The organism is Microbacterium sp. PI-1 (assembly GCF_004337555.1).
In the GTDB taxonomy this organism is placed as follows: Bacteria; Actinomycetota; Actinomycetes; order Actinomycetales; family Microbacteriaceae; genus Microbacterium; species Microbacterium aurugineum.
Genome location: NZ_SJYZ01000014.1, coordinates 1 through 111,704 on the forward strand (window position 1 = coordinate 1; position 111,704 = coordinate 111,704).

General features: G+C 67.4%; 98 protein-coding genes, 4 tRNA genes and 1 pseudogene. 31 read left to right on the forward strand and 72 right to left on the reverse strand.

From position 1 onward, the window contains the following. Positions 1-74: 74 nt before the first annotated feature. From E0W80_RS12460 to serS, 9 genes are all read right to left on the reverse strand, one after another. A complete protein-coding gene (locus E0W80_RS12460; RefSeq protein ID WP_131492914.1) occupies positions 75-1,022 on the reverse strand; it encodes a carbohydrate ABC transporter permease in 948 nt (315 codons plus the stop codon). Further along, complete coding sequence (locus E0W80_RS12465; protein WP_194239344.1) at positions 1,019-1,984, reverse strand: sugar ABC transporter permease; 966 nt, start codon at positions 1,982-1,984, stop codon at positions 1,019-1,021. Before E0W80_RS12465 ends, E0W80_RS12460 begins: the two co-directional genes overlap by 4 nt. Before the next feature lie 6 nt (positions 1,985-1,990). Continuing rightward, on the reverse strand, positions 1,991-3,358 hold the full coding sequence (locus E0W80_RS12470) for an extracellular solute-binding protein (protein ID WP_131492916.1): 1,368 nt from the start codon (positions 3,356-3,358) through the stop codon (positions 1,991-1,993). 40 nt (positions 3,359-3,398) lie between these two features. Further along, positions 3,399-5,045, reverse strand: coding sequence for a glycoside hydrolase family 13 protein (locus E0W80_RS12475; RefSeq protein WP_131493014.1), 1,647 nt, complete (start codon positions 5,043-5,045; stop codon positions 3,399-3,401). Between the two features lie 189 nt (positions 5,046-5,234). Next, positions 5,235-6,239: a LacI family DNA-binding transcriptional regulator gene (locus tag E0W80_RS12480; RefSeq protein ID WP_131492918.1), complete on the reverse strand. Its 1,005-nt coding sequence runs from the start codon at positions 6,237-6,239 to the stop codon at positions 5,235-5,237. A gap of 62 nt (positions 6,240-6,301) precedes the next feature. Next, a complete protein-coding gene (locus E0W80_RS12485; protein ID WP_131492922.1) occupies positions 6,302-7,540 on the reverse strand; it encodes an LCP family protein in 1,239 nt (412 codons plus the stop codon). A gap of 49 nt (positions 7,541-7,589) precedes the next feature. After that, positions 7,590-7,674 (reverse strand) — tRNA-Ser (locus E0W80_RS12490). 43 nt (positions 7,675-7,717) lie between these two features. Beyond that, entirely contained in the window at positions 7,718-8,539 is an 822-nt protein-coding gene (locus E0W80_RS12495; protein WP_131492923.1) for an HAD hydrolase family protein, read from the reverse strand. Beyond that, positions 8,536-9,840, reverse strand: a complete 1,305-nt coding sequence (gene serS / locus E0W80_RS12500) for a serine--tRNA ligase (protein ID WP_131492924.1) — start codon at positions 9,838-9,840, stop codon at positions 8,536-8,538. Before serS ends, E0W80_RS12495 begins: the two co-directional genes overlap by 4 nt. A 91-nt stretch (positions 9,841-9,931) precedes the next feature. Here serS and E0W80_RS12505 point away from each other — a divergent pair, with 91 nt between their 5' ends. Next, positions 9,932-10,930, forward strand: coding sequence for a diacylglycerol kinase family protein (locus E0W80_RS12505; RefSeq protein WP_131492925.1), 999 nt, complete (start codon positions 9,932-9,934; stop codon positions 10,928-10,930). A 14-nt stretch (positions 10,931-10,944) separates the two neighbouring features. Here E0W80_RS12505 and E0W80_RS12510 read toward each other — a convergent pair whose 3' ends face one another. The 3 genes from E0W80_RS12510 to E0W80_RS19180 all read right to left on the reverse strand — a co-directional run bounded on the left by E0W80_RS12510 (position 10,945) and on the right by E0W80_RS19180 (position 13,440). Next, entirely contained in the window at positions 10,945-11,673 is a 729-nt protein-coding gene (locus tag E0W80_RS12510; protein WP_131492926.1) for a hypothetical protein, read from the reverse strand. Positions 11,674-11,720: 47 nt separating this feature from the next. Next, positions 11,721-13,181 carry a cardiolipin synthase gene (gene cls / locus E0W80_RS12515; protein WP_131492927.1) on the reverse strand — a complete coding sequence of 487 codons (1,461 nt, stop codon included), beginning with the start codon at positions 13,179-13,181 and terminating at the stop codon, positions 11,721-11,723. Between the two features lie 85 nt (positions 13,182-13,266). After that, a complete protein-coding gene (locus E0W80_RS19180; RefSeq protein ID WP_165875449.1) occupies positions 13,267-13,440 on the reverse strand; it encodes a hypothetical protein in 174 nt (57 codons plus the stop codon). Between the two features lie 112 nt (positions 13,441-13,552). On the opposite strand from E0W80_RS19180, the gene E0W80_RS12520 reads away from it, so the two are divergent. Next, positions 13,553-14,680 (forward strand): DUF4192 family protein, encoded by a 1,128-nt coding sequence (locus tag E0W80_RS12520; RefSeq protein WP_131492928.1) that lies wholly within the window; start codon positions 13,553-13,555, stop codon positions 14,678-14,680. Between the two features lie 17 nt (positions 14,681-14,697). Here the strand turns inward: E0W80_RS12520 and lysS are convergent, their stop codons facing one another. Next, complete coding sequence (gene lysS / locus E0W80_RS12525) at positions 14,698-16,230, reverse strand: lysine--tRNA ligase (protein ID WP_131492930.1); 1,533 nt, start codon at positions 16,228-16,230, stop codon at positions 14,698-14,700. Positions 16,231-16,310: 80 nt separating this feature from the next. On the opposite strand from lysS, the gene E0W80_RS12530 reads away from it, so the two are divergent. Further along, the gene (locus E0W80_RS12530) at positions 16,311-18,146 is read left to right on the forward strand and encodes a DUF2207 domain-containing protein (protein WP_131492932.1); all 1,836 of its coding nucleotides are present in this window, start codon (positions 16,311-16,313) and stop codon (positions 18,144-18,146) included. Between the two features lie 26 nt (positions 18,147-18,172). Here the strand turns inward: E0W80_RS12530 and E0W80_RS12535 are convergent, their stop codons facing one another. Genes E0W80_RS12535 through E0W80_RS12555 form a run of 5 tightly spaced genes read right to left on the reverse strand, consistent with a single transcriptional unit; the run spans position 18,173 to position 21,489 of the window. After that, the gene (locus E0W80_RS12535; protein ID WP_131492934.1) at positions 18,173-18,613 is read right to left on the reverse strand and encodes a DUF805 domain-containing protein; all 441 of its coding nucleotides are present in this window, start codon (positions 18,611-18,613) and stop codon (positions 18,173-18,175) included. 29 nt (positions 18,614-18,642) lie between these two features. Then, positions 18,643-19,833, reverse strand: a complete 1,191-nt coding sequence (locus E0W80_RS12540; protein WP_131492935.1) for a hypothetical protein — start codon at positions 19,831-19,833, stop codon at positions 18,643-18,645. Next, positions 19,830-20,408 (reverse strand): signal peptidase I, encoded by a 579-nt coding sequence (locus E0W80_RS12545; protein WP_165875450.1) that lies wholly within the window; start codon positions 20,406-20,408, stop codon positions 19,830-19,832. The genes E0W80_RS12540 and E0W80_RS12545 overlap by 4 nt, the downstream gene beginning before the upstream one ends. Further along, the gene (locus E0W80_RS12550) at positions 20,405-20,923 is read right to left on the reverse strand and encodes a hypothetical protein (protein WP_131492937.1); all 519 of its coding nucleotides are present in this window, start codon (positions 20,921-20,923) and stop codon (positions 20,405-20,407) included. Before E0W80_RS12550 ends, E0W80_RS12545 begins: the two co-directional genes overlap by 4 nt. An 11-nt stretch (positions 20,924-20,934) precedes the next feature. Continuing rightward, positions 20,935-21,489: a TasA family protein gene (locus tag E0W80_RS12555; protein WP_131492938.1), complete on the reverse strand. Its 555-nt coding sequence runs from the start codon at positions 21,487-21,489 to the stop codon at positions 20,935-20,937. Between the two features lie 399 nt (positions 21,490-21,888). Here E0W80_RS12555 and E0W80_RS12560 point away from each other — a divergent pair, with 399 nt between their 5' ends. Continuing rightward, the gene (locus E0W80_RS12560; RefSeq protein ID WP_131492940.1) at positions 21,889-22,653 is read left to right on the forward strand and encodes a DUF1345 domain-containing protein; all 765 of its coding nucleotides are present in this window, start codon (positions 21,889-21,891) and stop codon (positions 22,651-22,653) included. A 342-nt stretch (positions 22,654-22,995) separates the two neighbouring features. Beyond that, positions 22,996-24,234: an alpha/beta hydrolase gene (locus E0W80_RS12565; RefSeq protein ID WP_165875451.1), complete on the forward strand. Its 1,239-nt coding sequence runs from the start codon at positions 22,996-22,998 to the stop codon at positions 24,232-24,234. 84 nt (positions 24,235-24,318) lie between these two features. Here E0W80_RS12565 and E0W80_RS12570 read toward each other — a convergent pair whose 3' ends face one another. The 11 genes from E0W80_RS12570 to hpt form a co-directional block, all read right to left on the reverse strand. Further along, positions 24,319-26,895: a LuxR C-terminal-related transcriptional regulator gene (locus E0W80_RS12570; protein ID WP_131492942.1), complete on the reverse strand. Its 2,577-nt coding sequence runs from the start codon at positions 26,893-26,895 to the stop codon at positions 24,319-24,321. Between the two features lie 95 nt (positions 26,896-26,990). After that, entirely contained in the window at positions 26,991-27,683 is a 693-nt protein-coding gene (locus E0W80_RS12575) for a DUF2520 domain-containing protein (protein WP_131493016.1), read from the reverse strand. 2 nt (positions 27,684-27,685) lie between these two features. Beyond that, the gene (locus E0W80_RS12580) at positions 27,686-29,551 is read right to left on the reverse strand and encodes a PH domain-containing protein (protein ID WP_131492943.1); all 1,866 of its coding nucleotides are present in this window, start codon (positions 29,549-29,551) and stop codon (positions 27,686-27,688) included. After that, positions 29,548-30,129 (reverse strand): PH domain-containing protein, encoded by a 582-nt coding sequence (locus E0W80_RS12585; protein ID WP_047521280.1) that lies wholly within the window; start codon positions 30,127-30,129, stop codon positions 29,548-29,550. Before E0W80_RS12585 ends, E0W80_RS12580 begins: the two co-directional genes overlap by 4 nt. After that, complete coding sequence (locus E0W80_RS12590; protein ID WP_131492944.1) at positions 30,080-30,562, reverse strand: DUF3180 domain-containing protein; 483 nt, start codon at positions 30,560-30,562, stop codon at positions 30,080-30,082. Before E0W80_RS12590 ends, E0W80_RS12585 begins: the two co-directional genes overlap by 50 nt. Next, positions 30,559-31,098 carry a 2-amino-4-hydroxy-6-hydroxymethyldihydropteridine diphosphokinase gene (folK, locus tag E0W80_RS12595; RefSeq protein WP_131492946.1) on the reverse strand — a complete coding sequence of 180 codons (540 nt, stop codon included), beginning with the start codon at positions 31,096-31,098 and terminating at the stop codon, positions 30,559-30,561. The genes E0W80_RS12590 and folK overlap by 4 nt, the downstream gene beginning before the upstream one ends. Then, complete coding sequence (gene folB / locus E0W80_RS12600; RefSeq protein ID WP_131492947.1) at positions 31,095-31,490, reverse strand: dihydroneopterin aldolase; 396 nt, start codon at positions 31,488-31,490, stop codon at positions 31,095-31,097. The genes folK and folB overlap by 4 nt, the downstream gene beginning before the upstream one ends. 44 nt (positions 31,491-31,534) lie before the next feature. Continuing rightward, positions 31,535-32,344: a dihydropteroate synthase gene (folP, locus tag E0W80_RS12605; protein WP_131492948.1), complete on the reverse strand. Its 810-nt coding sequence runs from the start codon at positions 32,342-32,344 to the stop codon at positions 31,535-31,537. Next, positions 32,344-32,946, reverse strand: coding sequence for a GTP cyclohydrolase I (gene folE, locus E0W80_RS12610; RefSeq protein ID WP_047521289.1), 603 nt, complete (start codon positions 32,944-32,946; stop codon positions 32,344-32,346). The genes folP and folE overlap by 1 nt, the downstream gene beginning before the upstream one ends. A 1-nt stretch (position 32,947) precedes the next feature. After that, complete coding sequence (ftsH, locus tag E0W80_RS12615; RefSeq protein WP_047521291.1) at positions 32,948-34,948, reverse strand: ATP-dependent zinc metalloprotease FtsH; 2,001 nt, start codon at positions 34,946-34,948, stop codon at positions 32,948-32,950. Between the two features lie 86 nt (positions 34,949-35,034). Then, a complete protein-coding gene (gene hpt / locus E0W80_RS12620) occupies positions 35,035-35,586 on the reverse strand; it encodes a hypoxanthine phosphoribosyltransferase (protein WP_047521293.1) in 552 nt (183 codons plus the stop codon). Positions 35,587-35,678: 92 nt separating this feature from the next. On the opposite strand from hpt, the gene E0W80_RS12625 reads away from it, so the two are divergent. After that, positions 35,679-36,278, forward strand: a complete 600-nt coding sequence (locus tag E0W80_RS12625; RefSeq protein ID WP_131492949.1) for a DUF937 domain-containing protein — start codon at positions 35,679-35,681, stop codon at positions 36,276-36,278. Between the two features lie 14 nt (positions 36,279-36,292). Here E0W80_RS12625 and tilS read toward each other — a convergent pair whose 3' ends face one another. Next, on the reverse strand, positions 36,293-37,285 hold the full coding sequence (gene tilS, locus E0W80_RS12630) for a tRNA lysidine(34) synthetase TilS (protein ID WP_131492950.1): 993 nt from the start codon (positions 37,283-37,285) through the stop codon (positions 36,293-36,295). A gap of 64 nt (positions 37,286-37,349) precedes the next feature. On the opposite strand from tilS, the gene E0W80_RS12635 reads away from it, so the two are divergent. Together E0W80_RS12635 and E0W80_RS12640 are read left to right on the forward strand one after the other, a co-directional pair. Next, complete coding sequence (locus tag E0W80_RS12635; RefSeq protein WP_131492951.1) at positions 37,350-38,012, forward strand: TMEM175 family protein; 663 nt, start codon at positions 37,350-37,352, stop codon at positions 38,010-38,012. 40 nt (positions 38,013-38,052) lie between these two features. Beyond that, positions 38,053-38,544 carry an inorganic diphosphatase gene (locus E0W80_RS12640; RefSeq protein ID WP_017204665.1) on the forward strand — a complete coding sequence of 164 codons (492 nt, stop codon included), beginning with the start codon at positions 38,053-38,055 and terminating at the stop codon, positions 38,542-38,544. Positions 38,545-38,621: 77 nt separating this feature from the next. Here E0W80_RS12640 and E0W80_RS12645 read toward each other — a convergent pair whose 3' ends face one another. Continuing rightward, on the reverse strand, positions 38,622-39,977 hold the full coding sequence (locus tag E0W80_RS12645) for a M23 family metallopeptidase (RefSeq protein WP_131492953.1): 1,356 nt from the start codon (positions 39,975-39,977) through the stop codon (positions 38,622-38,624). A 211-nt stretch (positions 39,978-40,188) separates the two neighbouring features. On the opposite strand from E0W80_RS12645, the gene E0W80_RS12650 reads away from it, so the two are divergent. The 3 genes from E0W80_RS12650 to E0W80_RS12660 all read left to right on the forward strand — a co-directional run bounded on the left by E0W80_RS12650 (position 40,189) and on the right by E0W80_RS12660 (position 40,506). Further along, positions 40,189-40,261: transfer RNA gene (locus E0W80_RS12650), tRNA-Glu, on the forward strand. Positions 40,262-40,290: 29 nt separating this feature from the next. Continuing rightward, positions 40,291-40,364: transfer RNA gene (locus E0W80_RS12655), tRNA-Asp, on the forward strand. 69 nt (positions 40,365-40,433) lie between these two features. Then, positions 40,434-40,506, forward strand: a tRNA-Phe gene (locus E0W80_RS12660). A 204-nt stretch (positions 40,507-40,710) separates the two neighbouring features. Here E0W80_RS12660 and E0W80_RS12665 read toward each other — a convergent pair. Continuing rightward, positions 40,711-43,233: a penicillin-binding protein gene (locus tag E0W80_RS12665; protein ID WP_131492954.1), complete on the reverse strand. Its 2,523-nt coding sequence runs from the start codon at positions 43,231-43,233 to the stop codon at positions 40,711-40,713. A 100-nt stretch (positions 43,234-43,333) separates the two neighbouring features. On the opposite strand from E0W80_RS12665, the gene E0W80_RS12670 reads away from it, so the two are divergent. Together E0W80_RS12670 and E0W80_RS12675 are read left to right on the forward strand one after the other, a co-directional pair. Next, complete coding sequence (locus E0W80_RS12670; protein WP_131492956.1) at positions 43,334-44,281, forward strand: LysR substrate-binding domain-containing protein; 948 nt, start codon at positions 43,334-43,336, stop codon at positions 44,279-44,281. A gap of 208 nt (positions 44,282-44,489) precedes the next feature. Next, positions 44,490-44,807, forward strand: coding sequence for a hypothetical protein (locus E0W80_RS12675; RefSeq protein ID WP_131492957.1), 318 nt, complete (start codon positions 44,490-44,492; stop codon positions 44,805-44,807). Between the two features lie 33 nt (positions 44,808-44,840). Here E0W80_RS12675 and E0W80_RS12680 read toward each other — a convergent pair whose 3' ends face one another. The 3 genes from E0W80_RS12680 to E0W80_RS12690 form a co-directional block, all read right to left on the reverse strand. Next, the gene (locus E0W80_RS12680) at positions 44,841-45,686 is read right to left on the reverse strand and encodes a transposase (RefSeq protein ID WP_131492958.1); all 846 of its coding nucleotides are present in this window, start codon (positions 45,684-45,686) and stop codon (positions 44,841-44,843) included. Positions 45,687-45,741: 55 nt separating this feature from the next. Further along, positions 45,742-47,067 (reverse strand): peptidoglycan DD-metalloendopeptidase family protein, encoded by a 1,326-nt coding sequence (locus E0W80_RS12685; protein ID WP_131492959.1) that lies wholly within the window; start codon positions 47,065-47,067, stop codon positions 45,742-45,744. 131 nt (positions 47,068-47,198) lie between these two features. Further along, the gene (locus E0W80_RS12690) at positions 47,199-47,492 is read right to left on the reverse strand and encodes a hypothetical protein (protein WP_227991969.1); all 294 of its coding nucleotides are present in this window, start codon (positions 47,490-47,492) and stop codon (positions 47,199-47,201) included. Positions 47,493-47,802: 310 nt separating this feature from the next. On the opposite strand from E0W80_RS12690, the gene E0W80_RS12695 reads away from it, so the two are divergent. Then, positions 47,803-49,188: a cell division initiation protein gene (locus E0W80_RS12695; RefSeq protein WP_131492961.1), complete on the forward strand. Its 1,386-nt coding sequence runs from the start codon at positions 47,803-47,805 to the stop codon at positions 49,186-49,188. A gap of 89 nt (positions 49,189-49,277) precedes the next feature. Here the strand turns inward: E0W80_RS12695 and E0W80_RS12700 are convergent, their stop codons facing one another. From E0W80_RS12700 to E0W80_RS12710, 3 genes are all read right to left on the reverse strand, one after another. Further along, entirely contained in the window at positions 49,278-50,450 is a 1,173-nt protein-coding gene (locus E0W80_RS12700; protein ID WP_205802341.1) for an acyl-CoA desaturase, read from the reverse strand. Positions 50,451-50,552: 102 nt separating this feature from the next. Next, positions 50,553-50,828, reverse strand: a complete 276-nt coding sequence (locus E0W80_RS12705) for a hypothetical protein (RefSeq protein WP_131492962.1) — start codon at positions 50,826-50,828, stop codon at positions 50,553-50,555. A gap of 195 nt (positions 50,829-51,023) precedes the next feature. Next, the gene (locus E0W80_RS12710) at positions 51,024-52,184 is read right to left on the reverse strand and encodes a low temperature requirement protein A (protein WP_131493021.1); all 1,161 of its coding nucleotides are present in this window, start codon (positions 52,182-52,184) and stop codon (positions 51,024-51,026) included. Positions 52,185-52,533: 349 nt separating this feature from the next. On the opposite strand from E0W80_RS12710, the gene E0W80_RS12715 reads away from it, so the two are divergent. Genes E0W80_RS12715 through E0W80_RS12725 form a run of 3 tightly spaced genes read left to right on the forward strand, consistent with a single transcriptional unit; the run spans position 52,534 to position 56,427 of the window. Then, entirely contained in the window at positions 52,534-54,060 is a 1,527-nt protein-coding gene (locus E0W80_RS12715) for a sugar transferase (protein ID WP_131492963.1), read from the forward strand. Positions 54,061-54,064: 4 nt separating this feature from the next. Further along, positions 54,065-55,261 (forward strand): glycosyltransferase, encoded by a 1,197-nt coding sequence (locus E0W80_RS12720; RefSeq protein WP_131492964.1) that lies wholly within the window; start codon positions 54,065-54,067, stop codon positions 55,259-55,261. Next, positions 55,258-56,427, forward strand: coding sequence for a glycosyltransferase (locus E0W80_RS12725; RefSeq protein ID WP_131492966.1), 1,170 nt, complete (start codon positions 55,258-55,260; stop codon positions 56,425-56,427). Before E0W80_RS12720 ends, E0W80_RS12725 begins: the two co-directional genes overlap by 4 nt. 76 nt (positions 56,428-56,503) lie before the next feature. On the opposite strand, the gene E0W80_RS12730 is transcribed toward E0W80_RS12725, so the two are convergent. After that, positions 56,504-59,782, reverse strand: a complete 3,279-nt coding sequence (locus tag E0W80_RS12730; RefSeq protein WP_240740522.1) for a right-handed parallel beta-helix repeat-containing protein — start codon at positions 59,780-59,782, stop codon at positions 56,504-56,506. A gap of 369 nt (positions 59,783-60,151) precedes the next feature. On the opposite strand from E0W80_RS12730, the gene E0W80_RS12735 reads away from it, so the two are divergent. The 3 genes from E0W80_RS12735 to E0W80_RS12745 are packed head-to-tail and all read left to right on the forward strand — an operon-like array spanning position 60,152 to position 63,908. Next, positions 60,152-61,243, forward strand: a complete 1,092-nt coding sequence (locus tag E0W80_RS12735) for a polysaccharide pyruvyl transferase family protein (protein WP_047521310.1) — start codon at positions 60,152-60,154, stop codon at positions 61,241-61,243. Continuing rightward, on the forward strand, positions 61,240-62,448 hold the full coding sequence (locus tag E0W80_RS12740; RefSeq protein ID WP_047521313.1) for a Coenzyme F420 hydrogenase/dehydrogenase, beta subunit C-terminal domain: 1,209 nt from the start codon (positions 61,240-61,242) through the stop codon (positions 62,446-62,448). The genes E0W80_RS12735 and E0W80_RS12740 overlap by 4 nt, the downstream gene beginning before the upstream one ends. Beyond that, entirely contained in the window at positions 62,445-63,908 is a 1,464-nt protein-coding gene (locus tag E0W80_RS12745) for a lipopolysaccharide biosynthesis protein (protein WP_205802342.1), read from the forward strand. The genes E0W80_RS12740 and E0W80_RS12745 overlap by 4 nt, the downstream gene beginning before the upstream one ends. Positions 63,909-63,952: 44 nt before the next feature. Here E0W80_RS12745 and E0W80_RS12750 read toward each other — a convergent pair whose 3' ends face one another. From E0W80_RS12750 to E0W80_RS12780, 7 genes are all read right to left on the reverse strand, one after another. Further along, positions 63,953-65,305: a polysaccharide biosynthesis tyrosine autokinase gene (locus E0W80_RS12750; RefSeq protein WP_052193374.1), complete on the reverse strand. Its 1,353-nt coding sequence runs from the start codon at positions 65,303-65,305 to the stop codon at positions 63,953-63,955. A gap of 62 nt (positions 65,306-65,367) precedes the next feature. Beyond that, positions 65,368-66,663 (reverse strand): hypothetical protein, encoded by a 1,296-nt coding sequence (locus tag E0W80_RS12755; RefSeq protein WP_131492968.1) that lies wholly within the window; start codon positions 66,661-66,663, stop codon positions 65,368-65,370. 188 nt (positions 66,664-66,851) lie between these two features. Beyond that, complete coding sequence (locus E0W80_RS12760) at positions 66,852-71,555, reverse strand: PKD domain-containing protein (protein ID WP_240740523.1); 4,704 nt, start codon at positions 71,553-71,555, stop codon at positions 66,852-66,854. A 62-nt stretch (positions 71,556-71,617) separates the two neighbouring features. After that, a complete protein-coding gene (locus tag E0W80_RS12765; RefSeq protein ID WP_240740524.1) occupies positions 71,618-72,226 on the reverse strand; it encodes a DUF4352 domain-containing protein in 609 nt (202 codons plus the stop codon). Positions 72,227-72,350: 124 nt separating this feature from the next. Beyond that, complete coding sequence (locus tag E0W80_RS12770) at positions 72,351-72,968, reverse strand: hypothetical protein (protein WP_131492970.1); 618 nt, start codon at positions 72,966-72,968, stop codon at positions 72,351-72,353. Next, a complete protein-coding gene (locus tag E0W80_RS12775; protein WP_047521317.1) occupies positions 72,965-73,684 on the reverse strand; it encodes a CDP-alcohol phosphatidyltransferase family protein in 720 nt (239 codons plus the stop codon). The genes E0W80_RS12770 and E0W80_RS12775 overlap by 4 nt, the downstream gene beginning before the upstream one ends. Beyond that, the gene (locus tag E0W80_RS12780) at positions 73,675-74,628 is read right to left on the reverse strand and encodes a glycosyltransferase family 2 protein (RefSeq protein ID WP_240740525.1); all 954 of its coding nucleotides are present in this window, start codon (positions 74,626-74,628) and stop codon (positions 73,675-73,677) included. Before E0W80_RS12780 ends, E0W80_RS12775 begins: the two co-directional genes overlap by 10 nt. Positions 74,629-74,867: 239 nt before the next feature. Here E0W80_RS12780 and E0W80_RS12785 point away from each other — a divergent pair, with 239 nt between their 5' ends. From E0W80_RS12785 to E0W80_RS12805, 5 genes are all read left to right on the forward strand, one after another. Next, positions 74,868-76,835, forward strand: a complete 1,968-nt coding sequence (locus E0W80_RS12785) for a glycosyltransferase (protein ID WP_165875452.1) — start codon at positions 74,868-74,870, stop codon at positions 76,833-76,835. Positions 76,836-76,928: 93 nt separating this feature from the next. Beyond that, positions 76,929-77,801, forward strand: a complete 873-nt coding sequence (gene rfbA / locus E0W80_RS12790) for a glucose-1-phosphate thymidylyltransferase RfbA (RefSeq protein ID WP_131492973.1) — start codon at positions 76,929-76,931, stop codon at positions 77,799-77,801. Continuing rightward, positions 77,798-78,796 carry a dTDP-glucose 4,6-dehydratase gene (gene rfbB, locus E0W80_RS12795; RefSeq protein WP_131492974.1) on the forward strand — a complete coding sequence of 333 codons (999 nt, stop codon included), beginning with the start codon at positions 77,798-77,800 and terminating at the stop codon, positions 78,794-78,796. The genes rfbA and rfbB overlap by 4 nt, the downstream gene beginning before the upstream one ends. Beyond that, positions 78,796-80,208 carry a bifunctional dTDP-4-dehydrorhamnose 3,5-epimerase family protein/NAD(P)-dependent oxidoreductase gene (locus tag E0W80_RS12800; RefSeq protein ID WP_131492975.1) on the forward strand — a complete coding sequence of 471 codons (1,413 nt, stop codon included), beginning with the start codon at positions 78,796-78,798 and terminating at the stop codon, positions 80,206-80,208. Before rfbB ends, E0W80_RS12800 begins: the two co-directional genes overlap by 1 nt. 444 nt (positions 80,209-80,652) lie before the next feature. Further along, positions 80,653-81,870: a glycoside hydrolase family 16 protein gene (locus E0W80_RS12805; RefSeq protein WP_165875453.1), complete on the forward strand. Its 1,218-nt coding sequence runs from the start codon at positions 80,653-80,655 to the stop codon at positions 81,868-81,870. Positions 81,871-81,983: 113 nt separating this feature from the next. On the opposite strand, the gene E0W80_RS12810 is transcribed toward E0W80_RS12805, so the two are convergent. Next, the gene (locus E0W80_RS12810; protein WP_131492978.1) at positions 81,984-83,204 is read right to left on the reverse strand and encodes a glycosyltransferase; all 1,221 of its coding nucleotides are present in this window, start codon (positions 83,202-83,204) and stop codon (positions 81,984-81,986) included. Positions 83,205-83,323: 119 nt separating this feature from the next. Here E0W80_RS12810 and E0W80_RS12815 point away from each other — a divergent pair, with 119 nt between their 5' ends. Beyond that, complete coding sequence (locus E0W80_RS12815; protein WP_131492979.1) at positions 83,324-83,779, forward strand: adenylyltransferase/cytidyltransferase family protein; 456 nt, start codon at positions 83,324-83,326, stop codon at positions 83,777-83,779. Between the two features lie 14 nt (positions 83,780-83,793). Here the strand turns inward: E0W80_RS12815 and E0W80_RS12820 are convergent, their stop codons facing one another. Continuing rightward, entirely contained in the window at positions 83,794-84,186 is a 393-nt protein-coding gene (locus E0W80_RS12820; RefSeq protein ID WP_131492980.1) for an SIP domain-containing protein, read from the reverse strand. A gap of 82 nt (positions 84,187-84,268) precedes the next feature. On the opposite strand from E0W80_RS12820, the gene E0W80_RS12825 reads away from it, so the two are divergent. From E0W80_RS12825 to E0W80_RS12835, 3 genes are read left to right on the forward strand one after another with little or no spacing between them, the layout of a single operon-like run. Further along, the gene (locus tag E0W80_RS12825) at positions 84,269-84,532 is read left to right on the forward strand and encodes a glutaredoxin domain-containing protein (RefSeq protein WP_047521334.1); all 264 of its coding nucleotides are present in this window, start codon (positions 84,269-84,271) and stop codon (positions 84,530-84,532) included. 31 nt (positions 84,533-84,563) lie between these two features. Beyond that, positions 84,564-85,958: an MFS transporter gene (locus tag E0W80_RS12830; RefSeq protein WP_240740526.1), complete on the forward strand. Its 1,395-nt coding sequence runs from the start codon at positions 84,564-84,566 to the stop codon at positions 85,956-85,958. Between the two features lie 28 nt (positions 85,959-85,986). Beyond that, positions 85,987-87,783, forward strand: coding sequence for an aldehyde dehydrogenase family protein (locus tag E0W80_RS12835; protein WP_131492981.1), 1,797 nt, complete (start codon positions 85,987-85,989; stop codon positions 87,781-87,783). An 80-nt stretch (positions 87,784-87,863) separates the two neighbouring features. On the opposite strand, the gene pip is transcribed toward E0W80_RS12835, so the two are convergent. Together pip and E0W80_RS12845 are read right to left on the reverse strand one after the other, a co-directional pair. Continuing rightward, the gene (gene pip, locus E0W80_RS12840; RefSeq protein WP_131492982.1) at positions 87,864-88,847 is read right to left on the reverse strand and encodes a prolyl aminopeptidase; all 984 of its coding nucleotides are present in this window, start codon (positions 88,845-88,847) and stop codon (positions 87,864-87,866) included. A 70-nt stretch (positions 88,848-88,917) separates the two neighbouring features. Beyond that, the gene (locus tag E0W80_RS12845; protein WP_047521340.1) at positions 88,918-89,796 is read right to left on the reverse strand and encodes a neutral zinc metallopeptidase; all 879 of its coding nucleotides are present in this window, start codon (positions 89,794-89,796) and stop codon (positions 88,918-88,920) included. Positions 89,797-89,849: 53 nt separating this feature from the next. Between E0W80_RS12845 and E0W80_RS12850 the strand changes: the two genes are divergently transcribed. Both E0W80_RS12850 and E0W80_RS12855 read left to right on the forward strand, forming a co-directional pair. After that, positions 89,850-90,839: a malate dehydrogenase gene (locus tag E0W80_RS12850; protein WP_131492983.1), complete on the forward strand. Its 990-nt coding sequence runs from the start codon at positions 89,850-89,852 to the stop codon at positions 90,837-90,839. A gap of 54 nt (positions 90,840-90,893) precedes the next feature. Continuing rightward, positions 90,894-91,361, forward strand: a complete 468-nt coding sequence (locus E0W80_RS12855) for a recombinase family protein (RefSeq protein WP_131492984.1) — start codon at positions 90,894-90,896, stop codon at positions 91,359-91,361. A 54-nt stretch (positions 91,362-91,415) separates the two neighbouring features. Here the strand turns inward: E0W80_RS12855 and E0W80_RS12860 are convergent, their stop codons facing one another. From E0W80_RS12860 to E0W80_RS19185, 22 genes and pseudogenes are all read right to left on the reverse strand, one after another. Further along, a complete protein-coding gene (locus E0W80_RS12860; protein ID WP_028501988.1) occupies positions 91,416-91,703 on the reverse strand; it encodes a WXG100 family type VII secretion target in 288 nt (95 codons plus the stop codon). A 150-nt stretch (positions 91,704-91,853) separates the two neighbouring features. Continuing rightward, positions 91,854-92,492, reverse strand: a complete 639-nt coding sequence (locus tag E0W80_RS12865) for a hypothetical protein (RefSeq protein WP_131492985.1) — start codon at positions 92,490-92,492, stop codon at positions 91,854-91,856. 36 nt (positions 92,493-92,528) lie between these two features. Beyond that, a complete protein-coding gene (locus tag E0W80_RS12870) occupies positions 92,529-93,128 on the reverse strand; it encodes a hypothetical protein (RefSeq protein ID WP_131492986.1) in 600 nt (199 codons plus the stop codon). Position 93,129: 1 nt separating this feature from the next. Then, complete coding sequence (locus tag E0W80_RS12875) at positions 93,130-94,446, reverse strand: putative T7SS-secreted protein (RefSeq protein WP_047524673.1); 1,317 nt, start codon at positions 94,444-94,446, stop codon at positions 93,130-93,132. A gap of 9 nt (positions 94,447-94,455) precedes the next feature. Further along, positions 94,456-94,812 carry a hypothetical protein gene (locus E0W80_RS12880; RefSeq protein ID WP_131492988.1) on the reverse strand — a complete coding sequence of 119 codons (357 nt, stop codon included), beginning with the start codon at positions 94,810-94,812 and terminating at the stop codon, positions 94,456-94,458. Between the two features lie 78 nt (positions 94,813-94,890). Continuing rightward, the gene (locus tag E0W80_RS12885) at positions 94,891-95,391 is read right to left on the reverse strand and encodes a hypothetical protein (protein WP_131492989.1); all 501 of its coding nucleotides are present in this window, start codon (positions 95,389-95,391) and stop codon (positions 94,891-94,893) included. A 134-nt stretch (positions 95,392-95,525) separates the two neighbouring features. Further along, positions 95,526-95,813 carry a WXG100 family type VII secretion target gene (locus E0W80_RS12890; protein WP_028501988.1) on the reverse strand — a complete coding sequence of 96 codons (288 nt, stop codon included), beginning with the start codon at positions 95,811-95,813 and terminating at the stop codon, positions 95,526-95,528. Between the two features lie 113 nt (positions 95,814-95,926). Next, complete coding sequence (locus E0W80_RS12895) at positions 95,927-96,487, reverse strand: hypothetical protein (RefSeq protein WP_153243504.1); 561 nt, start codon at positions 96,485-96,487, stop codon at positions 95,927-95,929. Then, on the reverse strand, positions 96,484-97,062 hold the full coding sequence (locus E0W80_RS12900) for a hypothetical protein (protein WP_047524668.1): 579 nt from the start codon (positions 97,060-97,062) through the stop codon (positions 96,484-96,486). Before E0W80_RS12900 ends, E0W80_RS12895 begins: the two co-directional genes overlap by 4 nt. After that, on the reverse strand, positions 97,062-97,565 hold the full coding sequence (locus E0W80_RS12905) for a hypothetical protein (RefSeq protein WP_131492992.1): 504 nt from the start codon (positions 97,563-97,565) through the stop codon (positions 97,062-97,064). The genes E0W80_RS12900 and E0W80_RS12905 overlap by 1 nt, the downstream gene beginning before the upstream one ends. A gap of 4 nt (positions 97,566-97,569) precedes the next feature. Further along, on the reverse strand, positions 97,570-98,184 hold the full coding sequence (locus E0W80_RS12910; RefSeq protein WP_131492994.1) for a hypothetical protein: 615 nt from the start codon (positions 98,182-98,184) through the stop codon (positions 97,570-97,572). Next, positions 98,175-98,744, reverse strand: a complete 570-nt coding sequence (locus E0W80_RS12915; protein WP_131492996.1) for a hypothetical protein — start codon at positions 98,742-98,744, stop codon at positions 98,175-98,177. The genes E0W80_RS12910 and E0W80_RS12915 overlap by 10 nt, the downstream gene beginning before the upstream one ends. Continuing rightward, positions 98,741-99,175 carry a hypothetical protein gene (locus E0W80_RS12920; protein WP_131492998.1) on the reverse strand — a complete coding sequence of 145 codons (435 nt, stop codon included), beginning with the start codon at positions 99,173-99,175 and terminating at the stop codon, positions 98,741-98,743. The genes E0W80_RS12915 and E0W80_RS12920 overlap by 4 nt, the downstream gene beginning before the upstream one ends. Before the next feature lie 53 nt (positions 99,176-99,228). After that, positions 99,229-100,515 carry a hypothetical protein gene (locus E0W80_RS12925; RefSeq protein ID WP_131493000.1) on the reverse strand — a complete coding sequence of 429 codons (1,287 nt, stop codon included), beginning with the start codon at positions 100,513-100,515 and terminating at the stop codon, positions 99,229-99,231. After that, positions 100,515-100,844 carry a hypothetical protein gene (locus E0W80_RS12930; protein WP_131493001.1) on the reverse strand — a complete coding sequence of 110 codons (330 nt, stop codon included), beginning with the start codon at positions 100,842-100,844 and terminating at the stop codon, positions 100,515-100,517. Before E0W80_RS12930 ends, E0W80_RS12925 begins: the two co-directional genes overlap by 1 nt. 111 nt (positions 100,845-100,955) lie before the next feature. Further along, positions 100,956-105,455, reverse strand: a complete 4,500-nt coding sequence (locus tag E0W80_RS12935; RefSeq protein WP_131493003.1) for an FtsK/SpoIIIE domain-containing protein — start codon at positions 105,453-105,455, stop codon at positions 100,956-100,958. A gap of 43 nt (positions 105,456-105,498) precedes the next feature. After that, entirely contained in the window at positions 105,499-106,875 is a 1,377-nt protein-coding gene (locus E0W80_RS12940; RefSeq protein WP_131493005.1) for an RDD family protein, read from the reverse strand. After that, a complete protein-coding gene (locus E0W80_RS12945) occupies positions 106,872-107,609 on the reverse strand; it encodes a hypothetical protein (protein WP_131493007.1) in 738 nt (245 codons plus the stop codon). Before E0W80_RS12945 ends, E0W80_RS12940 begins: the two co-directional genes overlap by 4 nt. Next, positions 107,597-109,225: a serine/threonine-protein kinase gene (locus tag E0W80_RS12950; RefSeq protein WP_131493008.1), complete on the reverse strand. Its 1,629-nt coding sequence runs from the start codon at positions 109,223-109,225 to the stop codon at positions 107,597-107,599. Before E0W80_RS12950 ends, E0W80_RS12945 begins: the two co-directional genes overlap by 13 nt. After that, complete coding sequence (locus tag E0W80_RS12955) at positions 109,222-110,442, reverse strand: FHA domain-containing protein (RefSeq protein WP_131493010.1); 1,221 nt, start codon at positions 110,440-110,442, stop codon at positions 109,222-109,224. The genes E0W80_RS12950 and E0W80_RS12955 overlap by 4 nt, the downstream gene beginning before the upstream one ends. Continuing rightward, positions 110,442-111,260, reverse strand: a complete 819-nt coding sequence (locus E0W80_RS12960; protein WP_047522454.1) for a protein phosphatase 2C domain-containing protein — start codon at positions 111,258-111,260, stop codon at positions 110,442-110,444. The genes E0W80_RS12955 and E0W80_RS12960 overlap by 1 nt, the downstream gene beginning before the upstream one ends. Next, positions 111,257-111,704, reverse strand: a pseudogene (locus E0W80_RS19185) (FHA domain-containing protein); the annotation flags it as partial. The pseudogene E0W80_RS19185 and the gene E0W80_RS12960, both read right to left, overlap by 4 nt.

The following is a 111,704-nucleotide window of genomic DNA, read 5'->3' on the forward strand; positions in this document are numbered from 1 at the left end:
CCCCGCCTTCTCGTCGAGACCCCGCCCTGGGGGCGACAACGGCCGGGGGTCTCGGCGGGAGAGGGGGGTCTCGGCTAGCCCTTGACGGCTCCCCCCAACCCCGCCGAGCGCAGGAACACGGATTGGAACAGCAGGAACATGCCGATCGGGATCAGCGTCGCGATCGCCAACGCTGCCAGGAACACGTCGAGCTCGGTCTGCGACTGCACGGCCGGAAGACGGACCGACAGCGGCTGCACCGACGGATCCGGCAGCACGAGCATCGGCCAGAGGTAGTCCTTCCACGCCGCGATGATCGCGAACACGGAGACCACGCCGAGGATGGGCTTCGACATGGGCAGCACGATCGACCAGAACAGGCGGAAGGGGCCGGCACCATCGGTCCGCGCCGCCTCGAACACTTCGCGGGGCAGGCTGTCGAAGAACCGCTTCACCAGCAGGATGTTGAACGCGTTGGCGCCCATGGGCAGCCAGACCGCAAGGTAGTTGTTGAGCAGGCTCACCTCCCCGAGGAGTGGTGGGTGGACGATCGTCAAGTACAGCGGCACGAGCAGCACGATGCCCGGGATGAACAGCGTCGCCAGCACCAGCGCGTTCAGGATCGGGGCGTACCGCGGCCTCAGCACCGAGAGCGCATAACCGCCGGTGGTCGCGATGAGCAGCTGGACGAACCAGGCGCCGAGCGCGATGATCACCGTGTTGAAGAAGTACTGATCGATGTGTATGTCGTTCCACGCAGTCGACAGGTTCTCCCAATCGGTCCCGTTCGGCCAGAGCGCGAACGGCTGCTGCAGCGTGTCCTGCGTCGGCGTGACGGCCGACTTCGCCAGCCACAGAATCGGCCCGAGTCCGGCGATCACCAGCCCGACGGTGAGGAACACATGCGTGAGCGACATGCCGACGCGGACGCCACGCCGCCGCCGCTCCGAGTCCGAGATGACGGTGCGGTCCCCGACGCGATCGGCGGCCTTCTCCGCTGCCTTCTCCGCCGCACGGGTCGAGAGGCGGGTGGTGAGACTCATGTCGTGCTCCAACGGTCGGTCAGCCTGAAGTACAGCCAGGAGAGCAGGGCGAGGACGATCGCGAGCAGGACCGAGACGGCCGTCGCCTCTCCGTAGTCGCCGCCCAGACTGTTGCGGAAGGCCTTGTCGTAGATGTACAGCAGCACGGTCTTGGTCGCCCCGGCAGGGCCGCCCCCGGTGAACAGGAACGGTTCGAGGAAGACCTGAGCTGTCGCGATGATCTGCAGGATCAGCATGATGAAGAGGATGCCGCGCAGCTGCGGCAGCGTGACGTGCCAGATCTTCTTCCAGATTCCGGCACCGTCCACCTCGGCGGCGTCGTAGAGCTCGGGCGGCACCCCGAGGAGCGCGGCGAGGTAGATGATGATCGAGCCTCCCGCTCCGGCCCAGGTGGCTTCCAGCACGAGGGACGGCATCGCCTGCACGGCATCCTGGATCCACGGTTGCGGGGGGATGCCGACATATCCGAGCACGGTGTTGAACACACCGGAAGGGTCGGCACTGTAGAAGAACTTCCACAGCAGCACGGCGACCACGGGCGGGATCACGACCGGGAGGTAGGCGAGGGCCGAGTAGATGCCTTTGCCGCGGCGCACCTCGCTCATCAGCACGGCCATCAGGAGCGGCAGCGGAAAACCGAAGAGCAGAGCGAGCACAGCGAACCACAGCGTGTTGATCACGGCCCGACCGAGTTCCGGATCACCGATCACCGCGACGTAGTTGTCGAACCCGACCCATTCGGAGACGATCAGGTTCGTCTTCTGCAAGCTCATGATCACGGACTGCACGATGGGCGACCACGAGAAGAAGACGAACACGAAGAGCATCGGGAGCACGAACAGGAGGTTCGCGAGCCCGCCGCCGCGGAACCACGTGAGCGGCGAGCGGCGACGGGAGGTGCGCACAGCGGGCGGCGGAGAATCCTCCACCGCCGCCCGCTGCTCGGAGAGCGTCATCGTCATGAAGCGTTACTCGTCGAGCTTCGCCTGTGCATCGGTCTGCGCCTGAGCGAGCAGCGCCTCGATGTCGGCGTTCTGATCGGTGAGCACCTTCTGCACGACGGTGTCGAGGAGCGCGTAGACCTCCTGGGTCTTCACCTTCGGCTCACCGACCGGCGTCTGATCCCAGATACGGTCGCTGAACGGCGCCATCTGTTCGACGGGCACGTTGATGTAGTCGGCGATCCACTCCTGCGACTCGTCGTACAGCTCGCGGCTGAGTACCGGCAGGAGCGGGGTGCCGACGGCCTGGCCCGACTCGTTCAGGGTCTTGGCGTCGAGGACGGCGGCGTCCTCATCCATCAACTTCTGCATGTAGTACCAGTCGATCCACGTCACCGCCGCCGCCTTCGTCGCGTCGTCGACCGTGGGACTGATCACCGCGATGTCACCGCCGCCGAGGGTCCCGGGGTCGTCGCCCTCCATCGGCACGACGGTCATGCCGTAGATCGACGGCTCCATGCCGAAGTCGCGGACGAGAGCGGTGTAGATGTCGGAACCCGACGTGTACATGCCGATGTTGCCGGCCGCGAACTCCTGGTTGATCGTGCCCCAGTCGAGGTCGACCTTGGAACCGAACGAGCCGTCCTCCCACTTCACATCGTGCAGGAACTGCAGCGCGGCCGTGGTGGCGTCGTTGTCGATCGTCGACTCCGCCGTGCCGTCGCTGTTGTCGGTCTGCGTGCGACCCCCGCGCGCCACGGTCTGCGAGGTGAGCTGCCAGCCGCCCGTGTTGTTGATCGCCATCTGCGCGTAGCCGGCTTTGCCCGTCGCGTCGGTGATCGCCTTCGCGGCCGTGCGGATCTCGTCCCACGTCTGAGGCGGGTTGTCGGGATCGAGCCCCGCCGCCTCGAACAGGTCCCGGTTGTAGTGCAGCGCTGCTGCGTAGGCCTGGCGCGGGAAACCATAGATCTTCCCATCGGAGCCGGTGACCCCGTCGAGGATGATCGGATTGAACTTGTCTGTGTAGCCGAGCTCCTCGATCGCGTCGGTCACGTCCATCAGCTGCCCGTTCTCGAGCAGTGTCTTGGAGTCGGTGAAAGGCACGGTGAACACGTCGGGCAGGCTGCCACCGGCGAGTTGCACCGCGAAGGTCGGGCCCTCCCACTCGTACTCGACGCCGATGATGTCGATGTCGGGGTGCTCCTCCTCGAACTGCTTCTCCTGGGCGGCGAACGCCTCATAGGCCGCGGCGTCGGCTCCCGGGGGGAACGTGGCGACGCGCAGCTCGGTCTTGCCATCGGTACCGTCATCGCCGCTCGACGTGCAGCCGGCGAGTGCGCCGACCGTGGCGAGCACGGCGACGCCGGCGACCAGGGCTTTCGTTGGTGACTTCATTGTCAGTCCTTCCATGTGATGCGGATCGGGTGGTGCAGGGCTACTTGTGCGCTCGCGGAGAGCGCCCGGGAACGGCTCGAAGAGCGAGCCAGGCAGTGGAGTCGGGGGGCAGTGCGCCACCGTCGAGGAGCGTGCTGGCGAGCAGCACCTCATGGTGCGCGGGCAGCGGTACCGGCACCGCGCCGAGGTTGGTGATGCTGACCGTGCCGTCGCCGCGACGGAACCCGAGGACATCGGAGCCGAGCTCGAGCCACTCCAGTTCGCTTCCGGCGAAGTCGTCGATGCGTCGGCGCACCGCGATCGCCGCACGGTAGAGGTTCAACGTCGAGCCCGGGTCGGCGTTTTGGGCCTCGACCGAGAGCCCCACCCAATCGGCAGGTTGCGGGAGCCACGGCGCTCCGCCGAACCCGTAGGGGCTCGTCGCGCCCGCCCACGGCAGCGGCACGCGGCAGCCGTCCCGTCCGGGGTCGACACCGCCGGAGCGGAAGTGCATCGGATCCTCGATCACGTCGAGCGGAAGCTCCACCTCGGGGAGGCCGAGTTCGTCCCCTTGATAGATGTAGAGGCTCCCGGGGAGGGCGGCGACCAGCAGCGCCGCGGCCCGCGCTCGACGCGCTCCCCGCTCCACGTCGGTCGCGGTGCCGCGCCGCTTGCGCTCGAAGGCGAACGAGGAGTCCGCCTGCCCGTAGCGCGTCACCGGACGCGTCACGTCATGGTTGGAGAGCACCCACGTGGCCGGAGCTCCGACCGGCTCGTGCTCGGCAAGGGTGCGGGTGATGGAGTCGCGCATCGCCCGCGCGCTCCACGGCTGCGTCATGAACCCGAAGTTGAAGGCCGTATGCATCTCCCCCGGACGCAGATAGCGAGCGAATCGCTCCGGATCGTCGAGCCAGACTTCGCCGACGAGCACCCGCTCGCCGTCGTACTCGTCGGCGACGGCACGCCAGTCACGGTAGATGTCGTGCAACTCGTCACGATCGATGTGCGGGTGCCCCGCCGTCGGAGTGCCGCCGGCGGGGAGGTCGGGCAGAGCCGGGTCCTTGACCGGAAGGGCGGCGGAGTCGATGCGGACGCCCGCGACGCCCCGGTCGAACCAGAAACGCAGGACGTCCTCGTGCTCGCGGCGCACGTCGACGTGGTTCCAGTTGAGGTCGGGCTGCTCGGGAGTGAACAGGTGCAGGTACCACTCGCCGGGGGTTCCGTCGGGATTGTGCGTGCGCGTCCACGTCTCGCCCTGGAAGCTGGAGACCCAATTGGTGGGGATGCCGGAGCCGTCGGCGCCCCGACCGGGGTGGAACCAGAAGCGCTCGCGCTCGACACTGCCCGGCCCTGCGGCCAGTGCCTGCTGGAACCAGTCGTGCTGGTTCGAGATGTGGTTCGGCACGATGTCGACGATCGTGCGGATGCCGAGTTCGAGCGCCTCCGCGATGAGCTGCTCGGCCTCTTCGAGGGTGCCGAAACGGGGGTCGATGCGCCGGTAGTCCTGCACGTCATAGCCGCCATCGGCGAGCGGACTCTGGTACCACGGCGTGAACCAGAGCGCATCGACCCCGAGGCTCTTGAGGTATCCGAGGCGGGAGCGCACGCCGGCGAGATCGCCGATGCCGTCGCCGTTGCCGTCCGCGAAGCTGCGCACGTACACCTGATAGATGACGGCCGTGCGCCACCACCCCTCACCCGCGGGCATCGTCAGGGTGCGGGTAGGTGCCGCGCTGCGCAGAACATCAGTGTCCACGGAACTCCTCGTCGTCGGGGGGCGATGAGTTGAATGTAGCTTTTCCGTGCTCTTAACGCAAGAAGTAAACGAGATGTTGGAAATTTGCGATACGCTACGGGCGCACGAAGCCGTTCGTCGCGACGCCGGTGCGCCTCCCGGTCAGGCCAGCGGACCCGTCGAAGACCGCAGGACCAACTCCGGCTCGAACAGCAGCTCGTCGCTCGGCCGCGAGGTTCCGGCGATCTGTGCGAGCAGCAGCGCGATCACGGCGCGCCCCATCGACTCGATCGGTTGCCGCACGGTCGTCAGCGGTGGCTCGGTGCAGCTCATCAGCGCCGAGTCGTCGAAGCCGACGATGCTCACGTCACCGGGAACCGCGAGCCCCGCCCGCCGCGCGGCGCGCACCGCGCCGAGGGCCATCGGATCACTCGCACAGACGATCGCCGTGGCTCCGGCGGCGAAGAGCCGCGCCGCGCCGGCCTGTCCCGATTCGAGCGAGTACATGCCGCGCACCACGAGTTCTTCGGACAGCGGCTCACCGAGCTTCTCCAGCAGACGACGCGCAGACTCGAGCTTGCGCTGCGACGGGACGTGGTCGTCGGGCCCCAGGAGGAGACCGATGCGTCGATGCCCGAGCTGATGCACGTGGAGCACCGCCTGTTCGGCCGCCGCCGCGTCGTCGGTCGAGACTGTCGCGAACTGCAGCTCGGGCACGCGGGCGTTCACGAGAACCGTCGGCAGGTTCACCTGGCGCAGCCGCTCATAGTGCTCGTGCGCGGCATCCGCCTGTGTGTAGTTTCCGCCGAGGAAGATCACTCCCGAGACCTGCTGCGCGAGAAGCAGGTCGACGTAGTCCGACTCCGTCACGCCGCCCGCGTTCTGCGTGCACAACAGAGGCGTGTAGCCGTTCTGAGTGAGCGCGCCACCGACGATCTCGGCGAAGGCGGGGAAGATCGGATTCTGCAACTCGGGGAGCACCAGACCCACCAGACGCGCCCGCTCGCCGCGAAGCTTCGTCGGCCGTTCGTATCCGAGCACGTCGAGCGCGGTCAGAACCGCCTGCCGCGTGGCATCGGAGACCCCCGGCTTGTCGTTGAGCACACGGCTGACCGTGGCTTCGCTCACTCCGACCTTGCGCGCCACCTCGGCGAGTCGCTTCGACATGGGGTCAGCTTACGCAAATCCTTGCAAGACTGCGCAAGCGAATTGCACGGAGCGCAGGCGTCTCAGCGGACGTTGCCGTTGGAGCAGGTCGTCTGCGCGGCCGAGTTTCCCTTGATCGAGTCGGGCAACGCCACCACGGTGTCCGGGGTGGCCGTGGGATCCGGCGTGGCCTCGGTGACGGGCTCGGTCGGCTCCTGCACGATTACGCCGTCGTTGCTGGTGTTCTGGTGCGTGATCTGCAGCTGCGCGTTCGCCTCGATCGCATCCCAGAGGGCTGCGGCGGCCTCCTGGTTCGGGACGACCTTGTTCGGGTCGGCGTAGTCCGCCCCGGTCGGGTACTGCACGAAGACGATGTCCTCGAACGGCACCGACTTCACCGCGAGCGCGATCTGCACGAGCGTCATCGGGTTGTTCGCCAACGAGGTGCTGGCTTCCAGATTGCTGAGCGCCGTGTTGGCGAGCTTGAGCATGACCGGGACGTTGCCGAGCACCTCACCACTGATCATCTTGCGGGCGAGGCTCGACATGTACTGCTGCTGGTTGCCGATGCGGCCGAGGTCGCTACCGTCACCGACACCGTGGCGCGTCCGCAGGAACTGGAGGGCCTGCAGGCCTTCGACGGTGTGCGTGCCCGCGGCCATGTCGAGGCCGGTGTAGCGGTCCTTGATCGGGTTGGCGAGGCATACGTCGACGCCGCCGATCGCGTTGGTGATCTCGATCACGCCGCCGAAGGTGACGGAGGCCGCGAACTGGATCTCCTGATCCGTCAGCTCCGAGATCGTCTTGACGACGCAGTTGAGACCACCGTCGGTGTACGCCGTGTTGAGCGGCTGCTTGCTCATCGCCGAGCGGACGTTGCCCTCGTCATCGACGCACTCCGGGATCGGGATCATCAGGTCGCGGGGGAAGCTCACGACGGTGATGCGACGCGGCTCCTGAGAGACGTGCACCAGGAGATTCACGTCGTTGAGGGTGCCGCCGGCATCGCTACCGGTGCACCGCTCGCCGAACAGACCCGCGTACTTCTCTTCGCAGGTGTCGACGCCGGTGAGGACGAGGTTGAAACCTTCTTCATACTCACCGATGTCCGGCGGGACCGCCTCCTGACCCTCGAGGTCGACGGCGTTCGCGGCGACCGTGCTCGAGAAGTCGTAGGCGATGTAGGCCGCGACACCGAACCCACTGACGAGCACCACTGCCAGACCGATCGCGATGAGCTTCAGCAGCTGGTTGACGGGACCGGGGGTCGCCAGCTGACCGTGTCGCGCGACCGTGCGGCGGCGGCGGGGGTTCTCGCTCACTCGGGGCCTTTCGGATTCAGCGCCGGTGAGGGGCCACCGTGCTCAGCTGCGGAGGGTGTGGGATTCGAACCCACGAGACATCTCTGCCCACTGGTTTTCAAGACCAGCTCCATCGGCCGCTCGGACAACCCTCCTCGACAGACGCATCTGTCGACAAGGCGTGAGTCTAGCCGAGTTCTATTCTCCCGCGCTGACCTGGGCGGGTGCTGGAAGCGTGTCGAGGGCCTGCGCCAGTCCGCCGTCCTGCACGTCTGCGGTGACCTCGCTCGCGGCATCCTTCACTTCCGCGGGGGCCTGACCCATCGCCACGGCCCGTCCGTCGAGAGCACGCGCCCAGCCGAACATACCGATGTCGTTGCGACCGTCGCCGGCGACGAGGATGCGCCCTCCGTCGAGTCCCAGTTCGGTGCGCACCAGCTCCAGTGCGGTCCCCTTGTCGACGCCCTGCGGGGCGATGTCCAGCCAGGCCGTCCAACCGATCGCGTACGAGACCTCGTTGAGACCGGCATCCGCGACGAGCCGATGGAAGTCGTCCTCGTCGTGCCCGGGCGAGACGACCACGATGCGTGACACAGGGAGTCGGCCGAGTTCCTCGAAGTCGACCTGGCGACCGCCGTCGAGCGTGCAGTCATCGAGCTGCTCGGTGTACAGCCGCTGCCCGGAAGCGAGCTCGACCATGTACCGGGCCTCGGGGAGGCGGTCGCGCAGCAGTCCGAGAACGGGGGTCGGGTCGAACGTCTCGACGCTCCAGCGCTCCCAGTCGTCTCCGTCGCGACGCATCGTGACCGCGCCGTTGGAGCACACGACATAATCCGCGGTGAGGCCGAGCTCCTCGACGTAGCGCCGCGTCGCCATCCAGCTGCGCCCAGTCGCGATCGTGACCACGTGTCCGGCGTCGCGAACCCGCGCGATCGCTTCGGGAACTCCGGGACTCATGGTCTCGTCCTGCAGCAGGATCGTTCCGTCGACGTCGAGACCGATGAGCCAGGATGCCGTCACCGAGCTGCCCGCCCCTCGTCGAGCGGCCGGATCACGTCGAGGCCGCCGAGGTACGGGCGCAGAACCTCGGGCACCCGCACCGAGCCGTCGGCCTGCTGATGCGTCTCGAGCAGCGCAACGATCCAGCGGGTGGTGGCGAGCGTTCCGTTGAGCGTGGCGACGTGCTGCGTCTTCGCCGCGCCTTCTGACGCGTCGACCGCCGGCCGGTAGCGGACGTCAAGGCGGCGGGCCTGGAACGTGGTGCAGTTCGAGGTCGACGTGAGTTCACGAAACGCGCCTTGGGTGGGCACCCACGCTTCGATGTCGTACTTGCGTGCGGCGCTCGACCCGAGGTCTCCCGCGGCGACGTCGATCACGCGATAGGCGAGACCGAGCGAGGTCAGCATCTCCTCCTGCAGCGCGACGAGGCGAAGGTGCTCGGCCTCGGCATCCTCCGCGGTCGTGTAGACGAACATCTCGAGCTTGTTGAACTGGTGCACGCGGATGATGCCACGGGTGTCCTTGCCGTGGGAGCCGGCCTCGCGCCGGTAGCACGTCGACCACCCCGCGTAGCGGAGGGCGCCATCGCCGAGGTCGACGATCTCGTCCTTGTGGTACCCGGCGAGCGCGACCTCACTGGTGCCGACCAGGTAGAGGTCGTCGTCCTTGTCGAGGTGATAGACCTCGTCGGCGTGCTCACCGAGGAAGCCGGTCCCCTGCATGATCTCGGGGCGCACGAGGGTCGGCGTGATCAACGGCACGAAACCGTTCTGCAGTGCCTTATCGAGCGCGAGGTTCATGAGCGCGATCTCGAGGCGCGCGCCGATGCCACGCAGGAAGTAGAACCGCGCGCCGGAGACCTTCGCCCCGCGCTCCATGTCGATCGCGCCGAGAAGCTCGCCGAGTTCCAGGTGGTCGCGCGGCTCGAAGTCGAAGGCGGGGACGTCTCCGACCCGACGCAGCTCGACGAAGTCGGCCTCACCGCCGGCCGGCACCCCGTCGATCACGACGTTCTCGATCCGGGCGAGCGCAGCGGAGGCCGCGTCGGCTGCGTCGTTCGCCGCGTGCTGGGCCTGCTTGACGCGCTCCGCCAGGTCCTTGGCCTGCGCGACGAGCGCCGCCTTCTCTTCCTTCGGGGCTTTCGCGACCTGCTTGCCGAAAGCGTTCTGCTCCGCGCGCAACTCCTCGAAGGCGGACAGTGCAGCCCTCCGCGATCGATCGGCCTCGAGTGCGACGTCGACGGTGCTCTGGTCGTTTCCACGAGCAGCCTGCGAACGGCGGACGGTCTCCGGTTCTTCGCGGAGGAGTGCGAGGTCGATCATCTTCCAAGTCTACGGTGCGGCGGACGCCACCCCTCGGCCGCACGGATGCGCGCAGTCCGCGAGACCCGGCATCGCGGATTAGAGTAGCGCCATGACCACGCCCGCCCCCGTCCGACGACAGGCGGCACTCGTCTACAACCCGATCAAGGTCGACGGGAAGCACCTCCGTGAAGCCGTGAGGGACCTGTCCCGCGAAGCGGGGTGGGAACACCCGGCCTTCTACCCGACGACGGTGGAGGATGCCGGACAGCAGGCAACTGCACAAGCCCTCGAACGCGGCGTCGACGTCGTCCTGGTGGCGGGCGGCGACGGCACGGTCCGCGCCGTGTCCGAAGCGATCGCGAACACCGGAGTCCCGTTGGCGATCCTGCCCAGCGGCACCGGGAATCTCCTCGCCCGCAACCTCGGACTTCCGCTCGCCGACCCCACGGAGATGATCCGAGCCGCTCTCGGCGGCTTCCGGCACCCGATCGACATCGGCTGGGCGCGCCTGACCAGAGCCGACGGCGAGGAGCAGGAACACGCCTTCGTGGTGCTCGCCGGCATGGGCCTGGATGCGGACATGATCGCGAACACGCGCTCGAACCTGAAGAAGTCGGTCGGATGGATCGCGTACGTCGACGGCGCCGCACGGTCGCTGCCCCGCGCGAAGCCCTTCCGTGCGGTCTACCAGGTCGATGACGGCCGCCTGCATTCGCATCGCGCGTACAGCCTGCTCTTCGCGAACTGCGGGACCCTTCCCGCCGGCATCGCGCTGATCCCTGACGGGTCGATCACCGACGCATCCCTCGACATCGCCGTCATCAAACCCACCGGGGTCCTCGGATGGTTCGCCGTCTGGCGCAAGATCTGGTGGGACAACTCGGTGCTGCGGCGCTTCCGTGCCGGGCGTCGCGTGCTCGAACGTCGCGGCAAGAACGCCTCGGTGCACTACTTCCACGGGGCAGCCGCCGAAGCCGCTGTGCCCGGACCGATCCCGATCGAACTCGACGGGGATGAATTCGGTGAAGCCGTGCGGATCACCTGCTGGGCCGACCCGGGAGCGCTCCTGCTGGCGCTTCCGTCCGGCCACCCGGTGCACATGCTCTGAGACCCACGGCGACGCTACCGGACCTCGACCGTTCCGTCGAGACCGCCGCCGACCAGGGTCAGTGTGAAGGTGCCGTCGTCCTCGACGGTGTCGTCGCCGAACGCGAGCATGGTCGCCCGCGGCCCCATGTCCATCGTGCAGACCTGATCGTCATCGGTGACGAAGGTGGCGGTGCCGGAGGTACCGGAGCCCTCGAGGGACTCCACGACCGGGATACAGCTCGAGGATCCCCAGGTGAGCAGCACGAGAGCACCGTCGTCGAACCAGCCGGCGGTCGGCAGGTACTCGGTCGAGCTTCCAGGCGTTCCTGCGGCAGCGGGGTCGCCGTCGAGGTCGATGTCGTCGGTGAGATCGCCGTAGGTGACGTTCAGGGTGATGTCCTTCGTCGGGTCCACGCCTTCGGGCAGGGCGCCGAGGCTCGCCCGCGGAGCGAGATCGGCCGTGCACGGCTTCTCCGCTTCCGCGGCCGGATCCGCCAGGGTCACGGTCACGGTCTGGCCCTCGCCCGTGACCTGGTCCACCTGCGGCACGCAGGTCGAGGATCCCCACGTGACGACCGCGAACATGCGACCGTCATCGAGCAGGGTGCCCTCCATGTCGTTCTGATCGTCGACGTCTCCGGCGCTCGGAGCCGGTGAACTCGTCGGGGTGTCCGCACCCGGCCCGGCGGTGCACCCTGCGACGAGGAACGCGGCGGCGACGAGGCCGACGACGGAGGCGAGGGGACGCAGCGCGGAGGTCATGCACACAGAGTATCCCGCGCCACGATCACCCGGAAGGCACTCGCGTGCTACTGCAGGGCGGAGGTGAGACGCGCCAGGTTGTCGAGCACGGTGGAGCGCAGCGGCTGCTGCATCCACTCCTCGAGGGTCAGCTCGCGACTGAGCGAGCGGTACTTGTCCTCGACTTCGCGCATCTCGGCGACGAACTCCTCGCCCCGCACCAGCATCGAGACTTCGAGGTTCAGACCGAAGGAGCGCATGTCCATGTTGCTGGACCCGATGACCGCGACCCCGTCGTCGATCGTGAGCGTCTTGGTGTGCAGGATGTACGGCTTGCGATACATCCAGATCCGCACGCCGGCCTTGAGCAGCACCTCGTAGTAGCTGCGTTGGGCGTGGTAGACCATCGCCTGATCGCCCTCCTCCGACACGAAGAGCTCCACGTGGACGCCTCGGTCGACGGCTGCGGTCACCGCCAGCAGGAGCGCTTCGTCGGGGACGAAGTAGGGGCTGACGATCATGATCTTCTTCTTGGCCGCGTACAGCAGCCCGAGGAAGAGCCGGAGGTTGTTCTCGACCTCGAACCCCGGTCCCGACGGCACGACCTGGCAGTCGAGGTCGCCCGAGCCGATGTTCGCATGGGCGATGTCGATCCCCTCGAGGACCGTGTCGGTCTCGCTGTACCAGTCGGCCACGAAGATCGCGTTGACACTCAGCACCACGGGACCGTCCAGACGGACCATGAGGTCGACCCAGTGCAGACCGCGCTTGATGTTCTTCGGCAGGTTGTACGTCGAGTCCGTGATGTTCTGCGAGCCCAGGAACGCGATGTTGCCGTCGACGACCAGGAGCTTGCGGTGATTGCGCAGGTCAGGACGCTGCATCTTGCCCTTGAACGGCTGCACGGGGAGCATAAGATGCCAGTCGGCGCCCATGGCGTCGAGACGGGCGATGGTCTGCTTGTACCGGGGCTTGCCGCGGTTGGCCCAGTGATCGAGGAGGACTCTCACCTCGACGCCACGCGCCGAGACCTCTTCGAGCGCTCGGAAGAAGTTGTCCGTCGACGCATCCGCTTGCAGGATGTAGAACTCGACGTGCACGTACTCCTGAGCGGTGCGGATGGCCTCGGCCATCTCGTCGAGGGACTCCTGGTAGTCCGAGATCAGGTGGGCGCCGTTGTCACCCGAGAGCGGCAGCGCGCCGAGCTTCTGATTCATCTGGACGATGGGCCCCAACCACTCGGGGGCGTTCGGACGCAGAGTCCCGAAGTGCAGGTGCTCACTCGTCTGGGCGATGTATTCGTTGATCTGGTCCTGCTTGCGCCGCCGGGCACGCGGGAGCCGTGGGTTTCCGATCAGCAGGAAGAGGAACACGCCGACGAACGGGATGAAGAAGACCGCGAGGAGCCAGGCCATCGCGGCCGTCGGTCGGCGATTGCGCGGGATGACGATGATCGCCGTCACGCGGATGACGATGTCGAGGGCCACGAGGAAGGCGGCTATCCACCAGCCCCAGGTCTCCGCGGTCATCGTGTCCCCTCACACCGTGGTGACGATCACCTCGGACTCACACCGGAGCCGGTGTGCTGGCTTCACAGTAGCGGATGGGTCGGACTCAGACGCGCGGCGGGAGGCCGCGCGCCGCGCGCTCTTCGGCCTCGATCTGCGCGTGGACCTTGCGCTCTTTGCGATCGAAGCGAAGGATGCCGCGGAGCACGAAGACGAACACGATGCTCACTCCGACGGTCGGCAGGAGAGACCATGCCGCGGCGAGCCAGAAGTTGTCCATCACCCCATGGTACGCGAGCCACTCTTCGTGCACATTCCCGCTCTTTCAGGATCCGCGTCCACAGCCCGCCTCTTCCGCCCTGCGTGGCCACGCGTTCCGCGACACTCTCGGCATGACAACAGTTCTTCGTGCCACCGATTCCGCCGCGTTCCTCGCCCTGGTCCCCCCTCTCGCCGGGTTCACACCTCGTCGGAGCATCGTCCTGCTCCCTTTCTGCGGCGCCCGCACGGAAGGAGCCATGCGGCTGGACCTCCCCGACGACGAGACCGATCTCGAGCACTACGCTCATGCGGCGGTCGGCCTGGCGTCGCGCGTCACCGGCACCGATGCCGTGGCACTCGTGGTCTACACCGACGAGGAGTCCCAGGCCACCCGCGACGGGCTCGTGCTGCCGCACGCCGTGGCCGTCGACGAGGTGCTGGGGTCCGCGGAGGATGCCGGTCTCCGAGTGGTCGACGCGCTCTGTGTGACGCCGTCGGGGTGGTCGAGCTATCTCGACCCGGCGCCGCGTCTCCACCCCCTCGCGGAGGTCCTCCCGCCCGCGGAGGTGCCATCGGTGGGCGATGTCTCCGGGGATCAGTGGGCCGGAGCGGAACTCCCCGTGGTCGACCTCGCAGAGAAGGAAGGGGTCGGGCGAGCGATGCAGGAGCTGACGGCACTGCTCGATCAGGAGGAGACGGGACGCAGCGCGCGTGTGACCGGACGCGAGAACCCCCAGCTGATCGCCGCGCTCGTGCTGTTGGAAGACATCCCGGCGCTCTTCGAGTCCGTGCTCGCGACTCCCGATACGCTCCCGCCGTTCGCGACCGCGACGTTGCTGTGGTGTCTCGAGCGCCCGCTTCTGCGAGATGTCGCGATCGCCCAGTGGGCCACCGACCTCCTCGGCGGCAAGCGCGCCTACAGCGCACAGATGGCCTTCGCGACCAGCGGCGAGATGGTCCCGGACGAATTGGGGCGGTTGTTCCTGGGGCAGGGGCCCGGCCCGGACCCGGAACGGCTTCGCGTCGCCCTCTCGGCCGTCCGCGCGGCGGCCGCACGAGCACCGCGGGCTTCACGACCGGCACCGCTGACGGCGGCGGCGTGGTTGTCCTGGGCCCTCGGCCGGGCCACGCATGCGGGTCACTACCTCGACCTGGTGCGCGAGATCGATCCCGGCTACTCTCTCGCAGCGTTACTGGAGACCATGATCGGCAGCGCCCTGTTGCCGGAATGGGCGTTCCGTCGAGGCCCGGCACGATGAACGCCGGGCCTCGCGAACTACTTGACCAGCGGGAAGAGGATGGTCTCGCGGATCCCCAGGCCGGTGATCGCCATCAGCAGACGGTCGATCCCCATGCCCATCCCCCCGGATGGCGGCATGCCGTGCTCGAGTGCTCGCAGGAACTCCTCGTCGACAGGCATCGCCTCGACGTCACCCCGTGCGGCGAGCTTCGCCTGCTCGACGAAGCGCTCGCGCTGGATCACGGGGTCGACGAGCTCGGAGTATCCGGTCGCCAGCTCGAACCCGCGGATGTACAGGTCCCACTTCTCCACGACGCCGTCGATCGAGCGGTGTTCACGCACGAGAGGGGAGGTGTCGACGGGGAAGTCCATCACGAACGTCGGGCGCACCAGGTCGCCCTTCACGAAGTGCTCCCACAGCTCTTCGACGAGCTTGCCGTGGGTGGCCTGAGGCGGAAGGTCGACACCGGTCTGCTCGGCGAAGGCGATGAGGTCTTCGACGGAGTCCTGCGGGGTGACCGTGCGGCCCGATGCTGCGGAGAGCGACTCGTACATCGAGATGCGGTCCCACTCGCCGCCGAGGTCGTACTCGGTGCCATCGGCCCAGGTCACGGTCGTCGATCCGGCGACCGCGATCGCCGCCTTCTGCACGAGTTCCTGCGTCAACGCGGCCATCTGGTTGTAGTCGCCATAGGCCTGATAGGCCTCGAGCATCGCGAACTCGGGGCTGTGCGTGGAATCCGCACCCTCATTCCGGAAGTTGCGGTTGATCTCGTAGACACGCTCGATGCCCCCGACGACCGCGCGCTTCAGATACAGCTCCGGCGCGATGCGCAGGTACAGCTCCGTGTCGAAGGCGTTCGAGTGGGTGATGAACGGGCGTGCGGATGCCCCTCCGTGCTGCACCTGCAGCATCGGCGTCTCGACCTCGAGGTAGTCGTGGCTGGTGAAGGTGGCACGCAGGCTCGCGTTCACGGCCGCACGCGCACGGACCGTGGTGCGTGCCTGCTCACGGACGATGAGATCGAGGTAGCGGCTGCGCACGCGCCCTTCCTCGCTGAGCTCGGAGTAGGCGTTGGGGAGAGGCAGGACCGCCTTCGACGCGATCTCCCACCCATCGGCCATGATCGACAGCTCTCCGCGACGGCTGGAGATCACTTCTCCGTGCACGAAGACGTGATCACCGAGGTCGACGTACTCCTTCCAGTCCGCCAGCGACTCCTCGCCGACGTTCGCAAGCGAGATCATCGCCTGGATGCGTGCGCCGTCACCGGCCTGCAGCGTCGCGAAGCAGAGCTTGCCGGTGTTCCGGCTGAACACCACACGACCGGCGACGCCGACCACGACGCCGGTCTCATCGCCGGCTTCGAGGTCACCGTACTCGGCGCGCAGCGCGGGGATGGTGTGCGTGATCGGCACGCCCACCGGGAAAGCTCCCCCACCGGCATCCGTCCGCTTCTCGATCAGACGCTCGCGCTTGGCGAGTCGCACGGCCTTCTGTTCGTGGACGTCTTCCTCGGCGGGGAGGTCGTTCGAGGCCGGTTCGGGCGCGGCGGACGCGTCAGTCATGTGCGGGGCTCCTTGAAAGTCGTTCCCAGTTTACCGAGGCGGCGTCTCTTCCCTCGGCACGGGCTGGGTAGCCTCGAAGAATGGCCCACCCACGGATCCTCCGCGCGTTCGCTGCCCTCTCCCTCGCTCTTGCCGGGATCGCCATGCCGGTCACCGCGGAAGCGGCACCTGTCTCCGCGGCGGACGTGGACGACTTCTCGTATGCCTCCTGGGATGCCGACTACGAGGTCGGCCTGGATCAGGAGGGCCGCGCGCTGATGCGGGTGACCGAGACGCTGGTCGCCCGCTTCCCCGAGACCGATCAGAATCGCGGAATCGTCCGGGGACTGCCGACCTCATACCAGGGCGCCAGCACCGAGACGCGGATCATCGCGGTCACGGATGAAGACGGTACTGCCGTCCCCTACGAGACCGACGAGGAAGACGGACTCACCTTCGTGAGCATCGGCACCGACGACTACATGCAGGGCCTCACCACGTACGTGATCGAGTACGAGATGCGCGACGTGGTGCTGGCGACGAGTCCGACCGATGGGTCGTCGACGCCGTCGGTGGACGAATTCTATTGGGACCTGCTCCCCCTCGACAGCACACAGCCCATTGAACGCTTCCGTGCCGACATCACGTTCGACAGCGAGATGTCGGCGGCGCTCACCGGCTCCGCCCGCTGCTATACCGGTGCTTTGGGCTCGAGGGACAAGTGCGACCTTCAGGGCCCGACCACCGACGGTGGGGCCGCGACGTTCCGGGTCGAATCCGCCCAGTTCCCCGCCGGTCACGGGGTGACCGTGGCAATCGGCTTCGACGCGGACACCGTCGCACAGCCCCTCGCGCGGACGCCGGATCCGGTGGGCGACATCGCCCCGCTGATCGCCGCCGTCGGTGCGGTCGGCGTCTCCGTCGGCAGCTGGGTGGCCGTCGCAGGATTCACGCGCCGACGCCGGAGAGCGACCGGGATCGTCATCGCCCAGTACGACGTGCCGGATTCGCTTCCTCCCTTGCTCGCCGGCGCCGTCATCCCCGGCGCGAAAGACATGATCCCCGCCGAGATCGTCCACCTCGCCGTGCGCGGCAGCCTGCGCATCGAAGAGGGCGCGACGGCGGAGGAACCCCGGTTGCGGCGTCTGCGGGCGACGACCGGGTCCGACGAGCTGGACGAGGCCGCGCTCGAGGCGCTCTTCGCCGACGCCGACCCCGACGGTGTCGTCGACGTTCCTGCCGCAGACGAGGCGTTCGCCGCGCGGATGTCCACCCTGGAGCAGAGCGGGAAGGTTGCCGCGGCATCGCGTGGCCTGACCGAGAAGGCCCGCAGTCGCGCGGCCGTCATCCTGCAGTGGTGCGCGATCGGCATCGCAGCGATCGGCCTGGCCCTCGGCATCTGGGCCGCCACGACCGGCCGCCTCTCCGCCATCCCCGGTGTGGTCGTGATCTCCTTCGTCGCGTTCCTCGTTCTGCTGTCGAGCCTGTACGCGTTCTCGAAGCACACCGTTCTCACCCCAGAGGGCGCTCGCACCTACGAGTACCTGCAAGGCGTGCAGGAGTTCATCCGGGTCGCCGAGGCGGATCGCCTGCGCATGCTCCAGTCCTACAGCGGCGCCGAACGTCGATCGGACGGCACCGCCGACGTCATCCACCTGTACGAACGGCTCCTCCCTTACGCGATCCTGTTCGGCATGGAGAACGAATGGGGCGATGTCCTCGAGCATGCCTATGCGCATGAGCATCGCGGAGCGACCTGGATGGGCGACCCCGCGTCCTTCGCCGTCCGGATGCAGCTCGCGGCGTTCATGGCATCGTCGCGCTCCGCCGCGACCTACACGGCACCCTCGACGAGCGCCTCGTCGAGCGCCGGCGGATCGTTCGGCGGCGGGTTCTCCGGGGGCGGAGGCGGCGGCGGGTTCTCCGGCGGGCGCTGACCCCGGGCCCCGGGAGAGACCTCGGCTCAGCGCCTGTCGTACCGCGCGCCCGCGGGATTGGACGGCTGTATCGTCAGCACCAACAGCACGATGTCCCCGACGGACGGAATGAGCCGCAGCAGGACGAACCACCCCGAGAGGTTCGTGTCGTGCAGGCGTCGCACGGCCAGCGCGATTTGCGGCACGAGCGTGGCCAGGGCCCAGACCGCCAGGAGCGTGACCCCGACGTTGAAAGCGGGTCCCAGGGAGAAGACCGCATTTCCGGTGTCGAGTTCGCCGCCCGCGACGCCGATGGCAAAAGTCGAGCCCGCCAGAACCAGATAGACGACGGTTGTGGCGAGTTGCCACCACCAATACTCCGAGCGACTCGCACGACCGGAGAACGTGGCGTACTTGCGAAAGAACCTCGTGATCGCTTGCCCCAAGGAAGCACCGTAGAGCGGATCAGCCACGCTCGCCGTACTCATGAGTCGCCCCTCTCATCGCCCGCCGAAGATCATTGCGGCCAGCGGAGGATCGTGATCGCGCTGCCGAAGGTGTTCCGCGGGATGGTGTCGCCCGTTCCCAGCTGTCCGAACGCGTTGCTCCCCGCCGAGCTGAACGTGCCGTCCTGCCCGAGATACAGAGCATGATCTGCGCCGGCCCCGGTCTGGAGTGCGACCGACCCCGGGGCGAGCGTCACCGGCGTCGGTGAGGGCACAGACCCGCCGGTGGTCCCCAGCCCCAACTGTCCTTGACTGTTGTCTCCCCACGCGAACAGGGCCCCGTCTGCGCGCCACGCGTAGAACGACGAGGAGCCTGCAGCGGGGAAAGAGGCGTCCGCTCCGACGATGCCGGTCGCACCGACGACGACCGACGCCGCCGCAGACGTCGCGGAGAAGAGGGACCCATCCTGACCCCAGGCGAGGACGACGTCGGTGCCCGCCGCGACACCCCCGACCGTGGAGGTGATCCCCGTGAGCGTCACACCCGCAGCAGTCCCGAACCCGCTGCCCCACGCCACCGTGACTGCACCACCGTCGACCGAGGCGATTCCTTGGAAGCGTCCCGCGGCAGCGCCGACGACGACCTGCGTATCCAAGCCCTGTGCCGTCACGCGCGCCGGCGGACTCTGCCCCGTCGCAGGGCGACCGAGACGACCGCTTCCTCCGGTACCCCACGAGTACAGTGCTCCGCTCTGCGTCCACGCCAGGTAGTAATAGCCGCCGCTGGAGACGCCGACGACCGGGTCGCCGAGCGAGTCGAAGAACGCGTTTCGTGAAGGAGTAGGGCTCGTCCCGCTGATAGCCCCGTTCCCCCAGGTGTAGACGCCGCCGTCCGCGGCGAGAGCGATGACGGTATCCAACCCGCCGTCCGCCTTGACGACCTCCACCCCCGGCGGCAACATCACCTTTTCAGGAACAAGACGTGAGCCGCCGACACTCCCGTTTCCCAGTTGGCCTCCGGAGTTCCCGCCCCAGGTGAAGATCTCACCGGCAGCTGTCCACCCCATCGAGTAGTTCTCTCCGGCATCGATACCGACGAAGCTCAGCGGAACGGAATCCACAGCCGCCACGCTCGACTGCACGCGGCCCGCGTCCCCGAACTGAGCGACGGACCCTTGGCTGGCTCCCAACACGGATCCCGCCACCGCGACCACGACGGCGGCGGTGAAGGCGGCGAGGCGGCTGCGTCGTCGGGTCGTCATGCTTCTCGTCCTTGCTCGGTCTTCGGGCTCTCGGCCTTCGTATGCTCTGTCTTCTTGCGCGAATGGGGACGTGTCGGTATCGCTGCCAGCACGACCAGAGCGACGACTGCGCCGAGGAACCAGGGCGACTTCATCACGGCAAGGGCCCCGCCGGCGTGGGGAATCGCGAACGCCACCGTCTGCGTCTCGGCGCCGAGGGCATATGGCGCCGCGTCAGCCGCGGGGTTCGCATCGCCCTTCAGCGTCGCGAGAGTGAGCCCGTCATGAACAGTCAGTTCGACGATGCGGTGGGTCACCAGTTTCCCGTCCCCCGCACGGGGGACACTGATCACGTCACCGATCTGGAGCGCGTCGGTGTCTTGAGGAATCGTGAGCGCCGCGGAGCCCTCCGGGATCGCAGGAGCCATCGAGCCGGAGGAGAAGATGAGGACTCGCGCTCCGATGATGGCGGCGAAGAGCGCGATCACCACCGCTGCGGCCCCGATGATCGCAGCGGTGTTCAAGAACACCCGCCACCCCTTCCCTGACGACGAGGTAGACGTCGAGGCAGGCGTCGATGCGGTGGTGTCGATCATGATCCCCGCCGTTCCCGCCGTCGTCGCATCCCGAAGCGGAGCGCTGCGCCCACCGCCAGGCATGCCAACGCGAGAAGCAACGTCCCGCCGACCGCCACCCCCGTCGGAGGCAGAGCGTCCGGTGGGTTGTCCGGTGGACTCGAGAGAACGCAGACGTCTGCTTCGGTCGCGGTGACGATGTAGTTCGCGACCCCGGACTGACCCTGATACTCGTTTCCGGCGGTGATGGGCAGCTCGGCGACCATCGTCACCGTGACCGTCGCCTGCGCCGGGATCGCCTCCGGGTTGTCCGAGCACCGACCTTCCTCCGACAACGAGAAGCTGACGTCGAGCGGAGTGTCGCCCCCGAACAGATCACCGGACTGCATCAGCTCCGAGGACAGCTCGACAGGCACGTCGTTGCTGTTGGTGAGCGTGAGCGTCCGCACCTGTGGGTCGCCGGGCTTGATGTTCTCGACCGTGACGACGGGCGGAACCCAGACGAGCTCTGAGGGGACCCCGACCATGTCACTCATGACGGACAGCGCTATGCCTGCGTCGCTTCGAACGGGAACACCACCGTGACACCCTGTCCAGCGGCGCCGACCGGAGCGGCCGAATCGAAGGAGACGACGATGTTCAGAGTGGTCCCGTTGGCCGCTCCGCCCGAGGAGATGTCAAGCCCGGTGAACGACGCCGAGGCCAAAGTGCCGTTGAACAGCTCGGTGGACGTGCCGGTATCGGTGATGACGACCGTCAGGTAGTCCTCCAGAGCCGTCGCCGGCGTGCCCTCCGAGTTCGTCAGAATCGGGGCGCCGAGGCTGAGCAGCGCATCGATCGTGCCGGAGTTGTAGACGAGCAGGTCGAGGTCGACGGAGTCGCCCGGCGCGAGGTTGTCGAACCCTGCGCTGAAGTCGACGAGGTAGTTGTCCGGGTTGCCGTCCTGATCGTCGTCGAACTTGAGGTCCAGTGTCCCCGAGGTGAACGTGGTCTCCACGTTGCCTGTGTCGGTGAACGCCGCGAGGGTCGCGCCCACGGCTGCCACGGCGATTATCCCGATTGCTGCCAGCACTTTCGCGCGGGTACTGATCTTCACGTCCATCTTGATCCTCCGATGCACCTAAGACCCGCGTCAGCGAGTCGTAATCTGATCTCCCCGCGGTGCCCGGAAGATATCACCATTCAAGACAGAGGGGGTCGTTTTCACATGATCGACCACAAATCGTGATCATTCCTGTTCGTCGTCGAGCGCGGTCGCCCAGCCGCCGATGCCACGCTACGGTTCGGATTCGACGCTTGAGTGGCGAATAGTCGCGATTCAGTAGTCGCGCCGGCGGGATCAGTGCCGAGCGTCCCACGGGGGTCCCCTGGATGGACACGCAGATCCGCACCGCGACGCACCCAATTTCCGGTCCGCCGCCTCTCACCACCCGGGGATCCGCCGTTCCGCATCGATGACGACTGCTGGAATGAGATCTTTCGTCCCGGCTGGAAGGTCTTCATGTACAAGCGCGAGTTCGCGAACGACGAACGCCACGCAGATCTGCGTGATCGCTCGCGACGGTTGCGGAGGACCGCTCGCCCGTCGAGAGATCGGACGACTCGGCAGGCGAGAGGGTGGTGGGGCGCGATCGGCTATGGAGCGGCGCTCGTCGGCCAGGTGGCGATGATCGTCCTGGGCGTCATCGTGAACTTCGGCGTCGAGAACGGCGTCGCGCAGCTCGACTGGCTCGGCGCATGGGCTCTGGTCGGGACCCTCTATGCCTCTTTGGCACTCCTCGGGCTCGGCCTCTCCGCCCGGCTCCCGGCGGACGCTCGGCCGCATCGCTTCATCGCCAGCAGACTTTCGCGGATCGTGGCGACGTCCACGACGATCCTGGCGAGCATGACCGGCCTCACCGCCGCCCTCCGTGTCCTCGCTCTCAGCCCGGACTGGCTCGTCGGGCTGAGGACGACCATCATCGGCGTGTGGGTGATGGTTCTCGCGTGGGGTTTCCTGCACTGGGGCTTCGCACAGATCTACTTCCAGCGCAGTCTCACGGCCGACGAGCCGCAGTTCGACTTCCCCAGAACCCCACTTCCTCGCATGGTGGACTTCGTGTATTTCTCCTTCACGGTCGGAAGCAGCTTCGCCGCGTCCGATGTCACCGTGCTCTCCAGCCGCACACGGTGGACCGTGGTCTGGCACTCCGTGTCCAGCTTCTTCTTCAACGGCCTGATCATCGTGCTCGCGCTCAACACGATCATGTCCAACGGCTTCCGATAGTCGAGGTCACCGCACGGAGAGGGACGCAACTCACGCACGGGTCGAGGAGTCTGAATACCTCAATCGACGCAACCGACACGGAGAAGCCACACCTGAGCGCGCACGCGAGTCCAGGTCGACGTAGCTTCATGGATCGCACCTGTTGCGCGCCCCCGTTCCCGAGGTGGGTGTTCCGCGCAACACCTCGGGGTGCGCCTTCCCGGGGAACGAACCCCACGCGCTCCCGCGCGTTTCACCATGCAAAGAAAGAACCCCATGCACACCAGTCCTTCACGCCCTCTTTCCCGAGGAGCGCGCTTCGGCCGAACCACAGCCGCCATCATCCTCTCCATTCTGGCCATCGTGGTCGGCGTTGCACTCGCCGTCGTCTTCGCCGTTCTCGGGCTGCACATCAGCCTGGTCGCGGGTCTGATCGCGGGTGCCGTGGCCCTCTTCGGGGCTACCTGGCTGCTGACGGCTCTCGCCCACAAGACGTGGCCGCCCTCGGACACACGACCGCGCCCCGCGCTGGGCCGACGCAAGTCTCCCTATCTGGTCGCAGGCGCCACTCTGGTCGTCGCCTCTGTGACCGCCGGCACCACCGTGCTCGCCCCGGTCGAGGGTACGGAGACGCCCATCGCCGCGCCGGAGCCCAGCTTCTGGGACCTCGAGACCGGGTCCCGCATCGCGTACTGGGAATATGAGGCAGAAGGCGACGAGACGTCGCCGACGCCGATCATCTACGTCCACGGCGGTCCCGGCGGGTTCACCGACGAACAGGACTTCAGCTTCATCCCCCAGCTGGCCGAGACCGGGCACGATGTCTATCTCTACGATCAGCCGGGCGCAGGTCTCTCACCCGACCTCGAACTCGACGAATACACCGAGGAGCGCTGGCTCGCTGACCTCGACGCCATCCGCGAGGAGACGGGGTCGGAGAAAGCAATCCTGATCGGCCAGTCGGCCGGTGGGTACATCGTGGAGGCCTACGCAGCGAACTACCCGGACCACGTCGAGAAGGCGATCCTCACGGCTCCCGGCGGCTACCTCGCATCTGACGAGCTCACGGCAGCGGAGGCCGCCGAAGGGGCAAAGCTCGAGCGTCTCGACCCGGATTTCCACAATCGCAGTGGCGATGTCGCGAAGATGCAGGAAGCGCTGACCCCTCGGATCCTCGTGGCAGTCGCCTTGCAGGGGTTCGGCATGACAAGCGCTTCGGCCAACCTCGTGTCGCAGGACGAGCTCAAGCGGTGGTCGGCGACAGCACTGGATTCGGGCTTCGGACTCAACTTCATGTCGAACATGGAGCTCAACTCCGAGTTCACGGAGCACATGCCGGACACGATCCAGCGTCTCGAAGAGCTGGACATCCCGACGATGATGCTCAAGCCGCAGTTCGACTACGTGAGCTGGACGGCACAGTACGCCTACGTCGAAGCGAACCGTGACATGCAGGTCGTCTACATCGAAGGGGCGGAGCACCGGGCATGGGCCCTGCAGCCGGAGGCGTCGTTCGATGCCATCGCCACCTTCATCGACGGCGGCGTGCAAGAGGTGTACACCGGCTCGGAGTCCCCCGCCATCACGCTCGGCGCCGACTGACGGATCGCCCCCTCGGCCACCGCGATCTTCCGGGATCGCGGTGGCCGACGCGATCACCGACACGCGACGCCCGGTCGGAGCGACTCAGCGAAGGGCCTCCAGGTGGTTGCTCAGGCCCTGTCGCCCTTGCAGATCGAGCTTGCGGAGAAGTCGATGGATATGACTCTCCACCGTCCTGACACTGAGAACGAGTCGAATCGCGATCTCCGGATTCGTCAGGCCCTCGGCCGCCAGCCGACCGACCTCCTTCTCCCTTTCGGTGAGCGCAGTGGCCGTTGCGGCGAATCGAGCGGTGTCTATCTGTCGCCCGGCAAAGTCGGTCCGCAAACGCTCTTCTCGTGCCCGGGCCGCGGCTTCCCACTCCGGATCCGCGGCCTTGGCGAACGCCGCTGCCGCGAGCTTGCACGCGGAGAGAGCGAGACCGGCCAGACCGCGGTCCTCCAGAACATCGACGGAAGCGAGCATCGCCGCAGCGTCTCCGGCCACGCCCGCCGCGACGAAGTCCGCATATGCGGCGAGCGAGCGAGCATCGGGGAGGTCTCGCAGTTTCTGTCGAACGTCAGCCAGGCGTTCGACAGACGGCACCAGCTCGAGCGAGGACAGGAGCTCCGTCACCCCTGCGTATCGTGCATTGCGATTCCACAGATCCGTGCCGGAACTCCACAGGACCTCCCCCGCCCGAGCGAGGTCGCCCTCGAAGGCCAGGAGTTGCGCCCTCGGCCAGGCTCGAGACTGCCCGGGCAAGGGGCCGTCGGGGTATTCCAGCTTCTCTATCTCCGCGGCGAACCGCTCCCCCGCCGAGACCTTGCCTCGTCGGATGTTGATCACCGCACTGATCGACAGCAAGGCGAGCGGGATGCCCGGCGGATAGACGGCCGGATCACCCGCGGAATGCAGGGTCTCCAAGACGTCATCGGCGGCGGTGTAGTCTCCTGCGAGCATGTGCCCCAGGGCGAGGGCTGCACCGAACGTGCGTAACGCATCCACATCGAGATACCCGTGCGCTTCGTCGAAGCCGCGGCCGAGGAAGTCCATCCCCTCCCGATGCCGGCCGGCTCCGAGCAGGGCGAGTCCCATGAGCGCCCGCGAAAGGTGGGAAGCATGTCCGTCGTCGAGCGTCGACACCTCCGCGAAGACCCGCCTCGCATCGTCGAATCGACCGAGGCAGACGAGCACGAGCATCTGCGTCTCCCACAGCGTGATCTTCACAGGGCCGGGCAGATCATCCTCGACCTCGAGCTTCGAGGTGAAGTCCTGGGGAACTTCACGGAGGTTGACGAGCAACCGCACCTGAGCCGCATCGAGGAGACGTCGATACGGCCCCAGGGAGAGATCAGCGGCATCCCGTCGGAGTTGCGCGATCGCCTCGTCGAGTTCCCCCGCCACGTACGCGCGCCACTGTGCTCGCAGGACCACGAACTCGGCCAGACTCGCGCCGTCCCCCAGGCTCGGATCGACGGTGTCGATGATCCCTTCCACCGTGGATCGCACCGTCTCGGTACTCGCGTGCATGAGCGCCGTGGCGTATCGGACCGCTGCAGCCGGTGACGGATTCACCGCCCATTCCGCAGCCGTGACCAGGCGCAACGTCCGCGCACGCTCCTGGAGAAGACGCACGAAGAGAGCATCGTCCACGCTGCTGATGCTGCGCCGCGGCTCGTCAGGCTCCGACTCCTGCTCCCCGAGCCCTGCCCCGAGCTTGTCCTCGACGAGTTCGATGAGGCGAGTCCTTCTCGTCGCCAAGGGCTCATGCCGGAAGTATTCGACGAGGAGGGGAGGAACGACCGTCACGAGTCGTCGTCCTGCGCTCGGGACGATCGCGATCGTCCCCCGTTCCTCGAGCAATTCGAGGATCTCCCACGGCACGAGTTTCCGCACCGTTTCGAGGTCTGCGACGCCGACGACCGCGATGATCTCCAACGCGTCCCGTGTGTGATCTTCGAACCCCTCGAGATGCGCTTCGAGCACTGCACGGAGAGCTCCGCTCCAGAGGTCCCGCGATGCCTCCCACTCCCCGGTACTCCGACGAGACATGCGCTGTTCGCGAATCGAGGCGTCGACCAGGGTGAGGAGAAGTCCGACATTTCCGCCGGACTTCGCGAAGAGGCGGCTCATCGTTCCCGCTTCGACCGGTGCGCCGAGGTGTTCCCTGAGCACCGACTCCATCTCGTCGAACCGGAGGGACTCGATGTCGATCACGTAGGCAGGCTCGAGCGTCGACGCGGGCAAGCCCGTCGGGGTATGGCGTGCACGAAGGCCCTGGAGGCGCGAGATCACGACCGGCACGCCGGCGTCTCGGCGGACGTACTCGACCACTCCCCAGGATGACTCGTCGAGATCATCCCAGTCGTCCACGAGCAGCACCCCTGTTCGCGCACGGAGTCGCTCGGCCAGCGCGCGTGCCGTCTCATTCAGAGTCGCTGGTCGAGCACCCGTCGCGGTACCGAACCCGGCGAGGTGCAGCGCGCCCAAGCTGTGCTGCCGCAACGACGCGATTCCTCGTGCCCTGACGACGGTCCATTCCCGATCCTCGAGGCGGGAGGCCAGGGCACGGAGGAATGTGCTCCGACCGCTCCCCCGCCCGCCCACGATGTCGACGCTGACGCCTGCCATCAGGAGATCCATGGCGGCGGCCAGCGGACGCTCTCGACCGATGACCATGGGCCACCTCCTCTCAGGCGCTCCGATGCCCTCAAGATAGACCTGGTGCCCACCGGGTACAAGCACTCGCTCCAGGACCCGTGCGCGCAACACGGTCAGATCAGCGGAGAAGGATCCGAGGCCTCGCGAAGGGCGCGTTCGACGGTCGACTGCACCAGCGCCGACAGGTATCCGCCGGGGTTCTCCACGCCGATCTCACGCAGCCGTGCGGTCGACTGCCCGATGATCGACCGGGAGAATTCGGTCGCGGTGGCGATCGCGTCGGCGTACGCGGGACGGTCGGCCTCGGCGATCACGACCGGTTCGCAGCCCATCTCCACGGCGAGCGCCTGAGCGATGGGCAGCACAGCGGCGGGCGCGGTCACCGCGGCGAAGCCGGCCTGCAGCTGGCGGAGGTCGATCGACGTCCCGGTGAAGGTGATCGCCGGGTGCACGGCGAGGGGAATCGCACCGCGTGCGGCGGCAGGACTCAGAACCTCGATGCCGAACGCCGGATCCGTGTGCAGCACGAGCTGTCCGACCTGCCAACCGCCCACCTCGGCGATACCCGCGACGAGCGAGGGCAGCTGTTCCGAGGGGACCGCGATGACCACGAGCTCGGCGCGACGCACGACGTCGAGCGGGTCGAGCACCGGCACATCGGGAAGGACCGCAGAGGCACGCTCATCGTCGGAGCCGCTCGTGATCCCGACCACGGCATGCCCGGCCCCACCGAGCGCGGCTCCGATCACGGGACCGACGCGCCCGGCGCCGATGATCCCGACGCCGAGTCGCCCATCCCGCGGCACTGTCACTGCTCCGACCGCGGCTGCGGCGGCGTCGCTGGTGGAGGCGGCGGCGCGGCGGGAGGCGCCGGCGGCGCAGCGGGAGGCCCGGAGTACGGAGGGGGAGGTGCGACCGGAGGCGTCCCTGTGTACGGAGGGGGAGGAGAAACGGGAGGCGGCCCCGTGTAGGCCGGGGGAGCCGGAGGAGTCGGCTCAGATGCGGTGGGCGAATGCTCGCTCCATCGGTGGCTCCTGTCGCGCGACGCGGCCTCAGCGGCGGCGACCACGACACCGTCGAGCAGCGCCAGGGCATCGGCACGCTCGAGTCCGGAGAGGTAACCCGTGATCGGACCGGGAACGGTGTGAACCTGTGCCCCCGACACCCGCTGTGCTCGATCGATCGGCCCCTGGCTGAGGGACACGCCCTGCAGGCGCGCGAGCGGGAACACGGCGAGCTTGCGCCACACGATCCCGCGACGAAGCAGCAGCCCGAAATCGGTCACGAGATAGCCGTGCCGCTTCCACGAGAACGGACGCCGCCACCGCGCTCGACGAGGCATCGTCCGGTAGGCATCGCCCTCCCCCGGACCCACGATGCCGTGCTCCCAGAGTTCCGGGATGTTCGCCGCCGGAACGTCCGGCAGAACCAGCCCGAGGACACGCTCGACGTCGGCCCGCTTGCCGACCGGGAGCACCACGTTGAACTGCTGCCCGCTTCCGGAGGACTGCTGCGCGGCGCTCTTGCCGCTCATCCGGTTGATCCGGATCGTCCACCAGCCGAACGGACGCCACAGCAGGGACTGCGACACCTCGACCGCGAAGATGCGTCCGGGCGGAAGCGTCTCGGTCACCGTGGTGAGCAGACCGTAGGTGATGCGTACGCCGTCGGGCGTGGGGGCGATCGAATAGCGCAACGACTTCGAGATCTGCGCCCAGGTGATACCGACGACCGCGATGACCATCGGCACACCCATGCCGAGGCCCAGGCCGAGCAGCACGATCCCGCCGCCCGTGTCGCCGTCGATGAACATGCCGATCAGCGCGCTGCCGAAAGCGATCGCGAAGATCGCGCCGAAGAACACGAACCAGAGCACGCCCGAGATCAGCTGGGAGCCGACCAGACGGCCCGTCGGGATCTTGACGACGCTCTCGGGGACGACATCGGCGAGGTCCACCCCCGCGAGGAGTCCGTTGACGCCCTCGTTCATCGAGCCGACCAGCTGCGCGCGAGCAGAGGTGGGCGCGTCCGCCGCGGCAGTGGGATCAGGGTTCTGGGCCGCAGCGCGTGCCGCCCTCGCTCCGGAAGCCAGGCGGAGGATGTCCGACCGGACGGACTCCGCGCGAGCCGTTGCGAGATACTCCAGCTCCACGTTCGCGTCGTTGCCCGCGCCGACGACCTCGAGCTTGGCGAGGCCGATGATGCGAGCGGGGAAGGGGCGGGTGAGATTGACGCCCTGCACCCGATCGAGCGGTGCCCGACGGTGCGAGCGGAAGATGATGCCCTTGCGCACTTCGACGTGGTCACCCGTGATGCGGAACTGCTGGAAGCGCCAGACGAACCAGAAGATCAGTATCAGCACGATCGCGAGACCGAGCACGCTGAGCAGCACGACCAGGATCAGGTTGTTCGCGAGTACCCACTCGACGGGGTCGGCCCCGGCGTAGTCACCGTAACGCGCTTCCTCCGGCGCGAACAGTGCCACGGCCCATGCGATGAGGCGATCGCGCATGTTCGCGATCGTGATGCCGGCGACGATGATGAGCACCAGCCCGCCCTTGAAGAGCGGGGTGAGCGGGTGCATGCGGTGCCACTCGCCGTTGGCGAGGCTCGTGGACGGCTCCGAGGCCGTCGCCTGCGCACTCGGAGACGGCGGGAGCTGCGGCTCGCTCACAGGCCGGTCCGGCGGGTCTCGGCAACGTGGATGAGCGTGTCGCGCAGTGCCTCAGCGGCCTCCTGGGTGAGCCCGGGGATCTGCACGCCGGTCGTCGCCGCCGCGGTGACCATCTTCAACTGGGCGATACCGAAAGCGCGATCGAGAGGTCCCTGCGTGATGTCCACCAGCTGCATGCGCCCATAGGGGACCGCGATCATGCGCTGCCAGAGGATTCCCTTGCGGAAGACGATGTCATCGGCACGCAGCATGTATCCGATCGCCCTGGCCTGGCGCGGCAGGATGATGAGAGCGAAAACGGTGATCAGCAGGATCACACCGGCGGGGATCCACACCCACTGCTGGTGCAGCACCAGGTTCAGCACGACGGCCGCGACGGCCACCAGGACGATGAAGATCACGTTCTGCACGATCTGGGACACGACATAGCGGGGCGAGATCTGGTGCCAGGTGCCGTCGAGCTCCAGCCGAGCCTCGTTGCGCGCGGTGCGCAGCTTCGAGTAGGTGCCCTGGTCGAGGGCGGCGAGATCAGTGCCCTCCGCCGGGTTGAGGGGCGTGGTCTCTGGGTTCTGAGTCATCAGGATCCTTCGGCAGGGTGCAGAACTGTTCGGCGACGAGAGCGGCGATCACGAGGATGATCGCACTTCCGATCAGGGCCAGCATGGCCACAGTCGACCCTACCTGCGGAACGACGGGACGGGACAGGAGGAACGCCAGCAGGCCTGCCCCGAAGCCGGCCATGATCGCCCCGAGCAGACTCGAGGCACGGGCGAGCGTCGCCGCACGGAGGGCGCGGAACGGATCGATGCGGATCCCCGACCGCACGCTGCGCCGGACCGGCCAGGCGACCCCCACCGAGGCGGCGGCGATCAGGAGGAGCAGCACGGGCAGCAGCAGCGACGGCGTGAACGTGATGCGCCCCGACGCGGTGAGGATGTGATCGAGCAGGAATCCGGCGCCGCCGGCGAGCAGCGCGAGGACGACGAGGACGCCGAGGGACGTGCGCCTCATCCCTCGCCCCGTGCTCGAAGCCCGGCGACGAGGTCCGACACCTTTCCCTTGCCGAGCAGCTCGGCCTCGGGGTCGACATCGAGCCACGGATCGAGGACGAACAGCCGCTCGCCCGCCCGGGGGTGCGGCAGCTGCAGGCGGGGGTCGTCCGACACGAGGTCGCCGTACGCGATCAGGTCGAGATCGAGGGTGCGGTCGCCCCACCGTTCTCGGCGCTCCCTGCCGTTCTCGTCCTCGATGGCGTGGAGCATCCCGAGAAGGATCTCGGGCGCGAGCCGCGTGGTGACCAAAGCGACCGCGTTGACGTAGCCGGGCGCTTCGGGATCCGGACCGTCCAGGCGGAGCGCGACGGTCTCGAACAAGCGAGAGAGCCGGACGTCGCTCACCAACGGCAGCCGGGCGATCCGCTCGGCCGCCGCACGGATGGTCCCGTGACGGTCCCCGAGGTTCGCGCCGAGCGCGACGACCGCCACGGTTTCGGGACGGCCGGCGCGGCGGTCCGGCAGCTCGAGCGGGTTCGCGAGGTTGCGGCTCATATCGTGATGTCTTCCATCGCCTCGGGCGCGCGGCTGCGGTGCACCGTGACGGCCACATCGGCGAAGCTGAGCGGAATCGGGGCGTGCGGCTTGTGCACGGTGACGGTGACGTTCTGCACGCGCACGTCTTCCAGCGCCACGGCGGCGATCCGTTCGGCGAGCGTCTCGATCAGGTTCACCGGTTCGCCCCCCACCACCGCTGCCACCTTCTCGGCCAGTTCTCCGTAGTGCACGGTGTCGGCCACGTCATCCGAGGCCGCCGCCTGGTCCAGCGACATCCGCAGACGCAGATCGATCGAGAACTCCTGCCCGTCCTCCCGCTCGTGCGCATAGACGCCGTGGCGGCCGAAGACGGTCAGGCCGGTGAGGACGATCTCATCGAGGAAATCCATGCCTCTAGCGTACGGGGGACGCCCTCCGGCGGCTGAGCGGACGTTCAGCCCGTCCAGGCATGCGTTATCGCGAGCGCATCGCGGGTGGCGGCCACATCGTGGACCCGCACGGCCCACGCTCCGGCCTGCGCGGCGAGGGCGCTCGTGACAGCCGTCGCGAGATCACGGCGCGACTCCGACACCTCGTCGTCGGTGCCGGTCTCCTGGCGCAGTGTCTCCGCCAGGAAACGCTTGCGCGACGTGCCGATCAAGACCCGGGGCCCGAGCGCGACGATCTCCTCGAGTCCGCGCAGCACGTCCCAGTTCTGCGCCCCGGTCTTCGCGAAGCCGATACCCGGATCGACGATCACGCGCGACGGGGCGATCCCGGCCACGGCCGCCTCCCCCATGCGCTCGTGGAGTTCGCCGGCGACCTCGCGGGCGACACGGCGGTACTCGGCGTTCGCGTACATGTCCGCGGAGAAGCCGCGCCAGTGGCCGATGACGAAGTCCGCGCCCGACTCGGCGACGGCCGCACGCATCTCCGGGTCGGCGAGCCCGCCGGAGACGTCGTTCACGATGCGGGCGCCCACACGCACGGCCGCGGCAGCGGTGGCCGCACTGAGCGTATCGATGCTCACGGGCACACCGGCAGCGGCGAGTCGCTCGATCACGGGGATGACGCGCTGCTGCTCGACGTGCTCGCCGACCCGCTCCGCACCCGGCCTGGTGGATTCACCGCCGACGTCCAGCACGGTCGCTCCCTCGGCACGCAGTCGCAAACCGTGCGCGACCGCATGATCGACATCGAGGTAGCGCCCGCCGTCGCTGAAGGAGTCGGGCGTGACGTTGACGATGCCCCAGATGCCCGTCATCAGCGTGCTGCTCCGGACCCTGCCGCCCCGATCAACGTGATGAGCTCGGTCCGGGCGACAGCGTCCGTGTACTCGCCCCGGGCGGCGATCGTGAGCGTGGACGTCTCGGTCTGCCGACCGCCCCGCATCGTCACACAGCCGTGGGCGGCGTCGAGCACCACCAGCACGCCGCGGGTGTCGAGGTGTTCGGCGATCGTGTCCGCTATCTGCTCTCCGAGTCGCTCCTGCACTTGAGGGCGTGCGGCGAGGATCTCGACCACGCGAACGAGCGCCCCGAGCCCCACGACCTGCTCCCCCGGAAGATACGCGATGTGGGCGTGCCCGGCGAACGGCAGCAGGTGATGCTCGCAGACCGAGCGGAAGCGGATGTCGCGCAGCAGCACAGCGCCGGAGGGCAGGGTGTCGGGCGCCGGGCCGCGGGAGACGCTGATCGTGCGGGCGAGCGGCTCCGCCGGATCCTCCCCCACCCCGGAGAAGAACTCGGAGTACAACTCCCCCATCCGCGACGGGGTCTGCTTCAATCCCGGTCGATCCGGATCCTCACCGATCGCCTCGAGAAGCTCGCGGGTGAGCCGCTCGACACGCTGTCTGTCGACGGTCACGTCACGCCGTCGCGGGCCGCGGGTGCCCGGCTCCCGCCGAACCCTGCTGCGTGCGCGGGGCACCGGCCGGGGCTTCGACGGATGCCGCGAGCGAGACGTCCTTCTTCGGTACTTCGATCGGAGGACGCTCGGACACCGGACGGCCTTCGCTCGAGAGCCACAACGGGCGCTCCGGGAGCTTCTTGATCTCGGTGAAGATCTCGGCGATCTGGTTGTGGTCGAGGGTCTCCTCCTCGAGCAGGGCCAGAGCGAGCTTGTCGAGGATGTCGCGGTTCGCGCTGAGAACCTCGTAGGCCTCGTTGTGCGCCTGTTCGATGAGCGCGCGGACCTGGGTGTCGACCCGCTCGGCGATCGTCTCGGAGTACTCACGTCCTCGACCCATGTCGCGCCCGGCGAACGGCTCGCCGCCCTCGGTGCCCAGCTTGACCGGACCGAGTTCGGTCGTCATGCCGTATTCGATGACCATCTTGCGAGCGATCGAGGTCGCCTTCTCGATGTCGTTCGAGGCACCGGTGGTCGGATCGTGGAAGACGAGCTCCTCGGCGACGCGGCCGCCCATGGCGTAGGTCAGCTGGTCCTGGAGCTCGTTACGGGTGACGGAGTACTTGTCGTCGAGCGGCAGCACCATCGTGTAGCCGAGAGCCTTGCCGCGGGGCAGGATCGTGATCTTGGTCACCGGATCGGTGTAGTTCATCGCGGCGGCGGCGAGTGCGTGTCCGCCCTCGTGATACGCGGTGATGAGCTTCTCCTTGTCGCGCATCACCCGGGTGCGGCGCTGCGGACCGGCGATCACACGATCGATGGCCTCGTCGAGGGCGCGGTTGTCGACCAGCTGCGCGTTCGAGCGCGCGGTCAGCAGCGCCGCCTCATTGAGCACGTTGGCGAGGTCGGCACCCGTGAAACCGGGGGTCTTGCGTGCGACGACCTCGAGGTCGACGTTCTTGGAGAGCGGCTTGCCCTTGCTGTGCACCTCGAGGATCTTCTGACGTCCCTTGAGGTCGGGGGCGTCCACGCCGATCTGGCGGTCGAAGCGACCGGGGCGCAGCAGCGCGGGGTCGAGGATGTCCGGACGGTTGGTCGCCGCGATCACGATGACGTTCGCGTTCGGGTCGAAGCCGTCCATCTCGACCAGCATCTGGTTGAGGGTCTGCTCGCGCTCATCGTTTCCGCCGCCCATACCGGCGCCGCGGTGACGGCCGACGGCATCGATCTCGTCGATGAAGATGATCGCCGGGGCGTTCTCCTTGGCCTGGCCGAAGAGGTCGCGCACACGCGAGGCTCCGACGCCGACGAACATCTCGACGAAGTCCGATCCGGAGATCGAATAGAAGGGGGCTCCTGCTTCCCCGGCCACCGCGCGGGCGAGCAGCGTCTTGCCCGTTCCTGGGGGGCCGTACAGCAGGACGCCCTTCGGGATGCGGGCACCGATCGCCTGGAACTTGGCGGGATCCTGCAGGAACTCCTTGATCTCGTGGAGTTCCTCGATGGCCTCGTCGGCACCGGCGACATCGGCGAAGGTGACGGTCGGGGTCTCCTTGCTCACCAGCTTGGCCTTGGACTTGCCGAACTGCATGACCTTGCCGCCACCGCCCTGCATCGACGACAGGAGCCACCAGAACAGGAGGCCCAGCAGCACCAGCGGGAGAAGGAGGGAGAGGAAGCCGTCGAACCAGGTCGCCCGCGGCACGGCGTCGTTGAAGCCGTCCTTGGGAGCGGCCTCGTTGATCGCCGAGACGACCTCGTCGGCGCGTGCGTCGACGTAGTAGAACTGCACGTTCTCGGAGCCCTCGAACGGCTTGGAGAGTGTCATGTCCACGCGCTGATCGCCGTCGGTGGTGACTACCTCGGTGACCGTGGTGCCGGAGAGGAGCTTGAGCCCCTCCTGCGTCGTGATCTGCTTGGGCGCACCCAGATTCGAGATCAGCAGGAATCCGCCGAAGAGCAGCACGCCGATCAGCGCGACGTAGATCAGCGGATTCCGGGTGAGCTTCTTCACATCCATGATCGGATCAGCGTATCGCGCGCGCCCTAGGGGGTCGCTGTGCGTTCACCCACGGCGTACCCCGGCAGCACACCCGTCGTCGCGCGTCAGGAGTAGACGTGCGGCGCGAGCACGGCGACGTCGCGCAGGTTGCGGTACCGCTCGTCGTAGTCGAGGCCGTAGCCGACGACGAAATCGGTGGGGATGTCGAAGCCGACGTACTTGCAGTCGATGACGACTTTCGCGGCCTCGGGCTTGCGCAGAAGTGCCAGCACCTCGATCGACTCCGCCCCGCGCGAGCCGAAGTTCTCGAGCAGCCAGCTGAGCGTGAGACCGGAGTCGATGATGTCCTCGACGATCAGGACATGCTTGCCGTTGAGGTCGGTGTCGAGGTCTTTGCGGATCTGTACGACGCCGCTCGACTTGGTGCTCGCGCCGTAGCTCGAGACCGCCATCCAATCCATCGGTGCGTGGAAGGGCAGTGCCCGCGCGAAGTCGGCCATCACCATCACGGCGCCTTTGAGGACGCCGACGAGGACGAGGTCCTTGCCCTCGTAGTCCCGGGCGACCTGCGCCGCCAGTTCCTCGAGTTTGGCGAGGATCTCCTCCTCTGTGACGAGGATCTGTGCAAGGTCGTCCTGGATCTCCGCGGCGCGCATGGATCGATTTTAGGCGACGCCACCCCATGCTCCGGTATCCGCACTACTGTGAGCGGTGACGCGGGCGGACGCCCCTGAGGGAAGGATTCACCATGGCTCTTGACGACATCCTCGCGCAGGTACCGATCGATGACATCGCGGAGAAGCTGGGGGTCTCGCGAGACGAGGCCAAGGTCGCCGTCGAACAGGGTGGTGCCGTGCTCCTGGGCGGCCTCGCGAAGAACGCGGAGACCGACGAAGGCTCCGCAGCGATCCAGAACGCGCTCAAGAAGCACGAGGGCACCGCCGGCGCCTCGAAGGTCGATGACATCGATCAGGCCGACGGCGGCAAGATCGTCGCGCACATCCTCGGCTCGAAGGAGAAGGAGGTCACGAAGGAGCTCACGGAGTCGAAGGCGACTCCCGGCATCGACTTCGGCAAGCTCCTCCCCATCCTGGCGCCGATCGTGATGGGCCTCATCGCCAATGCGAACAAGGACAAGACCGCCAAGACGGACACCGGAGCCGAGAGCTCTGGCGGGATCGGCGACCTCATCGGCGGCCTTCTCGGCGGAGGCGGCAGCAGTGGTTCCGGCGGAGGCGGGATCGGCGACGTGATCGGCGGACTGCTCGGCGGCGGGAACGGCAGCGGATCGGGCGGCGGCATCGACCTCGGCGGAATTCTCGGCGGTCTCTTCGGCGGTAAGAAGTAGGGCTTCCCCCTCGCTCAGCGACCGGACGCGGTGAAGACGATGCGCCCACCGCGGCGCACGGCCGAGCACTCGGGCAGGTCGATCGGCCCCTGACCGTTCCAGTCGGTCACCAGCCGCGCGACCTCGATGGTCTGCGTCCTCGTCAGGCTGACGCCGAACTCACTGTCGACGACCAGGCGGATGATCCGGTTGCGCAGCGCCGCCGGGTTCGCGGCGAGCGCCGCGACGCTGACGGAGATGCCGGCCTCGGCGTGCTCGACGATGTCTTCGATCGTCTCGTGGATCATCTCGTCGAAGGCTTCCGCATCCTCCCGCAGCTGCTCGGCGGTGCGCACGAGCGCATCGGCGATCCCTGGACCGAGTTCCGTCTCGAGCACCGGGAGCACGCGCTCGCGCACTCGAACCCTGGCGTAGCGCTCGTCACGGTTGTGCGGGTCGTCCCACGGCGTGAGTGCGGAGGCGACGCAGAAAGCCCGGGTCGTCTCCCGCCGGACGCCGAGCAACGGGCGTACCCACCGCACACCGTCGGCGTCCTCGCGGACCGGCGCCATGCCCTGCAGGCTCGTGGCCCCGGATCCGCGGGCGAGACCGAGCAGCACCGTCTCCGCCTGGTCATCGAGGGTGTGCCCGAGCAGGACCGCGGCGGCGCGGACGTCCGCCGCCGCATCCCGGAGCCCCCCGTAGCGCGCCTCACGCGCCGCGGCCTCCGGCCCACCCTCCCCGGCGACGTCGACACGCACGATCAGCGGGTCGAGACCGAGCGCCGCCGCCGCCCGCGCCGCCTGCGAAGCAACCGCATCCGATCCTTCCTGCAGACCGTGATCGACGGTGAGCGACGCCGCGCGGAGCCCGAGCTTGGGAGCTTCGAAGGCCGTGGCGGCAGCGAGCGCGAGGGAATCCGCTCCCCCGGAGAGGGCGACGATCACCGTGGACCCCTCGGGCATGTCGGCGAGCGCGGTGCGCACGGCCAGGCGGATCTCGGCGATGGCGGGAGACAGGGAAGGCACGGTTCCACGGTAGGGCACGGCCCCGGTCCGTGCGCCGGTGCACCCTCAGGGCTATCCTGGCGCCGTGACCGCTCAGCCCCGCACGCAGCAGTTCCGCACCGAACGCTTCAAGGCGTTCGTCGATGCCGTCGTGGCGATCGCGATGACGCTGCTCATCCTGCCGTTGTTGGAGTCCGTCTCCGACGCGGCGTCCGGGAGGCTGACGACGGCGGAGTTCTTCTCCGAGCACTCACCTCAGCTGGTGAGCTTCGGGCTGAGCTTCGTCCTCATCGCGACGTTCTGGATGGGGCACCACAGCCAATACCGCGATGTGGAGCTGATCACCACGCCGCTCCTGTGGATCAACGTCGCCTGGATGGCGACCATCGTCTGGCTGCCCGTGCCCACCGCGATGCTCGGGCAGCTGGACTCCGATGCCCTCCAGGCCGTGGTCTACATCGGGACGTTGATCATGACGCAGGTCACGACCTTGGCCGGGTGGATGTACCTGCGTCGCCACCCCGATCTCACGACGGCACCGACGGAGGTGCTGAGAGCGGGGATCGTCGGCGACCTCGCCGCGATCATCCTGTTCGCCGTCTCCTTGGTGATCGCCGTGCTCACCGTGCCCAACGGCTATTTCGCCTTGCTCCTCCTCCTGCTGAACGGCCCGCTCTCGCGCCTGCTCAACCGCATCGCACACCGTCGCGGGCGGGGGTCGGACGCCGAGGAGCCGCGGGTAGGCTAGTCCGCGGTATCCAACCGAACTTTTCCTGAGGAGTACACGCATGGGCGCACACGACGCCGTCATCGAGATCCCGCGCGGCAGCCGCGTGAAGTACGAGGTCGACCACGAGACCGGACGAGTGCACCTCGACCGCGTTCTCTACACGACCTTCGGCTACCCCGCCGACTACGGCTACTTCGACAACACGCTGGGCGAGGACGGAGACCCGCTCGACGTGCTCGTGCTGCTGGACCACGCGATCTACCCGGGCGTCGTCGTCGAGGTCCGTCCCGTGGCCGTGCTGAAGATGAGCGACGAGGCCGGCGGAGACGACAAGCTGGTCGCCGTGCTCTCGAAGGACCCTCGCTGGGCGCACATCCAGGACATCGACGACATCGCCGAGTACACGAAGAAGGAGATCGCGCACTTCTTCGAGCACTACAAGGACCTCGAGCCCAACAAGTGGGTCAAGGTCGACGAGTGGGGGAACGCCGCCGAAGCGCAGCGCATCCTCGACGAAGCCATCGTGCGTTTCGGAGAGCAGGGCCACTGATCCCCGCGCCTTCGACGAGAAGACCCCCGGTTCCGCAACTGCGGCCGGGGGTCTTCTTGTCGAAGATGAGGTGCTGATCAGGCGGAGACGCCATGCCGAGCGAGGAACTGCACCGGGTTGATGGCGCTACCGCGGTCGTAGACCTCGAAATGCAGGTGGCAGCCGAACGAGCGCCCGGTGTTGCCCGCGTAGGCGATGACCTGACCGGACCTGACCCACTGGCCCGACCGCACGACGATGCCTCCGTCGCGGATGTGCGCGTAGCCGGTGCCGATTCCCCCGCCGTGCTGGATGCGGATGTAGTTTCCGTAGCCGCCGTTGTAGCCCGCGTAGTCGACCGTGCCGGACTGGGCGGCATAGATCGCCGCGCCGCAGCCGTTCGCGAAGTCCGTGCCGTAGTGGAAGCTCGAGGAGCAGCCCTGCGGGCCGCACTGCTGCGAACGGGGTCCGTAGCCGGAGCTCTTGCCGCCGCCGTGAGGACGGCACCAGCCACCGCTGCCCTGAGAGCCGCCGCCGCCGCTGTTGCCGCCGGCGTTGGCCGCAGCTTCCGCAGCTTCGCGCTCTCTGCGCTTCTTCTCCTCGGCCGCGACACCGGCCTTGTAGCCCGCGACCGTCTTGGTCGTCGCGTCCTTGAGAGCGGCGAGCTGCGCCTGCATGGTGGCGAGGTTCGCGGACTGCTCGTCGAGCGCAGCCTGAGCGGCGTCGGCTGCCTGCTGAGCGACGACCATCTTCTCTTCGGCGATCTTCTGCAGGCGGTCGCGCTCATCACGAGCGACCACCGCCTGGTCGCTCATGGACTGCGCGGAGTTCCGGGCGGCGACCGCATCGTCGTACACCGATTGGTTGTACTCGAACAGCTTGTCCATCGTGCCGAGGCGCGCGAGCAGCTCGTCGGCATTGTCGGCGGATCCGGTGAAGAGCAGCTCGAGAGAGGTGTCATCGCCACCGTTGCGATACAGCTGCGCGGCGACCTGGCCGGCCTTCTTCGCGGACGCGTCGGCCTTCGCGGACTGCTCGTCGGCCTTGGCCTGCAGAGAGTCGGCCTCGGTGGACGCGGCGAAGAACTTCTGCTGTGCCTCGTAGAACTCGTCCGCGGCGACCTTCGCGGCCGCCTGGGTCTCGGCGACCTTCTGGGTCAGGGACTGGATGAGGCCCTCGATGCGGGTGACCTCGGCGGCCTTGGCGGCCTCGCTCTGCTTCGCCCGCTGCACATCGTCCCAGCTCGGGTACGTCGCGGCGTAGGCGGCGGATACGCCCTGGGAGATGCCGAAGGCGCTGAGCGCGACGACACTGAGCACGCCGAGGCCGAGAGCGCCTCGGCGGCTGAGGCCGTCTTTGCCGAACGCTCGGCGCTCGGCAGGACTGGGCGCGCAGCCGCAATCATCTGAAGCCGCGGCAACCGCAGCATCCAGAGTTGTCTGGTCGTCGTTCACGCGGCCCCTTCCGCCGGTTTCACAAATGCCACACTAACAACAACTTTCACATCCGCACCAGGGTCGATCCGACGACGGTCATCGCACGCCTGACCCTCCCATCGTCCTCCTGAAACACGCCCGGGGGTAGCCGCCTCGCCCTCGATTCGCGATTTGCCCGGATCATCCCTTATGCTTGAGCGTCGGCAAGGAAGTCCTCCGGGACTGACTCGGCCCCATCGTTTAGCGGCCTAGGACGCCGCCCTTTCACGGCGGTAGCACGGGTTCGAATCCCGTTGGGGTCACACCTTCCGATACAATTGAAAACAAGTATGGCCCTGTAGCGCAGTTGGTTAGCGTGCCGCCCTGTCACGGCGGAGGTCGCGGGTTCAAGTCCCGTCAGGGTCGCTCCGTGCGATGAGCTCTTTCTTCGGAGAGGGCTCTTCGTCTAGGACGCGACAGGTTCGCCGGTCGCGCGGCTCTGTAGCTCAGTTGGTAGAGCGTTCGACTGAAAATCGAAAGGTCACCGGATCGATGCCGGTCGGAGCCACACGAGTGATCGTTACAATCACTCCAGAAACCCTCGCCTAGCTTCTACATGGCGGGGGTTTTGCTTTGCCCTGGTGAGGTTGAGTCCTCTCCTTCGCCAAGTCGAGTTCACTTCTTCGTCAATGCGCCCGCGGGCCCACTAGAACTGCACGTTCGCTCGATAGCGCTCCGGGGCCATCCTCTGAACGCGCCCCGCTCGACGCTCCTAGCTGTCGGGCGCGTCGCCGGGACGAAGGGTCACGGTTCCTCCTCGCTCCAAGAGCCCGCCGGCGGGTTCCTGGAACGAGACCTTGTCGTCGGCACTTTCCGGTTCGGGCACGGCGCCGTCGAGGTGCACCGTGAAACCCAACGCTTCGAGTCGTGCGGCCGCCTCCTCGACCGGCATCCCCACGACGTCGGGAACCTCTGCCTCGAAACGCTTCGTCAGACGGGCATCAGCCTCGGCGAAACGCCCTCCACCGAACAGGCTGTTCGCGGCGCGCTGCACGTCACGCGCCAGTGCGTATCTGCGCTCTCCGAACCGTCGGGTCATGTCGTCAAGGCCGGTAGCGTTCCCCACCCACACTCCCGTCGCGACCTTCGTGCTGGATTCCATCATCCAGGTCTGCTGCACCTCGTGCGATCCCGTCTTCCCGATGATCGGGGTGCCGTCCCAGGGGTTCGCTCGTGACCCCGTCCCGCCGTTCATCACGTCCTGAAGCACGGACGCGGCCGTGGCTGCGACGCCGGCCTCCAGCACGCGCGTGCATGCAGCAGGCGGCGGAATGATCTCCTCGCCGTTCGGCCCGACCACGCGCTCGATGGCTGTCGTCGGGCAGAACATCCCCCCGCTCGCGACCGTCGCATACGCGTTGGCCATCGCGAGCGGCGACACGTTCGCGGATCCGAGCACCGAGAAGAGCGTGTTCATGGTCAGATCGCCGCCCGCGAGATCCTTCACCCCGAGCCTGCTCGCCACCCGGGAGATGTCGCAGAGGTCAAGCTGTTCCGCCATCGCGAGATACCCGGAGTTCAGCGATCTCGATGTGAACTCCGCCGGTGTCCCGACATAGCCGGGCTGGTTACCCCAATTCCTGACCACCACGTTGCTGTGGTTCACCCAATCCCCGTCGCAAGAGTTCTTCACCCGTGGAATGGCACGAACCCGCCCGTCGACCCTCTCGTTGACGGAGCGCCCGGCTTCGAGCCAGGCCAACAGAGTGAAGATCTTGAACGTGGATCCGGCGTTGAAACCCGCAGATCCGCCGCGCGCCGGATCGCCCGCATAGACGAGCGCGGAGTAGCTGGGGTCTTCCGCGTGCGACTCGTCCTCGGTGAAGTTCGTGTTCTGAGCGATGGCCAGCACACGACCAGTGCCGACTTCGACGTTGACGACGGCTCCCCCGAGGTTGAGTCCTTCGGCAGATGCCGGCACGTGACGTCTCATCGCCTCAGCGACCGATTCCTGCAGCGAGGCGTCGACGGTGGTGTGGATCTGCAACCCGCCTTGCCGCAGCCGCGTCTCACGTGCGACCGCCGTGTCCCCGAATCGGGGATCGCTGCGGATGCTCGCGATGACGTACTGGCAGAAGTAGGCCGCGTCTCCCGTGCCCGCGCACCCGCTCGTCGGAGGCGTCACCGCCGGGCGCACCGGGTCGAGGACGGCCTCCGTGTACTGCGCGTCGGCTATCTTCCTGTCCTCGTGCATCCGGCTCAGCACGTAGAGCTGTCTCCCCTTGGTCTCGCTATATCCGTCGGCGGCGTGGACGTACTGCTCCTCGGTGATCGCCCCGTCGCCGCGCAGCCCCTCGAGCGCCGCCAGCGTACCGGGCGAGACGTCATCGACCGCACCGTCGGGCGCCTTGTTCACGCGCTCTCCCGACGCCGCGGCGATTGACCCCTCCGGGCGGTCGATCCGGTAGCTGTTCGGATTCTGCACGACACCGGCGAGCACAGCTGCCTGCCCCACGGATACCGCTGATGCGGAGGTGTTGAAGTAGTACCGCGCGGCCGCCTCGATACCGTAGATCGTTCCGCCGAAGTTCGCGATGTTGAGATAGCGCTCCAGGATCTCGACCTTCGAGTAGCGCTTCTCGAGCGCGATCGCGTACCGCATCTCTTGCAACTTCCGGATGTATCCATCGCTTCCCTCGGCGGAGGTCACCTTGCGCCAGCACTCCTGGAGGGTCTCCGAATCGTCTTCCGTGGCCTCCGGCGCGGTCGCCTCGAGCTCGCAGCGCTGCACGAGAACGTTCTTCACATACTGTTGTGTGATCGACGAACCGCCCTGGGTCTGCCCTCCCTTGACGTTGCCAAGGATCGCCCTGGTCGTCCCGATCAGATCGATCCCGCTATGGGTGAAGTACCGCGGGTCCTCGCTGGAGAGGATCGCATCGATCATCGTCGGCGAGATCTGCTCGTACGTCACCGGCATCCGGTTCTGTTCGTAGAACCGGGTGAGGACCTTCTCGTCGCCGCTGTCGGCGTCGCGGGCGTACACCGTCGTCGGAAGCATCGACTGTTCGATCGTGAGGTGCGCGGGAAGCTCCTCGAAAAGGTCGAGCGCCGCGTTCCCCGCCTGCCCCACGAGAACGAGCCCGGGGACGAACGGCAGCACGACCAGGATCCCTGCGACCATGCTCATCACGATCAGGCCGGCCAGGCCTCCGAGCGCAGCACCGACCGAAGGATGGGAGAGGTCACGCCTCGTCGATTCCGCGCGGGTGAGATCAGGAAAGCTGTGAGACACGCTATCCAGCTTCCGTGTTGACCATCGATAAGTACAGCGAAGAGAATTCACCTAAACTCATAAGAGTAGCTAACCTTTAACCTCGGTCGAGGAGTCACCCGTGCTCAATGTGAACCGCCTCCGCATTCTGCGGGAACTCTCCAGACGCGGCACGCTCGCGGAAGTCGCCCGGGCACTCAACTACACGCCGTCAGCCGTATCGCAACAGCTCAGTGCTCTGGAACGTGAAGTCGGGACCACGCTCCTCGAACCGTCGGGGCGCCGCGTGAGGCTCACCGGTCCGGCGATGCTGCTCGCCGAACGGGCCGATCTGATCCTCGAACAGATGGAGCTCGCCGAGGCCGACCTGCAGAACCTCGCAGGCACGACGAGCGGTCTCATCCGGGTCGGCTCCTTTCAGAGCGCGCTCATCGAGCTCGCTCCGGCGGCACTGACGCTACTATCGCAGCGCCACCCGCACCTGGTCGTCGAACTCTGCCATCGCGAGGTCGACGAGGCACGGGACGGCCTTCTCGCCCACGATTTCGACATCGTCCTGGGAGAGGAATTCCCCGGCGGCGAGCAGCCGCCGACCGCCGGAGTCCACCGGCAGGACTTCCATTCCGAACCTCTGCATCTCGCGCTGCCCGAGTCGGAGCGCGTCGGCGACCGCGCCGGCTCCACGACACTGAGCGACCTCCGACACTGCGGCTGGGCACTCGATCTGCAGCAGTCGCGCATGGGCGCGTGGGCGAGGCAGAAGTGCCGCGGGGCGGGTTTCGAGCCTCGTGTGGTCTGCGAATCGCCCGACCCCCTGCTGATGCTGCAGCTCGTCCGCTCGGGACACGCCGCGGCCTTCATCCCTGCGCTCATCACGCAAGCGCGCTTCGGAGGAGTGGAAGTCGTCGCCCTCGCCTCCGAGCCGCATCGAACCCTGTACACCGAAGTACGCGCCGGCAGGCAGGAAAGCGGGGCCATCGCTGCCGTGCAGCAGGCCTTCGCCGACGCCATCGCCGCGCACACCAGCGCGGTACCGACAGCCGTGCTCGCTCTCGAACCACCCTCCTGATACGTGATCCCGGCCACGTTCTCTCCCGTCTGAAGGCACGATGATCGAGCGATGTCTGGCAACCGCTGGACGTCGTAGCCTGGCAACCCGTTCTCAACGCCACGACCGCGGCCAGAGCCCTCGGACGAAGCAAGCGGACGTGTGGCTCCACCGCAGTCTCTCGTCGATGCCGTGAAACCTTCCCGCGGCCCAGTAGGCTTCGGTCATCATGGATGACGAGAGGTCGGCGCGGGATCCCGGAGCGGGCGTCCGCCGGATCGAACTCACGATGCGGCGCCCCCGTTTCGCGCTCTACGCAGGAGTCAGGCCCACGCTCGTCATCGGCGAACGCGGCCAGCCGACGCAGTGGGGTCGGGGCACCTGGCAGATCCCCACCGACCGCCCCGTCGTCATCGAAGTGTTCCTCTTCAACCGCCTCTGGCGCTTCGGTCGCGCGGAAGCCTCCCTCACTCCCGAGGATGACACGAACTGGGAGTACCGAGCTCCGATGCTGCCCTTCCTCCGGGGCCGTCTCCGTCCCGCGTGACTCGACTCGAAGCAGCTCTGCGGAAACTGCACGCTAGAGGGCGTCCAGAGCCTTCCGCGCGAGCGCTGCTGCCTCCGCGGCGTCGTCCACCCGCTCTGCGGCAATCGCCCGGCGCTCCTGCACCTCCGGGATGTCCCGTTCGACGTGGCTCGCCGCCACGCGGGTCCGGGTGAGTTCCGCCTCGAGCTCTTCCGCTTTCTCGGCCAGCTCGGCCGCCCGGGCTCGGAGTCCCTGCAGCTCCCTCTCCTGCTTCGCGAGCTCCCGTTCCGCGGCCGTCTGGTCCTTCTCGGCCGCGGCGAGGCGACGTTCGGCTTCTCTCCGCGCGCGCCGCTCCTGCAACTCGTCGGTCGGCCGCTGCGGGGCGGCTTCCCGCGAATCGATGTCGCCGGCCACAGCGTCCCGGATGTCGGTGGCCGACGCCGTGGGTTCGAGCGCCCGCAACAGCCGCCCGGAGGCGACCGCGCTCGCAGCCAGGGGATCGAAGAACGCCGCCGAGATGCTGCGCTCGACGGCTTCCTGCGTCGCGGGTGTGATGCGTTCGCCGCGAGAACCCGCGATCTCGGCCGCCGTCTCCGCGAGCCGGCGCGTGAGGGCGCGACGTTCTCTGCCGAGCTTCGCCAGCGCAGGCGCATCCAGTTCGTCCTGCGCCTCACGAAGCTCGGCCGCCAGCCGCAGCGCCTCCCCCAGCTGGCCGGCCCGCTGCTGCGCGAACACGTTCACGACCCAGGCCGCGATCGAGGGCTTGCGGAGCGCGAGGATGCGGGACGCGAGTTCCGCATCCTCGACCTCCGAGGCCCGGTCCTTCCGCGACGCGACGAAGGCTTCCGGGGAGCCCGCGTACAGAGCGGCCGCGATCTCCTCGAAGGTGGGGTCGACCATGCACCCACGATACGCCGCACACCTTCTCCAGCGTCGGTTCGCGGCTCGACCTGGACTACTCGATTGCCAGTTGGTCGGCCCAGTCCGCACTGATCAACGATCTGGTGCCGACATTGCCGTTGCCGAGTCCCGGGTAGAAGTAGAGCTGACCGGCGGGGGTGCGAGCGACCAGATCTGCGAGCCCATCGCCGTTGTAGTCGACGCCTCCGGTCAGGGCGGTGAACTCCACCCACCCCGAGCCCACCGCACGCGGCGTACCGAACCTCCCCGGCGACCCAGGATAGAAGTAGAGCGTTCCCAGACCGTCGACCGCCATCAGATCGCCACTCCCGTCGTTGTCGAAGTCGCCGCCGACGAGGAAGTGGTAGGACTGCCATCCGCCACCGACCGTGATGTGCGGGGAACCGAACCTTCCGAATCCGTTGCCACGGTAGATGGTCAGGATGCCGGACGCGGAGACACCGAGGACATCCTGCTTCCCGTCACCCGTGTAGTCGGCTCCGGAGACCACATGCAGCATGCTGTACCAGCCGTTGCCCACGGAGGCGGCTGAAGCGAATCCGCCGGTGCCGTTGCCCGCATAGAACTCGAGGGCGGCATCGGACCGCGCCACGAGGATGTCGGCCTTGCCATCACTATTGAAGTCAGTATGGGTGAGATGCCTGCGGGTATCGCCCCACCCCGCGAACAGGGTCGTCCCCGACGAGAAGCGCCCCGCGCCCGTGCCCGGCCGGAGACGGAGGGCACCGTTTCCGGCGATCTCCAGCAGGTCGGCGTTCCTGTCGCCCGTGTAGTCGGCCGACGCGACACCTGGCGCCTGTCCGGCACCGAGGCCGGGGAAGTACAGGGGAAGCGAGGCACCCCGCACGACGTTCGAGAGGCAGACGAACCCGTTGTTGACCGCGGTGTACACCGCACCTCTGAGCCGCACCTCGAAGTGCAGGTGGTACGCCGGGGAGTTGCCCGTGTTGCCGACGACGCCGATCTGCTGGCCGCGGACCACCCGGGTGCCCGGCGCATACATCCCCGGCGACGCCATGTGCGCATACCTCGTGACGTAGCCGCCGGCATGCTCGACGTCGGTGTAGTTGCCGTAGCCGCTGTTCGCGGTGCGCGATTTGATGACACCGTCGTAGGACGCGACGATGGGCGTGCCGCCGGCTCCGGAGATGTCGATGCCGTCGTGGGCGCGGTAATTGCCCCGACAGCCATCGCCCACCTTCGACTGGATGTTGCCCGAGGCCGGATACACCATCTGGGGTTCGCTGGCGGCGGTCGCGGTCAGATTCGAGGACAGCGATGGTGCCGACGCACCGATCACGAGTGCGAGCACGGTCGCGATCCCAATGCGACCGAGACGCACGCGGGATGGTCGCTTCATCTCGAAGTTCTCTCTTGTTCGGCGGCCCCAGGGACGTGATGCCCTCCGCCGTCACCGTACCAGTGCGGCGGAGGTCTCCCGCGAACGCCACCGAGGAACCGGTGGATCCGCTGCCACCGGCGCCGTCCTGATCAGACCAGGTCGTACTCCCCGCCGTAGGGCGTCCCACCGTCGCCGTCGTCGTGCCCGCCCTCATCGGCCGTCGAGGTCGAGATCACGACCTGTGTGGTGGAGCTGATCAGGACGCTCACCGACCGCTCCCCCGCGACGTCGAACTCGACGAATCCGCCGCCCGAGCGAATGGCCTCTTCGATCCTCCGTCTGAGGTCTGCGACATCCTGGCCCTCCGCCAGGAAGTACTCCGCCTCGTTGAGCGCGATCCGCGTGCGCATGATCGTGTACATCTCGCCTCCGGTCGTCGTCATCTTCTTCCGGTTCGCTGCTGACGCTATGCGACTCGGCTCTTCGTCGAAACGGGGTTGCGCCGCGGGCCGGGAGGAGGCAGGGGGTCACGGATGTGCCGTCGGCCGGAGCTGTGCCCTCCCTCCGAGACCGGCAAAACAGGCTCACAACTTCGCGCCGTCGCAACTAGGCTGGGAGGAGCGCCTCGCCGTCCGGACCTTCCCGGTCATGGCGGCGTGAGCCCAGACGACCTCCTCCTCCGGTCGCACGGTCCCGCACTCCGGGATGGAGCCGCAGCCCGCCGTGTGTCCACGCCAGAAAGGCACGAACCTCATGAGCGATTCTCCCGGAAACGCCGGCCGCGACGACGAGCGCTCGCCGGACTTCTTCGACCAGCTGATCGAGACCACGCCGCGCGACCAGCAGGGCGCCTTCACGGTCGGCTTCCGCGGCTACGACAAGGCCGAGGTCGACTCCGCGCTCGCGGCCCTCCGCAATCAGCTCAAGCAGGCTGCCGCCGACGTCGCCGAGGCACAGGCCCGTGAGGAAGAGGCCGTCGAGACGGTCCGGGAAGAGGAGCGCAAGGCCCGCGAAGCCCTCGAGAGTGAGTTGGCCGCCGCGAACGCCAAGGCCTCCGACGCCGAGCAGCAGGTCGCCACGCTCACCTCCGAGCTCGTCGACACCCCGCAGCCCGACGGCGAGGAGGCCCCGTCGCGTCAGCAGTTCGAGGCGATCCTCCGCGTCGCCGAGGAGCAGGCGAACGTCCTCATCCAGAACGCCGCTGTGCAGGCCGACCGCCTGATGACCTCTGCCCGTGAGGAAGTGACCGCGCAGCGCGCCGAGGCCGAAGCCGACGCCGAGCGCATCAAGGAGCAGGCGCAGCGCGACGCAGACCAGGTGCGCTTGAAGATGGACACCGAGTACACGGCGCACGAGGCCCGCATCGAACGCGAAGCCGCACATGCCGCGGAGAAGGTGAACCAGGCCGCACAGGAGGCGACGGCGATCCGCACCGAGGCGGAGAAGGGCGCCGCCGCGTTGCGTTCCCTCGTCACGCGCGAGACGACCCAGCTGCGTGCCGACGCCGAACGCGACGTCCGCGACATGAACGCCCGAGTGCTGGAGTTCGAGGAGACCCTCACCCGTCGTCAGGACGACGCGCAGCAGGAGTTCCTCGTTCTGCACAACCAGGCCGTGGCGCACGCCGAGCGCATCACCAACGACGCCAACGAGCAGGTCTCGGCGTCGCTCGAACACGCCCAGCGCATCTCGGCGCGGGCAGAGGACTACGAGCGCCTGACCCGTTCGCAGGCGCAGGCCATCGAAGCCGACGCGCAGGTCCGTGCTCGCGAGACCCTCGAACGCGCTCGCGCGAAGGCGCAGAAGATCGTCGACTCGGTCACCGGTCACACGACGGCCGTGCTGCACGATGCGGAGGACCGCACGCGTCAGTTGCGCTGGCAGCAGCAGCAGCTCTCGAGCTTCATGGCCGAGGTGCGCGAGCTGATCCGTCCTGACGGCATCTTCTCCGACGACGCGCTGCCGACGGAGATCACCGGAGCGGACGCACCCGGCGCAGCCCCCGCAGAGGCCGTCGCGGACGAGGCCCCGGAAGAGACCTTCCTCGGCGATGAGGTCCTCGAGGATGAGCTCGACGACAGCCCGCTCGAGAAGATCACGATCGACGTGGTGGAGACGAAGAAGAAGTCCTCCAAGTAGTCACGCAGACGAGAGAGGCGCGAGCAGGGATTCCCTGATCGCGCCTCTCTCGTTCCCGGACTGATCAGCGCCCGGGTGGTGTCTGAGGGCTACGCCCGACCGAACTGCGCCACCGCCGGGCAGTCGAACGGGTCGGCGCCGGCCGCGAGGCCGACCCGGTTGAGGTACTCGATCACGATCAGGTACGAGCGTCCGAGGCTGGTCTCCGTGTACGGCACGTTGTTCGCGGCACAGTAGTCGCGCACGATCTCCCGCGCCTTCGCCAGATGCGGTCGCGGCATGCTCGGGAAGAGGTGGTGCTCCACCTGGTAGTTGAGTCCGCCCATGAGCCAGGTCGTCCACCAGCCCCCGCTGATGTTGCGGGAGGTGCGGACCTGCTTGGTGAAGAAGTCGAGACGGGCGGCAGGATCGACGATCGGCATGCCCTTGTGGTTCGGCGCGAAGGCGGCCCCCATGTAGACACCGAACACCGCGAACTGCACGCCCATGAACGCGAACGCCATCCCGAGCGGGAGCATCATGAACACGGGCACGAGGATCAGGGCGAACCGCAGTGCGATGATGCTCAGCTCGGTCCAGCGTCCCTTGACGTTCTTGGTCGTCAGGAGGTACTTCAGTCCGAGGAAGTGGAGGTTCAGTCCCTCGAGCGTGAGAAGAGGGAAGAAGAGCCACCCCTGCTTGCGGGTGATCAGCTTGATCAAGCCCTTCGCCTTCGCCGCGTCCTCCTCGAGGAACGAGATGGTGTCGACCTCGATGTCGGGGTCCTTGCCGACCTGGTTCGGGTTGCCGTGGTGTTTGGTGTGCTTCGAGTCCCACCACGAGTAGCTCATGCCGATGCTGGCGATCACGATGCGTGCGAGCTTGAAGTTCGCGGGACCCGTCGTGAGGATCTGGCGGTGCGCGGCCTCGTGCCCGAGGAACGCGATCTGCGTGAGGACGATGCCGAGGCCCGCCGCGATGAGCAACTGGAACCAGCTGTCGCCGAGCAGGATGAAGCCGGTGATGAGGCCGCCGAGAGCGACGGCGATGCCGACGGACACCAAGACGTAGAACCACTGCGTCCGGCCGAGCAGCCCGGTCTCCTTGACCACCTGCGACACCTGCTTGTACGCCTTGGCCATCGGCGGGAAATCCGCATTGCCGGAGTACGTCTGACGAATCGGGCCCAGCGTTGCCGCGGTCGGTTCGATCTGTGTGATGGAGATGATCTTCTCCTGACGTTCGGAGCCCTTGAGCTGTGAAAGCCCAAGGCAGCCGCCCAACGCTTACCTCACAGTAGCCCCCACCGCATACGCGTCAGGGAATACATCGGAACCTCACGACGAGCACCCAGGCGCGGTCAGTTCCGGCGTCTCGCCGCTCGGTCAGGCGCGGGCGCGGCGAGCGCGGCGCCGCCAGGCTCGCGGGAGGAAGGCAGGACCCTGTGGGGTCGGCTCGTGTGCGTCTTCGAGCGCACGGAAGGCCTCGTCGAGCGAGCCGAATGCGCCGAGCTCGGCGCCGTGGCTGTCGCGCACGAGATGGGCGCTGCCGTCGAACTCGACGAAACCGGCGAATTCGCCGGCACGGGTCGCGACGTGGACGTCGTCGTCAGCCTGCTTCCAGGTCAACGGATCGGATGGAGGAAAAGTGGTCGTGCTCATGGTCATGCTCATTGCTGTGTGGCGGACACGCGTGGCGCTCCGCAAGATGTGAGATCGAGGGCGGATTCCGCACGCATCGATGTGCGCGGTCCGTGATGGCCCTGATCAGTGGCGACGTGGCGGCCGAGAGGGGCGATGCACACACGTTGCATGATCAGCATAGCAGACCGTTGCATCACCCTGTGGCGCGCTGGATCAGCGCCGCGGCTCGCGCGAGACCTCGTTGCCGTCTGCCGATACCACCGGCGGCCGAAGGACCAGCACCACGACGACGCCGACGAGGATCAGAGCCGTCAAGGTCACGGGGATCGGAAGCACCGGGTCCAGCAGCACGAGAAGAGCAGCGATCGGGACGACGGTGTTCACCACGCGGTCGGCGTTCTCCCGGATCGCGATCCACCAGATGCCGAGCAGGAAGATCGCGATCGGGATGGTGACGGTGAAGGAGGCCGCGACGTTGGACAGATGGCTCTCCCCCGTCAACACGTCGAGTTCGACCTCGATCCCGGCCGAGAAGGCGGCGGCAGCTGCAAAGACGAAGTAGTGCGTGTAGCCGTATCGCAGTGAGCGCTGGAAGCTGGTGATGGCCCGGTGGTGCGGTGGCCAGAAGTAGATCCACCACAGTGACGCCGTGACGACGAGCGTGAGCACCGAGATCGCGATCAGCGGACCGAGGCTCTCGACCTCCTCGATCGCTTCGATGATGGCGTTCGCGGACGCGAGCAGACTCTCCCCCAACACGATCAGGGTGAAGAGCCCGTAGCGCTCCGTGATGTGGTGAGGATGCCAGGGCGTCTGCTTCCGGTACTCGGCGAACACCGGGATGCCGATCTCGATGAGGGCGAAGACGACGAACGCGGCGATCTGCCAGGGCCCGCTCGGAATCACGAGGAAGAGGATCCACAGCACCTGGACCGCGGCGATGCCGAACGCGTATCGCCGTGTCGCCGAACGCAAGGGACCGGCCGAGCGTGATGCCCGCAGCCACTGCGCCACCATCGCGATGCGCATGACGACGTATCCGAGGACCGTGATCGTGAAGTCACCGTCGGTGAACGCCCGTGGGATGCCCGCCGCGACCACGAGGACACCACCCATCTGAACGAACGTCGTCACGCGATAGAGCCAGTCGTCGGTGTCGAAGGACGTCGCGAACCACGTGAAGTTCATCCAGGCCCACCAGATCGCGAAGAACAACATGGCGTACGAGGTGATGCCGTGCAGGAAGTCGCCATGGCTCAGCACGTGGTGCAGCTGCGCAGATGCGATACTCACCGCGACGACGAACACGAGGTCGAAGAACAGCTCGAGCGTGCTGGCGGTGCGGTGCGGCTGGGCAGGATCGCGCGGCAGCATCGGGCGGAGGTGGAAGCGCGCAGCGGTCGGGTTCGCGGTCACGGCGACAGGATAGCGCCAGGGTTCATCCCCGCGGCGACACTCGATACAATCCATCGCCATAAGCGTCTTCCCCTCACGGGCTCGATCCGCTACAGTGATCAACGTCTGCAGTGCCTGCTGTATGCAACCGCCGTTTAGGGATGGCGAGATGCGCTCCGTGATGTGGGATCACGGTGAACCAGCAGGACCCGAGGGGTCGGGACGCAGATAGATGCCGTGAACGTGGGGTTCACGGTTTGGGGAATCTGGGGAATCAAATGACGCACTGGGGAATGTTGCGTACATTCACGGCTCATGGGGCCTCGGCATGACTTCCGTCGAGGATGCCCTGAGCATCACTCGCACGGGCTTCGTGCCGGTGGCGGCTCCGCGAGCCACCAAGTCGGTGACGCGCACGGTGGTCACACCGCGCGCATCGGCGACCTTGGAACGACGTCGTCAGTGGGAGCGCGGCTATCGGATGCGCCTGCGGATCACGGATGCGGCTGTCATCCTGTTCGCGGTCGGTCTGACGGCGGCGATCCAGCTGATCACCGACGTGTGGGCCGCCGAAGCGCTGCGCAACGCGGCGCTTCTCGGCCTGGCCTGGTATCTGATGCTGTCGGCCCTCAACACCCGGGCGGCCGCCATCTTCGGATCCGGAGCCACCGAGTACCGCCGCGTGGCACACGCCGGCGGTCTCGCCTTCGGCATCGCCGCGATCGCGGGCGTCCTCCTGGAGTGGGAAGGACTGCAGCCGCTGTTCTTCGCCGCGCTCCCGGTCGGGATGCTCGGGCTGCTCTTCGCACGCTGGACCTGGCGCCGCTGGCTGCAGCGGCAGCGCCTCAGGGGCCAGTACGCGTCGAGGACCCTGGTCGTCGGCGATACCGGGGACGTCGAGTATGTGATCGATTCTCTGCAGAAGGGTGCGGAGAACGGCTACCACGTCGTGGGGACGACGCTGCTGGATCGCAATGCCGGCACGCTCACGATCGGGGAGAGTGTTTACCCGGTCGTGGGCAATCTTCACTCTGTCGCCGCAGCCGCGGCGCAGCTCGGGGCGGACACCATCATCGTGGCGAGCCGCCCCGAGGGAGACCCCGACTTCATCAAGCAGCTCAGCTGGCAGTTGGAAGGAACTGCCGCCGAGCTCGTGTTGTCGAGTCGGCTGACCGATGTCGCAGGACCCCGCATCTCCCTCCGCCAGGTCGACGGTCTCCCCCTGATCCAGGTGAAGATCCCAACCTACGAGGGTGGCGTGCACATGCTCAAGCGTGCGCTCGACATCGCGGTGGCGACGCTCGCTCTCATCCCCATCGGCCTGGTCACCCCGGTGCTGGCGACGCTCATCAAGCTCGACTCGCCAGGACCGGTGTTCTTCTTCCAGGAGCGCGTCGGACGAGACGGGCGCACCTTCAAGATGGTCAAGTTCCGTTCGATGAAGACCGACGCGGAGCAGCAGCTCGCAGCGCTCAAGGCACAGAACGAAGGCGCCGGCCTTCTCTTCAAGATGAAGGATGACCCGCGCGTCACACGCATCGGAAAGATCCTGCGCAAGCTGTCACTCGACGAGCTCCCTCAGTTCTGGAATGTCCTCACCGGAGACATGAGCGTCGTCGGCCCTCGTCCGCCGCTGCCCAGGGAGGTCACCGCCTATGACGGCACGGTGTTCCGTCGCCTGTACATCAAGCCGGGTATCACCGGTCTGTGGCAGGTGTCCGGACGCAGCGACCTCTCGTGGGACGAGAGTGTCCGCCTCGACTTGCGCTACGTCGAGAACTGGTCGGTCATGAACGACTTGCAGATCATGTGGCGCACGGCGAAGGTCATGGTCCAGCCGAGCGGGGCATACTGAACGGATGAGCTATTCGAACCGCCTCACCATCGCGATGGTGGGGACCCGAGGAGTGCCCGCGGCCTATGGAGGTTTCGAGACCGCGATCGAGGAGGTCGGGCGTCGCCTCGCGGATCGAGGGCACGACGTGGTCGTCTACACGCGCGGTTCCGAACGTCGCGAGAACGAATACCTCGGCATGCGTGTCGTGCACCTCCCCGCTGTTCCGGTGAAACAAGTCGAGACGCTCAGCCACACCGGGCTCTCCGCATTGCACCTCATATTCCGACGTCGCCCCGACGCGACCTTCGTCTTCAACGCCGCCAACTCCCCCTTCCTGCCTCTGCTGCGCCTCAGACGCGCGCCGGTGGCTCTGCACATGGACGGTTTGGAGTGGCGGCGCTCGAAGTGGGGCCCACGCGGCAAGGCGTATTACCGATGGGCCGAGCAATTCGGGGTTCGCACAGCGGACGCCCTCATCGCGGACGCCCCCGGGATCGCCGACTACTATCGCCACCAGTTCGACGTGCCGACGGAACTCATCCGCTACGGCGCACCGATTCTTGACGAGTTACCAGCCCGCGGGGTCGAGGAGATGGATTTGACGCCCGGCGGGTACCACCTCGTCGTGGCAAGGTTCGAACCTGAGAACCACGTGCTCGAGATCGTTCAGGGTTACCACGACAGCAAGGCGGAACTCCCTCTCGTCGTCGTCGGCTCAGCACCCTACAGCGCTGACTACACACAGGAGATCGAGCGCGTGGCCGACGGCGACGACCGGATTCGACTGGTCGGTGGTATCTACGACCAAGACCTGCTCGATGCGCTCTACGCAAACGCAGTCACCTATCTGCACGGCCACTCCGTGGGGGGCACAAACCCCTCACTTCTTCGCGCGATGGGTGCCGGTACGGCCGTGATCGGCTATGACGTGCCCTTCAATCGCGAAGTGCTGGACGGCAACGGCTGGTTCTTCTCAGACGCGTGCGAGGTCTCCTCGCAGATCATGGCGGCAGAGGGCGAGCCGATGCTGACCGCGTCGCGGGCGAAGGCCGCACAAGAGATCGCGCGCAACCGGTTCCGCTGGGACGATGTCGCGGACGAGTACGAAACGCTCGCCCAGCGCCTCGCCGAGCGCGCGACGATCCATCCCTCCGCTCGTCGCGCACGTCGGCGATCGACAGACTGGTCGCCGGCCGCGGTTGGATCGGCGGCGTCATGACCGAGAACCCGATGCGCCCCACCGTTCTCTTGGCGCATCCGGGCGCCGAGATGTTCGGCTCCGACCGGATGCTACTCGAGAGCGCAGCCGGCCTCGTGGAAGCTGGCGCCCGCGTCGTCGTGGCTCTGCCCAGCACCGGACTTCTGGTGCACGAGCTCCGGGCTGTTGGCGCCGAGGTCGTGATCCTCCCGATGCTGGTCCTGCGCAAGGTCCTCCTGACCCCGCGCGGTCTCCCCCGACTGTTCCGCGATACGTTCCGCGGATTCGGAGCCGCCTGGCGGCTCATGAGTCGCGTCCGCCCTGACGTCGTGTACGTCTCGACGATCATCATTCCGCAATGGCCGCTCGTTGCCCGGCTACGGCGCACACGCTCCATCAGTCACGTTCACGAGGCGGAAGCGTCGGGCAGCAGGATCGTGAACCGCATCCTGTACTCCCCTCATCTCGTCTCGCAGCGCACTCTCGTGAATAGTCGGTTCAGTCGCGACACCATCGATACCGCGCTCCCGGCTCTCGCCCGCCGCTCGCATGTCGTCTACAACGGCGTCGCCTCGCCACCCCACCCTGTTGCTCCCCGGCCACGCACCGAGCACGCGCTCCGTGTGCTCTACGTCGGCCGGCTGTCGCCGCGGAAGGGACCGGATCTCGTGATCGATGCCGCGCACCGCCTACAGGCGGAGGGCCGCCTCGTCGACGTGACCCTTGTGGGAGCTGTCTTCGAAGGATACGAGTGGTTCGAGCGCGACCTGCGCCAGAAGGCTGCCGCTGCCGATGTGGCCGTCGAGTTCGCCGGGTTCCATTCGGACATCTGGCCATTTCTCGCCGAGGCAGACGTACTGGTCGTCCCCTCGCGCGCCGACGAGCCGTTCGGAAACACAGCGGTCGAAGGCATCCTTGCCCTGCGCCCCGTGATCGCGAGCGACAGCAGCGGATTGCGTGAAGCCGCCGGCGGCTATGCGACCGCCCAGCTCGTGAGTGCCGGAAGTCCGGATGCGATCGCGAACGCGCTGGCGGACATCGATGCAAACTGGGATGAGATGGTGTCGACCGTCGCCGACAGCCGAGCCGAGGCGCTCCGCCGGCACGCACCGTCGGTGTACCGGTCGAGCATTGCGACGCATGTCCTGGATCGGCGTCGCACGACGGTCGACGAAGACGACCGATAGAGCCACCCCCGACCGGCCGGGTATCGAGGCCTCAGGCTCTCGATACCCGGCTCGGTCAGCTTCAGTTCGTTCGCTCTCACCTGTCCTGGGCTCCGAGCACGGAGGCCCCAGATGGCAGGTGCGAGACGTTACTCACGGCACCCGGTACCGGGACAGCAATCTCGCCCTGCCGAACCAGGTAGGTCGGACGCAGGGTGCGGAGATCGGTCACGACGGATGCTCCCTCGATCAGAACCGAGCGGCGCTCCTGGCCTGTCGCCGCCGTGAACTCTGCAAGAGTCGACGAGACGGAAGGATTGCCCGCCGCCCCACGAGACCACACCCCGAACCACGCCGGCTGAGAATTGGACGGACGCGAATAGAGGTTGCCGTTCATCGACGAGACCATCTGCGCTGCCGTGAACTCCTTGGAACGGTCTTCCACACAGACGAGGCAGTTGCCCGAGGCATCACCAATGATGTTGTTGGAAACGACCGTCTTCGCGATGATCCAGCTGACAGTGGGATCCGGCAGCGGTTGCCGAGGGTCATGGCCAGCCGCTTTCGTGTCGGACGCACGGCGTGAGTCCTGAGTGATGTTGACGTTGCGCTGGTTGCCCACCACCGTGTTGTTCCAGATGGCGACGTTCCCTGTGTTGATCACGTAGATTCCAGAGAGATCGTTGTCCGCCACGATGTTGTCGGCGACGACCGCGCGCTCGGACAGCTCGAGGACCAGCCCGTTCCCGGTGTTCCCAATCACGTCGTTGCCGGTGAAGGTGATGTCGTAGACCGACTCATCGAACCACGGCCCCTGACCGGTGTTTTCGATGAAGGCGCTGTCCGTGACCGTGACACCGCGCGAGCGGGTCACCTTGAACGCCCCCGAGACGGGAGCTCGGTTGAATCCCTCGGCGTTGTTGCCGCGGGACAGCACACGGTGCAGGGTGAGGCCATCGGCCGTCGCCGCGCCTCCTCCGAGCAACCCATTGTTGATGAGCGAAACCCGCGTGAGGCTGGTTCGCAGACCCCAGGAGTACACGCCGGTGGTCGAGTTGTCGCGGATGACCACGTCCGTGAGAGACACATCGTTCGCGGCGACGATCACTGTTCCCATCTGCGGGACGCTCGTTGCATAGCGACGGACCCCGATACCTCGGATCTCGCTGCCAACGGATCGGACCGACAACGCCTGCGTGAGTGTGCTGGCCGCGACATCCGCCCCGGTCGGATCTGAGCCGATCACGAGCTGACGTCTCGAGTCGTCGACGAAGAACGTCCCCGCGCCGACCTGGTCCCGGCGCGCGACCTCGGTCAACTGCGTCCCCTCGATCCAGACCTGGTCCGGATGTGCGGCCATCGGCTTGGCCGGGTTGACGAACTGCCAGCCTGGAGTGGTGTTGTCGGGCGCACCCTTTGTGTAGGTCGGACTCGAGTCGAGACGCGTGTCCCAGCCGTCCTTGATCCAGACGGCGCCTTCCGACCGCCATCCCGAGACGGGAGCCGCCCCATCGAACCACACCTCTTCCCGAGGCGCGGCCTGAATCGTGACCCGCTTCTGCGGCGGAACGAGCACCTCTTCGTGGTAACTGCCGGCGCGGAGCACGATGGTTCCCCCGTTGGGAACCATCCGCAGAGCCGCGGTGACCGTCCGCAGCGGGGCGCCCCGCGATCCGGAGGCGCTGTCGACTCCGTTCGGAGAGACGAAGATCGCATCGGCGGGCGCGACATCGTCGAAGTCCGCGACTTCTCGCGCCCCGGGTTCACCTCGCACCTGATCTTGATCATCGGGGTCCGGCGCACCGGGGTCCGGCGCACCGGGGCCCGGCGCACCGTCTCCGACCTTCTGCATCCGAAAGTCGTCGATGTCCACGGTTCGAACGCTTCCACCGGTCGATGAGTAAACCGTCAACCCCGAACCGCCCGGCTGACTGATGCGGTCCTGAGAGGAATCCTCGACTGCCACCTGCCATGCTCCAGGCTCGACCCCGTTCGCGGCCCACATCTTCGCGGCGAGGTGCACTTCGTCCGTGCCCGTCACCTGATAGGCGATGCGAAGGTCCGTGTCGGTCGCGACGCGCTGATCCCAGCGGTACTCGGCCAGGGTCTTCGCGGTGGTCAGATCAGAGAGACGCACGATGCTGAGGTGAGCGACACCGTTCGGCTGCACGCGGACGCGGATCCCATAGGCACCATCCGGAGTCACTCGCACGGCCCCGGAGACGTAGACGCCGGATCCGGACGACGGGAGTTCGCGGATCCCGAAGCTGAAGGAGCCCGAAACGTCCGCGGCGCGAACATCGCGGAGCTCGAGGATGGCCGTACGTCCGCTGGAGGGACTGGTGATCGAACCGACACCGTCGGCGACGTCGAGGATCGCCCCGCGGGACGGGACCCATGCCTCTCCCGTGTCTGTGGATCCCCACCCCCCGGTGACAGATCGCTCAAGCGTGTCGCAGACAATGTCCTCAGCGGAGCAAGGACCGATGCCTGTTCCCTTTTCCGGATCCGTTCCCGGTTCGGTTTCGGGATCCGTACCGGGCTGCGCGCCCGGATCCGTTCCCGGCTGATCCTCCGGATCCGTTCCCGGCTGATCCTCCGGATCCGCACCGGGCTGCGTGCCCTGATCGGTCCCAGGCTCCTCGTCGCTCCGCGCGACCGTGGTTGCGGTGATCTCCCCGACCTGGACCGGGAGAACGACGCCGCCGGAAGACGCGTAGTGGCTCCACCCCAGTCCTCCGCCCTGCGTCAGTCGACCCGCCTCGGCATCGCGATACTCGAGCTGCCAGTCCGGCTTCTCCTCGTTCTGCGCCCACACGCGGGCGCGCAGCACAACAGGGTCGGTTCCGACCGCCTGGATCTCGAGGTTGATGCCGGTGGCGAGAGCACCGTCGACATCCACCGTCCGCTGGGCGAAGGGCGTCGCGACGTACCCCACGAAAGAGGCGAGGCTCAGCTCCGTCGCTCCCGTCTCCGTCGCACGGATGCGCACCGCGTAGGATCGGTCGCCCTGTTGACGCACATGGGCTCCGACGTACGCGCCTCCACGTTCCGACTCGTTCCGAGCGATCTTCAGCGCCGTCGTCACATCGACATCCGCCGGCACCTCGCTCTTCCAATTGACGGCGGCAGTGCGACCCGGTGCGGGCGGCACCAGGGAGCCCTCCCCGTCGTTGACCGCGGCTTGCGCGGAAGGTGTTACCTCGTATGGCGTGCCGGACGGATCTGCGCCCCATCCGGCGCTCGTCGTCCTCTCCATGGAATCGTGCAGCAGCACCGACGTCACCTGCTCCGTGGACAGAGCGGGTGCATCCGCGAAGGCGGGGGTGAGCGCAGTCAGCGTCGTCCCGAACACCACCGCGACGGCGATGGTCACGCGGGTGAGCCGACGTAGTGCCGGATGGGAGGTCGATGCGGGGCGATTCGAGAGGGGCACGGAGTTCACGTCGATTCTGTCTATCGTCGGGCTTCTTCCTCGCCCTTCGACGCAGCTCCGGAGGCGCGACGATCAGCGAGGCCCCCTGCCACCCGCGATGATAGCAGGGAGGCCTGAGAAATCCAGCCTGCACCAACGCGGCCGCTGCGCGGCAAGGGTTGTACTGATAATGTTCTGAGGGTGTCCGCGCGATCCTCTTGATCGGCGACACGGAGATTGGGGAACATCTGTCCGCCGCCGCCTCGTGCTGCGGTGGTCGACGGCGATCGGTATTCGGCACTGGGGAGTCCGACGATCGGGAGGGGTAGCATGCGCATTCTTGTGATGTGGGCCAACGACACGACTTCGAATCTCGGCGTCCGCGCACTCGCGCAGGGCTCTGCCGACCTTCTCCATCGCGTGTGGCCCGATGCGGAGGTCGTCTTCGCCAACTACGGGCAGCGACCTAAAGAACTACCGTGGGGTCAGCCGCGCTCCCTTCTGCGCGAGCGCGCGACCGGCCGCCTGGGGATGATGGACTGGTTCCGACAGTTCGACCTCGTGTGGGACACCCGTTCGGGAGACAGCTTCGCCGACATCTACGGGCTTCACCGGCACACGACCATGTCCCTGGTGCACGAGTTCGCCGCACAGGCGGGAGTCCCCGTCGTCCTCGCGCCGCAGACGATCGGCCCCTTCCAGACGCGACGCGGACGGGCGCTGGCGCGCCGCTCGCTGAGACGTAGTGCACTCGCCTTCGCGCGCGACCCGATCAGCGCCGCAGCAGCGGCTCAGCTCGGTCGTCCCGTCGACGCCGTCACCAGCGATCTCGTGTTCGGCATCAATCAGCCCTCCATCGGACGAAGTCGCGACGTCCTCCTCAATGTCTCCGGCCTGCTGTGGCGGGAGAATCCGCACGTGGATGCGTCGACTTACCGGGAAGCCATCGTCCGTCTGATCACGGGCCTCAGAGCCGAGGGGCGCGAGGTCACTCTCATGCCTCATGTCCTGGCGTCTCCGAACGCCGACAATGATGCTCCGGCATGCGCCGAACTCGCGGAGACGTTCCACCGTGAGATCGACGTCTTCACGCCGTCCGATCTGCACGATGCACGCTCGGCGATCGCCGGCGCACAGCTGGTCATCGGCGCGCGAATGCATGCGTGCCTCAACGCACTGTCGGTAGGCACACCTGCCGTCGCGATGTCCTACTCGCGCAAGTTCGCCCCTCTGCTCAATTCGGTTGGCTGGGAGCACATCGTCCCCCTCACCGCGCCCGCGGCCGGAACCGCCGCGGAGATCGCGCAGGCCGTTCTGGAAGACGCATCCTCAGAGAGCCTCAGGGATGAGGCGGCGAAGGCGAAGCAGCGCGGCACCGAGCTTCTCGCTCCGGCCACGATCCGGCTGGCCGAGCTCGCATGACGCTCCTCGCCGCCGTCGAGGGCGTCCTGCAACGCGACGCCTGTAGTGGGTGCGGACTGTGCGTGCGACTGGACCCCGGGCTCGAGATGCACGTGGATGAGCATGGGTACAGCCGTCCCTGCCTTGTTGGCGAATCGCGGCCCATCGCGCGCGCGGAGCAGATCTTCGCCCGCAGCTGTCCCGGCGTCGTCGTGGCCGCGCCGGCACTTCCGCCCGGCGCGAAGCGCCATCCCGAACTGGGCACGTATCTGGAAGCGTGGCAGGCATGGGCCGCCGACCCTGAGGTGCGTCGCGCAGGCAGCAGCGGCGGGGCGCTCACGGCGCTGCACACCTGGCTTGTGTCCACGGGCCGCGCCACACGTATCACCGGCGCCGCCGGATCCGCTGAGGATGTCCGACGGACTGTCCCCGTCACCATCATGACGAGGGAACAGGCCCTGGGTGCGGCAGGATCCAGATACGCACCGATATCGACGCTGGCGAACCCGGACGTCTTGGCTCGGGGGGCAGCCGTGACCGGAAAGCCGTGCGAGATCGCCGCCCTGCGCCGCGCCGCCCCGGACCTCGTGGACGGGGAGGCGCCGCTGATGCTCTCCTTCTTCTGCGCGGGCACGCCCAGCCAGCACGCGACTGACGACCTGCTGCAGGACCTCGGCGTGACCCCCGCGGAGCCGGTCACCGCGCTCCGCTACCGCGGCGACGGCTGGCCCGGCCGGTTCATCGCCCGCACCCCCGACCGCGAAGTGAGCGCGGACTACGACGACTCCTGGGGCCGTGTGCTCGGACCGACGACGCAGTGGCGGTGCAAGGTGTGCGTCGACGGCGTCGGCGAATCCGCCGACATCGTGTGCGCCGACTCGTGGGCGACCGACGAGCGTGGGTACCCCGTCTTCGTTGAGGGAGACGGTGTGAGCGCGCTCATCGCCCGGACACCGCGTGGCCTGGAGACCATCCGTGCCGCCGCCGAGGCGGGGGTGATCGTCCTCGGCGAGCTGCCGATGTCGCAACTCGCCGCCGCCCAACCGCTACAGGTCACGCGCAAGCGCTTCCTGTTCGCGCGCCTGCTCGGTTCCCGCTTCGCCGGACGCCGTCCGCCTCGCTACCGAGGGTTCGGTCTCGCGCGCCTCTCGCTCGCGTACCCGCGCGAGGCGATCCGCACATTCCGCGGCACGTATCGTCGAGTCCGCGCACAGCGGAGGCGATGATGGCCTCGGCACTCGCGCATTCGGCGGCTCGAGGCGCCTTCTTCACCCTGAGTGCGCAGGCAGCGCGGATCGTGCTACAGCTGCTCTCCGTCGTGATACTGTCGCGACTGCTCTCGCCGCACGATTACGGCCTTCTCGCGATCGCGCTCGTGGTCGTCGGCCTGGGCGAGATCTTCCGTGACTTCGGTCTCACCTCTGCGTCGATCCAAGCCCCGGAACTCTCGACCGGCGAGCGCGACAACCTGTTCTGGGTCAATGCGGCGATCGGCGTCGTTCTCACGGCCATCACCTTCGTCCTCGCCTGGCCGGTCGCGGCGATCTCCCAACTGGGTGACCTCCAGGGCATCGTCCAGTGGCTGTCCCTGATCTTTCTCCTCAATGGAGTAGCGACGCAACACCGCGCTAATCTCATGCGCGACCTCAAGCTGCGAGCGCTTGCAATCGTCGATGTCACATCATCCGCCATCGCCCTCGCGGCGGCCGTCGCCGCTGCGCTTCTCGGGGCCGGATTCTGGGCCCTTGTCGTCCAGCAGCTGACGACAGGGACGGCCATCCTCGTCGGCGTTCTCATCGCCGGCCGGTGGTTCCCGCGTTGGTACTCGCGCGCCGTCCCCATCCGCGCGTTCCTCACCTTCGGCAGCCATCTGGTCGGGGCGAACCTGCTGGCGTACGTGGGGCGGCAGATCGACACGGTCACGATCGCCATCCGCTTCGGAACGCAACCACTCGGTCTCTACAACCGCGGCTTCCAACTGATCATGACGCCGTTGGGACAGGTACGCTCCCCCCTCCAGTCCGTCGCCCTGCCTGTTCTCTCCCGAGTGCAGGCGGACCAGCGGCGCTTCGACACCTACGTCATCGCGGCTCAGCTGGCACTGGGGTACACGATAGGGATTCCGTTGGCGATCGTCGCGGGACTTGCCGATCCCATCGTCGGCATCATGCTAGGTGCGAGGTGGGCCGAGACGGCACCGCTGATCAGCATGTTCGCGATCGCAGGTCTCCTGACGACGGTGTCCTTCGTCGGCTACTGGATCTACCTCGCGCGAGGCCTCGGTGCCGAGCTTCTGCGCTATACGATCGTCACCACGGTGATCAAGATCGTCTGCATCGTGGTGGGCTCGTTCTTCGGACTCTTCGGGGTCGCCGTCGCCTTCGCCGTCCATCCGGCGATCGCTTGGCCGATCTCGCTCGCGTGGTTGTCCCGCGTCACTCCGATTCCCCACCGCAAGCTCTACCAGGGCGCAGGTCGCATCATCGCGACCACGCTCGCGTCGGGCCTGGCGAGTCTGGGCATCGCCCACCTGACCGCCTCCGCCCCTGATGGGGTGCAGCTCCTGCTCGGTCTGGGCGGCGGCGTCGTCATCGCCGCGGCCTTCCTGGTACTTCCGGTCTATCGTCGCGATGCATCCAGCCTGCTCGCCTTCGTCCGGCTCATGGTGAAGCGGCAGCCTCAGTGAAGACCCACGCCGGGCCGATCCTCAGCTGACGCGAGGCCATCGCGTCAGTCGCTGTAGTATTCGCTGCGGTGTCGATCGGGACGCGCCCTGTTGAGGACCGTGCCGAGAATGCGCGCGCCGCCGGACTCGAGAGACTTGATGCTCTTCGCCAGCGCTGCACGCCGCGTCTTGGTAGCGTCGACCACGAGGATCACTCCGTCCGTCTGCGTCGCGAAGAGATTCGCGTCCGCGACACTCAGCGTCGGTGGGGAGTCGATCACCACGTAGTCGTACTCTGCGGCAGCGAAGTCGAGAAGCTGCGCCATTCTCGCGGAGGTGAGCAGTTCTGCCGGGTTCGGCGGCACCGTTCCGGCGGGAAGGATATCCAAGGTGCTGTCTGCCACGCTGTGCTTGGCAACCTCGAAGTCCACCTCGTCGAGCAGCACACTCGTGAGTCCGATCGACCCATCAATGCCGGCGTGCTCATGCGCGCGAGGGCGCCTCATATCGGCGTCGATCAACAGAACAGAGTTGCGCAGTCCGGCGAGAGTCATCGCCAGGTTCACGGAGATCGTGGACTTTCCCTCCGCGGGCATCCCCGACGTGACCAGCAGAACCTTCACACGCGACGACACATTGGCGTATGCAAGTGCCGACCGGAGACGACGGAACTCCTCCGCGGTGTGACCGAGTGGCTCCTGCACCACGGCGATTCCACGATCGGCCAGCAACGGTGCCTTCGAGACGACGCCGAGCACGGGGTCTCCCCCCGACTGCGCCAGCGTCTCTTCGTTACGGACGCGGGTGTCGAGCACCCCGATGAGCACTGCGACGGCCAACCCCAACACGCCGCCGAGGAACCCTCCGAGTACTGCATCGCGCATCTTGCTGGGGGTGAACTGGAACTCGGGGGCCACCGCGTCGTCGATGATCTCGGCGGTGATGGTCGAGTCGCCTGCCGGATCCTTCGGTGCAACGTCCTTCACCGCGATGATGAGTTGCGCCGCTACTGCGTTGGCAAGTTCAGCGGCGCCCTCGCTGTCCTCGGATATTCCGGTGACTCGGAGCATGACGGTGCTTTGCGGGATGGAGACCTCGATCGATCGGGCGAGCTCTCGGGAGGTCGTGTCGAGATCGAGTTCGTCGATGACCGGCTCCAGCACGCGCGAGCTGGTGGCGAGCTGCGCGAATGACAGCATCTGGCTCTGGGTGTATGCCGAACCCTGGTTGAGGTCCGACGCGCTCGTCCCCTGGTTGAGGGCGAAATAGAGCGAGGTCGTGGCCTGGTATAGCGGCGTCTGCAGCGACGCGAAACCGAATGATCCCACCGCTCCGAGGACCGCCGCGGCGATGATGACCCACCAGAACTTGCGTACAGATCCCAGGATGACACGCAGACTGATCCGGCTCTCGCCCATGATTCCCCATTCCCCCTCGGATTTCGATTCTAGAGTGTCCCCTCGCCGGTGCCTTGTCGCGGCTACGGCGGCACGATCACCGATGGCCCAGGAACACGATCGGTGAGGGCATCTCGCCTGTCCGCATCGTCGACGTGGGTTGGACCACCGGCCGCATCCCGCGCCCAGGTAATTGCGAGCCCCACGCAGAACCAGAAGAACATGCTGTACTGCGTGATCAGCGCGACCACCACCAGGCTGGGCAGTTGCCCCGCCACGGCGAGCGCTGCGGGGCTGCGTGTCGAGGGCCGCGCAACCATGATCGAAGCGCACACGACAGCGGCCATGATCACGAAGGTGGGTACGTAGCCGTATCGAAGAAGAGTCAGTACGAGAGCGTTGTCGATCGAACGAGCGAAGTACCCCAGGTAGTAGTCGCCCGCGACCAGCGTCTGCCACTCGCCCGGGTTGCCGAACAGCCGCACCTGAGAGAGCAGCACGAGCAGATCCGTGCGGTAGTCGGCGCTGCCCCCCGCCTCGTCCCCCGCCGCACCGAAGACAGTGTCCATGATCGGGATCACGATCAGGGCGCCAGCGACTCCCGCCACGGCGACGGCCGCTCGGAACCGCTTGGAGACGCCCGGGACGAGGAATGTCGAGAGGGCGAGGGTGATCACCAAGGTGATGAGGCCCGTGCGGCTGAACGTCAGCACCGTGGCGACGGCGATGAGCACGACGCCTGCGATCTTGGCGACCAGCACCCACCGCACGGCGACCACGAAGGCGGAAGACATCGCCAGCGCGGCCCCGAGAGCGATCGAATGCCCGAAGGCTCCTTCGGCGCGGAAGACCCCGGCTCGCTCCTGCAGTGGGCTCCACGTGTCGTACACGACCCCCGAGCCGGGGATCAAGACGAATGGATTGACTCCGGTGAGGAACTCGAGGATCGCCAACGCCGCCGCGATCACGGCAACCGCCGCGATCACGTTCGTCACCCAATCGGTTCGCACGCGGGCGAGAACCACTCGTCCCCAGATGTAAGGGATCAACCACTCGAGTACGGCAGCGACGAGCGAAGGAAGGTCGACGGCTCCGACTCCGAAGAGACCGACGATCAGCAGGACGAATACAGCCACCCAAGCATCTGCTGCTCGCAGTGGGACCACCGACCAATTCACGACGATCAGCAATGCCGTGAGCAGGCTGATCGCGGCCCAGTAGAAACCGAGGTTCACGCCGACCCAGAGCGGGACGAAGAAGAGCACTCCCGCCCACACCACGAAGGCGGCGCGGGGGAGCATCCGGAGCCCGAGGATGAAGAGGACCAGTGCGGCGATCCCTCCGAAGGCGAGGAGCACAATCGGAACAGCAGTGGCCATGCGTCAGAATCTTACTCTGGCGCGCTGACGCGGGCCAGAATCGGAGCCGTGGGCGAACCCGACCGCTCCCATCGTTCTGCACACTTCCGGCACTGCTCTTCTCGTTTCTCGGCGCCCTTTTTCTCATGCACCGCGCCGAAGGCCGCTGCCGCGCTTGCGGAGCGCGGCAGCGGCCTTCTCGGGTGTGACTATGGGGCGGTGACCCGGAATGTGTCGAACGCCAGTCCGAGCGTGGCTGTCGAGGAGCCAGAACGGTTCCCGGCCAGCCCCACGGAGCCCGTCGCCGCGAGCGGGGTCGCGTCGGTCGCGTTAAGCTGCCAGTTCGCCGGCTCGCTGGATCCGGTGGCCCAGATCTTTGCCGCGAGCGCAGTGGTCGACGACCCGGTCACCGACACCTTGAGGGTATACGAGGTGTCCGCTGCCCAGGTGAACCCGGCGACCGCCTGCGTGGCAAGTACCGTGCCCTCTCGATGGGCGACAAGCCACAGCGATCCGTCCGGACGCAACCAGGCACGGACCAGGTACTTGCCTGCCGCCGTCCCTCGAGCCACCACTCCGATGTAGGAGCCGCCCGTCGTCGGCGTCTGATCAACAGTGAACGCTGTCTCGATAACGACGTCACCAAGGGGTGTGCCATCGAGCGTCGCATACCGAGTTCCTCCGGCCGCCAATGCCATCCGGCCGTTGCCGTCGGAGACCGTCGCAGCCGCCGCCGAGCCGCCGGCGATGGTCCACGCCCCGCCGGTCGGGGCGGTGCCCCATCCGGAAGTCGCCGTGCGGTCGAACTCGTCGCTCGCGAGCGCTCCGGGCTGCTCCGGTTCGGGGTCCGGATCCGGATCCGTCGGCGCCGCAGTGACCGTCACCTGCTGCGTCGCGGTGTTCGTCGCACCCTTGTCATCCGTCACCGTGAGCGAAACCGTGTAGGTTCCGGCCGCTGTGTACGTGTGCGACGCGGTCGCGCCGGTTCCCGAGGAGCCATCACCGAATTCCCAGGCGTACGACGCGATAGTGCCGTCGCTGTCCGCAGACGCGCCACCGTTGACGTCGGCCGTGAGGTCGGAGACCGCCGCCGTGAACGCCGCCGTCGGAGCAGCGTTCTCGGGCTCAGGGTCGGGCTCCGGATCCGGCTCAGGTGCCGGAGCTGCGAGGTCCTTCACCGCGAAGTCGTCGAAGTTGATCGGATTCGTTCCCGATGCGGAACCGGCGCGATAAGAGAACACCGTGGTCGCGCCCGCGACCTGCAGGGCGGGTGTTGCATCCGTCGTGGTGAGCTGCCAGTCCTCCGGCTCGGTTGATCCGGCCGCCCAGATCTTGGCGCGGATTGTCGTCGGAGAAGAGCCTGCTGTCTCCATCGCGAGGTGGAAGGTGCTGCCGGCTGCCCAGGTGGTACCGGGGACTGCGGTACTCGCGATCGCCGTTCCGTTGCGGTGGATCACGAGCCACGTCGACCCGTCCGCGCGGTGCCAGACGAGAGCGCGGTACCCATTGGAACCGGAGCGACGCGCACCCAGGCCCTCATACGCCACTCCCGTCGACGGTCCGGAGGTGAGCGTGTAGGAGATCCGCGCCTCGGTGTCTCGCAGAGAGGTCCCCTGCAGCAACATCTCGCGCGTCTCGCCCGGTCCGAGGTTCACCGTGCCCACGCCGTCTGCGACGGACGTTACGGCTGCGGAGCCCGCCATCGGAGCCCAAGTGCCGCCGATGTCCGCCGCGCCCCAACCGCTCGAGACCAATCGGCCGAAGGAGTCGGCAGCGGCGAAGACCTCTGACTGGACCGTGACCGACTGGGTCGTGCTCGCCGAAGACCCCAGGCTGTCACTCACCGTGAGGGTGATGTCCTTGGCACCGGCCTCTGCATAGGTGTGCGTGGCCGTCGCGCCGGAACCGGCGGGGGTGCCATCGCCCCAGTTCCAGGAGTAGGCGAGGGTAGCGCCGTCGGATGCGCTCGAACCCGCAGCAGACACATCCACTTTGAGGCCCGACGCCGTCGATGTGAACATCGCCACGGGGTCCGCGTGCGTGGTAACGGCCTCACGCGTTGTCGATCCGGTACCGTTGCGGTCGTCGGTGACGGTGAGCGTCACCGTCCGAGTACCCGCCGATGCGTAGGTGTGGCTGGCGACCTGCCCAGTGGAAGTGGATCCGTCGCCCCAGTCCCAGGCGTAAGAGGTGATCGATCCATCCGGATCCGTCGAGGCAGAGGCGTCCGCCGAGACTGCCAGGCCGGAGGCCGAGAGCTCGAACGAGGCCGTCGGCGCGACGTTGGCGCCCTGCACCGTGACCTGCTGCTCGGTCGTCGAGGTGAGCCCGTTGCTGTCTGTGACCGTGAGTCGCGTCGTGTACGTTCCGCCCGCCTCGTAGGTGTGGTTCACGGTCTTGCCCGTGGCTGAGGCCGAATCGTCACCGAAGTCCCAGCGGTAGCCAGTGATCGTGGCTACCCCGGCAGGTGCGGAAGCGCTCGCGTCGAACGCGACTTCGAGGTTCGTCGCCGACGCGGTGAACGAAGCCGTCGGAGCCTGGAATCCCTTGCCGACGCCGTAGTGCGTGCGGATCTGCGCGGGGGTCAGCGCGTATGGATACACCGCCACCTCATCCAGCGAGCCGGAGAAGTACTTCGAACTCGGGCTTGAGGGCCAGCCGTTGAGGTTGTCCCCACCGACTCGCCAGTATCCCGTGTAGTTCTCTGCGTCTGTCGCACCCGCGAGGGAGGAGACAAGTTCGCCGTCGACATACAGTTTCATCCCGCTCGAGTCCTGAGTAGCCACGGCGTGGTGCCAGGTGTTGTCGTTGAGCGCGGTGTTGTTCTGCACCGTCTGCGTACTGCCGTTGTAGGTGCCGAACACGAGACGTCCGCTGTTCGTCATGTAGAGATGACGATCGTAGCTGCTCGAGTCTCCCGATGCGGCCGAGCCGTAGCCCAGGAGCTTCCCCCCGGAGTTCGTGTTCGTCCGGAACCAGAGCTCGGTCGAGAACGACTTCGGCGCAGCCACGCGGGCGCTCGTCGCGACACGACCGGATGACGAGCCGCTGAACGACGAAGCGCCTGTCGTGGTGTTCTGGACGCCTGACGACACCGAATTCACTCCGGACCCGAAGACGGGAGTGTTCGACCCTGCCCAGTCCTGGGCGACGGTACCGAGCGGGTAGTACAGTTGCGGCTCGTCGGCCGTGACGGCATCGACGTACGGCGACACCACACCATCGGCGACGGCCACGGTGACGCTCTGACTGCTGGCCGTGTTCCCGTCACCGTCCTTGGCGACGACCGTGTACTGCTGCTGCGATCCCGGTGTCGTGGACGTGTCGTCGAGAGTCACCGACGAGCGGTCCCACCAGGTGCTGTCCACCGTCTTGCTCGCGACCGCCGTGCTCGTGCCTGCGCGGCGAAGCTCGTAGGTCAACGCCAGATCGTCGCGGTCCCAGTTCAACGGGATCGAGACACGAACCCGACCGGGGATGAACGACTGCGCTGTCGGGACCCAGTTCTCCCCGGAGAGACGCGGGCCGTCCTTTGCGCCGCCCGGCGGGGTCGTCGAGAAGCGCACCAGTCCTTCGAAGCGTCCGTTGTTGACCGAGCGGAACTCGCCACCGATCGAGATCATGTTGCCGGCTCCAGTGATGGAGAGACCGGCCTGACCCAGGCCCGTAGTGACTCCGACCGCCCAGTCGGGGGTCCAGGCGTAAGCCGACGGCGCCGGCGTGCCCACCCAGTTCTTGTAGGTGCTGCCGGCCGCGGGCTGGTTGCCGAGCGTGCCGCGTGCATCCGCCGTGTACGCCTCGGAATAGCGGTGCGTGCGCGGGTTCTGTTCAGGGTGCAACCCCTGGGTGCTGCAAGCGTGCGTGTGGCTTGTCGTGTAGACGACCTTGCCGGTCGAGTAGACCCCGTAGTGGTCACCGAGGCAGTCCGAGATCCAGCGGACCTGGCCGGAACCAGCCTCCGCGGCGAAAGTGCCCTCAAGGTTGCCCGTGGCCGCGTTCGCATATACCCAACCGGTTCCGTACACGGCGTTGGCGTCGGCCGCCAGACCGAAGATCCCGGCCTTGCCGGAGGTCGCACCATTCTTGACCGTCTGTGGAAGGGCCCACGAGTCGTCGACCGCACCGGTGTCCTTGTCGAGCGCGACGGTACCGCGCATCGCCAGGTTGCCGTTGACCTGCGAGAATCGTCCAGCAGCGATCACGTTCTGACCGGCCGGGTCCATCACCATGGCGTCGACCTGGAGGTCGGCCTGGGGAGCCCATGCCAGAAGCGCTCCGTTGGTGGAGCTGAAAGCCGCGAGATTCTTGCGAGCGGTCCCATTGCCTTGCGTGAAGAGACCCCCGACGAAGACGCTCGTGCCCGAAGTCGCGAGCGCGTACACACCCGTCCCTCCGATCGCGGGGGAGAAGCCTCCGACGAGCTGGCCGGTGGTGGCGTCGAGGGCAGCGAAGTTCCAGCGCGCCTGTCCATTGACCGAATTGAAGGAGCCACCGATGTAGATACGGCTGCCGTCGGGGGATGCCGCGACTGCCTTGATCACTCCATTGACCTGGGGGGCGAACGGCAGCAGCTGACCGGAGTTGATGTCGTAGGCGAGCACGTTTGACCGCGCGGTCAGGCTCGTCCCAGGGGTCGCGAGCGGAGCACGCGCGTTGTCGAACTTGCCCACCGCGTAGACCGTCGAGCCGATGGTCGTCTGCGCCCACACGTAGCCGTTGTCGATCTGCACTGTCGGGATCGGATCGGAGGTGACGACGTTGTCATCTCGCTGCAGCAGTGGAGGCGGCTGCGGCACGTCCGCGGCTGTCGCCGCCTGCGCTCCCAGTGTCGTCATCCCCGCGACGAGCAACGCGCCCGCCACGAAGGACGCGAGCGCAGAACGCGCCCGCTTCGAGATATTCGTGTGCTTCATTGTGACTCCCCAGCCCCAGTTAGTCCTTCGATTGTGAACAGGCGAAACCTGTAGAAGCGCGGTCAGGAGATCTGACCGGCAAAAACGGCGAGCGGCTCCCCCGCGGCGTAGTTCACGCTGATCTTCACTGAACGCCCCTTGGCAGGATCGAGCATGAAGACGTACGTGCCCTCGGCTGATGCACCTGCAGCGAGTTCTCCGTGCAGAGGCTCGTTCGGACCGGCGGTCGTGCCGATGCCGACATCGCCGTCATCGGTGACGAGATTGACCACGGCCGAGTCGATGCTCTGCGCACGCTTCGAGTCGTTGGTCACGGAGATGGTGACGACGACCGCCGACCCGGCGTACTCGCCAGGCGTTTCGGGCTTGACAGTCGTGATGGCGATGTCATCGACCGCGACGACCATCTCGGTGGAGAGCGTGATCGGCTCCTCGATCGCTCCGCTCTGCTCGGTGAGCGTCGGCGCCTCGGTGGGCCCTTCGGCGTCCGCGTCGGCGGGCGCCGTCCAGTCGGTCGTGCTGGTGCCTTCCGGTGCAGGGGAATCCCCCGCATCGGGTGCTGCGGTGCAGCCAGCCGCCAGGAACGCGAACGCGATCAGCGGTGCGATGAATATGGGCGCACGAGTACGCGAGATGCCACCCCCAGAGCGGCATGATGAAACGTTGAACACGTTAGCTCCCCACAAGCCAGCTTCCCCATCCGAAGCCCCCTCGGCTTCGGCACTTCCCCTCAACCGCGTTGAGCGCGGTATCGGCTAATGATAGATCGCGGAGCGCGAATCCACAAGACCCCGCTCAGGAGACGCGTCGACGATGTCCACCGAGCTGGCCGAGAACGGAGGCGACCGCTTCCTCGACTTCTCTTTTCGTCTCGCGGTGCCCCCGGCTTCCGTGGCGATCCGCGATGCTCGCGGGGTCGCCCGATGCTCGCACCCCCCACAGGCGCCGGAGCCGACTCCCCACCCCACCGGAACCCGGCATCGGCACGACGCGAGACCTCGCGCGATCCAGGTGCGCGACGTACTCCGCGACCCTGTCCGGCGCAGTGGACGAGAACCCCGAACCGAGATGAGCGGCCTCCTTGATCGTGAACATCCAATCGCGCGATCGCGGAGCGAGTCGCACCAATTCACCGCGGATGTCGCGAGAAGCGGCGAGGATGATGCTGGACTGCTCTATGAGTTCAGGCGTCACCTGCCGCGCGCGATGTGCTTGTGCCTGCGACTGCCACTCCTCATCATCATGGGCAGATGCGACGAGTGCACAGATCGCATCTCCAGGATTCGCCCGTACCCCTGCGCTGCTGACCGAGATCGCCGACTCCTCACCGAGTCCTCGTCGCAACGTCAGTTCTGCCAGTGAGGAGCGACAGACGTTGGCGGCGCATACGACCAGGATGTTCTCTCCGCTCATGTCGTCGCTCCGAGCCTTCCGATTTCACGGAACCACTTCACAGCGGCAAGCGCCAGGAACGCCACGGCCGCGGCGCACAACGCGCCGTATCCGACGAGGAACGCCGACGTCCATCCCCACAGGGCGAACACGAGGCACACGACGCCGAAGTCTGTCGGCAGCAGCACGAGGGAACGCAGGAGCGTGCCTCCTCCGCGCTCGTGGGTCGACGCGACGGCGTGCTTGCCCTTGAGTAGATCGTTGAGGAGCATCCCTGAGAATGACGTAGAGGCGACGATGCTGAACACGATCGGGATCAGCAGGAGGATCGGCGGCTCAGGCACCACCCGATAGAGACCGATCAATACTGCCAGATGCAGGGAGGCGATCTTCAGCGTGTCGATGAAGTGGTCGAGCCATTCGCCCTGCGGACTCCCGCCGCCGCGCAGGCGAGCGACCTGGCCGTCGGCAGAGTCCCAGGCGTAACCGAGTACCAGCAGCAGAGCGATCAGAAGCCCCATAGGAACGTTCACCGGGCCGAAAGCGATGAGCCCGATTGCGACGAACGAGTGCACGGCGCTGATGATCGAGACTTGGTTCGGGGTGAGTCCGATGCGATACGCGACCGCAGCCAAGACCCTTCCGATCCGACGATTCACGTACACCGAGTAGGCGGGCGCCCCGCGGGCATGTCCCTTCTGCGCGCGCGCCAGGCGGTGATAGGCGTCTACGACCATGACCTGCCCTTCCGGTCCGTGCCTCCGCTACGGGCGATCCGACGTGCCTCACGCACGCCTCGGAAGTAGGCGCGAAGTGGCGCGGCCGACTGCAGCAGCTGCCGACGACCGCCACGGAGGATGACTTCGCGCGCAGTGCGGCCAATCGACCGCCGCCACCGTTCCACCGACGCGTCGTCGAGATGCCGCACGGCGAAGAGCATCCGGTTGCGGATGTTGTAGTAGTAATAGCCTTCGGATTTCGCCCGGGCCATCTGCCGCGCCGCCCTCTGGGTCCCACCCTCATCGTGCACGGCCCGCGCGTCTTCCACGAGCGCGAGCGTACCGCCAGCTGCCACCACCCGACGCGAGAAGTCGACGTCCTCCCAATAGAGGAAGTAGTCGTCATCGAAGCCGCCCGAAAGCTCCCACACCTCGCGTGTGATCCACAGGCACGCACCACTCAGCCAGGCCTCGTAGGGCTGGGAGTCTCCGGGGATGCGCTTGCGTCGCGCGCGCATCGTCCCGTCGTCGAGGAGCAGATCGATTCCGGCGAACCAGGTACGCCCATCCGAATCGGCGATCACCGGCGACGCGAGAGTCGTGCGAGAGGCGACCGTGGTGGCCGCGAGCAGACCCAGCGACTCCCGGTCAATGTGCGCATCGGGGTTGATGACGAGCACGTCCGTTGCCCCCTCGGCAAGCGCCCGGGTCACGCCGAGGTTGACTCCGCCGCCGAAGCCGGAGTTCGAATCCGGTTCGATCAGCATCCATCCGTGCTCATCCGCGACAGCCCGCGCGGCCCGACGTTCGTCGGCACCCGACCAGTTGTCGACGACGATCGTGCGGGCATCTGCAGCGATCGCACGCGCTTCTCGCTCGACGATCACCAGATTGTCTCGCAGCAGCTGGGCCGAGGCGTAGTTCACCACCACCACGGCGAGCCGTCCGTGCGCGATTGACACGCGATCCTCCCCTCGGACCCGTGGCACGGATCGCGTCAGGTCGCCGGTCGGATTCCCCGGAGCCGCGACCGGCCTCGACTCCCAGAAGAACGACTATACGCGAGAGTCGCCCCTCGGAGACCCGGCATCGGTTCACGATACGATGAGCGCGCGCCGGAGTCGAGGGGCACGACGGCATGGGGATTGGACGAATGGCCAGGGGATCGCAACCGAGCGGTACGACGACCGTGACGATCGGCGTGCCCACATATCGTCGGCTCGAGCTCCTCGGCGCACTCCTGCGCACCCTGCACGCGCGCATCGCCGAGTGCTCCGAGCTCGACGTCTCGATCGACGTCCTGATCGTGGACAACGACCCGGAAGGCACGGCGCGGGAGGTGTCGACCAACACCGGTCTACCGGTCCGATATGTGATCGAGCCGACCCCCGGCATCGTCGCCGCACGCAACCGGATACTGGACGAGTGCGCCGATCGCGACATGGTCGCCTTCATCGACGATGACGAGGTCCCTCGGGAATCGTGGCTCTCCTCCCTTCTGACAGTCTGGCGGCAGTACGGCGCCGACGCCGTGATGGGGCGCGTGATCTCCGTGTTCGATGACACCGTCGACCCGTGGTTGCTCGCTTCAGGGACCTTCCGTCGCCCGCCCCGTCAGACCGGCACCGTGCTCCCGGTCGCTGCGGCGGGGAACCTGCTGCTCGACCTGCGCTCCGTCCGCCGGCTCGGGCTCCGTTTCGACCCGGCGCTGGGACTCGGCGGCGGCGAGGACACGCTCTTCTCCCGCCAACTCGTACAGCGCGGTGGGCTGATCGTGTGGTGCAACGAGTCCGAGACAGAGGACCACGTGGTCGCGGCGCGGCTCAGCCGCGCCTGGGCGGCGCAGCGCGCCTTCAGCTCGGCCAACGCCGGCACCCGAATCCAGCTGCAGCTGACGACGGGGAGAAGCAGCCGTGGAGTCCTCCGTGCTCGGGCGTTCCTGGGCGGCGTCGCGCGGATCGTCGTGGGAGGTCTGCGACGCGTTTTCGGCACCCTGACGTCGAACATCACCCACCACGCCCGAGGTACTCGGCTCGTCCATCGAGGCCGCGGCACGATCGCGGCGGTTTTCGGGCGTCGCTACGACGAGTATCGTCGCCCATCGAAGGATGACACCACCATGACCGAAGCCCCATCGGACATCCGCGTGATGCAGTCGCTCGGCGCACCGCGACCGACGACGAACCCGTACAACAAGATGCTCGATGAGGCGCTGGGCTCGACCGAAGGCCTCACGCATCTGCGCTTCTCTTGGGCGACAGCGCTGTTCGGTCGCTACGACGCATTCCACTGGCACTGGCCGGAGGCGAAGCTGCACGGCGCCACCTGGTGGAAGTCCACCGGAAAGTTCCTCCTCACGACGGCGCTCGTGCTCCGCCACCGCCTCTCGCGGAGGATCGCAGTGGTTCGGACCGTTCACAACATCGAACTGCCCGACGACAACGCACCGCGATTGTGGCTGCTGCGCTTCATCGACCGCCACACCGACTACCGGATCGTGATCAACGAGACGACCCCACTCCCCCCCGGCACCCCGCACAGTCTGATCCTGCACGGGGACTATCGCGGCTGGTACGCGGAGTTCCCGTTCGCCGAGCGCGTGCGCGGACAGCTCGGATCCTTCGGCGGAATCCGCCGGTACAAGGGTCTCGAAGGATTCATCGACGCCTATGCTGAGGCCGTCGCCGCCGAGCCGGCGCTGAGTCTACGAATCGGTGGACGTCCCTCGACGCCCGAACTCGGTGACGACCTTCGAACGCGAACCGCCGATCTCCCCGGCGTCGACCTTCACCTCGACTTCCTCAGCGACGCCGAGCTCGTCCAACTCGCCACGTCATCCGAGCTCATCGTGCTGGCGTACCGGTTCATGCACAATTCGGGGAGCGTGCTCGCCGCGCTGTCCATGGATCGCCCGGTGCTCGTTCCCCGCAACGAGGCGAATGAGGCTCTGGGACGCGAGGTCGGTCAGGAGTGGGTTCTCATGTACGACGGTGACCTCGACGCACCGACCATCGTCGAGGCATGGCGAGCGGCGACGGCGCTGACCGGTTCGCCCGACCTCTCGCGACGCGACTGGACCGACGCGGGCCGAGCGCACGCGGACGCGTTCCTCCTGGCCATACGAATGAAGCGACGCCGAGGCGGTGGCGCGAACACCGCGAACCGGTAAAGTCGAGCGTACGACTGTGGGGGTCGCGGACGGCAGGGGATGGCCGTCCCTCCTGTGACGCCGCCACGGACACCGATGTTTACGAGGGGGATCATGAAGGGCATCATTCTGGCTGGCGGTTCGGGAACCCGACTGCACCCGATCACTCTGGGCGTATCGAAGCAGTTGATCCCGGTCTACGACAAGCCGATGGTCTACTATCCGCTGTCGACGCTGATGCTCGCAGGAATCCGCGAGATCCTCATCATCACCACCCCGCATGACGCCGCGCATTTCGAGCGACTGCTCGGAGATGGATCGCAGTTCGGGGTCTCCCTGACGTTCGCCCAGCAGGAGTCGCCGGACGGTCTCGCTCAGGCGTTCACGATCGGTGCGGGCTTCATCGGTGACGACAGCGTCGCGCTCGTGCTCGGCGACAATCTGCTCTACGGCCCCGGACTCGGCACCCAGCTCAAACGCTTCTCCGAGATCGACGGCGGCGCCGTCTTCGCGTATTGGGTTGCGGAGCCTGAGGCCTACGGTGTCGTCGCTTTCGACGACGACGGACACGCTGTTTCCCTCGAGGAGAAGCCGAAGAATCCGCAGAGCAACTACGCCGTGCCGGGGCTGTACTTCTACGACAATGACGTGATCGAGATCGCTCGAGGACTCGCACCAAGCGCGCGCGGTGAATATGAGATCACCGACGTCAACCGCGAATACCTCAAGCGCGGAAAACTGCAGGTCGAGGTTCTGCCCCGCGGCACTGCCTGGCTCGATACAGGGACGTTCGATCAGATGACGGATGCCGCCGACTATGTACGGACGATGGAACGCCGCACCGGCATGAAGATCGGCGTGCCGGAGGAGGTCGCCTGGCGACAGGGCTTCCTCGACGACGACGGACTCCGCGCCCGTGCCGAAGCAATCGTGAAATCGGGATACGGCTCCTATCTGCTCGAACTCCTGGAACGAGGAAAACGATGACCCGTCTGCTCGTGACCGGCGGTGCCGGCTTCATCGGATCGAACTTCGTGCACCACGTCGTGGCGCACACGGACGCTCTCGTGACCGTGCTCGACAAGCTGACCTACGCGGGCAACCGCGCCTCACTGGCGGGTCTCCCGGAAGACCGCGTCGAGTTCGTCGCGGGCGACATCGCTGACGCCGCCCTCGTCGACAGCCTGTTCGCGAAGGCGGACGCCGTCGTGCACTACGCGGCCGAGTCGCACAACGACAATTCGCTGCACGACCCCCGGCCGTTCCTCGACACGAACATCATCGGGACCTACACGCTGCTCGAGGCCGCTCGACGTCATGAGCGGCGCTTTCATCACATCTCTACGGACGAGGTGTACGGAGATCTCGAGCTCGACGCCCCGGAGCGCTTCACAGAGCACACACCGTACAACCCCTCTTCGCCGTATTCATCGACGAAGGCGGGCAGTGACCTGCTCGTGCGCGCCTGGGTGCGATCTTTCGGAGTCCGGGCGACGATCTCGAACTGCTCCAACAACTACGGGCCCTACCAGCACGTGGAGAAGTTCATCCCACGTCAGATCACGAACGTCCTGCGCGGCATACGACCGAAGCTCTACGGGGAGGGCCGGAACGTGCGCGACTGGATCCACGCCGACGACCACTCCTCCGCCGTGCTCACCATCCTCGAGAAGGGCGAGATCGGCGAGACCTATTTGATCGGGGCGGACGGCGAGAAGGACAACAGATCGGTCGTCGAACTGATCCTGACGCAGATGGGGCAGCCAGCGGACGCCTACGATCATGTGACAGACCGCGCGGGCCACGACCTGCGCTACGCGATCGACTCCACCAAGCTCCGCACGGAACTGGGCTGGGCACCCCAGTTCTCCGACTTCGAGTCGGGCCTCGCCTCCACCATCGACTGGTATCGCGCCAACGAGGACTGGTGGGCACCGACCAAGGACGCTACCGAGTCTTTCTACACGGCCAAGGGCCAGTGATGACCGACTTCGGCAAGGTTCTGGCGGTCAGCACGACCTCGATTCCCGGCCTGCTCGTGGTCGACCTACCGGTGCACGGCGATTCACGAGGATGGTTCAAGGAGAACTGGCAGCGCGAGAAGATGGTCGCCGCCGGTCTGCCAGACTTCGGGCCGGTCCAGAACAACGTCTCGTTCAACGATGCGGTCGGGACCACACGCGGCATCCATGCCGAGCCCTGGGACAAGTGGGTTTCCGTCGCCACGGGGAAGATCTTCGGAGCCTGGGTCGACCTTCGCGCCGGCGACACGTTCGGCATGGTCTTCACGACCGAGATCGATCCGTCGACGGCGATCCTCGTCCCTCGCGGCGTCGGCAATGCCTACCAGACGCTCGAAGCAGACACGGCCTACACCTATCTCGTCAACGACCACTGGTCTCCCGACGCTGAGTATTCGTTCCTGAACCTCGCCGATGAGACGGCGGCCATCGCCTGGCCCATCCCGCTCACCGATGCAGAGGTCTCGGCGAAGGACCTCGCACATCCCCGCCTCGCCGAGGTGACGCCCATCGGCCCCCGGAAGATCCTGGTCCTCGGCGGTGCGGGCCAACTCGGACTCGCGCTGCGAGATGTGTGGGGCGAGGCCGGCCACGTGGAGTACACGACGCGGGGCATGCTCGACCTCAGGGCGGATGATCTGTCCACGGCGCGCCGATGGCGCGACTACGGGGTGATCGTCAACGCCGCCGCGTACACCGCTGTGGATCTCGCCGAGACCCCGGAAGGGCGCGAGGAGGCCTGGGCCGCGAACGTCTCCGGAGTATCGGCGCTGGCCCGCGTCGCAACGGAGAACGGCATCACCCTGGTCCACGTCTCCAGCGACTACGTCTTCGACGGCGCGAAGGCGACCCCGTATGCGGAGTCAGATCCGGTGCGACCTCTCGGCGTCTACGGACAGACGAAGGCAGCGGGCGATGCGGTCGTCGCGACAGTTCCCCGCCACTACATCATCCGCACTTCCTGGGTTATCGGCGAGGGGCGCAACTTCGTGCGCACGATGGCTTCGCTCGCCGAACGGGGTGTCGCGCCCCGCGTCGTCAGCGACCAGATCGGACGGCTCACCTTCACCCAAGACCTTGCCACGGCGATCCACCACCTGTTGTCGAGCGAGGCACCATACGGCATCTACAACGTGACGGGTGCCGGAGAGGCGCAGTCGTGGGCCGACGTCGCCCGCGCGGTCTACCGTCTCACCGGGCATGACCCGGACGCCGTGCGTGACGTGTCGACCGCGGAGTATTTCGCCGACCAGGCGGGTCCGATCGCGCCACGACCCCTGAACAGTGTTTTGGACCTGCATCGCATCACGTCGACGGGGTGGTCACCACGAGAAGCGGGTACCGCTCTCGAGAGTTATCTGTCAGCGCCCTAGGCGTTGTTCCCCGACACGTAGTGAACGGCTGAGCGAGGCGAGGACCGTCACTCCGACACCGGGCTCGTGTCAGGCTGACGGCTCCCCCCGGGCCTCCCCCTGTCGCACGCCCGTGCTTCGAGGTTCGCATCGAAGGCTCGATTGTGGATAACTTCGACGGGCTGCAGGCGAACACCGCTAGAGTCTCTCGATCACCGACCTACAGGGGCGCTCGGCGAATAGCCGCGAGGTCCGATCTGCGACCGTCGCAGGGCACTGAGTGCGCCACCATCGACCAAGGAGACAGCCAGCATGCCCGGACATATGAAGCGCATCACGCGAATCGCAATGGCGGGAAGCGTTCTTTCGATACTGGCTCTAGGTTCTCTGGTCGTACCCGCGGCGAGCGCAACCGACACCCTCATCAGTGATGTCGAGGTGAACGTCGCCTCAGGTGAGTCGCGCATGCTGAGCCTCACCGAAGATGCGCCGCAGAACTCCGTCACCAGCGTGACCTTCACTCCTTCGACGCTGCCCGACGCCGGGCCGGGGCACATCATCGGGGTGCAGAGCCGAGCCACGCAGTCCGGCAGCTACATGCTGTGGTCGAGAGTGGCGCCCACCGGTGAGGTCTTCGTCGGTATCGACCGTCTCGCCGCGCACAAGTACGGCGTGCTGGCTCCGGTCGAAGTCGTGCTGGCCGAATCCAAGCTCGCAGACGTCGCCGGGCTCGGCGAGAGCATCCAGCTGTCATTGACGACCGCAGATGCTGGGGCGGAAGTCCACCTGAGCGCCGAGGCCGGCGTGGGCGAGGGCAAGACACAGGACTTCACAGCGGCCGACACGGGTGATGACAGACTGACTGCCGGCGGCGGCGCGGACATCGCGTTCTTCGGAGCCAGATCGTCCCCCGGCCTCACGGTGAAGGTGAACGACGCGAACGTCGCGGAGGCACCCGCGGCCCCGACCTGGGAGGACGACTTCGAGGGCGCTCTGGATACCTCTTCGTGGGAGGCCCGCCGATTCATGGACGCAAACACTCTCGACGGGGCGAACTTCCCTGAGAACGTGAGCGTCGTGGACGGCAACCTCCGGTTGCGTATGCAGAAGCTGGCCGCGCCACAGCAGTTCAACGGCAAGACCATCACCTACAGCGGAGGTTACGTCTGGTCGCGCGGCAAGCACCACATCGGGTACGGCAAGACCGAGATCCGGGCGAAGATGCTGACGCCGGGATCATCCACGGGGCTCTGGTCAGCGATCTGGTTCCGCGATGTGAGTCTCGGTGGTGAAATCGACCTCTTCGAAGCTATCGGCACGCCGAACCTGCAGCCGGGCTACTACCCGAACGACGGCACCGGTATCCAGCAGACCATCTACAAACAGACGGGCGTGAAGACAAAGGGGGAATACACCCAACGCAACTTCACTCTGACGACGCCGAGCGATCAGTGGCATACCTACACGCTGGAGCAGACTCTTCAGTTCATCGCACTTTCCGTGGATGGGGTCGAAACGTTCCGCACGTCTGACCCGAAGATCCTCGCCGGATTCAGCGGTCAGCTCGACATCCGTTTCTCCCAGTTCATCGGAGAGAGCTGGGGCGCCCGCACCGGCCCCACCACGGGCGCCATCAACGATGTCCTCATCGACTATGTGAAGCACTGGGCATACGCGGAATAGGGCAGCGGCTTGAACCGGATCCATCAGCTCGTTGCCCGCTACGACGACACGCGACCGTGTACCGCACCGGAGGCGCTCACGGCTCCGAGGTCGGACCTCGGGGTCTCCGCGCCCTAGAGCTCGCCGGGCTTCATCGCTTCAGCGTCGATCGCCCGAATCACACGCAGCGCGGCGGTATCCGGCTTCGGCTCGGATGCCGCCGCCTCGTCGTTCCGGCGCCGCTTCGGGGCGTAGACGACGAGCGAGTGGAAGAGGAACCGTGCGAAGAAGGCCACGATGAGAGAGAGGGCCGTCGCGAGCACGCTCGAGATGTGCCAGGACTCGACCATCAAGGCCATCACGGGGATCCGCAGTGCCGCCTCGACGTTGTTGAAGGCGAAGGAACTGGCGAAGCGGACCCCGAGGCCACGGGCGTCGGTGCGCATGTCGGCGAAGACGAAGCGCTCCTGTAGCAGGAAGTTCCCGATGATCGTGACCTCGGCGCCCATGATGGCCGCCCAGATGTAAGGGACGCCGGCGGCGGTCAGCCCCCACATGATCCCGAGGTTCGCGGCAGCGCCGATCGCGCCGATCAGTGCGAACAAGGACATCTTCCCGAATCGCAGACGTGCGAGGTGCGCGATGAAGGTCGCTCCCTGGCGCAGACTCGCCTTCGACGTCCCGTGCCGGCGCTCGGCGAACTCCATCGGCACCTCGGCGATGCGAAGGTCGTTGCGGGCCAGGATCTCGAGGAGGATCTTGAAACCCTGAGGCTGGAGATTCGCGACGTCGAGGCGCTTCCGGTCCACCAGGAAGAAGCCCGTCATCGGGTCGGTGCTGCGAGCGAGCCGGATCGGGAACATCGCCCGGGTCAGCCAGGTCGCCGCGCGCGAGACGCCGAACCGCACGGCCGTCCCGAGGCCGCGGGTGTCCCCTCCGCCGACGTAGCGGGACGCGGCGACGAGATCGGCATCCCCCGCGTCGTATCGGTCGAGCAGGGCGGGCAGGAGCTCCGGCGGATGCTGGAGATCGCCATCCATGACGATGCAGACGTCGAAGGACGCGGCTTCGATCCCGACGACCACGGCCCCGCCCAGACCGCCGTGGTTCTCGGCGCGATGGATGACGCGCACCGGGACCGGGGCATCGGCCGCGACGCGCGCCACTTCGGCAGCGGTGTCGTCGGTGCTGTCGTCGACGAAGAGGATCTCGGCATCCCCCTCGGGGAGCGCAGCGGCGATGCGGGCGACGAGTTCCGCGACGTTGTCGCGTTCGTTGAACGTCGGCACGATGACCGTGACCGGTGTCCCCACGTCAGCCCCCTCTTCCGCACGCGCAATGCCTGCGGCCTCCATCGTTCCATGTGTTCCTGTGGGGAAAGAAACCCGAACCTGCTAGACTCTCGACTTGCGGCTGTGGGAGTCGCTGAGCGGGTGGGGATCCGCTTACTGGGGACTACTGATCTGGGGAGATCATGGGGACGCGTATCGGCTATGCCGTTGGTGCTTTCGACCTTTTTCACGTCGGGCATCTGAATCTACTTCGTCACGCCAAGCAGCACTGCGACATCCTGATCGCGGGTGTCGTCAGCGACGAGATGCTGCGCCAGGTGAAGGGCATCGAGCCCGTCATCCCGACGTCCGAGCGCGCGGAGATCGTGAAGCACATCTCCTTCGTCGACGACGTCTATGTGGAGACCACACCATCGAAGATGGACTCCTGGCGCGACGTGCACTTCACGCACTTCTTCAAGGGCGACGACTGGCGCGGAACCGATAAGGGCCTGCGTCTCGAGCGCGAGTTCGCCGAGGTCGGCGTCGAGGTCGTGTACTTCCCCTACACGGCGCACACCTCGAGCTCATCGCTGCGCCGAGCGCTCGACGCGATCACGGCTGGCGCGAACGCCCCGGCCGTCGCCGCGACCCGCTGACCATCGGGCGTCGCTCAGTTCGCGACGCCGAGAAGGCTGCGCGCCATCCGCGCCACGTGTGGAGGGGTGTGCGGGCCCAGCCAGACGGTCCACGGGGACCACGGTTCGCCGCATGCCCACTCCACACACCAGGCGTGGACGGCGTTCGCGAGTCGCTCACCGCGAGCGTGCGCGCGGATGCCGTCGCCACGCACGAGCCACCGCACCGAGACGCCGTCGGGAACATCGATGTGGCGGAACTGGATGCGCGCCGCGACCTCGAGGAGGATGACCCCCTGGGCGTCCCAGGGCAGCCGCGCCGCGATGCCCGCGATGGTACCGGCATCGGCCGCATCGCCGGCGATGAGCACGGCCCCCTCGATGCTGTCCCAGTCAGGGTCATCCAGGTGCTCACATGCGTTGCTCATGCCATCAGCTTAGATAAGGGTAGCCTTACCTATCAAGAGGATTCTCAGCGCCACCCCATCCACGCAGCCGTAGGCTGGAGGCATGACTTCTCCTGCCTCCGACACCATCACGATGTTCGGCGCCGACTGGTGCCGCGACTGCATCCGCACCAAGAAGCAGCTCGATGCGCTCGGCGTCGAGTACACCTATGTCGACCTCGTCGCGGAGCCCGCTGCCGCGGACATCGCGAAGGACATCTCGGGGCGCACGAACATCCCGGTCGTCGTGTACCCCGACGCCTCGCACCACGTCGAGCCGTCGAACGCCGATGTCGAGTCGAAGCTGCGCGAGCTCGCACTGATCTGAACGGTCGCCGTGGCGCCGCTACACTGGCGCGATGAGCACTGAGGCTCGGCCCGAACGAGCATCCGTCCGCCTCTCCCCGCGCACGATCGTGCTGTACGCGATCGGGTCGCTGGGGACCGGCGGTTACGCCACCCTGCCCGGGCTGGTGCTGACGTACTTCCTGACCGACAACCTCGGCGTGGCCGCGCTGGCCGCGGGACTCATCGTCACCGCGGCGAAGATCTGGGACGTCCTGATCGATCCCCTGATCGGCGCGGCCTCCGATCGACAGCTCGCACGCACGGGGTCCCGTCGCGGGTTCATGGTCACGGGCGCCCTCGCGCTCCCGCTGTTCTTCGCACTCACCTTCGCCGTCCCCCCTTCCTGGGGACCGGTGACGGGCGCCATCAGCGTCCTGCTGGCGTTCCTCGCGACCGCGACGGCCTTCAGCCTGTTCCAGGTGCCCTACGTCGCGCTTCCCGCAGAGCTGACGGGCAGCTACGACGAGCGCACCCGCCTGCTGGGTTGGCGCGTCGTCGTGCTCACCGCGGCGATCCTGCTCTTCGGCGCCGGCGGTCCGGCGCTGCGCAACGCCGGCTCCGATCCCGTCCTGGGATACCTCCTGATGGGGATCGCCTCCGGCCTGGCGATCGGCATCGGCATGCTGATCGCCGCCCGCACGGCGGACATCGCGGCGCGGCGCACCGCGCACACCTCCGGCGCACCGATCGTGTCCTCGACGTGGCGCGACCAGTACATGTCCGGCTTCCGAGCACTCGGACGCAGTCAACCGTTCCGCGCCCTGCTGGGGACCTTCGTCCTGCAGGCGCTCGCGACGGGGACGATGCTCGCCGGCGCCCAGTACGTCGCGACCTGGGTCCTGCGATCCGAAGACGCGGTGACGCTCGTGTTCGTCGCCCTCGTCGGACCCGCGCTGCTCGCGACGCCGGCGTGGACCGCGCTCGCCCGGCGCACCGGGAAGGAACGCGCATTCGCCATCGCCAGCGGCCTGTTCACCGCCGCAGCGGCAACCCTCGTCATCGCGGTCTGGACGCCCGGCGCGTGGATCTACGCATCCGTCGCCGTCGCCGGCATCGCCTACGCGGGGCTCCAGTCCCTGCCGATGGCGATGCTGCCCGATGTCATCTCGCACGACGAGCGCACCAGCGGGCCGGGACAGGCGGGCACGTTCACCGGCATCTGGACCGCAGGCGAGACCGTGGGCTTCGCCCTCGGTGCGACCGCGGTGTCACTGACCCTCGCCACCACCGGCTACATCTCCACCGTCGCCGGCGCCACCGTCGAGCAACCGGCGGCCGCGATCACGGGCATCGTCCTGAGCTTCAGCATCCTCCCCGCTGCGCTGATGGCGGCGAGCCTGCTGACCCTCCGCCGCTATCGCCTGCGCAGGGAAGACATCGACGCCGTGGCGAGCCTCGACGCCTAAGCTGGGATCCCGTCCGAAGGAGACATCGATGACTTCTGCGAGCACCTCCACCGCCGCCACGCCCGCTCCGAAGCGCGCGCCGAAGACCGAGGCTCCCGGGATGAGCGCGGGCGAGCGTGAACGGCTCGACACCGCCGTCGACGACCTGCACGCCGGCGCACGCACGTGGTCGGCGCTCACGATCGCTCAACGCGTGACCCTGCTGCGCGCGGTGCGCACGAGCGTCGCCGCCACCGCCGAGGACTGGGCGAACACGGCCTCCGCCTCCAAGGGCCTCGACGGGGCGCATCCACTGCGGGGCGAAGAGTGGCTCAGCGGCCCCTACAGCGTGATCGGCGCGCTCGACGCCTACATCGCGACCCTCTCCCGCCTGGCGGAAGGCACCAACCCGCTCGACGGCATCACGATCGACCGCGCCCCGGGTGGGCGTACCCGGGTGCACGCCTTCCCCCTGACCGGGATCGACAGGTTCCTGCTGTCCGGCTTCACGGGCGAGGTCTGGCTCGAGCCCGGGATCACCCCGAACGCCGCGCGCGCATCCGCCGGTCTCGCGCAGCGCACTCCGACCGCGTCGGGCGGCGTCGGACTCGTGCTCGGTGCCGGCAACATCACCTCGATCCCCGTCCTCGACGTGTTCTACGAACTGCTCGCCCACAACCGCACGGCGCTGCTGAAGGTGAACCCCACTCAGGACGCCCTCGTGCCGGTGTACAAGCGTGCGCTCGCGCCCCTCATCGAGCCGGGGTTCCTGCGCATCGTGCGAGGCGGCCCGGCGGTCGGCGCATTCCTCACCGACCACCCCGGACTCGCGCATGTGCACATCACCGGGTCCGCCGCGACGTTCGACACCATCGTGTGGGGGCCGTCGAAGGGCGAGGGGGCCGCGGCCACGAAGCGCCGTCGCCGCGAGAACCGCCCGCGCTTGAAGAAGCCGATCACGGCCGAGCTCGGCGGCGTCTCACCGATCATCGTGGTGCCCGGCGAGTGGACGGAGTCCGACCTCACCTACCACGCCGAGCACATCGCGACCATGCGCCTGCAGAACTGCGGACACAACTGCATCGCGGGCCAAGTGGTGATCATGTCGTCGGAGTGGGATCAAGCCGATGCGTTCCGAGCCGCGCTGCGCCGTGCATACGCCAACGCCCCCGAACGTCCGACCTGGTACCCGGGCTCCGCCTCGCGGATGGAGCTCGCATCCGACGCCTACCCCGACGCCCTCGTGCTGGGCGACCGGCTGCTCGTCGAGATCGACGCCGACGACGACGCGACCGCGCTGGAGACCACCGAGTACTTCGCCCCGGTGCTGGGAGTCGTGACCGTGCCGGGAACCGGCCAGGACTTCCTGGATGCCGCTGTCGCCCATGCGAACGACAGGCTGGAGGGCACCCTCGGCGCGAACCTGCTGATCGACCCTGCCACGGAGAAGTCGCTCGGTGCCGGATTCGAACGGGCCATCGCCGCGCTCCACTACGGCTCCATCGCCATCAACAGCTGGACGGCCTTCGCATTCATCACCCCGACACTCACCTGGGGCGCGTTCCCGGGTGGCACGATCGACGACGTCGGCAGCGGCCTGGGGGTCGTGCACAACGCGCTCCTGCTCGACGGGGTCGAGCGCTCCGTGCTCCGCGGACCGTTCCGCCCCCTCCCGCGCTCACTACCGATCGCGAACGGCGGTGGACGGTTCACGATCCTGCCGAAGCCACCGTGGTTCGTCTCCGCGCGCACCGGTGCGGCCGTCAGCGAAGGACTGACCCGCTACCGGGTCGACGGCAGTCTCGTGGGGCTCGTGAAGACCTTGACGAAGGCTCTCCGAGCCTGACGGTCAGCGCGAAGCGAAGGAGAAATCATGGAATGAAGGAGCCGGTCGCGCATCCACTCCTTCGTTCCATGAGATCTCCTTCACGTCGTGCGGCTCGCACGAGCGAATCGGTCGGTCGCCGCGCGTAGCGCCTTCTGCGTGCCGGGCTCGGTCGCCGCATGACCGGCATCGTCGACCACGATGAACTCCGCCTCGGGCCACGCCCGGTGCAGATCCCACGCGGTCATCATCGGGGTCGCGACGTCGTGTCGACCCTGCACGATGACCGCGGGGATGTGGCGGATGGCGTCGACGCCGGAGATCAGCTGCCCCTCGTCCCACCACCCGCGATGGACGAAGAAGTGGTTCTCGATGCGGGCGAACGCGGTGGCCTTCTGCGGATCGGACAGGGCGGCGATCTGCGCGGGATCCGGTGTGAGCGTCACGGTCGCCGCCTCCCAGGTCGACCAGGCGATCGCGGCGGGCACGTGCACCGCCGGGTCGGGGTCGAAGAGTCGGCGGTGGTATGCCTCGATCAGGTGCGAGCGCTCCAGGATCGGGATCTGCGCGAGGAAGCTCTCCCAGAGGTCCGGGAAGAGGGCCGCTGCCCCGCCCTCGTAGAACCACTCGAGCTCCTCGCGACGCAGCGTGAAGATCCCGCGGAGCACGAGTTCGGTCACCGCAGACGGATGTGCCTGCGCATAGGCGAGTGCGAGCGCGCTCCCCCACGACCCGCCGAACACCTGCCACTTGTCGATGCCGAGGTTCTTGCGCAGCAGCTCGATGTCGGCGATCAGGTGGGCGGTGGTGATGTGACGGAAGTCCGCATCGGGAGCACTCGCGTGCGGTGTGCTGCGCCCGCACCCCCGCTGATCGAACAGCACGATGCGATAGGCCTCCGGGTCGAAGAACCGCCGCTGCCAGGGCGAGGTTCCGCTGCCGGGGCCGCCGTGCAGGAAGACCACCGGTTTGCCGTCGGGGTTGCCGCTGACCTCCCAGTACACGCGGTGACCGTCTCCGACGAGCATCTCCCCCGTGCCGTACGGTTCGATCGGTGGATACAGTGCGTCTGTCTTCGTCATCATCGGCCCCCCAGCCGGTCGTGCAGTACTGCCTCTTCCACCGTAACGGACCTGCCTCGCGGGTGCCCCTTTGCTAGAGGTCACCTTCGGCGAGGGTGAACACCTGGCCGCAGGCGCCCAGCCCGTTCTGGTACCCCTCGGCGAACCAGCGCTGACGCTGATCACTGGAGCCGTGCGTCCAACTCTCCGGGTTCACGAAACCGGACTGCGCCTGGATGTTGTCGTCACCGACCGCTGCCGCCGCGTTCAGGGCGTCGACCCGTTGCGCCTCGGTGGTCGGCTTCAGGTACGGGACACCCTTGCTGTCGGTCTCCTCCGAGATCCGACCGATCCAGGCCCCGGCGTAGCAATCCGCCTGCAGTTCCATCCGCACCCCGTTGCTGCCCGGGCCCGTCCCGTTGTTCGGGTAGCGGTCCATGTCGCCCGTGATGTTCTGGATGTGGTGGCCCCACTCGTGCCCGACGATGTAGAGCTGCGCAAGGTCACCGGCCGACGCCCCGAACTGCTGCTGCATGAGCTGGAAGAACGTGGGGTCCACGTAGACCCCCTCCTCGGGCGGGCAGTAGAACGGTCCGACGGCATTGGACGCCGTACCGCACTGCGTGGGCGTGGAGCCGTCGACCACGATCATCTGCGGGGCGCGATACCCGTCGACGTTCTCCGCCCAGAAGTCATCGAGCGCGAGCTGCGCGCCGGCCATCCGGCAGTCGATGTCCGCGTTCGCATCCGCGCCGGTGTCGCAGTTCTCGATGACCGATCCCCCGACGGGCTCGCCGCTCCCGCTCGGCGCACCACCCCCGAGCAGCCCGGTCAGGTCGATGCCGAGGAGGGGGCCCGCGATGAGCGCGATGATGCCGAGCACGCCCACTCCCGCACCCCCGGCGATGGCTGCGGTGCGACCGCGTCGACGGGTCGTGTTGCCCGAGATGTCGGCGTCGGGATTGAAGGTCATGCGACGAGGGTACTCCGAGGGACGACCGGCGTGATCGGACGTATGCTCGGGGCATGACGACCACGATCACCCTCACCGGCGCCGGCGGCCAGATCGGCTACGCACTGCTGTTCCGCATCGCGGCGGGCGACCTGCTCGGACCGGACGAGAAGGTACGGCTCCGCCTGTTGGAGATCCCGCAGGGACTCGGTGCCGCGGAGGGCGCCGCATTGGAGCTGCAGGACGGCGCGTTCGGCTTGCTCGAACACGTCGAGGTGACGGATGACGCCGCGGTGGGCTTCGACGGGTGCGACCTCGCCCTGCTCGTGGGGGCCCGCCCCCGCGGGCCCGGGATGGAGCGCGCCGACCTGCTCGCCGCCAATGCCGGCATCTTCGGCCCGCAGGGCGCGGCCATCGCGGCGAACGCGGCGGCGGGAGTGCGCGTCACGGTGGTCGGGAACCCCGCCAACACCAACGCCCTGATCGCGGCCGCGTCGGCGAACGGCGTACCCGCCGAGCGCTTCACCGCCCTGACGCGACTCGACGAGAACCGCGCGCGGGCCCAGCTCGCGCAGACCCTCGGCACCCCGGTACACACCGTGCGCCGCGTGCCGATCTGGGGCAATCACTCGGCGACGCAGTTCCCCGACATCTCGCACGCCACAGTCGCCGGCCGTCCGGTGGCGCCGGCTCTGGAACAGATCGTCGGTGACGTGCCGGCGTGGCTCGACGAAACGTTCATCCCGCGGGTGGCGAAGCGCGGAGCGGAGATCATCGCGGTGCGCGGTTCGTCGTCGGTGGCGTCGGCCGCGAACGCGACCATCGAGCACGTGCGCGACTGGGTCCGGGGCACCGACGACTGGACCTCGGCCGGCGTCGTCTCGCACGGCGAATACGGCGTCCCGGAGGGTCTCGTCTCGTCCTTCCCCGTGCGCTCCGTCGACGGTGCGTGGCAGATCGTCGAAGGGCTGGAGCTGAGCGAGTGGGCACGCGCGCGGATCGACGCGTCCGTCGCGGAACTGCTCCAGGAGCGAGAGACGGTGCAAGCCCTCGGTCTGTTGTGAATCCGGTCGCCGCGGCGCCGTCCGACAGGGCAGAATGGATGCCGGAGGTGCGCGATGAGCGAGACGATCGATCCCATGAAGCCGACTGCCGTCGATGAGGCGCTGACGAGCCCGTTGCACCTGCCTCATGATGCCGCGGCCTGCCCGAAGTGCTTCACCGAGTTGCAGCAGAACCGCAACTTCTGGACCGCACGCCCTGACGGCTCGCGCCTGGTCGGTCTCGTCGTCGCTCGGGAGGGCATGCCGTCGGTCGTCAAGCAGCGCGAAGACCTCACCCGCTTCGGCGTGCCGATCGAGGGGTTCCGTCACCCGGCACCCGACATCCTGGAGAGCTGGAACGACCGTCTCGCGCGTCTGATCGCGACTCTGACACACGGCGATGTGTTGGTCGTCGTGAACATCAAGGCTCTCGGCCGCGACGCCGAAGAGGGCGCCCGCACCGTCGCCGAACTGCGCCGCCACGGGATCATCGTGAAGGTCCTGGGCCACGACGCTCGGCACCTCGCCGACGCCGCACGCTGACGACGAAGAGGGCCGACCACCTGGTCGACCCTCTCCGTGAAACCGCGCCGTTCGTCAGCTGCCGGCGAGCTGCTGATCCAGATCCTGGATCGCCCGCATCATCCCCAGCAACGACTCCGACATGTCATTGATGCCATCGACCGCGGTCTTCAGACCCGTCGTCAACTCCGTGTACCCCTCACCGAACTTCCCCGACGCATGCTGCGTCTTGAAGTCCTCACCCAAAAGAGTGTCCACCTGACCCTTCAGCGTGTCCAACTGACCCTGAATGTCATCACGAGCCTGCGACAGCGACGACGCCACCTGCTCCATCTCCGCATAAGACGCACCGAAATCGGCCATCGTCCACACCTCCGCAAATCGAAAGAACCGGACCCCTCCGGCCCGAATACCACCACCCTACGCGGCCCCCACAAACACCGTCGATGGGGACAACTCCCCATCACCGAGCACGGCGCACACCACCGGATGGCGGAACAAAGCCGCACTCGCTCACATCGAGCCCGGGACCGTCTCCGGCATCGCCTTCTCCCACGCAACGGTGGAGATCATCAGATCGCTGAGCAGTGTCATGCCCTGAATCGCTTCGTCGGAGATCCCGCCACCGTCTGGCGTGAGGATGGTCGTCGTGAACACCAGCGCGCGCGTGCGGTCGGTCTCCGGCACCGGCAGAGCATACGTGATCGTTCGTCCGGTCACCTGTTCGAGCTCCGCGCCACGGGGCGCCTGGGCCGCCGGGCCCTCCCACCGCACGACATGCTTGGCATCCTCGAGGAAGCTCGCTCCACGCAGCCGGAACGCATCCGTGATCCAGGCGTCGAGATTGCGGCCACCCTCGCCATCGACCGCCGACGCCGTGATCGACATCGGCAGGAGTTCGTCGGCTTCGACATCCTCCTGCCGGTAGATCGCGAACACCTTCGCCCGCGTCATGCCCTGACGCACACGGGCCATCATCGCCCGATACTGTGCCTCGAGATCGGGGCGTCCGGCTTGGCGGAACAGCTCCGATGCACGTGCGAGGTCAGCCTTCTCGGTCGCCGTCGACGCAGCCCTTCGATGCCACCCCGGCGGCAGCGCGATTCGGAACGGAGGGATGCCGTACCGCAGCTCCACACGAAGATCGTTCATCTCCCCATCCTCACAGGAAAAGCCCCCGAGACGGCATCATGCGATGGCGGCGTCGGGGAGCACGATGCCTTCGACGAGGGCCAGCAGCTCACCCTCGAGCTGGGCGAGCACCGGAAGCGTGGTGGCCATGACGTTGGCGGCGATGAGCACACCGTGCACGTGGAGCAGCAGATCCCACTGGGCGACCAGCAGTGCACTCGAGTCTTGAGCCTGCACTCCGGCGGTGCGGCGGATCAGAACTCCTGAGCCATGCGTATCCGACTCGATGGCGATCCCGTCGGGCGCGGTCGCTCCCGGATTCTCGGTCACACGCTGGACGATCTCCCTCGCCGAGTCCCCTTCGGCGTCGGTCACCACAAGGCTCACCAGCACATCGCTGTAGAACCCGGGCGGAGCGAACCACAGGCGCATCACGAACGGCTCGGCCATGCTCAGGAGTGCCTCGGCGGTCACCGTCAGACCCTGGCGGTCACCTTCGGTCAGCGGTGCCGACGCCGCGTAGTGCTCGAGAACCTCCCCGACCCACATCGGCCCGCGCTCCGGATCGGCGGCGAGCTCCTCCGCCGAGGGAAGGGGGATGAACAACGCGGCGTCGTAGTTCAGATCCCACCCGGATTCCGACAGTGACGTGCCCATCTCAGAACAGCCCATTGATGGCACCCGCGGGCGAGAGGGCGCCGGAAGGGCGTCCTCCCGTCGCCGACACACCGCGGTCGATCCACTTGTAGACGTTGAAGACCTGCTCGAACGTCGTCGGTGCTCCGCCGACGACATTCTGCAGCGCCGTCGGCAACTGGCTGAACAGCTGGGTTCCCATGGCCTGCTTCGGCGCCGACCCGACAGCGTCCGTGAACGCGATCGTGAAGGAGCGCCCGGTACCGCCGACGAATCGGTCGAGCATCCCCTTCAACGAGAAAGGGCCGGTCATCTTGACGCCGGACACCCGACCGGCGAAAGCATCGAACTTCGGCAGCCAGTCGGCGCGCCATCCGCTGCGCGGGGCGAACTGGAGCCCCCGGAGGCCCTTGACCTGTTGGAACGGCTTCGCGATGCCTTTGCCGATCTCCCCGAGGAACTTCAGCTGTCCGCCCTTCTTGAACAGCAGGCCGAGCTTGCCGATGGGGAGGATACCCACCACCGACCACAACAGGTCGCCGATGCCTTTGCGCCCGTCGAACATGAGAGCGACCGTGACGAGCAGCGACGCGACGGCGACGATCACGGCAAGCGCGGCGATGAAAGGGCCGCCGATGATCAGGCCGAGGACAGCGAGACCGAGTCCGACCCAGCTGAGCACTTCAGCGACGACGGCGAGGACGCCGGCGATGTTCTCCCAGGTGGAGTCCTCGCCGATCTTGTTGGCATCCTCGAGGTCGCTCACGGCCGTCTCGTAGGCGCCCTCCCACGTCTCGAAGACGCCGTCGTAGGCGCGGAGGTTCTCGGCGTGCGTCTCCCTCGCCTGCGAGAGCGCGAGCGCCGCACTCGCAGCCGCCTGCTCGAGTCGGTCGCTCTGCTGCGCGCTCGCATCCTGCTCCTCGGGAGCGGGAGGGGCAGCGGCGACCTCGGTGCGGAAGCTGCTGAACGCACCCTGTGCATCCGAAGCATCACCTTGGGCCGACTGAACCGCACTCAAGGAGGTCTCGCAGTCCGAGACGATCGTGGCCATCTGCTGCTGCGCCGTCGACAGCGCGGTCGCGTAGCGACTGAGAACGGTCCCCGCCGGGCGATAGCGCTCGCCCGCCTCCTTGAGGTCCTTGTGCGAGTCGTCCACGACCTCGCGGATCTTGTCCATGGCATAGCCCTTGCCGCGGATGCTGCCATCGCCGATGCCGCGCAGTGTCGCCGCAGCGGACAACATGTCGTCAGCGAGATCGGAGATCTGCGTGGCTCTGGCGTCGATGTCGCCGGGGTTCCCGGCGATGACCTCGACCGTGCGCCCTCTGGTCGTCTGCATGTTGTTCTCCTAGACTGCCTGGGCAGCGCCGGGGCCCCGCCCCGCCGGCTGGCTCGACGGGGAAGACGGCTCCATCTGGCTCGCGAGGTCGACGTCGGCCTGCTGCGTCTCGTCGATCGTTCCCTGCACGCGCTCGCTCACCGTGCGGAGCTTGCTGAGGAGTTTGTCCCGGCTGTCGTTCCAGCTGCCCTCGAAGGAGTGGCAGCGGTCGCGCAGTCGCCCATCGCCGGCCGGCCGACCGACCGCTTCTTGGACATCTCCCTGTCGCGCGCTGGCCGACTCGAACTCGGTGATGATCGAAGTGATCTGCTGTGACATCTCCTGCAGCTCGCTCATCGGAAGCAGCATCCCGTCATTGCCCGCCATCAGTGGTCCTCCCTCGCCGGATTCGACGATAGCGGTCACCCGGCCGCTCAGGCGATGGGGAGAAGTCCCCACACTCGATCAGCGTCTTTTCTCCTGTGCGGTCTTGACGACGATCTGCATCGCATCGGCGCCCAAGGCCGTCAGCTGCGCCGCTCCGAGACCACGCTTCACGAAGCGCTTGGACTCCTTGCGGAACAACTCCCGGGGGTCACTGCCGAGCAGGGCGGCAGCCGCCTGCCAGCGGTCCAGAGAGACCCCGTCCAGCTCGCGGCGGTGGGCACGGCGGACCCGCGAAAGACGCCGGGCCGCCTGGCTCCGCTCGCGTGCGGCTTCGGCAAAGGGTTCATTCGAGCGCTTCTTGATCGCCGCCGCCTGGTTCTTCGCCGCGTCGCGGATGATCTCCGCCACCTCGACCGCGTAGCCCGGCAGGGGCCCGAGCACGCTCTTCTCCTCAGCGACCCAATCGGCCAGCGCGCGATCTCCACAGTCGAAGCAGAGCCTCGCAGGCGGCGTGCCGGTGGCGAGGTAGCCGCAGTCGCAACGGCGGCCCGAGATGCGGGACCTGTCCGTCTGATTCACTCGGCCACCTTATGGGATCGGAGGGGCTCACTGCCACTTGGCGGGCCGACATCTCACACGGGCCGCCGTCGGGCGGGTGACGACGAAGAGGGCCGACCACCTGGTCGACCCTCTCCGTGAAACCGTGCCGTTCGTCAGCTGCCGGCGAGCTGCTGATCCAGATCCTGGATCGCGCGCATCATCCCCAGCAGCGACTCCGACATGTCATTGATACCGTCGACCGCGGTCTTCAGACCCGTCGTCAACTCCGTGTACCCCTCACCGAACTTCCCCGACGCATGCTGCGTCTTGAAGTCCTCACCCAGAAGAGTGTCCACCTGACCCTTCAACGTGTCCAACTGACCCTGAATGTCATCACGAGCCTGCGACAGCGACGACGCCACCTGCTCCATCTCCGCATAAGACGCACCGAAATCGGCCATCGTCCACACCTCCGCAAATCGAAAGAACCGGACCCCTCCGGCCCGAATAACCCCACCCTACGCGGCCCCCACAAACACCGTCGATGGGGACAACTCCCCATCCAGGCGCACGATCAGTGCACCACTTCGATCGAGGTGAAGAGCGCCGAGATATCGTGTTGCGCCTCGTGGAGCGCACCGCCGTCATCGACGAACACATCGAGCATGAGCAGCATCCGCGCCGTCCGTCCGAGAAGGCGCCTCAGCGCGATGGTCGTGTCGTCGACCGGGACGAGCAGCACACAGTCCAGGGCCGTGTCGAACGCGGTTCCCTCGACCTCGGTGATGTTCTGGACCATTCCTCCCGCGCCGAGGAAGACGAAGGAATCGAGGGGCTGCTCGTGGAGCGACTCGTCGAGTTCGACGGCCGTCAGATGCGCGACCACGACCGATCCGCCGATCGAGGGGAGCCACCAGAAACGCTCCCGCACGCCGGGAAGCGGCGGCTCGGCGCGCACGAGAGTGAGCGCGCTCTCGGCGATCGCCGTGCGGACGGCCGCAGGCGCGTCGGCAACTGCTCTGTCATCTGCGACCTCGGCGGCCCAGGAGACGTCATCGACGAAGTCTTCCCACGGGAACTCGAGCGGAAGTGTCAGCCAGGCGGCTTGGTCTGGCAGCACCCGGTAGCCGGTCACGCACGCCACCGGAACGTCTCGACGACCGTGTCGCTGAGCTCGATCAGACCCTGCACCAGATCAGGTGCCGTGTCGTCGAGCGTGGTGATGGAGGTCGAGACGATCATGCCGCGACGGTCACGCGGGTTCGGAAGCGCGATGCCGTAGTCGATCTGCCGCCCGATCACCTCCGCGAGCTCGTCTGTGCCGCGGCGCTCGCTCTCGGTCCGCAGAATCCGACCGATCGACGTGTCGAAAGCTTCGACGGCCCCCTTCGCCATGTCGCGGAACGCCGACTCGAAATCGGCTCCGGGACGAGCGACGTATTGGATCAGCGCGAACGACATCGGCAGAGGTGTCGAGTCGTCCCCCATCGCGTCCGGAAGGTAGACCGCACCGACACTCCGCGCCTGCATCTGCTTCCATTGCTGGCTGATCAGCATCCGCGCCTCGACATCGAGATCGGGGCGACCGAGCGCTCGAATCTGCGACGACATCCGCATGATCAGGGCTTTTCGCCCCTCATCATCGATGAAGTACCGTGTCCATCCCGGCGGGAACAGGATGCTGAATCCGCCGGGCTCGTCTTCGGCCATCAACTTTCCTGACCCGGGGTCCATATCGGGCGTCCTTCACGCTGACGAGCACGGTCATCTCGGACGGCGAGGATCAGCGCTGCGACCATCAGAACCACAGTGGCGGTCCCGTCGAGACCGGCCGCTACCCACCGCAGCGTAGCCTCGGTCGCCCCTTCCGAAGGGAGCATCCACGCGAACATCGCCGAGGATGCGGTGGCCGCACCCGTCGCCGCGAACGCTCCGCCCACTCGACCGGAATCGTTCACACGCGCCGTAGCGAGAACAGCGGCGGCCAGGATGAGACCGATGACGGACACGACGAGAGATAGCAGCCCTGGAAAAGAGAACAGGGGGTAGTCGATGGCAACGCCCCACATCGGCGCACGACCGACGGCGATCTGTCCTCCGGTGAGAAGCAAAGACCCAACCAGATAGACGATCAGCGCCGCCGCCTGCATCATCCGCAGCAGGAGATACATCGTCGTGATCCGCTTGTGCACGGAGGCCCGAGGGGAGGTCATGGGGTCACGCGTCTGCCGCTGAGGGCGGTGCCGCACGGAACCGGAACGAACGGAAGATCTCCTCCAGCTCCGGCTGGACGGCCTCCAGACGCACCGGATCCTCGTCGAGATAGTCGATCAAGAAGAGGAGGCCGTCGCGCACACCGATCGAGCGGACCGCTCCGATCGTCATGACCGGCGACCCTTCCCTCGTCACGTCCTCGATCTCCGCGCTCACGGCGACGTTCACCGCGGCGTCGAAGGCGGTTCCTTCGACGATGCTCCAGGTCTGCACGAACCCGCCGATGCCGAGCCGCGCGTACTGCAGCAGGTCTTCCGCCGTGGTCGCCCACGTCTCGTCGATGTACAGGTGGATGATGATCGGATAGCCGCCGACGTACTCCGTACGCCAGAAGCGCTCCTGCGCTCCGGGAATCGGCGGCGGCGCAGCCTGCAGCGTCAGCGCCTCCTGCGTCAGCGCGTCGGCGGTGGACTCCGCACCGGTCCCCGCGAGCAGGTCGGAGGCGAGCGTGGACGCCCACTCCTCGGCGGTGGCGAACTCGCTCCAGGGGAAGGTGAACGGGATCGGGATCCAGCGGCGCCCATCGAGGGTCATCTGGTACTGCAGTTCTACTGCCACCGGAAGGTCTCCAGGATCGAATCGGCGAGTTCGATAGCGGCATCCACGAGAAGGGTATCCGCATCGTCCGGATAGGGCAACGAGGCGGTGAAGACCAACCCACGACGGGAGTTCTCCTCCGGCAGCGCGAACCCGTACCCGACGGAGCGAACGGTGATCCCCTCGAGCTCACCCTCACCGGGCTTCGTCCACTCCCAGCGGAGAACTGGCCCGATCGCCGTGTCGAAGGTCACGATCTCGGCGGTCGTGAGCGTGTGGAGGCCGGCCGCGAAGGTGGAACCTGCGGGACCGATCTGCTGGCGGACGGCGATCGACAACGGGAGATGGGTCAGCCCTTCGACCTCCCGATCGGCGAGATAGATGCTGTGTGTCCGCGTCTGTTCCAGCCGACGCCACTGCGAGGTGGCCAGCATCCGCAGCCGCACGTCGAGCTCCGGTTGGCCCAGCTGCTTCATCCGCGAGGACACCTTGGCGATGTAGCGCTTGCGCCCGTCTTCATCGACGCGATACTGCGACCAGCCGGGGGGCATCATGATGCGGAAACCGCTGAGGGCGGTCATGCGCGAGCGCGTTCCCTGGAGCGGGCCGCCAGGATACCGAGCAACAGAACTGCGAGTGCCACGACGAAGAAGATCGCTGCGACCCATTGAGTTCCGATGAACGCGTCGCCCCAGCGCGTGGGGTTCTCCGGCACGACGCCCGCCAAAATCACGGACGAGACCGCGGACGCCGCGATCGGGCCGATCAGTCGCCGTACGCCCTCCTCGTTCGAGCGGCCGTTGGTCGCGGCTACGCCCACCGCCAGGAGAATCGACATTGCGCCGAGGATCACGAGAAGCGGCTTAGGTACCTCGAAGAGAGGATACGCAAAGACGACGCCCCACTTCGTGTCCATGGTCTCGCTGGCCTTACCCCCGGAGAAGATCAGCGAGCCGACGAGAAAAGCGACCAGTAGCGCGGGAGCCACTAGCACAACCACGCCCATCGACACGCGGAAAAACTTCGCGACCGCTGATCGTAGCGCATCTCTTCTTGCCACGTAGCTCAGCCTATCCTGACGTCCCGAAGACCCGGGATCTCTGGCTGCGCATCGAACAGGCCCAAACCATCCGAGAGAGAGACGCCACCCCACGCCACCACATTGAGGCTCTGCCGGATCCCGCCGGGAAGACTGGCCGCCGTGGACGAGATGAACTGCTGGACGCCCGGGCTGGTGGCGTACGGCGAGCTGCGCATGGTGTTCACGAAGGTCGAGACCTGGGCCGTCTGCGATCCCCCGAACCTGATCGCATCGAACGGGTTGGTGAGCATCCCCGGTTTCGGCAGCGCTCGCGCCGACTGCAGCGGCGCGAACAGCGATCGGAAGGGCGTCCCCCACGTCGTCGGCCTCAGGAAGGAGAAACGCGGGAGGGCATCTCGGATCGCCGCCGTGACGACACCGCGTCCGCCCTGAATGACGCTCGCCAGAGTGGGCACTCCCCGGGAGAGCACCTTGCCGAGGCCGAACGGCAGCAGCCCGACCGCGCTCCAGGCGACATCGCTCAACGTCGCTCTACCGAACGCGAACTTCAACGTGGTCAGCAGGAAGGACGCTGCTGCCAGGGTGAAGATGATCACCCCGAGCAGCCCGGTCAGCGGGGCGCCGATGACCAAAGCGATGATGCTGAGCACCACGAGGACGATCGCGATGACACCGAGCACCTGGTCGATGAACTCCCAGAAGCCGTCGTTGTTGCCGGCCGTCTCGATGGCTTTCTCGATACCGTCCACCGCGGCGTCGTAGGCGTCGGACCACTCGTCGAAGACGCTGTCGAACGCCGACCACATCTCGTTGCGCGCCGTCGTGGCGTTCGTCAGGGTCGCCCGTGCCGACGACGCCGCGGATTCGGCGTCGTCCAGCACATCCGTTGCCGCCGAGTCGGGTTCGGCTTCCGCGGCGCGCGATGTCGCCAGGCTCGCGGCGAGATCTGCGTCCTCCTTCTCGTCGAGCGCAGCCTGGTACGCCCGCTCCGCCGCCTCGACCTCGTCGATGTTGCTCGCGAGCCAGCCGTTGGCGACGCCCAGGGCCTCACCGTACGTCGTCAGCGTCTTGCCTGTGCCCGAGTAGCGGATGGCCGCTGCCGACAGATCGGTCGCGGTCTCGCTCGCCATCTCGGCGAGCTTGTCGGTGCCCTTGCTCTTGTGCACCGTCGAGTCGCCGATGCTCTTCAGCTGGGTCGCGGTCTCGTCCATCGTCGTGGCGAGCACCGTCAGCTGATTGCCGCGGGCGACGATGTCCGCCGCATTGCCTTCGAGGATCTGAAGTTCGTTGCCGGTGTTCGGGGACCGCATCAGACCGCCCTGCTCGCGCTGACCTGCTGCGTGCTCGTCGACCCTTCGAGCTCGCTCGCGGTCGACATGTCCCACTCAGACCAACCGTCGATGATCGACGTGAGCTGATCTTTGATGTTCGTGAGGTTCTCCTGCAGCTTGCCGCGCTTGTCGCGCCACGCCACCTCGAAGTCGACGACCTGGTTCAAAAGCTCCCCCCGGCCGACCGGGCGCTTGATCGCGTCCTCGAGGTCGTCGTTGGTGTTCGCTGCCTGATCGAACTCCCCGATCGCTGCTTCCAGCCCCAGCTTCGCATCCTTCAGCTGGGCGAGGTCGAGCATGATGTCCATCTGGCGTCCCCCCTCCGGTCTTTCCTGCACGGCGACGGCGGCCGTCCCGGCTCCGAAACCCTAACAAGGCCTCGTGCGTTCGGTCGATGGGGACAACTCCCCATCGACCGCCTACTCCTCGACCAGCGGCAGCTGCACCGTGACCTGGCGTCCGGCCTGCACGAAGATGCCTCGTCCTTCGGGGAAGTCGGTGCGCTTCACCTTCGGGAACGGCACCTTGAACACCGCATCGCCGTCGAAGGAGTCGGGCTTGAGGATGATGCCCTTACGCCCGGCTTTGAAGTCTCCGATGAACCCGAAGCCGCTCGTGACCTGCGTGACGTCGGCGTCGCCGATGAGCAGATGGTCGCTGCGGTTGATCGCCTGGAAGAGGGCCTTCATCTCGCGCTCGGCCGGGCTGTCGGCGAACTGCGGCACGTCCTCGACCACGATCAGCACCCTCGTCGGGAGGGAGTCGTCGGCGATCAGCTCGGTGATCTCCTTGGCGAGCTCCTTCGCATCGTCCGGCGTCACGGCGCTGCGTGTCCAGCTCGCGTAGTCCTTGAGCTGGGCACGTCGGCCTCCGAAGTGGAACAGCACGGTCGCCGGGTCGAGTCGCCGCATCGAGGTGATGATCGACTTGAGGGCGTTGGTCTTGCCCGACGACGGCGGGCCGGCCACGACGAACGTGCCCACCGGGTCGAAGTCGCGCGCCGCCAGGGTGTCCTCCGCGACCCCGAGTGCCGGGAACTCGCCGAGGCGATCGGGCAGATCGCGCACAGACAGACGGGTGGGCAGCGCGCCGATCTCCGGCACCTCCCTCGCTCCGGCCGCACGGAGCCTCTCGGCGAGACCCTCGAGCAGCTTGGTCTGCTCGGCCACATTCGGAGTCCCGCCCAGCGTCGCGATCTGCGTCTCGCGGCCGTCGATGATGGCGCGTCCCGGGGCTGACCGCTCGTCCAGCACGTCTTTCGGCGCGTTCAGCATCGCGTATCCGGACTCATCCGAGAGACGCAGGACCACGCGCCGCGAGACGTTCGCGCTCACCGCCGTGGGGACAGAGCCCGAGCGGTCGGCGCTCGCGACGACGTGCACGCCGAGCGGGCGGCCCTCGCCGAGGATGCGCATGAAGATCTGATAGAAGGGCATCCGCGCCGTCGTCGACTCCCACTCTCCACGGAACTGCGGGAAGCCGTCGATGAGCAGGACGATGCGTGCCTCGTCCTGCCCGGTGAGCTCCCGGTACTCCGTGAGGCTGGAAGCGTTGGCGGCACTGAAACGCTTGCCACGGTCGTCGAGCACCGCGGCCAGCGAACGCAGCACCCGCTGCACGCGTTCGGAGTCGTCGCCCGAGATGATCGAGCCGACGTGCGGCAGCATCTCCAGGCTCTTGAGCGAACCGGACCCGAAGTCGAGCCCGTACACCTCGACGTTCGAACGAGCGGGATCGAAACCCGCGGCGATCGCGATCGTGCGCAGTACCGTCGACTTCCCCGAACCGCTCGTCCCGTAGACGAGCAGCGAGCCGTCCTTGTCGGGGTGGAAGTAGGCCGGCTCCTGGAGCTGCCGTTCCGGGACGTCCATCTTGCCGAGCAGCACCTGCCCGTCGCCGAGCACCGGGAGGTCGCGCAGGTCGACCGCGCCCTCGAGGTCGTCGAGCCACGGCCGTCGGGGGGCGGGGATGCGGGCCTCGCGCGCCGCATTCACGAGCGTCGCCACGATGCGCTTCTGGTCGTTGGGTCCAAGATCCTCGTCGTGCGAATCGGACTCCGGCGCCTGCTCGGCCTCCCAGGTCTGGATCGAGCCGAAGCGGAGTTCGGCGACCTTGACCTCGGCGACCTGAGCCTCGTCCGTGGTCCATCCGCCGGCGTACGCGGACTGGAACGGCACGAGTCGCCCCGGACCGGTCTTCGCGATACCGCGTCCCGGCAGCGAGGGCGGGAAGGTCGCCGCCACCGGGTCGTCGACGACGTCCTTCGAGTCGGACTCGTCGGCCATCCGCAACGCGACGCGCAGGTTCGTGTTCGCGCGGAGGTTGTCCTTGATGACACCGGCGGGCCGCTGCGTCGCCATGATCAGGTGGATGCCGAGGGAGCGTCCGCGCTGGGCGATGTCGACCACCCCGTCGACGAACTCCGGCACCTCTCCGGCGAGCGCCGCGAACTCATCGATCACGAGCACGAGCGCTGGCGGAGTCTCCGGGTCCCGCCGCTTCTCGAGTTCTAGCAGGTCCTTGGCCTTCTTGCGGTTGAAGAGGTGCTCGCGGTGGTGCAGCTCGGCGCGCAGGCTCGTGAGGGCGCGACGCACCAGGTGCGGGCTCAGGTCGGTGACGAGGCCGACGGTGTGTGGCAGGTCGACGCAGTCGGCGAAAGCCGAGCCGCCCTTGTAGTCGACGAACAGGAACGTGACGCGATCCGGGCTGTGGGCGGCCGCCATGCCGAGCACCCATGCCTGCAGGAACTCGCTCTTGCCGGCACCGGTCGTCCCGCCGACGAGGGCGTGCGGCCCCTGGGTGCGCAGGTCGAGGGTCATCGCGTCCGTCTGCGACTGTCCGATGATGGCGCGCAGGTTGCCGGCCTTCTTGAGCCGGGCCTGCGGAGCGCCGGAACGGTCGATGATGGTGTTGTTCTGCCGCCAGCGATCGATCACCGCGCTGGCATCCTCGGCGACCTCGGTGCCCACGAGCGAAAGGAAGCTGACCGAGTTCGGGATGTCGGAGGAGTCCTCGATCACCGTGCTGGAATCGACGACCGGCGCCAGGCGCTTGGCGAACATCGTCATGTAGGCGTGCGAGACACCCTCGACCTGCACCCCGCGGTAGTCCACGCCGCTGCGGACGGTGCCGACCACGGCATCGGAGAGCCCGGCGCTGACGTCGACGAACGTGCGGCACGCCGCGGGCAGTGCCTCGACGACCGGAGCGACGAACAAGGCGTAGACGCCGACGTCGGCGCCGCGCTCCAGGATCTGGGTCAGTCTGGCCCGATCGACGGGGGCGTCGTTCGTGATGATCACCAGGATGGCCGTCTGGCCGGGGAACGTCGCCTCCTCGGCCGCGCGCTTGACGTCGGTGCCGTACCGCATCGGATCCCAGTCGGCTCCGTACGGGGGCCGCGCAGACTTCGACTCCCGCGAGCGGCGCAGGACGATCTCCTCGAGACCGCTGAGCAGGGCCGTCCCGGTCGAGGCGGAATCCGCTAGTGGCATCTCCTTGAACGGGTTCCGCTCGCTGGAGGTGTGGGGGAGCCACTTGAGCCAGTCGAGCTCGTTCGCCCACCCCGGTTCGGTCAGCGCCACGGTGACGAGCTCGTTCGGGGAATGCGTGCCGAACAGTTGGACGGCGATCCCCCGCAGCGCATCGCTGGCCAGCGACGTGGGACCGGCGACACCGACCGAGCCCACGCTCTGGAGAGATTCCAGGATGGGGACGTCGTCGATCATCCGGTACCGCTCCTCCAGGCGATCGACGCGTTCGACGTATTCGACGAGCGCCTCCGGGGTCTCGGTGCGCTTGATGCGCGTGCGTGCTTCGGTCTCGCAGACCCCGAGACGCATCGCGAGGAAGTTCCAGTGCTCCGGTCGCCGCGTCCACAGCAGGGGACCGAGACGCATGGCCTCATCGAACACCACGGCGACGGCGGGGACCTCGTTCTGCCGTACCTCGCGCTCCTTCGGACGCGAGTGGTACAGCGTCTCCTCCAGCCGCTCGAACTGCTCCTCGAACGACTCGGCCTCCTTGCGCAGCCGCTGACCGATGTTGGTCTTCTGCGAGATGAAGTTGCCGAACATCATCATCGGCGACGCAGCCGCGATGAGCAGCGACGCCGGACGCTGCGTGATGCTGAACATCGTCACGGCCAGGAGGATCGGCGCGACGAGCATGGGCCAGGGGAACAGCCGCGACGGCTGGTCGCGGGGATAGCGCGGCTCATCGAGATCCTCCCCGGTGTACCGCTCCTCGACACGGGGGCTGCGGTTGAACATGAGCGCTCCCCCGCGCTCGAGCACCGGGTCACCCGTGGCTGAGCCGTCGAAGTCGCTCACCATGTGCACGACGAACTCGCAGTCCCCGAGCACGAAGCTCTGCCCGGGGATCACACGGAGACGCTGCACGAGCCCGCCGTCGACGAGGATTCCGTTCGCCGAGTTGAGGTCGACCAGCTCGACGAACGTCGCGGCGACCTCGATCCTGGCGTGCCGCTTCGAGACGAGCGGATCAGCGATAGTGACGTCGTTCGCGGCGTCGCGTCCGATCAGGAAGTGACCGATCGGCAGCGGGAACTCCTGCCCGACCGCAGGGCCGGAGACCACCCGGAGGACGGCGGCGGGGCGCGCACCCACGGTGCCTGCGGCGGCACGGTTCGGGCCGACGTTGACCACCTCGGCGAGGAAGCCGGAGCCGAGCGGGGCGTCGCCGACGAGCAGGTCGGGATTGAGCATCGTGAGCTGCTCGCTCGTCGGAGGGGCGACGGAGAGCGTGAGCACGTCGGTCGGCGTCGCGACGATGCTGCGTGCCGGGTCGGTGGTGGCGATCTGGCGCGCGACATCGGCGATGGTCGCCGTCGAGTCCGCCATCACGACGACGTCGGTCAGGGGTGCTGCGGGTCGACGCAGGGTCAGCTTGACTCTCATCGCTCGTCCTCACCGCGCCGGGGGCGCATCTCACTTCTCCGGGTCATACCCACTCCACCTGCAGGAACCGATCGCCGAAGCGCACCGTGTCCCCAGTCCGCAGCTCGGCCGGGTGTCCGGCGGCCAGCGCGGTCTCGACACCGTCTCGGACGATCGCGCTGCCGTTGGTCGACGCGCGATCGACGATGAACACGCCCCGTCGAGCCGGCATCACCGCGATGTGCGTCTTGGACACCGAACGCGTGTCGTCGACGACCGGGACCAGGAGCGCTTCGCCCTCGCCGGCTGCCGCGCTCGGCGACCTCCCGAACAGCGTGGTGCCGCGCACTTCGACGCGCTCACCGGTGTCGAGTACAAGAATCGCCCGCACTCCGACGGGAACGTTCGGAGCATCGGCGGGAACCGCCGGCACATCGGCGGGAACGGCGGGAACGGCGGCGGGAGCGGGGACCGGCGGCTCGGGGGCAGGAACCGGCTGTGCTGCGGGTGCGGGCGCGGGTGGCATCACGGGCGCGGGTGGCATGACGGGAGCCGACGCGGGAGCCGGCGCCGGAGCCGGCGGCGCGAACGAAGCCGGGGGCGGGGTGCCGGTGGCCAGGGAGGGCGGTGTCGACGACACGAGGGAGCCCGGGGCCGAGGCCTCCGGCCGCTCAGGGGCAGGGCCCGCGGCGGACCGGTGCGCACCGATGACGCCGCCGGAGAGGCGCGCGCTCGGGACGTACTCGGCCGGAGCATCCCGGTGCACCGGGGTGGCGAGCGACGGGAGGGGTGCCTTCTCCTCGTGCTCGGGCGTCTTCACGCGCTTGCGCGCGATACGCATCCGCTTCTGGTCATAGGGGTTCAGGCCGCCGCGCACGTCCACGAACCAGGTCGCGGCGGCGAGGTCGAGCCATCCGCGTCCTCGCCGCTCGATGTCGAAGAGCGGGGAGAGCATGATCACCAGCACCGGCCCGATGAGCGGAACGAGGAGCGAGGCGTACGCGACGAGGTAGCGCACGACCGCGCCCCGCCAGAAGCCGGGACGCTCGAGAGTCCGGACGTTCACGGAACGGATACCGCAGATCGCCTTGCCGAGCGTCACCCCCTTGCGGCCATGCAGGACGAGCTGGACGACGAGGTAGGCGATCATGAGCCCTTGGGACACCGCAGCGGCCACGATGAGCCACACCAGATCCTCCCGCGCGAAGAAATCCTCCGCGTCGAACCGTCCTGACGCCGCCTGCGCGAGCACCGGGGTCAGAGCGATGAGGGCCGGGAGGGCGATGACGACCGCCACCGTCCACTCGATCAGGGCAGCGAGCACACGCGCACCCCGTCCGGCGGGGCGCAGGCCGAGAGCCTCCGCGTACGCGGGGTCCGGGCGTCCGTGCGCGTCGAGTCCTTCGACCTCGGGCGCGCGGTCGTCGATCTCCCAGATCACTCCTGCTCTCCCTCGACGTCGTCGATGGAATGCTCGGTGTCGAGCAGCGGCAGGTCGCTCTTGCCGACCAGGCGCGAGGCGATCACATGCTCGACCAGGCGTGCGCGCCTGTTGGTCGCGAAGCTGCGTTGCCCGCCGCGCATGCCGGGCACACCGATCCGGTCGAACTTGTCGCAGACGTTGTCGAGCTTGCGGTTGAACCGGGTGACCGTCCAGCCCAGCCGCTCCGCCGCCTTCGCCGAGGTCGGGATCTCACTCATCCCGGTGCCGTCCCTGCGCAACTGGGGTTCGGCGAGCGCCAGGATGAGCAGCTTCTGGCTGAGGGTCAGCGGAACGTCGCCGATCGTGGACGCCCCGTCGTCGTCGTGCTCGCGCCTGGTCGCGCGAAACGTCGGCTCCGCTGCATGCAAGGTGAGCTCGTAGGTGGTCGGCCCCGCGCTGAAGACGATCGTCGTCTTCTCGAAGACGAGTGGGAGCCGAGCACCCGGCGCCAGCCACGCCTGCACGCCACCCGCCGAGTCGGTCACCGTCGCGGTGAGCCGGGTACCGACGTTCGACAGCCACCACAGCCCGTCGGAGTCGGTGATCTCCAGGAAGTGCCGATGCAGGAACAGATTGTCGTCGAGCTCGAGGTCGCCCTCGCGTCCCACGATGAATCGATCACCACGGCTCACGCGGAAGTACTCCCCCGCGAACTCGACGGTCACCCCTCCTGCACTCGTCACTCCACACACCCCCGCACGGTTTCCGAGGCACGACCGTCGTCGCGCCGCAACATCACGTCGATGCAGACGGTGCCCGCCGCTGCGGGGACCGTCGCGGTCGCATCCGGCGTCTGGTGCGGATCGACCTCTCCCGACACCGCGACCGGTGTCCAGATGAACGAGTCGCCCTCGAGCGGACTCGGATTGGTCCAGGTGAACACGATCCGATCGCCCTCGCGCGTCCCGGAGATCTCGGTGACCTTCGGCACGACGTCCGTACCGACGTCCTTCGGCTCCACGGCCTGCTCGGTCTCCTGCGCTTCGGGGGTGACACCCGCCACCAGGAGGTTCATCCCGACGATCCCGCCGACCACGAGTACGACCGCGGCGGCAGCGAGCACGATCCACAGGCCCTTGCGACTGCGCGGCGCCGGCGGCTCTCCCGGACCCGCGACAGGAGCAGCCGACACGGCCGGAGGCGGCGTCGCCTCTTCCGGGGCGACCACCATCGGCGCTCGCGCGATGGTGCGGTCGTCGGCGGAGGGGGCGAGTGGAGCCGCGGCCGTCGGAGTCGGCGGGCGCAACTGGGTCTGCTCGACGAGCGGTTCCTCGGGCGTCGGGGCGTCGAATCGCGGAATGCCCGACAGCGGAACCGGCGGTTCCTTCCGCTGCGTCTGGGCCGAGGGGCGGGTGAACGATGCCAGTTCGGGGTCGATGCTGACGATCTCCCGCACCCGGGTCAGACCGTCGCCGTCGTCCTCCAGGTCTTCCGCCGGCGGATGGTCATCGACGATGTCGATCGGGGTCACCGAGTGGGAGAGCTCGATCTGCACCTTCTGCAGTGCCCGCGCGAATGCCACCGCGCTCGGGAAGCGATCGGCGGGGTTCTTCGCCATCGACCGTTCGAGGAGCCTCTGCAGACTCTCCGGCGAATCCGGCCTCTTCAGTGAGGGGAGAGCGGCGCGCTCGATGCGCTCGATCAGATCGGCGCTCGAGTTGCGTTCGCCGGTCCGCTCGAAGGGCGAACGACCCGCCAGCAGCGTGTATAGCGTGGCGCCGAGCGCCCAGACGTCGGTGCGCGGACCACTCTGTGGAGGCTCCGCGAACGACTCCGGCGGAGACCAGGGTATGGACATGCCGGAGGCCTCACCCGTCGCTCCGGTCGTCGATGCGATGCCGAAGTCGGTGAGGGCGGGCCGGTTGTACTCCGTGACGAGGATGTTGGCCGGCTTGATGTCGCGATGCAGCACGCCCGCCCGGTGCGCGGTCTCGACGGCTCCGGCGACCTGGATCCCGACGCGCAGAGCCTCGGCGACCGAGAACGGCTCCTTGCGGGAGCGGATCTGGAGGTTCGGCCGCGGGCAGTACTCCATCACCAGGTAGGGGCGACCGTCGCCGGCGACACCCGCCTGGTAGATCGTGACGATGGCCGGATGCGTCGAGAGCATCGCCATCACGTTGGCCTCGTCGGCGAACTCCTGCGCCGCGCCACTCGAGATGCGGTCGGCGACCAGCACCTTCACCGCGACACGGCGACGCGGCATCTCCTGCTCGTACAGGAAGACATCGGCGAAACCGCCGGTGCCCAGCGGCTCCACATAGGTGAAGCCCGGCAGATCCGGCGGCGGCGAGGGGCGACGCGTCACGGCAGCTCCTCGAACGCGACGGTCACTCCGTCACCGAGATCCACGACATCACCGGACAGCACGAGCGTCTGCTCCCCGGGATGCAGCCGCACCGGCTCGGCACCGGGACGAAGCAGAGTGGAGCCGTTCGTGGTGTGCAGGTCGATGACCACGACGGTGTCGCCTTCCGGCCGCACTTCGAGGTGGCTGCGCGAGATGTCCTGCTGCGGGCTCTCGACGGCGATCAGGTGCGGGAGGTTCGCACCGCTCGCACGGGTCGATCGCGGGCGTCGGCCGATGATGACCGTGCGATCGAGCGCCGCCACCTGACCGGTGGAGAGACGCACGCGGCCCGTCGAAGCGATGGACGGCACCGGGGTCACGTCGAGCACGTCCGTCGCGACATCATCGGCGACGGGAGGCTGCTGGCGGAGCGCACGCAGGTCGGCCGCAGAGACGGTCGCCCCGTCATGATCGCCTTCGACCGGGACGGGGGTCGGCGCCGCGGCTGCGGCACCGACCGAGTGCACGGTCGCACCCCAGAGCTGATCGAAGTCGTCGTCGACGGGCGGTGCGAGCGTCACCTCGGTCGGTGGAAGGAACGCATCCTCGATGACCGGGGCAGGAGTCGGCTCGGGTTCCGGCGCGGGAGTCGGCTCGGGTTCGGGCGCAGGAGTCGGCTCGGGCTCCGGCGCCGGCTCGGGCTCCACGGCCACCAGCTCCGGGGCCTGCACGGCGGCAGCGGGTTCGGCGAGCACGGGGGCCGGGCCGAGCGCACTGGTCAGCGGATCGGCGTCGCTCGGCTCGAGCTCGGCGCTCACCGCGGCAGCCCGCACGATCCCGCTCTGCACGGGGAGGCCGTCAGCCTCGGTCGTCGTCTCGACCGTGATGTCGATCGTCGTCGCGCCACCGAGGAACCGCTCGTTCCAGGTGGTGACGTCCGCCCCGGAGAGCTCGAGGGATTCCGTTGCGGTCGTCACGTGTGCCGAGACGTCACCACGGAGGGCGATGCGCACGTCTCCTCCCTCGGCGACGGCGGCGACGAACGACGGCAACGATGTGAAGGACCGGCCCGCCTGCGTCGTCAGGAGATCGACGACCGTTGCGAGCGTCTTCGCCTCCGGCAGGCGTTCCCACAGCCGGGCGACGACATCGCCGGGGACATCGGGCGGGAGCGCGACGAGCGCGCCGGGGATGACGATCAGGTACCACTGTCCCGGTCGGTAGATGGTCTGCATCAGCGAACCCCTCCTGCTGTGGCTTCTCGTGGACGCGTGTCGGCGTCGATGTCGTCGTCGTCGGTGGCCGTCAGCGTTCCCGGCCGCGACGCGACCGAGACCGCGTCCACGACGATCACGGTGATGTTGTCTCGACCCCCGGCGCTCACCGCATCGGCCGTCAAGGCGTCGGCGGCCTTCTGCGGATCGGATTCCGAGGCCAGCACCTCGCGGATACGCGTGTCCGGCACTTCGGAGGTGAGACCGTCCGAGCAGACGAGGATGCGATCGCCGAGTTCGGCGGGGAACATCCAGTAGTCGGCGTCGCCCGTGCTGCTCGCACCGATGGCGCGGGTGATGATGTTCCGGCGGCGATCCGAGACGGCGTCTTCGACGGAGAGCTCACCGGACTCGATCAGCTCCTGCACCACGGAGTGATCGACACTGATCTGCTCCAGCTCGCCGTCGGCGAGACGATAGGTCCGGGAGTCTCCGATGTTGACCGCGAGCCAGTACCCCATGCCGTCGACCGAGGCGATGACGACACCGCTGAGGGTCGTCCCGGCGCGTCCGTTGCCCGAGGTCGACAGATCCTCGACGCTCGTCCGCGAGACGGAGAGGGCGTGCCGGACGTCGTCGAGCTCGAGCGCCGGTCGACCGATGTACCGGGCGAACTCGGCGATGACGGCGGCACTCGCGCGCTCACCGGCCTCGTGCCCGCCCATCCCGTCGGCGACCAGGAACACCGGGGCCGAAGCCAGATGCGCGTCTTCGTTCAGCGCGCGCCGGAGCCCCGGATGCGTCGCCGACCCGGTGGAGACGATGAGTCCCGGCCTCATGCGTATCCGCCGATCGTCACGATGCGGTCGCCGATCTCGATCGCGTCGCCCAGACGCACCGGCACCCGCTGCCCGGCCGGGCACGCGATGCGCTGGCCGTCGCGGACGATGGTCATCCCGTTGGTCGAGTGGCGATCCCGCACCCATCCGCCGGAGGTCTCGGCGGCGGCCTCGAAATGCGTCTTGGAGAGCGACAGCGTCTCGTCGCGCACGGGTACGAGCGTCGCGCCCTCCTCCGGGGCGGGGTTGCGGCCGAAGATGGTGCGCCGCGAGACGGAGACCCGTGTGCCGTCATCCCACGTGAAGACCAGACGATGGCCGGGGACGCTGATCCGGGTCTCTTCGAGATCGTCGTCCTGTTCGACGACCTCCGGCGCTGCCGGCGCGGGTGCCACCGGGAGCGGCGGGACCGGCGGAGCAGCGACCGGCGGAGCAGCGACCGGC

Bases quoted from the DNA above. Each gene is read 5' to 3' on its own strand.
- E0W80_RS12460 (WP_131492914.1), bottom strand. From the start codon at position 1,022: ATGAGTCTCACCACCCGCCTCTCGACCCGTGCGGCGGAGAAGGCAGCG.
- E0W80_RS12465 (WP_194239344.1), bottom strand. From the start codon at position 1,984: ATGACGATGACGCTCTCCGAGCAGCGGGCGGCGGTGGAGGATTCTCCG.
- E0W80_RS12470 (WP_131492916.1), bottom strand. From the start codon at position 3,358: ATGAAGTCACCAACGAAAGCCCTGGTCGCCGGCGTCGCCGTGCTCGCC.
- E0W80_RS12475 (WP_131493014.1), bottom strand. From the start codon at position 5,045: ATGCCCGCGGGTGAGGGGTGGTGGCGCACGGCCGTCATCTATCAGGTG.
- E0W80_RS12480 (WP_131492918.1), bottom strand. From the start codon at position 6,239: ATGTCGAAGCGACTCGCCGAGGTGGCGCGCAAGGTCGGAGTGAGCGAA.
- serS (WP_131492924.1), bottom strand. From the start codon at position 9,840: ATGATCGACCTCGCACTCCTCCGCGAAGAACCGGAGACCGTCCGCCGT.
- E0W80_RS12505 (WP_131492925.1), top strand. From the start codon at position 9,932: ATGACCACGCCCGCCCCCGTCCGACGACAGGCGGCACTCGTCTACAAC.
- E0W80_RS12510 (WP_131492926.1), bottom strand. From the start codon at position 11,673: ATGACCTCCGCGCTGCGTCCCCTCGCCTCCGTCGTCGGCCTCGTCGCC.
- cls (WP_131492927.1), bottom strand. From the start codon at position 13,181: ATGACCGCGGAGACCTGGGGCTGGTGGATAGCCGCCTTCCTCGTGGCC.
- E0W80_RS19180 (WP_165875449.1), bottom strand. From the start codon at position 13,440: ATGGACAACTTCTGGCTCGCCGCGGCATGGTCTCTCCTGCCGACCGTC.
- E0W80_RS12520 (WP_131492928.1), top strand. From the start codon at position 13,553: ATGACAACAGTTCTTCGTGCCACCGATTCCGCCGCGTTCCTCGCCCTG.
- lysS (WP_131492930.1), bottom strand. From the start codon at position 16,230: ATGACTGACGCGTCCGCCGCGCCCGAACCGGCCTCGAACGACCTCCCC.
- E0W80_RS12530 (WP_131492932.1), top strand. From the start codon at position 16,311: ATGGCCCACCCACGGATCCTCCGCGCGTTCGCTGCCCTCTCCCTCGCT.
- E0W80_RS12535 (WP_131492934.1), bottom strand. From the start codon at position 18,613: ATGAGTACGGCGAGCGTGGCTGATCCGCTCTACGGTGCTTCCTTGGGG.
- E0W80_RS12540 (WP_131492935.1), bottom strand. From the start codon at position 19,833: ATGACGACCCGACGACGCAGCCGCCTCGCCGCCTTCACCGCCGCCGTC.
- E0W80_RS12545 (WP_165875450.1), bottom strand. From the start codon at position 20,408: ATGATCGACACCACCGCATCGACGCCTGCCTCGACGTCTACCTCGTCG.
- E0W80_RS12550 (WP_131492937.1), bottom strand. From the start codon at position 20,923: ATGAGTGACATGGTCGGGGTCCCCTCAGAGCTCGTCTGGGTTCCGCCC.
- E0W80_RS12555 (WP_131492938.1), bottom strand. From the start codon at position 21,489: ATGGACGTGAAGATCAGTACCCGCGCGAAAGTGCTGGCAGCAATCGGG.
- E0W80_RS12560 (WP_131492940.1), top strand. From the start codon at position 21,889: ATGTACAAGCGCGAGTTCGCGAACGACGAACGCCACGCAGATCTGCGT.
- E0W80_RS12570 (WP_131492942.1), bottom strand. From the start codon at position 26,895: ATGGTCATCGGTCGAGAGCGTCCGCTGGCCGCCGCCATGGATCTCCTG.
- E0W80_RS12585 (WP_047521280.1), bottom strand. From the start codon at position 30,129: ATGACTCAGAACCCAGAGACCACGCCCCTCAACCCGGCGGAGGGCACT.
- E0W80_RS12590 (WP_131492944.1), bottom strand. From the start codon at position 30,562: ATGAGGCGCACGTCCCTCGGCGTCCTCGTCGTCCTCGCGCTGCTCGCC.
- folK (WP_131492946.1), bottom strand. From the start codon at position 31,098: ATGAGCCGCAACCTCGCGAACCCGCTCGAGCTGCCGGACCGCCGCGCC.
- folB (WP_131492947.1), bottom strand. From the start codon at position 31,490: ATGGATTTCCTCGATGAGATCGTCCTCACCGGCCTGACCGTCTTCGGC.
- folP (WP_131492948.1), bottom strand. From the start codon at position 32,344: ATGACGGGCATCTGGGGCATCGTCAACGTCACGCCCGACTCCTTCAGC.
- ftsH (WP_047521291.1), bottom strand. From the start codon at position 34,948: ATGGATGTGAAGAAGCTCACCCGGAATCCGCTGATCTACGTCGCGCTG.
- hpt (WP_047521293.1), bottom strand. From the start codon at position 35,586: ATGCGCGCCGCGGAGATCCAGGACGACCTTGCACAGATCCTCGTCACA.
- E0W80_RS12625 (WP_131492949.1), top strand. From the start codon at position 35,679: ATGGCTCTTGACGACATCCTCGCGCAGGTACCGATCGATGACATCGCG.
- E0W80_RS12640 (WP_017204665.1), top strand. From the start codon at position 38,053: ATGGGCGCACACGACGCCGTCATCGAGATCCCGCGCGGCAGCCGCGTG.
- E0W80_RS12675 (WP_131492957.1), top strand. From the start codon at position 44,490: ATGGATGACGAGAGGTCGGCGCGGGATCCCGGAGCGGGCGTCCGCCGG.
- E0W80_RS12680 (WP_131492958.1), bottom strand. From the start codon at position 45,686: ATGGTCGACCCCACCTTCGAGGAGATCGCGGCCGCTCTGTACGCGGGC.
- E0W80_RS12685 (WP_131492959.1), bottom strand. From the start codon at position 47,067: ATGAAGCGACCATCCCGCGTGCGTCTCGGTCGCATTGGGATCGCGACC.
- E0W80_RS12690 (WP_227991969.1), bottom strand. From the start codon at position 47,492: ATGACGACGACCGGAGGCGAGATGTACACGATCATGCGCACGCGGATC.
- E0W80_RS12695 (WP_131492961.1), top strand. From the start codon at position 47,803: ATGAGCGATTCTCCCGGAAACGCCGGCCGCGACGACGAGCGCTCGCCG.
- E0W80_RS12705 (WP_131492962.1), bottom strand. From the start codon at position 50,828: ATGAGCACGACCACTTTTCCTCCATCCGATCCGTTGACCTGGAAGCAG.
- E0W80_RS12710 (WP_131493021.1), bottom strand. From the start codon at position 52,184: ATGCTGCCGCGCGATCCTGCCCAGCCGCACCGCACCGCCAGCACGCTC.
- E0W80_RS12715 (WP_131492963.1), top strand. From the start codon at position 52,534: ATGACTTCCGTCGAGGATGCCCTGAGCATCACTCGCACGGGCTTCGTG.
- E0W80_RS12720 (WP_131492964.1), top strand. From the start codon at position 54,065: ATGAGCTATTCGAACCGCCTCACCATCGCGATGGTGGGGACCCGAGGA.
- E0W80_RS12725 (WP_131492966.1), top strand. From the start codon at position 55,258: ATGACCGAGAACCCGATGCGCCCCACCGTTCTCTTGGCGCATCCGGGC.
- E0W80_RS12735 (WP_047521310.1), top strand. From the start codon at position 60,152: ATGCGCATTCTTGTGATGTGGGCCAACGACACGACTTCGAATCTCGGC.
- E0W80_RS12740 (WP_047521313.1), top strand. From the start codon at position 61,240: ATGACGCTCCTCGCCGCCGTCGAGGGCGTCCTGCAACGCGACGCCTGT.
- E0W80_RS12745 (WP_205802342.1), top strand. From the start codon at position 62,445: ATGATGGCCTCGGCACTCGCGCATTCGGCGGCTCGAGGCGCCTTCTTC.
- E0W80_RS12750 (WP_052193374.1), bottom strand. From the start codon at position 65,305: ATGGGCGAGAGCCGGATCAGTCTGCGTGTCATCCTGGGATCTGTACGC.
- E0W80_RS12755 (WP_131492968.1), bottom strand. From the start codon at position 66,663: ATGGCCACTGCTGTTCCGATTGTGCTCCTCGCCTTCGGAGGGATCGCC.
- E0W80_RS12760 (WP_240740523.1), bottom strand. From the start codon at position 71,555: ATGAAGCACACGAATATCTCGAAGCGGGCGCGTTCTGCGCTCGCGTCC.
- E0W80_RS12770 (WP_131492970.1), bottom strand. From the start codon at position 72,968: ATGAGCGGAGAGAACATCCTGGTCGTATGCGCCGCCAACGTCTGTCGC.
- E0W80_RS12775 (WP_047521317.1), bottom strand. From the start codon at position 73,684: ATGGTCGTAGACGCCTATCACCGCCTGGCGCGCGCGCAGAAGGGACAT.
- rfbA (WP_131492973.1), top strand. From the start codon at position 76,929: ATGAAGGGCATCATTCTGGCTGGCGGTTCGGGAACCCGACTGCACCCG.
- rfbB (WP_131492974.1), top strand. From the start codon at position 77,798: ATGACCCGTCTGCTCGTGACCGGCGGTGCCGGCTTCATCGGATCGAAC.
- E0W80_RS12800 (WP_131492975.1), top strand. From the start codon at position 78,796: ATGACCGACTTCGGCAAGGTTCTGGCGGTCAGCACGACCTCGATTCCC.
- E0W80_RS12805 (WP_165875453.1), top strand. From the start codon at position 80,653: ATGCTGAGCCTCACCGAAGATGCGCCGCAGAACTCCGTCACCAGCGTG.
- E0W80_RS12810 (WP_131492978.1), bottom strand. From the start codon at position 83,204: ATGGAGGCCGCAGGCATTGCGCGTGCGGAAGAGGGGGCTGACGTGGGG.
- E0W80_RS12815 (WP_131492979.1), top strand. From the start codon at position 83,324: ATGGGGACGCGTATCGGCTATGCCGTTGGTGCTTTCGACCTTTTTCAC.
- E0W80_RS12820 (WP_131492980.1), bottom strand. From the start codon at position 84,186: ATGAGCAACGCATGTGAGCACCTGGATGACCCTGACTGGGACAGCATC.
- E0W80_RS12825 (WP_047521334.1), top strand. From the start codon at position 84,269: ATGACTTCTCCTGCCTCCGACACCATCACGATGTTCGGCGCCGACTGG.
- E0W80_RS12830 (WP_240740526.1), top strand. From the start codon at position 84,564: ATGAGCACTGAGGCTCGGCCCGAACGAGCATCCGTCCGCCTCTCCCCG.
- E0W80_RS12835 (WP_131492981.1), top strand. From the start codon at position 85,987: ATGACTTCTGCGAGCACCTCCACCGCCGCCACGCCCGCTCCGAAGCGC.
- pip (WP_131492982.1), bottom strand. From the start codon at position 88,847: ATGATGACGAAGACAGACGCACTGTATCCACCGATCGAACCGTACGGC.
- E0W80_RS12845 (WP_047521340.1), bottom strand. From the start codon at position 89,796: ATGACCTTCAATCCCGACGCCGACATCTCGGGCAACACGACCCGTCGA.
- E0W80_RS12850 (WP_131492983.1), top strand. From the start codon at position 89,850: ATGACGACCACGATCACCCTCACCGGCGCCGGCGGCCAGATCGGCTAC.
- E0W80_RS12855 (WP_131492984.1), top strand. From the start codon at position 90,894: ATGAGCGAGACGATCGATCCCATGAAGCCGACTGCCGTCGATGAGGCG.
- E0W80_RS12860 (WP_028501988.1), bottom strand. From the start codon at position 91,703: ATGGCCGATTTCGGTGCGTCTTATGCGGAGATGGAGCAGGTGGCGTCG.
- E0W80_RS12865 (WP_131492985.1), bottom strand. From the start codon at position 92,492: ATGAACGATCTTCGTGTGGAGCTGCGGTACGGCATCCCTCCGTTCCGA.
- E0W80_RS12870 (WP_131492986.1), bottom strand. From the start codon at position 93,128: ATGGGCACGTCACTGTCGGAATCCGGGTGGGATCTGAACTACGACGCC.
- E0W80_RS12875 (WP_047524673.1), bottom strand. From the start codon at position 94,446: ATGCAGACGACCAGAGGGCGCACGGTCGAGGTCATCGCCGGGAACCCC.
- E0W80_RS12880 (WP_131492988.1), bottom strand. From the start codon at position 94,812: ATGGCGGGCAATGACGGGATGCTGCTTCCGATGAGCGAGCTGCAGGAG.
- E0W80_RS12890 (WP_028501988.1), bottom strand. From the start codon at position 95,813: ATGGCCGATTTCGGTGCGTCTTATGCGGAGATGGAGCAGGTGGCGTCG.
- E0W80_RS12900 (WP_047524668.1), bottom strand. From the start codon at position 97,062: ATGGCCGAAGACGAGCCCGGCGGATTCAGCATCCTGTTCCCGCCGGGA.
- E0W80_RS12905 (WP_131492992.1), bottom strand. From the start codon at position 97,565: ATGACCTCCCCTCGGGCCTCCGTGCACAAGCGGATCACGACGATGTAT.
- E0W80_RS12915 (WP_131492996.1), bottom strand. From the start codon at position 98,744: ATGACCGCCCTCAGCGGTTTCCGCATCATGATGCCCCCCGGCTGGTCG.
- E0W80_RS12925 (WP_131493000.1), bottom strand. From the start codon at position 100,515: ATGCGGTCCCCGAACACCGGCAACGAACTTCAGATCCTCGAAGGCAAT.
- E0W80_RS12930 (WP_131493001.1), bottom strand. From the start codon at position 100,844: ATGGACATCATGCTCGACCTCGCCCAGCTGAAGGATGCGAAGCTGGGG.
- E0W80_RS12935 (WP_131493003.1), bottom strand. From the start codon at position 105,455: ATGAGAGTCAAGCTGACCCTGCGTCGACCCGCAGCACCCCTGACCGAC.
- E0W80_RS12955 (WP_131493010.1), bottom strand. From the start codon at position 110,442: ATGCAGACCATCTACCGACCGGGACAGTGGTACCTGATCGTCATCCCC.
- E0W80_RS12960 (WP_047522454.1), bottom strand. From the start codon at position 111,260: ATGAGGCCGGGACTCATCGTCTCCACCGGGTCGGCGACGCATCCGGGG.